Origin of the sequence: Sphaerochaeta associata, from assembly GCF_022869165.1 — a bacterium.
GTDB lineage: Bacteria > Spirochaetota > Spirochaetia > Sphaerochaetales > Sphaerochaetaceae > Sphaerochaeta > Sphaerochaeta associata.
Map to the genome: position 1 here is coordinate 690060 of NZ_CP094929.1, position 115343 is coordinate 805402.

The 115343-nt window shown below is 49.8% G+C and carries 110 protein-coding genes, 1 pseudogene and 1 riboswitch (2 of these 112 cut by a window edge); of the genes and pseudogenes, 60 read left to right on the forward strand and 51 right to left on the reverse strand.

All coding sequences use genetic code 11. From position 1 onward, the window contains the following. Positions 1-10 carry the 3' portion of a pyridoxamine 5'-phosphate oxidase family protein gene (locus MUG09_RS03135; protein WP_244773469.1) on the forward strand. Its footprint begins 362 nt before the window's first position, so the window shows 10 of its 372 coding nt (coding positions 363-372); its start codon lies off the left edge, out of view; its stop codon occupies positions 8-10. On the opposite strand, the gene MUG09_RS03140 is transcribed toward MUG09_RS03135, so the two are convergent. After that, on the reverse strand, positions 7-1431 hold the full coding sequence (locus MUG09_RS03140; RefSeq protein WP_244773471.1) for a nitronate monooxygenase: 1425 nt from the start codon (positions 1429-1431) through the stop codon (positions 7-9). The genes MUG09_RS03135 and MUG09_RS03140 overlap by 4 nt on opposite strands. Before the next feature lie 152 nt (positions 1432-1583). Between MUG09_RS03140 and MUG09_RS03145 the strand changes: the two genes are divergently transcribed. Beyond that, complete coding sequence (locus tag MUG09_RS03145) at positions 1584-1940, forward strand: hypothetical protein (RefSeq protein WP_244773473.1); 357 nt, start codon at positions 1584-1586, stop codon at positions 1938-1940. Here MUG09_RS03145 and MUG09_RS03150 read toward each other — a convergent pair. The 5 genes from MUG09_RS03150 to MUG09_RS03165 form a co-directional block, all read right to left on the reverse strand. Next, a complete protein-coding gene (locus MUG09_RS03150) occupies positions 1926-3182 on the reverse strand; it encodes an amidohydrolase family protein (protein WP_244773478.1) in 1257 nt (418 codons plus the stop codon). The genes MUG09_RS03145 and MUG09_RS03150 overlap by 15 nt on opposite strands. Before the next feature lie 110 nt (positions 3183-3292). Beyond that, complete coding sequence (locus MUG09_RS03155; RefSeq protein WP_244773480.1) at positions 3293-4147, reverse strand: AraC family transcriptional regulator; 855 nt, start codon at positions 4145-4147, stop codon at positions 3293-3295. 171 nt (positions 4148-4318) lie between these two features. Beyond that, positions 4319-4927, reverse strand: coding sequence for a nucleotidyl transferase AbiEii/AbiGii toxin family protein (locus MUG09_RS03160; protein WP_244773482.1), 609 nt, complete (start codon positions 4925-4927; stop codon positions 4319-4321). Further along, positions 4837-5388 carry a nucleotidyl transferase AbiEii/AbiGii toxin family protein gene (locus tag MUG09_RS16565; RefSeq protein WP_346770557.1) on the reverse strand — a complete coding sequence of 184 codons (552 nt, stop codon included), beginning with the start codon at positions 5386-5388 and terminating at the stop codon, positions 4837-4839. Before MUG09_RS16565 ends, MUG09_RS03160 begins: the two co-directional genes overlap by 91 nt. After that, entirely contained in the window at positions 5360-6001 is a 642-nt protein-coding gene (locus MUG09_RS03165; RefSeq protein WP_244773484.1) for a DUF6088 family protein, read from the reverse strand. Before MUG09_RS03165 ends, MUG09_RS16565 begins: the two co-directional genes overlap by 29 nt. A gap of 493 nt (positions 6002-6494) precedes the next feature. On the opposite strand from MUG09_RS03165, the gene MUG09_RS03170 reads away from it, so the two are divergent. After that, complete coding sequence (locus MUG09_RS03170; protein ID WP_244773486.1) at positions 6495-6827, forward strand: DUF898 family protein; 333 nt, start codon at positions 6495-6497, stop codon at positions 6825-6827. A gap of 47 nt (positions 6828-6874) precedes the next feature. Here MUG09_RS03170 and MUG09_RS03175 read toward each other — a convergent pair whose 3' ends face one another. From MUG09_RS03175 to MUG09_RS03215, 9 genes are all read right to left on the reverse strand, one after another. Next, positions 6875-7489 carry a class I SAM-dependent methyltransferase gene (locus MUG09_RS03175; protein ID WP_244773488.1) on the reverse strand — a complete coding sequence of 205 codons (615 nt, stop codon included), beginning with the start codon at positions 7487-7489 and terminating at the stop codon, positions 6875-6877. Next, positions 7489-10053, reverse strand: a complete 2565-nt coding sequence (gene xdh / locus MUG09_RS03180; RefSeq protein ID WP_244773490.1) for a selenium-dependent xanthine dehydrogenase — start codon at positions 10051-10053, stop codon at positions 7489-7491. Before xdh ends, MUG09_RS03175 begins: the two co-directional genes overlap by 1 nt. A gap of 250 nt (positions 10054-10303) precedes the next feature. Then, a complete protein-coding gene (locus tag MUG09_RS03185; protein WP_244773491.1) occupies positions 10304-11248 on the reverse strand; it encodes an ABC transporter permease in 945 nt (314 codons plus the stop codon). After that, the gene (locus tag MUG09_RS03190; protein WP_244773492.1) at positions 11245-12348 is read right to left on the reverse strand and encodes an ABC transporter permease; all 1104 of its coding nucleotides are present in this window, start codon (positions 12346-12348) and stop codon (positions 11245-11247) included. Before MUG09_RS03190 ends, MUG09_RS03185 begins: the two co-directional genes overlap by 4 nt. Further along, positions 12332-13870, reverse strand: a complete 1539-nt coding sequence (locus MUG09_RS03195; RefSeq protein WP_244773493.1) for an ABC transporter ATP-binding protein — start codon at positions 13868-13870, stop codon at positions 12332-12334. Before MUG09_RS03195 ends, MUG09_RS03190 begins: the two co-directional genes overlap by 17 nt. 75 nt (positions 13871-13945) lie before the next feature. After that, positions 13946-14977: a BMP family protein gene (locus MUG09_RS03200; protein WP_244773494.1), complete on the reverse strand. Its 1032-nt coding sequence runs from the start codon at positions 14975-14977 to the stop codon at positions 13946-13948. Between the two features lie 243 nt (positions 14978-15220). Next, on the reverse strand, positions 15221-16120 hold the full coding sequence (locus MUG09_RS03205) for a 1-phosphofructokinase family hexose kinase (RefSeq protein ID WP_244773495.1): 900 nt from the start codon (positions 16118-16120) through the stop codon (positions 15221-15223). After that, a complete protein-coding gene (locus tag MUG09_RS03210) occupies positions 16117-16602 on the reverse strand; it encodes a deoxycytidylate deaminase (protein ID WP_244773496.1) in 486 nt (161 codons plus the stop codon). Before MUG09_RS03210 ends, MUG09_RS03205 begins: the two co-directional genes overlap by 4 nt. Next, complete coding sequence (locus MUG09_RS03215; RefSeq protein WP_244773504.1) at positions 16595-17494, reverse strand: alpha/beta hydrolase; 900 nt, start codon at positions 17492-17494, stop codon at positions 16595-16597. The genes MUG09_RS03210 and MUG09_RS03215 overlap by 8 nt, the downstream gene beginning before the upstream one ends. Before the next feature lie 122 nt (positions 17495-17616). On the opposite strand from MUG09_RS03215, the gene MUG09_RS03220 reads away from it, so the two are divergent. Beyond that, positions 17617-18159 carry a hypothetical protein gene (locus MUG09_RS03220; protein WP_244773506.1) on the forward strand — a complete coding sequence of 181 codons (543 nt, stop codon included), beginning with the start codon at positions 17617-17619 and terminating at the stop codon, positions 18157-18159. 60 nt (positions 18160-18219) lie between these two features. On the opposite strand, the gene MUG09_RS03225 is transcribed toward MUG09_RS03220, so the two are convergent. From MUG09_RS03225 to MUG09_RS03235, 3 genes are read right to left on the reverse strand one after another with little or no spacing between them, the layout of a single operon-like run. Further along, complete coding sequence (locus tag MUG09_RS03225; protein ID WP_244773508.1) at positions 18220-19422, reverse strand: sodium ion-translocating decarboxylase subunit beta; 1203 nt, start codon at positions 19420-19422, stop codon at positions 18220-18222. Positions 19423-19435: 13 nt separating this feature from the next. Then, positions 19436-21262: a biotin/lipoyl-containing protein gene (locus MUG09_RS03230; protein ID WP_244773510.1), complete on the reverse strand. Its 1827-nt coding sequence runs from the start codon at positions 21260-21262 to the stop codon at positions 19436-19438. 24 nt (positions 21263-21286) lie between these two features. Next, positions 21287-21565, reverse strand: coding sequence for an OadG family protein (locus MUG09_RS03235; RefSeq protein ID WP_244773512.1), 279 nt, complete (start codon positions 21563-21565; stop codon positions 21287-21289). A 389-nt stretch (positions 21566-21954) separates the two neighbouring features. On the opposite strand from MUG09_RS03235, the gene MUG09_RS03240 reads away from it, so the two are divergent. Genes MUG09_RS03240 through MUG09_RS03250 form a run of 3 tightly spaced genes read left to right on the forward strand, consistent with a single transcriptional unit; the run spans position 21955 to position 24226 of the window. Beyond that, positions 21955-22884: an Mrp/NBP35 family ATP-binding protein gene (locus MUG09_RS03240; protein WP_244773514.1), complete on the forward strand. Its 930-nt coding sequence runs from the start codon at positions 21955-21957 to the stop codon at positions 22882-22884. Positions 22885-22887: 3 nt separating this feature from the next. Further along, complete coding sequence (locus MUG09_RS03245) at positions 22888-23502, forward strand: NUDIX hydrolase (RefSeq protein WP_244773516.1); 615 nt, start codon at positions 22888-22890, stop codon at positions 23500-23502. Positions 23503-23515: 13 nt separating this feature from the next. After that, positions 23516-24226, forward strand: a complete 711-nt coding sequence (locus MUG09_RS03250) for an SIMPL domain-containing protein (RefSeq protein ID WP_244773518.1) — start codon at positions 23516-23518, stop codon at positions 24224-24226. Positions 24227-24483: 257 nt separating this feature from the next. Here MUG09_RS03250 and MUG09_RS03255 read toward each other — a convergent pair whose 3' ends face one another. Continuing rightward, positions 24484-25566 carry a hypothetical protein gene (locus MUG09_RS03255; RefSeq protein WP_244773520.1) on the reverse strand — a complete coding sequence of 361 codons (1083 nt, stop codon included), beginning with the start codon at positions 25564-25566 and terminating at the stop codon, positions 24484-24486. A gap of 478 nt (positions 25567-26044) precedes the next feature. Between MUG09_RS03255 and MUG09_RS03260 the strand changes: the two genes are divergently transcribed. Together MUG09_RS03260 and MUG09_RS03265 are read left to right on the forward strand one after the other, a co-directional pair. After that, positions 26045-26287: a type II toxin-antitoxin system prevent-host-death family antitoxin gene (locus MUG09_RS03260; RefSeq protein WP_244773522.1), complete on the forward strand. Its 243-nt coding sequence runs from the start codon at positions 26045-26047 to the stop codon at positions 26285-26287. Next, positions 26284-26523 (forward strand): type II toxin-antitoxin system death-on-curing family toxin, encoded by a 240-nt coding sequence (locus tag MUG09_RS03265; RefSeq protein WP_280529381.1) that lies wholly within the window; start codon positions 26284-26286, stop codon positions 26521-26523. The genes MUG09_RS03260 and MUG09_RS03265 overlap by 4 nt, the downstream gene beginning before the upstream one ends. Positions 26524-26598: 75 nt before the next feature. On the opposite strand, the gene MUG09_RS03270 is transcribed toward MUG09_RS03265, so the two are convergent. After that, complete coding sequence (locus MUG09_RS03270; protein ID WP_244773524.1) at positions 26599-27240, reverse strand: GntR family transcriptional regulator; 642 nt, start codon at positions 27238-27240, stop codon at positions 26599-26601. 285 nt (positions 27241-27525) lie between these two features. On the opposite strand from MUG09_RS03270, the gene MUG09_RS03275 reads away from it, so the two are divergent. Together MUG09_RS03275 and MUG09_RS03280 are read left to right on the forward strand one after the other, a co-directional pair. Then, positions 27526-27669, forward strand: coding sequence for a hypothetical protein (locus MUG09_RS03275; protein ID WP_244773525.1), 144 nt, complete (start codon positions 27526-27528; stop codon positions 27667-27669). 31 nt (positions 27670-27700) lie between these two features. After that, a pseudogene (locus MUG09_RS03280) lies at positions 27701-28330 on the forward strand (dihydrodipicolinate synthase family protein); the annotation flags it as partial. 59 nt (positions 28331-28389) lie between these two features. On the opposite strand, the gene MUG09_RS03285 reads toward MUG09_RS03280, so the two are convergent. After that, positions 28390-29358 carry an NAD(P)H-dependent glycerol-3-phosphate dehydrogenase gene (locus MUG09_RS03285; RefSeq protein ID WP_244773527.1) on the reverse strand — a complete coding sequence of 323 codons (969 nt, stop codon included), beginning with the start codon at positions 29356-29358 and terminating at the stop codon, positions 28390-28392. Continuing rightward, positions 29334-29816: a GNAT family N-acetyltransferase gene (locus MUG09_RS03290; RefSeq protein WP_244773528.1), complete on the reverse strand. Its 483-nt coding sequence runs from the start codon at positions 29814-29816 to the stop codon at positions 29334-29336. Before MUG09_RS03290 ends, MUG09_RS03285 begins: the two co-directional genes overlap by 25 nt. A gap of 107 nt (positions 29817-29923) precedes the next feature. Here MUG09_RS03290 and MUG09_RS03295 point away from each other — a divergent pair, with 107 nt between their 5' ends. Beyond that, the gene (locus MUG09_RS03295; RefSeq protein ID WP_244773529.1) at positions 29924-31048 is read left to right on the forward strand and encodes an NAD(P)/FAD-dependent oxidoreductase; all 1125 of its coding nucleotides are present in this window, start codon (positions 29924-29926) and stop codon (positions 31046-31048) included. On the opposite strand, the gene MUG09_RS03300 is transcribed toward MUG09_RS03295, so the two are convergent. Further along, positions 31034-33388: an alpha-galactosidase gene (locus tag MUG09_RS03300; RefSeq protein WP_244773530.1), complete on the reverse strand. Its 2355-nt coding sequence runs from the start codon at positions 33386-33388 to the stop codon at positions 31034-31036. The genes MUG09_RS03295 and MUG09_RS03300 overlap by 15 nt on opposite strands. Before the next feature lie 90 nt (positions 33389-33478). Here MUG09_RS03300 and MUG09_RS03305 point away from each other — a divergent pair, with 90 nt between their 5' ends. Beyond that, the gene (locus MUG09_RS03305; RefSeq protein ID WP_244773531.1) at positions 33479-34723 is read left to right on the forward strand and encodes a hypothetical protein; all 1245 of its coding nucleotides are present in this window, start codon (positions 33479-33481) and stop codon (positions 34721-34723) included. Between the two features lie 118 nt (positions 34724-34841). On the opposite strand, the gene MUG09_RS03310 is transcribed toward MUG09_RS03305, so the two are convergent. The 11 genes from MUG09_RS03310 to MUG09_RS03360 all read right to left on the reverse strand — a co-directional run bounded on the left by MUG09_RS03310 (position 34842) and on the right by MUG09_RS03360 (position 46209). After that, positions 34842-35372 carry a hypothetical protein gene (locus MUG09_RS03310; protein WP_244773533.1) on the reverse strand — a complete coding sequence of 177 codons (531 nt, stop codon included), beginning with the start codon at positions 35370-35372 and terminating at the stop codon, positions 34842-34844. A gap of 409 nt (positions 35373-35781) precedes the next feature. Continuing rightward, positions 35782-36195: an energy transducer TonB gene (locus MUG09_RS03315; protein WP_244773535.1), complete on the reverse strand. Its 414-nt coding sequence runs from the start codon at positions 36193-36195 to the stop codon at positions 35782-35784. A 236-nt stretch (positions 36196-36431) separates the two neighbouring features. Further along, positions 36432-36785, reverse strand: coding sequence for a biopolymer transporter ExbD (locus MUG09_RS03320; protein ID WP_244773537.1), 354 nt, complete (start codon positions 36783-36785; stop codon positions 36432-36434). After that, positions 36782-37135, reverse strand: a complete 354-nt coding sequence (locus MUG09_RS03325; protein ID WP_244773539.1) for a biopolymer transporter ExbD — start codon at positions 37133-37135, stop codon at positions 36782-36784. Before MUG09_RS03325 ends, MUG09_RS03320 begins: the two co-directional genes overlap by 4 nt. Continuing rightward, positions 37114-37530 (reverse strand): MotA/TolQ/ExbB proton channel family protein, encoded by a 417-nt coding sequence (locus MUG09_RS03330; protein WP_244773541.1) that lies wholly within the window; start codon positions 37528-37530, stop codon positions 37114-37116. Before MUG09_RS03330 ends, MUG09_RS03325 begins: the two co-directional genes overlap by 22 nt. Before the next feature lie 3 nt (positions 37531-37533). After that, the gene (locus MUG09_RS03335; protein WP_244773543.1) at positions 37534-39441 is read right to left on the reverse strand and encodes a TonB-dependent receptor plug domain-containing protein; all 1908 of its coding nucleotides are present in this window, start codon (positions 39439-39441) and stop codon (positions 37534-37536) included. A gap of 100 nt (positions 39442-39541) precedes the next feature. Next, a riboswitch (cobalamin riboswitch) is annotated at positions 39542-39721 on the reverse strand. Positions 39722-39794: 73 nt separating this feature from the next. Further along, positions 39795-40934, reverse strand: coding sequence for a GntR family transcriptional regulator (locus tag MUG09_RS03340; protein ID WP_244773545.1), 1140 nt, complete (start codon positions 40932-40934; stop codon positions 39795-39797). A gap of 291 nt (positions 40935-41225) precedes the next feature. Next, positions 41226-42251 carry a TAXI family TRAP transporter solute-binding subunit gene (locus tag MUG09_RS03345; RefSeq protein WP_244773547.1) on the reverse strand — a complete coding sequence of 342 codons (1026 nt, stop codon included), beginning with the start codon at positions 42249-42251 and terminating at the stop codon, positions 41226-41228. Positions 42252-42290: 39 nt separating this feature from the next. Further along, positions 42291-44255, reverse strand: a complete 1965-nt coding sequence (locus tag MUG09_RS03350) for a TRAP transporter permease (RefSeq protein WP_244773549.1) — start codon at positions 44253-44255, stop codon at positions 42291-42293. A 13-nt stretch (positions 44256-44268) separates the two neighbouring features. Then, positions 44269-44937, reverse strand: a complete 669-nt coding sequence (locus tag MUG09_RS03355; protein ID WP_244773551.1) for an HAD family hydrolase — start codon at positions 44935-44937, stop codon at positions 44269-44271. Positions 44938-45477: 540 nt separating this feature from the next. Beyond that, positions 45478-46209, reverse strand: a complete 732-nt coding sequence (locus MUG09_RS03360; RefSeq protein WP_244773553.1) for a DeoR/GlpR family DNA-binding transcription regulator — start codon at positions 46207-46209, stop codon at positions 45478-45480. A 533-nt stretch (positions 46210-46742) separates the two neighbouring features. Here MUG09_RS03360 and MUG09_RS03365 point away from each other — a divergent pair. The 15 genes from MUG09_RS03365 (at position 46743) to MUG09_RS03435 (ending at position 65388) form a co-directional block, all read left to right on the forward strand. Further along, positions 46743-47873, forward strand: a complete 1131-nt coding sequence (locus MUG09_RS03365; protein ID WP_244773559.1) for an ABC transporter substrate-binding protein — start codon at positions 46743-46745, stop codon at positions 47871-47873. Positions 47874-48022: 149 nt separating this feature from the next. Further along, positions 48023-48859 carry an ABC transporter permease gene (locus MUG09_RS03370; RefSeq protein ID WP_244773560.1) on the forward strand — a complete coding sequence of 279 codons (837 nt, stop codon included), beginning with the start codon at positions 48023-48025 and terminating at the stop codon, positions 48857-48859. Beyond that, positions 48856-49683 (forward strand): ABC transporter permease, encoded by an 828-nt coding sequence (locus MUG09_RS03375; protein WP_244773561.1) that lies wholly within the window; start codon positions 48856-48858, stop codon positions 49681-49683. The genes MUG09_RS03370 and MUG09_RS03375 overlap by 4 nt, the downstream gene beginning before the upstream one ends. Then, positions 49662-50429 carry an ABC transporter ATP-binding protein gene (locus MUG09_RS03380; protein ID WP_244773562.1) on the forward strand — a complete coding sequence of 256 codons (768 nt, stop codon included), beginning with the start codon at positions 49662-49664 and terminating at the stop codon, positions 50427-50429. The genes MUG09_RS03375 and MUG09_RS03380 overlap by 22 nt, the downstream gene beginning before the upstream one ends. Positions 50430-50443: 14 nt before the next feature. Next, on the forward strand, positions 50444-51187 hold the full coding sequence (locus MUG09_RS03385; RefSeq protein ID WP_244773564.1) for an ABC transporter ATP-binding protein: 744 nt from the start codon (positions 50444-50446) through the stop codon (positions 51185-51187). Between the two features lie 7 nt (positions 51188-51194). Beyond that, positions 51195-51938, forward strand: coding sequence for a sulfite exporter TauE/SafE family protein (locus tag MUG09_RS03390; RefSeq protein ID WP_244775351.1), 744 nt, complete (start codon positions 51195-51197; stop codon positions 51936-51938). 54 nt (positions 51939-51992) lie between these two features. Next, a complete protein-coding gene (locus MUG09_RS03395; protein WP_244773566.1) occupies positions 51993-54023 on the forward strand; it encodes an alkaline phosphatase family protein in 2031 nt (676 codons plus the stop codon). Continuing rightward, complete coding sequence (locus MUG09_RS03400) at positions 53995-54915, forward strand: NAD(P)-dependent oxidoreductase (RefSeq protein ID WP_244773568.1); 921 nt, start codon at positions 53995-53997, stop codon at positions 54913-54915. Before MUG09_RS03395 ends, MUG09_RS03400 begins: the two co-directional genes overlap by 29 nt. Before the next feature lies 1 nt (position 54916). Beyond that, positions 54917-56410 (forward strand): lactate racemase domain-containing protein, encoded by a 1494-nt coding sequence (locus tag MUG09_RS03405; RefSeq protein ID WP_244773570.1) that lies wholly within the window; start codon positions 54917-54919, stop codon positions 56408-56410. 162 nt (positions 56411-56572) lie between these two features. Beyond that, positions 56573-57346, forward strand: coding sequence for a GntR family transcriptional regulator (locus MUG09_RS03410; protein WP_244773572.1), 774 nt, complete (start codon positions 56573-56575; stop codon positions 57344-57346). A gap of 415 nt (positions 57347-57761) precedes the next feature. Continuing rightward, positions 57762-59633 (forward strand): TRAP transporter permease, encoded by a 1872-nt coding sequence (locus MUG09_RS03415; RefSeq protein ID WP_244775352.1) that lies wholly within the window; start codon positions 57762-57764, stop codon positions 59631-59633. Between the two features lie 22 nt (positions 59634-59655). After that, entirely contained in the window at positions 59656-60675 is a 1020-nt protein-coding gene (locus MUG09_RS03420) for a TAXI family TRAP transporter solute-binding subunit (RefSeq protein WP_244773574.1), read from the forward strand. A 120-nt stretch (positions 60676-60795) separates the two neighbouring features. Next, positions 60796-62262, forward strand: a complete 1467-nt coding sequence (locus tag MUG09_RS03425) for a sulfatase-like hydrolase/transferase (protein ID WP_244773576.1) — start codon at positions 60796-60798, stop codon at positions 62260-62262. A gap of 215 nt (positions 62263-62477) precedes the next feature. Then, the gene (locus tag MUG09_RS03430; protein ID WP_244773578.1) at positions 62478-63971 is read left to right on the forward strand and encodes a lactate racemase domain-containing protein; all 1494 of its coding nucleotides are present in this window, start codon (positions 62478-62480) and stop codon (positions 63969-63971) included. Positions 63972-64206: 235 nt separating this feature from the next. After that, positions 64207-65388, forward strand: coding sequence for an iron-containing alcohol dehydrogenase (locus MUG09_RS03435; protein ID WP_244773580.1), 1182 nt, complete (start codon positions 64207-64209; stop codon positions 65386-65388). 105 nt (positions 65389-65493) lie between these two features. Here MUG09_RS03435 and MUG09_RS03440 read toward each other — a convergent pair whose 3' ends face one another. Further along, positions 65494-66426, reverse strand: a complete 933-nt coding sequence (locus tag MUG09_RS03440) for an ATP-binding protein (RefSeq protein ID WP_244773582.1) — start codon at positions 66424-66426, stop codon at positions 65494-65496. A 281-nt stretch (positions 66427-66707) separates the two neighbouring features. Here MUG09_RS03440 and MUG09_RS03445 point away from each other — a divergent pair, with 281 nt between their 5' ends. The 11 genes from MUG09_RS03445 to MUG09_RS03495 all read left to right on the forward strand — a co-directional run bounded on the left by MUG09_RS03445 (position 66708) and on the right by MUG09_RS03495 (position 78814). After that, on the forward strand, positions 66708-67709 hold the full coding sequence (locus MUG09_RS03445; protein WP_244773584.1) for a LacI family DNA-binding transcriptional regulator: 1002 nt from the start codon (positions 66708-66710) through the stop codon (positions 67707-67709). A 56-nt stretch (positions 67710-67765) separates the two neighbouring features. Beyond that, on the forward strand, positions 67766-68767 hold the full coding sequence (locus MUG09_RS03450) for an ADP-ribosylglycohydrolase family protein (RefSeq protein WP_244773586.1): 1002 nt from the start codon (positions 67766-67768) through the stop codon (positions 68765-68767). A gap of 57 nt (positions 68768-68824) precedes the next feature. Then, complete coding sequence (locus MUG09_RS03455; protein ID WP_244773588.1) at positions 68825-70138, forward strand: ABC transporter substrate-binding protein; 1314 nt, start codon at positions 68825-68827, stop codon at positions 70136-70138. Between the two features lie 75 nt (positions 70139-70213). Beyond that, on the forward strand, positions 70214-71131 hold the full coding sequence (locus tag MUG09_RS03460) for a carbohydrate ABC transporter permease (protein WP_244773590.1): 918 nt from the start codon (positions 70214-70216) through the stop codon (positions 71129-71131). Next, on the forward strand, positions 71128-71997 hold the full coding sequence (locus MUG09_RS03465) for a carbohydrate ABC transporter permease (protein ID WP_244773592.1): 870 nt from the start codon (positions 71128-71130) through the stop codon (positions 71995-71997). Before MUG09_RS03460 ends, MUG09_RS03465 begins: the two co-directional genes overlap by 4 nt. Positions 71998-72022: 25 nt before the next feature. Continuing rightward, positions 72023-72733 carry an HAD family hydrolase gene (locus MUG09_RS03470; RefSeq protein ID WP_280529403.1) on the forward strand — a complete coding sequence of 237 codons (711 nt, stop codon included), beginning with the start codon at positions 72023-72025 and terminating at the stop codon, positions 72731-72733. Further along, complete coding sequence (locus MUG09_RS03475) at positions 72730-74808, forward strand: ADP-ribosylglycohydrolase family protein (RefSeq protein ID WP_244773602.1); 2079 nt, start codon at positions 72730-72732, stop codon at positions 74806-74808. The genes MUG09_RS03470 and MUG09_RS03475 overlap by 4 nt, the downstream gene beginning before the upstream one ends. 9 nt (positions 74809-74817) lie before the next feature. Next, positions 74818-75078 (forward strand): citrate lyase acyl carrier protein, encoded by a 261-nt coding sequence (locus MUG09_RS03480; RefSeq protein WP_244773603.1) that lies wholly within the window; start codon positions 74818-74820, stop codon positions 75076-75078. Beyond that, positions 75075-75935 carry an HpcH/HpaI aldolase/citrate lyase family protein gene (locus MUG09_RS03485; protein ID WP_244773605.1) on the forward strand — a complete coding sequence of 287 codons (861 nt, stop codon included), beginning with the start codon at positions 75075-75077 and terminating at the stop codon, positions 75933-75935. The genes MUG09_RS03480 and MUG09_RS03485 overlap by 4 nt, the downstream gene beginning before the upstream one ends. Beyond that, positions 75932-77347, forward strand: a complete 1416-nt coding sequence (citF, locus tag MUG09_RS03490; RefSeq protein WP_244773607.1) for a citrate lyase subunit alpha — start codon at positions 75932-75934, stop codon at positions 77345-77347. Before MUG09_RS03485 ends, citF begins: the two co-directional genes overlap by 4 nt. 249 nt (positions 77348-77596) lie before the next feature. Then, positions 77597-78814, forward strand: coding sequence for an ATP-binding protein (locus MUG09_RS03495; protein ID WP_244773609.1), 1218 nt, complete (start codon positions 77597-77599; stop codon positions 78812-78814). Between the two features lie 71 nt (positions 78815-78885). Here the strand turns inward: MUG09_RS03495 and MUG09_RS03500 are convergent, their stop codons facing one another. The 5 genes from MUG09_RS03500 to MUG09_RS03520 all read right to left on the reverse strand — a co-directional run bounded on the left by MUG09_RS03500 (position 78886) and on the right by MUG09_RS03520 (position 82924). Beyond that, entirely contained in the window at positions 78886-79551 is a 666-nt protein-coding gene (locus MUG09_RS03500) for an amino acid ABC transporter permease (RefSeq protein WP_244773611.1), read from the reverse strand. 4 nt (positions 79552-79555) lie between these two features. After that, the gene (locus MUG09_RS03505) at positions 79556-80209 is read right to left on the reverse strand and encodes an amino acid ABC transporter permease (protein ID WP_244773613.1); all 654 of its coding nucleotides are present in this window, start codon (positions 80207-80209) and stop codon (positions 79556-79558) included. A gap of 72 nt (positions 80210-80281) precedes the next feature. Further along, complete coding sequence (locus MUG09_RS03510) at positions 80282-81079, reverse strand: transporter substrate-binding domain-containing protein (RefSeq protein ID WP_244773616.1); 798 nt, start codon at positions 81077-81079, stop codon at positions 80282-80284. A gap of 46 nt (positions 81080-81125) precedes the next feature. Next, the gene (locus MUG09_RS03515) at positions 81126-81875 is read right to left on the reverse strand and encodes an amino acid ABC transporter ATP-binding protein (protein ID WP_283401299.1); all 750 of its coding nucleotides are present in this window, start codon (positions 81873-81875) and stop codon (positions 81126-81128) included. Between the two features lie 455 nt (positions 81876-82330). Further along, a complete protein-coding gene (locus tag MUG09_RS03520) occupies positions 82331-82924 on the reverse strand; it encodes a hypothetical protein (RefSeq protein ID WP_244773617.1) in 594 nt (197 codons plus the stop codon). Between the two features lie 443 nt (positions 82925-83367). On the opposite strand from MUG09_RS03520, the gene MUG09_RS03525 reads away from it, so the two are divergent. The 6 genes from MUG09_RS03525 to MUG09_RS03550 all read left to right on the forward strand — a co-directional run bounded on the left by MUG09_RS03525 (position 83368) and on the right by MUG09_RS03550 (position 86836). Further along, complete coding sequence (locus tag MUG09_RS03525) at positions 83368-83727, forward strand: type II toxin-antitoxin system RelE/ParE family toxin (protein ID WP_244773618.1); 360 nt, start codon at positions 83368-83370, stop codon at positions 83725-83727. Further along, positions 83724-84032, forward strand: a complete 309-nt coding sequence (locus tag MUG09_RS03530; RefSeq protein ID WP_244773619.1) for a helix-turn-helix domain-containing protein — start codon at positions 83724-83726, stop codon at positions 84030-84032. The genes MUG09_RS03525 and MUG09_RS03530 overlap by 4 nt, the downstream gene beginning before the upstream one ends. Positions 84033-84283: 251 nt before the next feature. Continuing rightward, positions 84284-84559: a type II toxin-antitoxin system RelB/DinJ family antitoxin gene (locus MUG09_RS03535; RefSeq protein WP_244773620.1), complete on the forward strand. Its 276-nt coding sequence runs from the start codon at positions 84284-84286 to the stop codon at positions 84557-84559. Beyond that, positions 84552-84830, forward strand: coding sequence for a type II toxin-antitoxin system YafQ family toxin (locus tag MUG09_RS03540; RefSeq protein WP_244773621.1), 279 nt, complete (start codon positions 84552-84554; stop codon positions 84828-84830). Before MUG09_RS03535 ends, MUG09_RS03540 begins: the two co-directional genes overlap by 8 nt. Before the next feature lie 349 nt (positions 84831-85179). Next, positions 85180-85944: a type IV toxin-antitoxin system AbiEi family antitoxin domain-containing protein gene (locus tag MUG09_RS03545; protein WP_244773622.1), complete on the forward strand. Its 765-nt coding sequence runs from the start codon at positions 85180-85182 to the stop codon at positions 85942-85944. After that, a complete protein-coding gene (locus MUG09_RS03550; RefSeq protein WP_244773624.1) occupies positions 85919-86836 on the forward strand; it encodes a nucleotidyl transferase AbiEii/AbiGii toxin family protein in 918 nt (305 codons plus the stop codon). The genes MUG09_RS03545 and MUG09_RS03550 overlap by 26 nt, the downstream gene beginning before the upstream one ends. A 289-nt stretch (positions 86837-87125) precedes the next feature. On the opposite strand, the gene MUG09_RS03555 is transcribed toward MUG09_RS03550, so the two are convergent. Continuing rightward, complete coding sequence (locus MUG09_RS03555) at positions 87126-87560, reverse strand: nucleotidyltransferase substrate binding protein (RefSeq protein WP_244773625.1); 435 nt, start codon at positions 87558-87560, stop codon at positions 87126-87128. Between the two features lie 1592 nt (positions 87561-89152). Continuing rightward, complete coding sequence (locus MUG09_RS03560; protein WP_244775357.1) at positions 89153-89557, reverse strand: sugar phosphate nucleotidyltransferase; 405 nt, start codon at positions 89555-89557, stop codon at positions 89153-89155. Here MUG09_RS03560 and MUG09_RS03565 point away from each other — a divergent pair. Continuing rightward, entirely contained in the window at positions 89489-89650 is a 162-nt protein-coding gene (locus tag MUG09_RS03565; protein ID WP_244773627.1) for a hypothetical protein, read from the forward strand. The genes MUG09_RS03560 and MUG09_RS03565 overlap by 69 nt on opposite strands. Here MUG09_RS03565 and MUG09_RS03570 read toward each other — a convergent pair. Together MUG09_RS03570 and MUG09_RS03575 are read right to left on the reverse strand one after the other, a co-directional pair. Further along, on the reverse strand, positions 89619-89981 hold the full coding sequence (locus tag MUG09_RS03570; protein WP_244773629.1) for a nucleotidyltransferase substrate binding protein: 363 nt from the start codon (positions 89979-89981) through the stop codon (positions 89619-89621). The two genes, MUG09_RS03565 and MUG09_RS03570, sit on opposite strands and share 32 nt — an antisense overlap. 284 nt (positions 89982-90265) lie before the next feature. Continuing rightward, positions 90266-91453: a transposase gene (locus MUG09_RS03575; RefSeq protein WP_244773639.1), complete on the reverse strand. Its 1188-nt coding sequence runs from the start codon at positions 91451-91453 to the stop codon at positions 90266-90268. Positions 91454-91836: 383 nt separating this feature from the next. Between MUG09_RS03575 and MUG09_RS03580 the strand changes: the two genes are divergently transcribed. Then, positions 91837-92271, forward strand: coding sequence for a hypothetical protein (locus MUG09_RS03580; RefSeq protein ID WP_244773641.1), 435 nt, complete (start codon positions 91837-91839; stop codon positions 92269-92271). Positions 92272-92302: 31 nt separating this feature from the next. Here MUG09_RS03580 and MUG09_RS03585 read toward each other — a convergent pair whose 3' ends face one another. Then, positions 92303-92869, reverse strand: coding sequence for a hypothetical protein (locus MUG09_RS03585; RefSeq protein WP_244773644.1), 567 nt, complete (start codon positions 92867-92869; stop codon positions 92303-92305). Positions 92870-93408: 539 nt separating this feature from the next. Between MUG09_RS03585 and MUG09_RS03590 the strand changes: the two genes are divergently transcribed. From MUG09_RS03590 to MUG09_RS03610, 5 genes are all read left to right on the forward strand, one after another. Further along, a complete protein-coding gene (locus MUG09_RS03590) occupies positions 93409-94572 on the forward strand; it encodes an ABC transporter substrate-binding protein (RefSeq protein WP_244773646.1) in 1164 nt (387 codons plus the stop codon). A gap of 139 nt (positions 94573-94711) precedes the next feature. Beyond that, positions 94712-95593 carry a branched-chain amino acid ABC transporter permease gene (locus MUG09_RS03595; protein ID WP_244773648.1) on the forward strand — a complete coding sequence of 294 codons (882 nt, stop codon included), beginning with the start codon at positions 94712-94714 and terminating at the stop codon, positions 95591-95593. Continuing rightward, positions 95590-96717, forward strand: a complete 1128-nt coding sequence (locus MUG09_RS03600; RefSeq protein WP_244773656.1) for a branched-chain amino acid ABC transporter permease — start codon at positions 95590-95592, stop codon at positions 96715-96717. The genes MUG09_RS03595 and MUG09_RS03600 overlap by 4 nt, the downstream gene beginning before the upstream one ends. Further along, positions 96714-97553 (forward strand): ABC transporter ATP-binding protein, encoded by an 840-nt coding sequence (locus MUG09_RS03605; protein ID WP_244773658.1) that lies wholly within the window; start codon positions 96714-96716, stop codon positions 97551-97553. Before MUG09_RS03600 ends, MUG09_RS03605 begins: the two co-directional genes overlap by 4 nt. After that, the gene (locus MUG09_RS03610; RefSeq protein ID WP_244773660.1) at positions 97550-98263 is read left to right on the forward strand and encodes an ABC transporter ATP-binding protein; all 714 of its coding nucleotides are present in this window, start codon (positions 97550-97552) and stop codon (positions 98261-98263) included. The genes MUG09_RS03605 and MUG09_RS03610 overlap by 4 nt, the downstream gene beginning before the upstream one ends. An 83-nt stretch (positions 98264-98346) precedes the next feature. Here the strand turns inward: MUG09_RS03610 and MUG09_RS03615 are convergent, their stop codons facing one another. Next, a complete protein-coding gene (locus MUG09_RS03615) occupies positions 98347-98658 on the reverse strand; it encodes a hypothetical protein (RefSeq protein WP_244773662.1) in 312 nt (103 codons plus the stop codon). An 837-nt stretch (positions 98659-99495) separates the two neighbouring features. Between MUG09_RS03615 and MUG09_RS03620 the strand changes: the two genes are divergently transcribed. Continuing rightward, the gene (locus tag MUG09_RS03620) at positions 99496-100956 is read left to right on the forward strand and encodes an ATP-binding protein (protein WP_244773664.1); all 1461 of its coding nucleotides are present in this window, start codon (positions 99496-99498) and stop codon (positions 100954-100956) included. 11 nt (positions 100957-100967) lie between these two features. On the opposite strand, the gene MUG09_RS03625 is transcribed toward MUG09_RS03620, so the two are convergent. Continuing rightward, positions 100968-102176 (reverse strand): ROK family transcriptional regulator, encoded by a 1209-nt coding sequence (locus tag MUG09_RS03625; RefSeq protein WP_244773666.1) that lies wholly within the window; start codon positions 102174-102176, stop codon positions 100968-100970. 160 nt (positions 102177-102336) lie between these two features. Here MUG09_RS03625 and MUG09_RS03630 point away from each other — a divergent pair, with 160 nt between their 5' ends. The 7 genes from MUG09_RS03630 to MUG09_RS03660 all read left to right on the forward strand — a co-directional run bounded on the left by MUG09_RS03630 (position 102337) and on the right by MUG09_RS03660 (position 110105). Further along, positions 102337-103227 carry a carbohydrate ABC transporter permease gene (locus tag MUG09_RS03630; protein ID WP_244773668.1) on the forward strand — a complete coding sequence of 297 codons (891 nt, stop codon included), beginning with the start codon at positions 102337-102339 and terminating at the stop codon, positions 103225-103227. 11 nt (positions 103228-103238) lie between these two features. After that, positions 103239-104072 carry a carbohydrate ABC transporter permease gene (locus tag MUG09_RS03635; protein WP_244773670.1) on the forward strand — a complete coding sequence of 278 codons (834 nt, stop codon included), beginning with the start codon at positions 103239-103241 and terminating at the stop codon, positions 104070-104072. Between the two features lie 50 nt (positions 104073-104122). Next, positions 104123-105379: an ABC transporter substrate-binding protein gene (locus tag MUG09_RS03640; protein WP_244773672.1), complete on the forward strand. Its 1257-nt coding sequence runs from the start codon at positions 104123-104125 to the stop codon at positions 105377-105379. Positions 105380-105441: 62 nt separating this feature from the next. Next, complete coding sequence (locus tag MUG09_RS03645; protein ID WP_244773674.1) at positions 105442-106695, forward strand: Gfo/Idh/MocA family protein; 1254 nt, start codon at positions 105442-105444, stop codon at positions 106693-106695. Positions 106696-106707: 12 nt separating this feature from the next. Then, a complete protein-coding gene (locus MUG09_RS03650; RefSeq protein ID WP_244773676.1) occupies positions 106708-107697 on the forward strand; it encodes a Gfo/Idh/MocA family protein in 990 nt (329 codons plus the stop codon). Then, positions 107694-108680: a Gfo/Idh/MocA family protein gene (locus MUG09_RS03655; RefSeq protein ID WP_244773678.1), complete on the forward strand. Its 987-nt coding sequence runs from the start codon at positions 107694-107696 to the stop codon at positions 108678-108680. The genes MUG09_RS03650 and MUG09_RS03655 overlap by 4 nt, the downstream gene beginning before the upstream one ends. Positions 108681-108896: 216 nt before the next feature. Further along, positions 108897-110105 carry an ATP-binding protein gene (locus tag MUG09_RS03660; RefSeq protein WP_244773680.1) on the forward strand — a complete coding sequence of 403 codons (1209 nt, stop codon included), beginning with the start codon at positions 108897-108899 and terminating at the stop codon, positions 110103-110105. A gap of 31 nt (positions 110106-110136) precedes the next feature. On the opposite strand, the gene MUG09_RS03665 is transcribed toward MUG09_RS03660, so the two are convergent. The 4 genes from MUG09_RS03665 to MUG09_RS03680 form a co-directional block, all read right to left on the reverse strand. Beyond that, the gene (locus tag MUG09_RS03665; RefSeq protein WP_244773682.1) at positions 110137-110832 is read right to left on the reverse strand and encodes a Crp/Fnr family transcriptional regulator; all 696 of its coding nucleotides are present in this window, start codon (positions 110830-110832) and stop codon (positions 110137-110139) included. 330 nt (positions 110833-111162) lie between these two features. Next, positions 111163-112257, reverse strand: coding sequence for an ice-binding family protein (locus tag MUG09_RS03670; RefSeq protein WP_244773697.1), 1095 nt, complete (start codon positions 112255-112257; stop codon positions 111163-111165). Between the two features lie 209 nt (positions 112258-112466). Then, positions 112467-114980, reverse strand: a complete 2514-nt coding sequence (locus MUG09_RS03675) for an ice-binding family protein (protein WP_244773702.1) — start codon at positions 114978-114980, stop codon at positions 112467-112469. A 237-nt stretch (positions 114981-115217) separates the two neighbouring features. Beyond that, positions 115218-115343, reverse strand: the 3' portion of a protein-coding gene (locus tag MUG09_RS03680; RefSeq protein WP_244773705.1) for an ice-binding family protein. It continues 1821 nt past the right edge of the window; 126 of the gene's 1947 nt are visible here — the last part of the coding sequence; its start codon lies beyond the right edge, outside the window — the gene reads right to left on this strand; it ends in the stop codon at positions 115218-115220.

Sequence of the window (115343 nt, forward strand, 5' to 3'; positions counted from 1 at the left end):
ACTGCTTTAGGAGATGAGAAGCGAGGTGGTGGCAAGCGTCTCGGTCATCCTGAGCTTCAGGTTCTCCACCTGCTGAGCTGCACGATTATATTGGGCTCTTATCGCTTTCACCATCTCGGATTTAAGCGGGAAGGCAAGCAAGGCCTCTTCGTACCGTCTTGCAAGATCTTTCACCTGGTTCTCCGCCTTTGCATACTCCGCTTTCAATGTGGACAGCTTGGCAAGCACCCGTTCGAGATTTACCCGTACGGCGTTTTGGTAGCCTCGTTCAAGTTCTGCAACCAAAGATTGTACCGGAACAATCTTCTTGACCCGGTACCCATTGGTGCCTACGAATACAAACCCGCTCTGCAAAAGGCCTCTGCGGGCATTGTTGAGGGCAATGGAGATGCAATAGTTTGCTTCTTGGGCTTTGCAGGAGGAGAGGCACTTCCATGCACACTTGAACGACGGGCGCTTGCCCTGCTCGCTGTCGGTGATGAACGTATTGCGAATTGCCCTTCCCGGCATTCCCACCGGGCTCTTGATCAGGCCTATCTGCTCCTTGGTGCAATTGACGTATGCCTCTTTGAATCGTCTGTCTGCGTCGCATTCATCGGTTGCAACAAAGCGTGTGGCCATTTGGACAGCCGATGCACCGAGGCTGAGAACCTTGTACACATCCCTGCCGCTGTAGACTCCACCGCCTGCAATCAGGGGAATCTTGCAGCCCTTGCTCTCCTCGAAGGGTTTCAGTGCCTCGACAATCCGGGGAACAATTGCTTCCAATTGGTAGGCGGGATCTTCAAGCTGCTCTTCGCTGAAGCCCAAGTGCCCCCCGGCTTTGGGACCCTCGAAAACCACAGCGTCGGGCATGTCATTGTAGAGTTTGTTCCACATGCGGAAGATCATATCGACTGCACGTGCCGAGCTGACGATCGGGGCTACTTTCACATTGGCCTTTCGCAGTGCCTCGACGGGCATGTTCTTGATTGGAAGTCCTGCTCCCATGAAGACAATATCCACCTTTTCTTCAATCGCTACGTCCAGCAACTGGTGGAAATCATTGACTGCGACCATGATGTTGACTCCGATGGCTCCCGAGCTCAGCTCACGAGCTTTGCGGATCTCGCGCCTGAAGGCCCTGAGGTTTGCTGCCTGGCCATCCTCATAGTAGTCGGGTTCCAACAATCCGATGCCGTTTGCGGCAATAACACCGATGCCTCCGTTGTTGGCAACGGCACTGGCAAGTGAGGAGAGAGAGATTCCGACGCCCATACCGCCTTGTACGATGGGAGTGGGAGCGACCAGATCGCCGATTTTCAATGCAGGCCAAGTGGTTCTGGAGCCGAGGATCCGTTGAATGGTTCGCTCGATGGGAAGGTAGGCTTTGCAAGCTTGTACTTCTTCTTTGATGCGGTTCACTATGGTTGAGAGAGATGTTGATTTCATTGCTGTTCCTTGGGGACGCGCAAGTCCTTGGGTTTAATCTAACATAAATACAAAAAATGTCAAAGTGTATAGTATAACTATCTGCATGCTCACTGAAGCTCTTCACATACACCTAAGCTCTGAGTTAGTATCGAAGTACCGGGGGAGAAGAAATGGAACCTGTTGCCGACACAGAACGCAGGCATTCGATTGCCTCGCTCGATTCAAGCATCCGAAAATTGGAGAAAACGCTCACCAGTGTAGAGCGAAAAGGTTCTTCGACCACCGTGGTTTCAAAGAGGCTGAAGGCCCTCAGGATTGGCCTTTCCGCTCTTCATGCAGTGTGGGAAAACCAAGCCTACCCGTATTCAGAGCAGGAGACCGTCGATGCCAAGGAAATCCTGACAAGTCTGTTTCCTTCCCTCCAAGCCATGGCTGACAAGTTCAAGCCAGGCAGCAGCCAAGCAACGTTGCTTGCGCGAAGGGTGCGCTCTCTTGAGCTTGCACGAGAAGCCCTAGATGAGCTGTGAACCGTATACTCGCTGAAGAATCTCAGTATAGGCTTTCTCTAAGGCCGCCTCATCGACCGTGGTACATGTTCCATCCTTGATCACAAAATTTCCGTCAACCATCACCGAATCGATGAGGTCGGCCCTGGTATGCATCAGGGTGTTGTAGGCGATATTGGAAAATCCTTGGGTCTGCAGAAGGGGTGAAAGCTCCAGTGCATTGCGTACAAACACCAAGTCTGCACGCTTGCCCACCTCGATCCGGCCGTTGTAGAGGGCAGGGCAGGGAGAGGTTGTGGCAAGTTTCCAGACTGTCTTTGCATCATAGTGTTCGGCCCTGTTGCTCTGTTTGAGCTCAGCATACGTAGTTCTCATGACTTCCCAGATATCATGGCTTAGAAAGTCAGTCCCAAGTCCTATGCGGGCTCCTTTATCCAGCAGATCGCTGAGGGCCATCTCATGGGCGCCTGAGATTCGGTTGGAAATCGGGCAATGGACGAGCAGGGCCTTGCTTGAGGCAAGGAGGACACGGTCTTTGTCTGTGGTTTCAATGCAGTGAAAGAGAATGGTCTGTTCATTGAGCAGGTTGTGCAAGGCAAGTAATTCGACGGTAGAGAGGCCGAACTTTCGGAGAGTCTCCTTTCGTCTGAACTCGGTCTCGAGGCAGTGGGTCATCAAAGGCCAACCGGTCCTCTGTACCCGTTCGATCGCCTTTACAAGGCTGTCCTGTTCAAGGTCCTCTTCCTCGGGAAGGTGGGTGCCGCGCATAAGGCCTGTTGTTGCTGTTTCTTGGGTTGGTACTTCGTCATACCAATCAACCAAGGCCTTGATGCCGATTCTGTTGGCGCACTCCTCCAAGGCTTGGCTGCTCTCATCGGCTTGCCCGGTTTCTACAATGCAGGCAACCCCGGCTTTGAGGTACTGCAGGTAGGCATAGAGGACAAGGATGTGAAAGTCGGAGGTGGAAACTGCTTGGTCGGTATAGTCGAAGAGTTGTTGCTGCAGCCTGCCTTGGGTGGTGTCGTCACACCATGCGTGAAGTGGTTTGTCACTGAACAGCCCTCGAAAGAGGGTGTCGGGAGTGTGGGTATGACAGTCGGCGAGGGCAGGGTAGATGAGATGGGAGGAGCAATCGATGACTTGCTCGCCTGCAAGTGGCTTGAGGTTTTTCTCAATGGCGACAATAAGTGAGCCTTCGATTCTGATGTCTGCCTGATGGAGTGCGAAATCTTCACCAAGGTAACGGGTATTGGATAATAACATAGTGGTAGCATAGCATGTCTTACTTTCAAAGTGATGTTGGAAATGTTGAAGGAACTGAAATAATACGGCCTGCACACAGCAACCATGTGTGTACAGGCCTATATGAAGTGCTATTCCTTACTTTTCTTAATCGGCATCCAAACCTCAAAACTCTGGTTGGCTGGATCGGCATCAAGGTATACTTCCATATCGACACCATTGGCAAACTCATAGCCGCTGGAGGGAAGCCAGTCGGTGACGATGCGTCTCTCCACCTCTTGAATGGTTTGTGGCATGGGGCCGCGTCCAGGGAAGATCGCCCACAGGGCTGCATCGACAACCTGGCTCTCCAGGCCCTCCGGTGTCCCCTCTTCCATGGCGATACCGATGGTGTAGACCCAGTAATCCTTCTCATCGCCGTTGGTACACAGTCCGAGAAGTCCCTGACCGGGTTTCATATAGGAACAGATCCTGGCAATCGTTCCGTCCTGTGCTTTCTTGTTCCAGAATACAGGCACTTCTCTCATATTCTGTTCCATGTCCTTTTCCAGCTTGAGTGTAACACCCACTACGCGGAAAGCCTCTTTCCTTTCAATTCGATACTCCATCTCTTGTTCTCCTTTGATGGTCAGGCTGAAGCTGATCTTGGGGAACGCTTTCAGGGACATCCCTTCCTTCTTCGCCTGCGACGGTGTCAAGCCGTGAAGAGCCTGAAACGCACGGGTAAAAGAGGTAGGAGAGTCGTATCCGTAGAGAAGCGCTACATCCAAGACCTTTTGCCCCTGTTGCAGGGCAAGGGCTGCCTTGGTGAGCCTTCTGCGGCGGATGTACTCGCCCAGCGGAATTCCTGCTACATAGGTGAACATCCTCTGGAAGTGATAGGTTGAGCAGTTTGCCAACTGTCCTGCCTTCTCGTAGGAGATACTTCCTTCCAGGTTGTCTTCAATGTAGAGCAGTGCCTCATTCAAGCGTTCGATCCATTGCATTTCGTCTGACCTCACAAGGGAGTATGGAGTAGTAACCAAAAAGGTTCCTCTCAATTGATGCACAATGTTGAGAGGTTTGCAAGAATACCGTGGAGTTATTCAGCCTGTTGAATGGCTCCACGAGTATAAAAACTTAGTGCCTGGACTCTTGGATTCTTGCAGCCCATGCGATTACGTACACGATAGCGTATGGATTTCCATCTCAAGTATGCTCAATCCTTCCATGATGCAGTCAAAACTTGGGATTTCCTTGAAAAGCATATCTCTCATAGATTCATAATCTGCGCGTAATGAAGGAATTCTATAGTTGGGAGGTATCAGCTTCAGTGTTTTGGGGATGGCAGTCTCATAACTTGCCCAAGCTCTGGGATAGAATCTCATCTTAAAATTCACCACCTTTGCAAGCAGGGCAAGGTTGGAAAATGATGTATCTTTGACCGGTGTTGTCGACATTCGATAGAGATCATAATAGTGTCGTGAATAACGACTTGGTAGATTGAGATTAGTAGGTCGGTGAGCTTCATGGTGAAGGATTGTAGCTTTCTCCCAGAACGTTCTCTCTGGGGCTACCGTTACTATGGATGTAGCCTTCCGTTCAAATACTGCAGGATACATTGTGGATGCATATGATTCAATTTCGGTAATGGTTATAGGATTCCATGCCGCCAAGGCTCCGATCTCCAGACGTATCACTTGAGAGATAGCAGTCTGTACACATACATGCGGGTATATAGTGGAGATGTCATCACGGATGCCGGCGACAATGAAGTCTGTACACATACATGCGGGTATATAAAACGTACTGTTTGTTTCTCAATTTCATCTATGCAAATGTCAGCCTCCCGCCCTAGTTCCCGACTTATTTCTAATTGCATAGTTGGGCAGAGAACATCAGCAAGAAACATCTCTGTGCGAATAGTCGCTTCTTTATTGAAGATTGCTTGTTTCGTATTTGAACGGTTGGCCCAAGGTTCATATGTTCGATATCCTAACATACGCCAATCCAAGACCAAATCGATATCTTCGGAGAATCGATTGATGAGGTGAAAAGATTTCGAAAGACTTGTACCGCCCTTAAATGCGAGGGCATTCTTCCATGATGATCGATGGAAGAGATACTCCAACATATAACAAACCCAAAAATCCTTCTCTACAATTGAATCATGCAATTGCATCCGATCTGCAGTATTTCTAAAAAGATCAGCCCTATCATCATTCGAGAGTCTCGCTACTTTTCTCATCACTCACCCTATCTGTCATGCACATGGACTGGATCGTCCTATATATCCAGTCTGTTGATTCTTTTGCTTCAACCAACAGAGCATCCTTCTCTGATTCTGTGAGTTTTGCTTCAAGAGTGTGCAATAGGTCTTGAGTGATGTATTCTTTTCCAAGTGTCTTTAATGCTTGGATCACAAGGACAGTCATACTCGAAAGGCCTGTGATTTCCTTGTTGGTCCTATGTTTGAATTGAATTGTCGTGTTACCGAAGGAGTACTCCCTGTAGGGGCCGTCGCTGCAGTAAGTCCATATGGCCGGAACCTGCGAAGAAAGGCCCAATGCATTAAGAGCAGAATTCCCACAGGGGGCAATGCTCCAATGGTAGTTGCGCGCGATTGTCCGGGCAACCGCATCGGGATGTATTGCAATATACTCTCCTAAGAACGTGTTGAACCTTGGTTTTTCGAATACCCCTTGCAATAATCTTCGTAGAACGCCTGCATGAGTAAGCCGATTCAAGTTTCTTCGTACAGTTTCCGCATCGGCGATATCAGTAAAATCTGCACCGATGAAAAGGGTTCCTTCCTCTGCGTTCCGAATGCGTTCCTGGATTTTCTTCGAATAATTCTTCATGGCTTGTCTCTTCTTTTACGACTGTCCCGTAAACTATATATTAATCGGGACAATTAACCAATAGCCAACCTATGCTGAATATCCTTGGTCTTGCCTTATTTCTTGCTTACATGGCCAGATTTTAAGCCGTCATCTGGTTGAAGCTATCGACACCCACAATTCTCATAGGAAAGAATTCCTTCCAAGTCGTTCTCAATGTAAATCAGTACCTCGTCCATACGTTCAATGCATTACATTTCGTCAAACCTCGGTAGCGAGAATGGAGTAGGAACTGAGACGATTTTCCTCAATTGATGCACAATGTTGAGAGGTTTGCAATATTGGAACTACACGATGATTCTGGAAATTGATAGGTTCAATCTGTAGCAGTAGGTGTGATCAATATGTCCAAGATTTGAACTCCTTGACTCCATACAAAGAAATTGAAAAAAAACTCACATAGTTGTACTGATAGTGAGATACTCTGTTTATCGAGCCAATGAAGGAGGTTCATATGGCATATGGAAATTTCCAATTTAAGGGAAAAGGTGGAGGGTATTTCTGGCTGATGATCTGGACGAGTGTACTTACTATCATCACAGTTGGCATAGCATATCCTTGGATGATGTGCGCAATTGAGAGATGGAAAGCTTCACACACGTACATTGATGACAAACAACTTGTGTTTAAAGGATCCGGGGCTGGTCTCTTTGGTACATGGCTGCTCATTATTTTGCTTACAGTCATTACGCTTGGTATCTACGCTCCATGGGGAGCCTGCCGCTTGCTACGATGGAAAACCAATAATTTGTTTTTTGCTTCTGCTGGAGATGTTGAGAATTTCTAGCTGTTTGTGAAATGTACAAGGCTCTCTTAAAAGTCGGAGTTGCGCATTCATGCATTAGGCGTACAAATATACCAATTTGCTCGCTTGCCTACCTGCACCACTTCCACCTTCGAAAAGCAGTGTTGGAGTTCTGTTCCACAATCCTGCAACTCCTTCTGTGCGTGCTTGATGAAATGAAAGTAGTCTCCACCTTCCAGATACTCTACCAGGGAGGTGAGCGGAGAACGGCTGTCGTTGTAATCGTGGATGATTACGTACTGCTTGGCCACCCGGCCCATCTGCCGATAGAGGTTTGTTCTCATCTCCTGTTTCATCCCATGGGCGACATAGCTTGCAATGACCACGTCGAACTGTTTGTCGGTGAAGGGCAGTGCCTGGGTGGCGTCGGCCTGAATGAATGTGGTTGCATTGTCATAATTCTTCCGTTTTGCGATGGCAAGCATCTTGGAAGCGGGGTCTATGCCGGTGACAGCCAGGCCTCGATCAGATAGAGCACTGCAAAGGGCACCGGTTCCACAGCCTACATCAAGGATTGTTTCATAGGTGAGAAAGCGTTGCATAGAGGCAAGCGTTTTTGCATACCTTCGCTTCTGGTAGGAGAAGAACAAGGCGTAGATGGGAGCAATGGAGTTGAAGAGGCCGGTGGAGTCCTTACGCTTCATTACTGTTTCTTCTTTCGGTACGGTGTCTCCTCCAGCGGCAATGAGGTTCGGAATTTGCCGTCATAGCGGTAGTAGGCATTTTGACATGCAGGAGCGGTGGGGATGGTGGTCAGTTCTCCCACTCCCTTTACGCCGTATGCGATGGAGTGCTTCCCGGGGCCTTCAACCAGTTTCACCTCAAGCGGGGGAACATCGGTTGCACGAAGGAGCCCGAGGGTTCCATACTTTACGTCCAGCTGCCCATCCTTGATCGGAAAGTCCTCGGTAAGGCCGAATCCCAAGCCCATGACCACACCGCCTTCCACCTGCCCGGTGAGAGCCTGGTGGTTCACCACCTGCCCTACATCGCAGGCAGCAACTACTTTTTCCATCCTTCCTTGTTCGTCAAGTATGACGACCTGGGCTGAAAAGCTGTAGGCAACGTGGCTGACCGGATGCTCTTTCTTGGAGTTGATGGGGTCTGTGATGGATGTGTACTCCCCACTGAATTCCTGACCTTCCAGGTCGGAGAGTGCGTTTGTTTGCAACGCATCCTTGAGCTTGAGGGCGGCTCGCCTGACCGCTTCACCGGTGAATACCGACTGGCGGCTGGCGGTACTGGTCCCTGAGTCCGGTGTTCGACGGGTGTCGGGGTCCTCCACGATAATCTGGTCGGCTCCAAGTGAACAGGTCTGACCAAGCATCTGGGTACAGACGGTGGCTACACCCTGACCCATGCACGCGGCACTGGTACGGATATGTACTTTTCCCTGTTCGACCGAGAGAATGCAGCGTCCGGTATCGGGGAATCCTACGCCAAGGCCGCTGTTCTTGAAGCCGCAGGCGATGCCGGCACGAGGGGAGGAGTAGTATGCTTCTTTTACGGCTTCCAAGCACTCGATGATGCCGGTGTCTTCTCCAGCTATCTGACCGTTGGGCATGGTATCGCCGGGCTTAAGGGCATTGAGACGACGAATTTCGTAGTAGTCCATACCCAGTTCATCAGCCAGCAGATTGAGATTCGCCTCAACCGCAAAGCAACTCTGCGTGACACCGAAGCCACGGAACGCTCCGGCTGGAACCAAGTTAGTATAGATGGCCCTGCCGTAGACCTCGAAATTCTGGAAGTTGTACGGGCCCGAGGCATGTGTGCATGCCCGCTGGAGCACCGGGCCTCCAAGTGAAGCATAGGCCCCGGTATTGGCATCTATGATCGCCCGCATTGCAGTAATACGACCCTGCTCGTCGCAGGCTGTGGTCAGTTTCATCTCCATCGGATGGCGCTTCGGATGTACAGTCAGACTCTCCTGGCGGCTGAGTTTCACCTTCACCGGCTGCTTGAGAATCCAGGCAGCAAGGGCGGCATGGTGCTGTACGCTCATGTCTTCCTTGCCGCCGAACCCTCCACCAACGAGCATGCTGTGGCAATGCACCTTTTCTGGAGGTAGCTGCAACATATGGGAAATTTCATGCTGTTCGTCATAGATCGATTGTCCTGAGGTATGGACCAATACCCCGTCCTTCCCTTCAGGGAGGGCGACGGCACATTCGGGTTCCATGAAGGCGTGCTCCGTATAGGGGGTGGTGTAGGTTCTGGTGATTACATGCTTTGCCTTCTTGATGGCAGCATCGACATCCCCGCGCTTGATGTGTTCGGCGCTGAGGACATTACCTCCTTCATGAAGGTGCGGAGCATCATCCTTCAAGGCTTCCTGCATGGTCAGAACAGGCGGCAGTACCTCATAGGAAACTGTTACAAGGGAAGCTAATTTCTCGAGGGTTTCCGGGTCCTTGCCCACGACCAGACAGATGGCATCGCCGGTGTAGCGGGTAATTTCCCCGACGGGAATGAAAACAGGCCAATCCTGCTTGATGTGGCCGATGATATTATGAGGAACATCCTTGCTTGTAAGAATGCAGACGAAATCAGGATGTTTCTCAGCCTCGCTGCTGTCGATAGAGAGCACGCGCGCCCTGGGATGGGCCGAGCGAACAGCCTTTGCATACAAGAGGCCTCTTATGCGAAAATCGTCGGCATACAGACCTTTGCCAAGAGCTTTGATCTTTGCATCGACGCGCTGATAGCGCATGTCGAGCCTGGGCTCCTCCTGGTGCTCGGGGACGCTGAGATTCTCCCTGAAGTAGGTGGCGGCCATCAGTATGGCTTCCTCGATTTTCTTGTAGCCGGTACAGCGGCAGATATTGCCTTTGATCGCCTTTTTTACGTCGTCCAGACTAGGATCGGGATTCTTGTCCAAGAGACTCTTTGCACTGATGATCATGCCCGGTGTGCAGTATCCGCACTGTACAGCCCCAGCTTCGGCAAAACAATGGGCGTAGACCGCTTGCTCTCGCTCGCTCAAACCCTCGATGGTGGTTACTGCCTTACCTTCAAGCCGGGAGAGAGGAATCGCACATGCCTTCATCTTCACCCCATCGACAAGTACAGTACACGTGCCGCAGGCACCTTCACTGCACCCATCCTTGGTACCGGTAAGATTAAGATTCTCACGGAGGAATCGAAGGAGCTTCTTGTCTTCTCCCTCGAATTGAACGGGCTTTCCATTTACGCTGAATGCATACATAGCGTGCTCTCCATTGTCTGGCAAGGGTGGGAACAGGTGCTAGCCGCTTAGCGTCAGCATCCAAGAAGGGATGCCACGGTCTGTGATGCTATACGTCCACATTGTTTCAATGTATTCTTAAAAAGTCAATATCTTGTTGCAATATAAGACTTTTGTTGCAGTTGCTTGTTGCAGGAATCGAAACGAGTTCCCCCCAGTGATACAGAAAGGCAGGAATTTGCAACACATCTTCCTGCCTTTGTTTCAAAACCTAAATTCGCTTCTCCCGGTTGAAGGGCTGTCCAAGGGCGGTCGGCCCGAGCAACTGGCTCTCCCTGCTGAACGCAAGGACCACGATGACCATCATATAGGGAAGCATGACGGCGAACTCATAGGGGAAGTTGATTCCCTGTCCCTGGATGGCCAGCTGCAAGGCTTGCGCCAAACTGAACAGCAGAGCTCCTCCCATGATCTTCACCGGATGCCAGTGACCGAAGTACACCAGCGCTACGGCAATGAAGCCGCGACCAGCAATGATCTCATCACTGAACATCTTTGCCTGACAGAGGCTCAGGTAGGCTCCGGCAAGTCCTGCCAAAGCTCCGCCGACGGCCAAAGCCTGGAAGCGCACTCTGTTGACCTGGATGCCGATCGAGTCGGCAGCCCTGGGATTGGTTCCTACAGCTCGGACCCTCAGTCCCCAGGGGGTCTTGAAGAGTATGTACCAAGCGACAGGAACAAAGAGGAATGCAAGGTAGACGAGCACATTGTGGCTGAAGAAAATCGGGCCCAGGATGGGGATTTTCGAAAGTCCGGGAATCGGGAAGTTGTCGATGCCGGGAACCGACTGGGTTCCTCCGATGAAGTGACGGAACAAGGTACCGGCAGTACCGACGCCGAACATCTGCAGCCCTATTCCGGCAATGCCCTGCGGAGCGCGGAAGGTGACGACGACAAACCCGAAGAGCATGCCGAAGAGGGCTCCCACTCCCATAGCCAGAGCAAGACCGAGAACGTTGTAGATGCCCGGGGTGGGACCGCCTTGTCCGATGCTGTAGGGAATGAGCATGCCCAGGAAGGCTCCCATGGCCATAATGCCTTCACAACCGAGATTGAACACTCCGGCACGTTGGTTGAACATCTCCCCAAGGGATGCGATAAGCAGGGCGACGGAGAAGGGAATGCCCAAGCTAAGGATGTTTACGAAAAAGTTCATGCTTCCACCTCCTTGGTTTTGTTGCTTCGCTTCTGCACCTTGCGCCAGACCTTTTCCATCAGGTAGGGGTCGGCGAGGATCATCTTGGTGGCAACGATGACTAAAATGATGATTCCCTGCAGTACATTGACCATGTTTGCAGGAACCCCGACCATGCGTTGGGTCATATCGGCGCCGACGATCAAGAGGCCGAAGAAGAATGAGGCGGGAATGATTCCAGCCGGATGCAGACCTCCGAAGAGCGCCACAACGATGCCGGAGAAGCCGTAGCCACCCGTAATGCCCTCAATGGCTCTTCGATGGACACCGGCGATTTCTATGGCGCCGGCCATACCGGCAAAGGCCCCGCTGATGACCATTGCGATCACCAGGTACCACGTCACGCTGATCCCTCCGTACTTGGCCGCCCGGCTGCTGGCCCCCGCCGCCCGCATCTTATACCCATAGCTGGTTTTCCACAGCAGGAAGAAGATGAGCAGGGCGAGGATGAGGGCGAAGAACAAGCCGGTGTGCAGACGGGTTCCGGGAAGAAACCTTCCCAACCAGAGATTGCGCGAGAGGCGCATCGACTGGGGGGTTCCGCTTCCCATGGTGAGTTCTGCCGGATCGAGCATCGGTCCGCGCAAGAGGAAGGTATAGAACTGAGCCGCAATATAGTTGAGCATTACCGTCGAGAGCAGCTCGCTGACCTGCAGCTTCGCCTTGAGGAAGCCGGGAATGAAGCCCCAGAAGCCACCGCTGATCGCTCCGGCAAGCACAGCCATCGGGAGCAGGACCGGCTTGGGAAGCTCGGGGAAGGCGAGGGCCACTGCCGTGGTGCCCAGAATTCCCATTGCCATCTGGCCTTCAGCGCCGATATTGATGATGCCGCTGCGATAGGCGACCGATATTCCCAATGCGATGATGGTCAGAGGAATCGCCCTGAGCAGTACCTCGCTGAGTTGCAAGGTTGTCTTCAACGGCTCGAAGAGGATTACCATGTATGTCTTCAATACATCGGCACCGATGGTCATCAGAATGATGGATCCGATCAACATCGCAGCCAAAATGGCCAGAATGATGATGGAAACCTTGTAAAGTAGCTTAAACTGTTTGGTCATCTTTCACTCCTGCCATCAAGATTCCCAGGCTGCGGCGATTGGCATCCTTGCGTTCCAAAACCTTCTGGATCTGGCCCTTGAAAATGACTGCAACGCGGTCGGAGAGGTCGAGTATCTCATCAAGCTCTTCACTGATGAGCAGTATTCCTATTCCTTCCCTGCGTTTCTCCAGCAGCTGCTTATGGATGAACTCGGCAGCACCGAGGTCCAAGCCTCTGATCGGGTAGACGGCTATCAAAAACTTCGGCTTTCGCGAGAGCTCGCGGGCGAGGATCACCTTCTGGATGTTTCCACCTGAAAGAGAGCCGGCGGCCACTGCGATGTTGGGGCTGCGGATATCGAACTTCACCCTCAGGTCGTTGGCATTCTTGTCGATCGCCTTGTTGTTGAGGAATGAGTGCTTGGAAAACTCTTCTCGCTCGGTATCCTTGAGTATGAGGTTTTCCTTCAATGAGAACGAGGGGACTATACCCTCGGTATTGCGCTCTTCGGGGATGTAGCCCATACCGGCTTGGATGATGTAATGCGGGCTCTTGTTTGCAATATTCTCCCCATAGAAGACGATTTCCCCGCTTTCCACTTTGCGCAGTCCGTTGATCGCTTCGGCCAGCTCACGCTGCCCGTTGCCCGATACACCGGCGAGACCGATGATCTCTCCGCAGCGGATGGTCAGGTTCAAGTCCTTGAGGGCCAGAAAGCCGCGGTCGCTTTTCACGTTCAGGTTCCGGATATCCAGCACCGGCGTTCCGTTGCAGGCGGCTTCCTCGTTCAAGGGAAGTTCCACCTCATGGCCGGTCATTAGCGCTGCGATGTCGGAAGGGGAGTGCTCATTGGTATTTCCTTCAAAGACCACCGCCCCATGGCGGAGAATGGTGATTTTATCCGAAAGGTCCTTGACCTCCTGCAGCTTGTGGCTGATGAAGATGATGGACAACTCACTGCTCATTCGCTTGAGCAGGACGATCAGCTCATCGGTTTCCTGGGGTGTCAGCGCACTGGTGGGTTCATCGAGGATGAGAAACCGTGCACCGAGACAGAGTGTCTTGACCAGCTCAACCCGCTGCTGTTCGCCGACGGATAGCTGCCAAATATACGCATCGGGGTCCACGAGGAGCCCGTATTTTTTCGAAATTTCATCGATGCGCTCCCGTACCATAGCCAAGTCGAGCTTGACAAACGACCAAGCCTGCTTGTAGCCGAGGGCGATATTTTCAAGAACCGTCATATTGGGAACCAGCATGTACTGCTGGTGCACCATGCCAAGGCCTGCGGCAAAGGCATCGTTGGGGGAACGGAAATGCACTTCTTCCCCGTTGATGAGAATTCTTCCTTCATCAGGCTGGTACAGACCCATGAGAATGTTCATCAAGGTGGTCTTGCCAGCGCCATTTTCGCCTACCAACGCCAAAACTTCGCCCTCTCCGATGGACAGGGTAATGTCATCACTTGCCAAGACACCGGGAAAGCGCTTGGTGATGTGCTCCATTTTGAGGCTGGTGATTTTCTTTGTGGTGAGTTCCATGGATTAAAACCTCCGTGGGGATTCAAAAAAACCAGTCATGCAGGGATTTTCCGCATGACTGGCAGTGATGCACTATTAAAGCTTGGAGTAATCTACGGAAGTGTAGTTGACGGTACCGGCCTTGGCCTTGAAGGATGCAATTGCTTCGTTGACCTTGGTCTCGATGGCGCCGGTGTACTTGTCCTTCAGTGCAGCGTTGAATTGGAATACAAATCCACCGTTGTTGAAGTTCATAGGAATGACTTCACCGCCCTTCACACCCTTGTCAAGTTTTTCGACAAAGCCGATGATGACAGAGGCATAGTTGTAGGAAGAAGCTGCAATTACCTTGTAGCCTTCGGCGATGTTGATCTGGGCGATATCCTGACCAACCCACCAGATGTCCTGGGTGCGGTAGTCGGCAACTGCGCGCAGAGCTCCGAGAGCCTGCTGGCTGGAACCGGTCAATACGTCTGCACCGGCCCTGATCTGGGACTGGGCGATCTCACCGGCCTTCACGAAATCACTGAAGGAACCGGAGTGGGCGACCATGACCTTGGCCTTGGGATTGACAGCCTGTACGCCAAGGACGAAACCGCGGTTGTAACGAGCGGCGTCACCGGCGTCGACGGGACCGACCAGACCGATGATGTTCTTCTTGGTGGTCATGCCGGCGATGAGGCCGGAGAGATAACCGGTCTCTTCACTTTCGGGCATGTAGGTGAAAACGTTCTTCGGCCCGATTTCTGCTGAGGTTCCAAAGGCAAAGGATACATCAGGATACTCTTCAGCCATTTCGAGGATGAGGTTCTTGTACTGTGCGCCGTGGGCGATGATGATGTCATATCCCTGGGCGACATACTGGCGAGCGGCGCTGCCGGCATCGACAGGCTTCATCTTCTCGGTGTAGCTGTACTCGATGCGGCCGGGAAGCTGCTTCTGAGCTGCGATGATGCCGTCATGCATGGCCTGGCACCAACCCTTGTCGTCAATGGTGTTTTCAATGATCAGTGCAACCTTGACTGTGTTTGAGTCCTTTGCTGCAGGTGCCGTTTCGGCTGCGCCTGCTGCAAAGATTGCAGAGCTAACGAGCGCGAGACAGAGCACGATTGTCAGAATCTTTTTCATACAAGTTCTCCTCTGTAAATATCTATCCCACCAGGGTGGGATTTGAAGCTGGATTCAGTATAGAGTGAGATAGTTTGCCTGTCAAAAGAAATTGCTTTTCCTGCAGTAAATTAATATCGATTGAATTACGCTAAGTATGATTTTTTCCATGAAAATTTGCGAAAATTCATAATTTAATGTTGCAAATTTAGCGATTACTCAATCTTTGAAAACTTCTTTGCACCAATGGTCTTGGCTGAAAATCTAGAAAATCGTACCCGGTCGGACTGTTTTTGCGTTCTTTGTTGCAATCTTTGTTGCGTATTGTACCGCTTGTTGCAAATTTGTACTCTTGTATAAGGCCACAGTCAAGGCCGCTCCCAGGCTGTCCCCGCATCCGATGGTATTGACCGCCTTCACTTGCTCAATCGGTACACAAAAGAACTCGGCTGACTGAACCCATACCTCCTGACTGCCTCGAGAGAGAACTGTAGAAGTATGATGCTCTTGATGGATCTGCTTCAATATCGGCTTTATTTTCTCTTCAAGTTCACCAGTTTCCTCCTGCTCCCCGACAGTAAGGCCGAGGAAGGTTTGTGCAGCTTCGCTGAGGTTCGGCTTGATGACATCGACTCCGAAGGGGAGGCATCGCTTCAGGTCCTCTCCCTTCAAATCGAGCAGTACAAAGAGGTTTCGCTCTTTTGCTTCCTTGACAAAGTCGGCATAGAGGTTGGGTGAGTACCCGGGAGCCCGCGTTCCACAAATAATGAGAGCGTCGCTTCTCTGGATTGCCTCGCTGAAAAGTTTTCGTACAGGCCCCTCGGTGCTGCTGTCGACCGGATACGGTTCTTCCACCAATTCGGTGGCCTTGCCGTCTGAGAGGATGGTGGTGCAGGTGCGGATTTCACTGTGGCTGTCCGCCCATAGGATTTCGACTTTATCCTTCTTGCACAGACTCAGCATCTCCTCGACCCTCGGCCCCCCGAGGTGTGTGAGCAACATGCTTTCCTCACCCAACTGGCTTACGATCCGGGCTGTGTTCATGCCTTTTCCCGAGGCGTCGAGATAGTGCTCGGCGGCACGGTTCACTTCCCCGATCTTGAAATCAGAAAAGAGAAGCGTGTTTTGAAACGTCGGATTGAGGCAGACGGTGAGGACTCTCATTGCATCTGTACCAGAATGCTTGCATGAGCCGGTTCAAGCTTTCGGTAGGTTACCCCGGTTTGGTCGAACATCCATTTGGAGGCCTTTGTATTCTCTGCATCCGCATATTTGTCGGAGAGATACACGACCTCCCTGATCCCGCTTTGAATGATTGCCTTGGCGCACTCGTTGCAGGGAAAGAGCCCGACATAGAGGGAGCAGCCTTTCAGACTGCTGCTGATGGCATTCAAAATCGCATTGAGTTCGGCGTGGCACACATACGGGTACTTGGTATCCAGCCAGTCCCCTTCACGTTCCCAGGGCACTTCGTCGTCATTCACTCCGATGGGAAAGCCGTTGTAACCCACCCCAACGATCTTATGATCGGCATTGACGATGCAGGCTCCCACCTGGGTGTTGGGGTCCTTGCTGCGCATGGATGAGAGGACGGCTACCCCCATGAAATATTCGTCCCAGCTGATGTAGTCTTTGCGTTTAGGCATTGGCTTTCTCCTTGTCCTGTAAAAATTCCAAAATGCTATCGGTAAGTGATGCTTGGATTGAGTGGTAGGAGAGAAGGGAGTGGCGACCGTGATTGAAATTTCCCATCTTGGTCTCCAAACTTCGGAACTCCCTGCTCTTCTGCTCGCGTTCAATGATCTTCAGATTCTTGAACGGTATGATGCGGTCGTTGACATCATGGATGGAGAAGAGGGGGCACGTGATCGTTCCCAACTTCTTTCTGACCTGTCTCATTGCATGGACCAGGCTCAGACCCGGTCGAACGAATGTTCCTCCATAGCCATACCAGACTTCGCTGCCGTCCTCTCCCTTGCCGTTTCCATCGATGACGTGTGCGTTGAAGGAAGGGACGAACAGAGCAACAGTCCGGGCGAAGTATTGCCTCCAATCGGTGAAAATCCACTCCTTCATACTGTTGTAGACAACCGGGGCTGCGATGGTCACCAGCTTGTCCGGCTCTTTGTCCGTATTGCAGTAGAGCTCGCCGAGTTTGAGTGTCATCATGCCTCCCATGCTGGTGCCCAGCACATAGAGCGTGTCATACCTGGCCCTCAAGTCCTCATAGCAGCGGCTGAGATATCCAAACCATTGGGTGAAGGTGGTATTCTCAAGATCCTTGGGGTCGGTTCCGAATCCGGGCATCAGAGGTGCGTACACATCAAATCCTGCATCGAACAAGCGCTTTGCGCTGTAGCTGTACATCGCAGGGGTGGAGGGAAATCCATGAACCAAGAGAATCGCCGTGTTGCTGCCTTGTGTGTAGGTTATGCTCTTTGCCTGCTCGCTGAACACTTTCGATTCATCGGTTGCAAGCATGTGTGTCTGTTTGTCCTTATATCCGATGAGGGTGGTGTTCCAGAGAACGAATAGCATGAGTAAGAGTACAATGAGTATCCACATAGCCAGTACTATAGCCTACCACAGTGGTGAAGAAAAGTGGGAATTGGGATTATGGAGGGAAAGACAGGGCGGACAAGTGGTGGTACTGTTAACGTATGAGAAGAAAATCAATCTACGCAACCGCCCTGTTGTTGCTTACGCTTGCAACTCCCTTGGTTGGAAAGAGTGCAGTATTCGACCATTACACGCATGCTTTGGGCGTACAAGGCGGAAGGCTGGCGGGTTTTGGCGCAAGCTACCAGAAGTGGTACCCCTCCTTTGGATTTCAGATTGCCGGCGGAGCTTTTTTCCATCCGAATATGGAGGAGGGCCGCGACCGCTTTGCGTACAACATCGGAGCGGAGGTTCAGTACCCGCTGATAAGCCACACCATCACCTCGTTTCTTGGAGGGCGTGTATACCTGGCAGCCGGCTTGCATCATCGGCGTTACCAGGAAGCCGAGGGAGATGAAACCATTGGATACACACCTGCTGACATCGTTACACAGTTCGGTGCAGGTGCGGGCATCGGGGTGGAGACTGTCTTGTTCGAACACTTCTCATTGGGCACCGAGTTCGTGTACATAGGGCTCTACACCACCGATGGCACGATTGATGTTGAAATGTCTCCACAGCTGAGCATCCGTTATCGATTCTGAGCTGGACAAGAAAAAGGCTGTCCCCAACAAGGAGACAGCCTCTTTAATGCAGCTACTTGCTTACATGGGCAAGTGAGTCATCATATACGGGACAACTGCGAGCAACACACCGGCAGCAACGGCAGAACCGATGACTCCGGCTACGTTCGGACCCATGGCATGCATGAGCAAAAAGTTCTGGGGATCATACTCTTGGCCGACCTTGCTGGACACACGGGCTGCCATCGGTACTGCAGAAACACCTGCGCTTCCGATGAGCGGATTGACCGGGTGTTTGGGGTCAAGCTTGTTCATCAGCTTTGCCAACAGTACTCCACCGGCGGTACCGAGACTGAATGCCACCATGCCGAGGAACAGGATTCCAAGTGTATTGAGGTTGAGGAAGTGGGTGGCTTCCATCTTCGAACCGACAGAGAGGCCGAGGAAAATCGTAACGATGTTCATCAGGGCGTTCTGCATGGTGTCGGAAAGACGGTTGACTACTCCACACTCCTTGGCCAGGTTACCGAACATCAGAGCACCGATGAGCGGGGTGGCTGACGGAAGGAGGACTGCGCAGGTGGACAGTACAAGAATCGGGAAAATGATTTTCTCAATCTTTGAAACCGGTCTGAGCTGCTGCATCTTGATCAATCTCTCTTCCTTGGTGGTAAGAGCACGCATGATCGGGGGCTGGATGATGGGAACCAGGGCCATGTAGCTGTATGCAGCTACGGCGATGGGTCCCAACAGATTCGGGGCCAGTCGGCTGGTAACATAGATGGCCGTAGGACCGTCGGCACCACCGATGATGCCGATCGAGGCGGCAGCAAACAGGTCGAAGTTGATCCCGGGAATGAAGCTCAAGGCCAGGGCACCGAGGAGGGCAACGAATATGCCAAGCTGGGCGGCTGCTCCGAGGAGCAGGGTCTTGGGATTGGCAATGAGCGGACCGAAATCGGTCATTGCACCTACACCCATGAAGATCAAGATCGGGAAGAGCCCGGTGTCGATACCCATGTCGAACAGCAGCTTGATGAAACCGGCAGCCCCGGTTGAAGGATCAACACTGGCGATGAACCCCATGGGGATGTTCGAAAGGATGCAACCGAACCCGATCGGTACGAGCAAGAGGGGCTCGAAGCCCTTCTTGATGGCAAGATAGAGGAGGACGAAGCCGATCAGTATCATAATCAAATTGCCGATACCGAAGCCTTCCACCATCCCCATGAATCCGTACAGTCCTGTGGACTGCCAGAGTTGATTAAACGCAGAACCAATCATCTCAGAATCTCCTTTACGCGATTACGAGCAATTCGTCGTCGCTCTGCATCTGCTGGCCTTGGCTTACAGAAACCTTGGTTACCACGCCGTCGCACGGTGCGAAGATTTCATTCTCCATCTTCATGGCTTCCATGATCATCACGACCTGGTTCTTGGTAACCTTCTGACCTTCCTTCACCTCGATGCGGAGGATCAAGCCGGGCATCGGAGCCTTTAAGGAAACTGCTTCGTGAGTAGGTGCAGCAGCGGCAGCAGGAGCATTGGAGGCAACAGCCTTGGAAGCCTCGATGGCCTTCTCGTCGATACCGAACCCAACGTTCAGCGGATAGCTGGTGCCGTTGACGGTGGCATTGTCCTTGCCGAGCTTGACGCCGTATGCTTTGCCGTTGACGGTTACAGTATACTCGCCCTTCTTCTTGGCGGCTTCTTCCTCACGGTTGATCTTGTACATACCGTTCACCTGTGACTTGCCGGTAAGGAAGAGGATTCCCTTCTCCTTGCAGGAAGCTGCGATGAAGATATTCTCGTCGGTGATGGGCAGGCCTTCCTTCTCAAGCATGGCCTTTGCTGCTGCAACACCCTTCTTGGGATCCTTCTCGTTGATGTCCACAACCTTCTCGGTGGTGGGCTTCAGACCCAGTGCCTCGGAGCAAGCCTTTACGACTTCTGCGTCGGGGGCGACGGGAGTCTTGCCGAAATACCCAAGCACCATCTTTCCATACCCTTCCGCAATCTTCTTCCAAGGTCCGAACATGACGTTGTTGAAGGCCTGCTGGAAGTAGAACTGGGAGACTGGGGTGACGGAGGTTCCGTAACCGCCCTTGGCAACAGTCTCGGCCATGGCTTCAACAATGGCGGGATACTTGTCCATCAGGTTGTTGTCCCTGAGCATCTGGGTGTTTGCAGTGAGTGCTCCACCGGGAAGCGGGGAGAAGGTGATCTCGGGAGTGACGGTCATTGCTTCGGGGGGGATGATGTAGTCTTTCATGCAATCCTGGAATACTGCCTCAGCTTCGCGGATCTTCTTGATGTCGATGCCGAGGTCGAAGTCGGTATTGCGCAGGGCGTGCCACATGGTGATGATGTCGGGCTGGCAGGTGCCGCCGGAGACAGGCATCATGGAAAGGTCGACCTGGTTTGCACCAGCTTCGAGTGCGCACATGTACTGCTGGATACAGACACCGGCGGTATCATGGCTGTGGAATACAATGTTCATGTCCTTGCCCAGCATCTTGCGGGCGCGCTTGACGGTTTCGTATACATAAGCAGGGGTGGAGGTACCGCTGGCGTCCTTGAAGCAGACGGACTGGAATTCGATGCCGGCATCAAGAATCTGCTTGAGCGTGGCTTCATAGAAGTCGGGGTCGTGTGCTCCGGTGGTTCCCGGGGGAAGGCTCATCATGGTGACAACGACTTCATGGCGCAGGCCTGCATTGACGATGGACCGACCGCTGTCGATGAGGTTGTTGACGTCATTGAGGGCGTCAAAGTTACGGATGGTGGAGATGCCGTGCTTTTTGAAGAGCTTGGCGTGCAGGTCGATGATGTCCCTGGAGTAGGAGTCAAGTCCGACGACGTTGACACCGCGTGAAAGTGTCTGCAGATCGGCATCGGCTCCGGCAACTCTGCGGAACTCGTCCATCATTTCGAAGGCGTCCTCATTTGAGTAGAAGTACGGCGACTGAAAACGAGCACCGCCGCCGGCTTCGAAGTGGGTGATGCCAGCCTCACGGGCTGCAGCAACTGCGGGCATGAAATCCTTGGTGAATACGCGTGCGCCATACACGGACTGGAAGCCGTCGCGGAACGCGGTGCACATGAACTTGACTTGTTTTTTCATTTGGAATTGTCCTCCGGGTGTTACTTATTCTTTCGACTTGGCGAATGCGGCCACGATGGCTGCTGCAATGTCTGCATCACTTGCAGGACTTGCAGAAATGGTGGCGGCAGAGGGACTGATCACGGCGGCAGCTGGTTTCTTTGCAGGTGCTATCTTTCTAGCAATGGCGCTCATGCCTTTGGTAAGAAAGACCAGCAATGTAAGAAACACAAACACCGTAGCAAGTCCCAAGATCATGAGGATAACCCCATACTCCAGCTGGGCGATTAACTGCTCTTTCGGTAGTTGCGCTAAGAATACCATACGAACTCCTAATAAGGTTTATAGTGACCGTAGCCAATGACTACGAGAAACGCACTGGTACTGAGTATATCGGAATCAGAGGGGGCGTTTCAAGTAAAGGTAGGATAAATGGTTAGGTTAATTCTGAAAAATATGAAACGGAATTGCAATAGTACACAGTTTTCATAAAACCCCACAGAGCCGGGGATCGGGAATTTTTCTAGGCAGGTAAAGCAGTTGTTCCGACTTGAAGAAACAGCAGCCTCCCGATTTCTTACGATAAAACCAAATTACAGGTAAAAAGACGCTTCTTGTACTGTGAGCCCTGCCTGGAGGCAGTTCTCTTGTCTGTTTTCACTCTTTATCGTAAGGTACAAAGGGCTTGCGTGCCGAAGGAGAACGAATAAAGAATGTCTGAAGGTGTGGATTTTGCACAGAGGATTGCCGAGGACAAGGCAATCAGGAATCATCTGGATAAGATAGGGCGGAAAATTCTGATCATGAGCGGAAAGGGCGGTGTGGGAAAGACTACGGTAACGGTCAACCTTGCCAATGCCTTGGTCGACAGCGGCTGCACAGTGGGTATTCTGGATACCGACCTGCATGGACCGAATGTGGCGAAGATGCTGGGCTGCGAGGCAGGGATTCTCACCACCGAGGACGGCGGTGACACCTTCTTTCCCGTAGAGGCACGCCCCGGCCTGAAAGTCATGAGCCTGGCTTTTGCCATCAGTGAACCGGACAGCCCCATTGTCTGGCGAGGTCCGATGAAAATTGCCGCAATCCGTCAGTTCCTCGCCCAGGCCGACTGGGGCGAACTGGATTACCTTCTCATCGACTCTCCTCCGGGAACAGGTGATGAGCAGCTCACCGTCTGTCAGACAATTCCCGAGTTGACCGGTACCATCATTGTCACCACTCCCCAGGAAGTAGCCATACTGGACGCCAGACGAAGTGTGAACTTCTCACGCAAAATGGGCGTTGCCATTTTGGGAGTCGTGGAGAACATGAGCGGCCTTATCTGCCCGGGCTGCGGTACCGAGATTCCCATTTTTGGTATCGGCGGCGGCAAGAAGATGTCTGAGCAGATGAGTGTGCCCTTCTTGGGCAGGGTTCCCTTGGAGGTTGCGATCATGGAGGCCGAGGATGCGGGAAAGAGCTATTTGAGCCTGCAGCCCGAAAGTGTCTCGGCCAAGGCGATCAAGGATATCGCCCTGTTGATCAACAGCGGAACAGCAGTTTCTTCGCACCGCAGCACTGAATTTGCAGGAACCGCTTCCTGTGCTCCCTCCGCCTGCTCAAGTTGCAGCAGCAATTGTCCCTCACGCAAAGGAGTGTGAATCATGTTCGATCCGTTCACCCATGACGATGGAAGAGCAAATACTCACTTGATGTGGAAGTCCGGCAAGCGGGAACAGGTTTTCAAAGGTCCTATTTTCGATATTTGCACCGTGCAACGCACCAGCAGTGATGGGCGCAGTGCCACCTTCATCGAAGTCGATTGTCCGAAATGGGTGACGATTATTCCTTGGTTTCGTAACGATGACGGAGTGCCGATGTTTGTCATGGTGGATCAGTTCCGCCATGGCTCGGCAACCGTCACGCGGGAATTTCCCGCCGGTGTGGTGGAGAAGGGCGAAGATCCCATGGATGCCGGCCTCAGGGAACTGAAGGAAGAGACAGGTTTGGAAGGTACCAGGGTGACTGCATTGGGAGACGTCAGCCCCAACTCTGCCTTTATGAACAACAGGTCCTACTTCTACTTGGTCGAGCATGTGAAGCACACCAGCGGTCAGGAGCTCGATCCGAATGAGCAGCTTGAGGTGCTTTCCATCCCGGTGCAGACTGTCATCGACCGGATGGGGACGGGCATCTATGACAATGGAATCATGATGATCGCCTTGGGCTACTTCCTCAGGGAAGCAAGGAAAAGACCTGAGCTGGTCACTATTCGATAGGTAAGGAGTGAGAATGAAACAGAAACGAATCGCTGTGGTAGGTGTTTTGATTGCAATCGTAGTGCTATTGAGTTCTTGTATGTCCAATAAGGACCTGGTGCGAACCATCGAGGTATCGGCGACCGGGGAAGTGACGCTTGCCCCCGATATCGCCTCCTTCTCCATCCAGGTAAGCGAGCTGGGAAAAACCACCAGTGAGGCACAGAACTTCGCCAATGAGAAAATGGCGCAACTACTTTCCATCATGAGAAAGAACGGGATTGAAGAGAAGGACATCAAGACTACGATGCTCAACCTTAGGCCCAGTTACCAGTGGATAGAGGGAAAGCAGTATTTGGAGGGCCAGGTCGCCAGTCAGACGCTTTCGGTAACACTGCGTAAGCTTGAGAACCTCGGAAGCCTGATCGACCAACTTGGAGAGGTAAGCGGCATCTACCTGAACTCGGTAATGCTGGACAAGGAAGATAAATCGATAGGTTTGGAGGAAGCTCGTCAGCAGGCCGTCCAGAAGGCTCTTGCAAAGGCAGAGCTCTATGCAAGGGGGGCTCAAATGCAGGTTGGAAAACCAATTACAATCAGTGAGTACTCCACAGCTTCCAACCCCTACAACAGCCGCCTGAAGATGGCGATGGCCAGTGAAGCAGCCTATGACATGGCTACTGAGATCCCCGCAGGCACGATGACTGTCACTTCCACGGTCTCAATGGTCTTGGAAATGTATTGAAATCGAAGACGTAATTGTTTTTTCTGCAAGTGCTTAGAAATTTTTTGAAAAAAGGCTTAACAGAAGCTATGATTACTGATATAGTGTAGATGTCCGAACGGTTAGGCGATTGACTTATGTCATGAATATCCTACCGAATGTCCTGCTCGTTTTTTTCCCCCTCATATCTGAGGTAACGACAGGTACACTCCCGCGCTATTGCGGAACTCCTTCAAGGGTGCAAGCTTGGGGGAGTTTTTTATTTGTCTCTAATCCACCTAAATATGGTCTTGCGGGGTTATTGTAACGTATATCGTGTCACAATACGTTCCCTCCGGAACAGAATCGACTTGTGATGCAGAGATGCCTTTGACGTATACATTCTGATAATACGTAGTATTGTTGCCGTAAAAACCATCCCACAAAATCCTCTGGCCGCCGATGACATCTTGTCCCAGAAAAAACAGGCAGTAGTCGATTGCATAGTCACCCATATTATTATTCCTATGCATACAGAAAGCTTCTGAATTAGCATAGTTTGAAAATGTAATATATACTCCATAAGAAATTGCAGTGTTGTATGGACTTACTTCAGTAAGGTATAGTTGGAATTGGGCTATTTGGGCCTTGCCTGTGGCAAATACTTCGTCAAGAGAGAATGGGAAGTTGTTTTGAATAGTGAGTATGTATCGCTCAGGATGAAACTCAACACTACCGGAATCGACTCCGATATAGGGGCTGGTCGCAGAAGGAGAAAGCCCAATAATTGGAAGATCAATCCTTCCAGGTTCCCAGATGGTTTTATTTGGAGCTGCAATTGCAACGGTGAAAGTTCCAAAATCTCCTTCATCGATGATGTACTTTCCATTGGGTTTCAATTGTGATCCTGAAAAGTGTTTGTCCACATTAGCCACATATAAATCAACAATGAATGTAGACTCGTCAATACCGTTGCTACCTGTAGTTGTTAGCGGGACTTTCCCTGCATTGGGTGAAAGTCGATTCAACACTAAGGATCCATCAAGGCGGTACACAGCGTGTGGATATAGATTGATGGTATAGTTATTGTCATACACCGGGCCGTATGCATTAGAGCCCCATGAGTACGGCCCGGTAATATTCCATGTGTTGTTGGTTGCAATGGCAATTAATGATGGATCGTAGATGGGTGTTGTATCATCAGCACTACGTTGGAATGTCAAGGTTCCTAAATGAGCTCCGAAGTTCCGGGGCTCAAATGGCAGAGGCAGTGAGGCTTGAATAAACAAAGTGGGTTCCATGTCATATGTGACTGTGACGGTAGAAAACAAAGAAGTAGTAATACACAGCAAAATGACAATCAAGTGTATTGGTTTTTGCATACTCCAATAGTGTTGTAATGCCTGCTATCTGTCAATAATAGAACTCATAATTTGCATTATTTATCAGACAATTTCAGATATGGGGCAACTTTCCTGTTTTTCTCTCAATTCGAATAAAGTTGTACGAAAAGCTGGCTTCTTTTAACCCGTTAGGTTTGGGAAAAGGTTGCAATTCAGCGATATGGGTTTGTAAGCGTATTTTACGGATAGGAATCCGCAATTTACACACTGCTTCGCGTATACGCATTACGCTTGCGCCACAGGTGGGCGAAGAGAAAAAACTCCTTGACATTCACAGTGTATATACAGCGATCATTCCAGCGCATTCAACTCCATGCCAATTACAAGTCATTATCTATACTCGAACTCTGATTTTTCCCGGTTAATTGGAGGTTCATATAAATTGTAGTGAATAAATAGGTTGAATATATCCTAAAAATAAGGGATATTTGAATATGCCCCCAGAGGAGGTGGTCATATGCTGATCGACATGAAAAACTTGGTATCCATCACCGAAGCAAATCGAAATTTCTCGAAGGTGGCAAGAGCAGTGGATGAAAACGGCTCAGTGGTAATTTTGAAAAATAACGCTCCTCGTTATGTTTTGGTGTCTTTCGAACAAATAATGGCAGCCGAGCAAGTCGGGGATGATGAGTTGTTGGAAATCTCCAGGCGTACATTCAACCTCCATGCAAAGGCGTATAAAGAACTCGCAAGATGAGGCGAATCAGCGTAGGCCAGGTCCTGCTTATTCACACGTATCTCATAGAAGTTTCGGGAGGGATGGACGGTATCCGTGATTATCGGTTATTGGATTCTGCAGTACAGGCACCATTTCAGACATTTGACGGTGAGGATCTATACCCCGGAAGCATGAGAAAAGCAGCCGCACTATGTTTCGGACTTATCCAGAACCATCCCTTTATTGACGGGAACAGGTTGAAGGTGTGTTTTTAAGGCAGGGTGTTTCCCGAACAGAGCTTGGAGAGACGATGATCCGGACAATCTCCATGGTGCCTCAGAATATGTTGCCTACACCCTGCTTCGCTTATAGGCATTGCGCTTGCGCCACAGGTGGGCGAACATGAACTTCTCGCCCTTGGTGGCATCATGCGCTTCAAGGTAGGCAAGAATCTTGCGGTGCTCCTCCTGTGTCTGGATCTTTCCTTGGTTTGAGAGTCTCTGATAAAAGAGCAGGCTGTTGGTGTTCAGATTCAATCTGCTGAATGTGGTCAGCAGGATTGCATTGTTTGATGCACGCACCATCTCCAGGTGAAACTGGAAGTGCAGGTCGCTGAAGTGCATCACCTCATCGGGCTTGTCCATGTCACAGGTGTCCATCTCATCCAGGATGGCAGCGAAGGGAGCGATGTCCACTTCATTCTCGCAGTTGAGACGGAAGGCAAGGCTTTCCAGGTATGTGCGGATCTCTGCAATATGCTGGTAGTCCTTGAGGGTGAGTTCCTTGACATAGCTGCCGCTCTGAGGGAGGACTGTGACGAACCCATCCTGTTCAAGGCGCTTGATCGCTTCCCGCACGGGAGTGCGCGAGCAGCTGTAGTCGACTGAAAGGGAGTTCTCACTGAGCTTGCTGCCAGGTATATACTCGTTCTTCAGAATCTTGTCCCGTATGTCATCATAAATTTGGTCGATTACCGCAGTACGTGTTGCCATAATTTCCTTATTCTAGCACTCTTATGCATACTTCTCAAAAGAATCTTGTCATTTGATGTTACTTGTATTGAGCAATACTATAAACTAGAATACAAGAAAAGTCAAAGATTAGATTGAGTTACTACAAAAACCCAAGCATTTTGTATGTTGTAAAATACAATAAATATAAATATTATAATATAATAGTGTTTTTCTTGGAAAATCTTTACCTGCTATTGATTCTTTTCATAGACAAACCGGAAAACACAAACTAGCATACAAGTATCAACAAAAAACACTTTGGCTATGAATAAAAAAGGAGAAGAGCATGAAAAGCTATCGCTTCTAGCACTGTCAATCTTGCTTATCCTGATGACCTCACCCGTATTTGGTGCAGGTTCCAAGGAAGCAGCCGGCACTGCATCCGACGGGAAAGTGAGCATCACGTAGTGGGCCTTCCCCTCCTTCGGCCAGGCATGCAGCTTCGTGCAATGTGGCAGCCATCTCCTCGGTCCCTCCATTCTACTGGAAGTTCTCATCCGATGAGGTGGTGCGGTATTACCAGGAGATCAGCGCTTCGGTCGACCTTTCCATGATCGTCTACAACGTCGCCCTCGCTGCAACGATGGATTTCTCCACGATCAAGCGTTTGGCAACCATTGCCGGCGTGGAGGAGATAAAATACACGGCAAGTTCTCACCATGAGATACTGAGAATCAAGGAAGAAATCGGTCCTGACTTCAAGATTTACTCGGGTAGTGATGAGATGGCCCTCTCGGGTCTCGCCTACGGTTCCGATGGTCTGATCGGCAGTTTCTACAATGTCATTCCTGAGCTCTTCATCAAGCTCTTTCATGCGTACAAGCAGAAGGACTGGGAGATTGCCAAGCAGTTGCAGACCCAGGCCGATATGATCATATTCAGCGTGCTCAAGCATCCGATGCACGCAAGCATGAAGCGCATGCTCTCCTGGATCGGAGTCGAAGCCGGTTTTGCAAGAAGCCCGTTCTCATCTCTATCAAAGGCTGATGAAGTGCTTTTGAAAGAAGAACTGAAGAGATTGAAACACACCTGCCACATCCAAGACGTGGAAGTGCTGAAGGCTCTGTAGATAATGGAGTTTCTTCCGACCAAGCCCCATTTCATCAATGAGATGGGGCTTGCCCACGTCTATGCAAACACCGCCGCCATATAGTCGTTGATGGACTCTCCCTCGTACATCAGCCGATAGAGGGCCTGCACCAGGGGGTACTCCTCCTGTACGCCCTTTTGCCGGGTGATCTCTCCCATGAGCTTGACGGTCCTGCTACCTTCAATGACGGTGGCCGAAGTCCCGCTGTTGTCGATCGAGAAGCCCTTTCCCATCAGAAGGCCCAGTGTTCGGTTGCGTGAGAGGTCATTCAGGCTGGTAAGCCCGAGGTCCCCGATGCCGCAGTAACAGAAGATGGTGTCGGTGCTGCACTCAAAGAGGGCGAGGAACTTCTTCATCTCCGAGACCGCCTTGGTGTAGATGAGGAAGTCGACGTTGGGGGAGTTGAATCTTCCGCTGACAAGTCCGATTGCTATGGCGTACATGTTCTTGAGAATACTCATCAGCTCCACCGAACGGATATCGCTGGTGTAGTCGAGATAAAGACCGGTATCCTTGAGGATGTTCTCCTTGAGCACCAGATAGTCCTCCTTCCTGCCTCCGAAGGTGAAGGAAGAGGGAAGGCCGTGCAGGACCTCGATGGCGAAGGTAGGCCCCTTCATGCTTGCCGTGCGGGTGAAGGGGATTTGCTCGGTGATGAAGGCTCCGTCGTCACTCATACCCTTTGCAAGATTGATCACCATGCAGTCGTCCTTGGTCAGGGCTTTGATCTCCTCGGTGAAGGAGACTATCGCCTTCGAAGGAATGACCAAAAGAATGCAGTCGGCCGAGCGGAAAATCTGTTTGTCGCTTGTGGCTCGAATGCTGGTATTCAAGAAATGGGTGGGAAAATACTTGGTGTTTCTATGATTCTTATTGATATCCTCAACCACATCCTCTTCAATTGACCAAAGGATGACGGTATTGGTGGTATTCCATGAGAGCCGTTCGGCCATGGCCGTGCCGAAGACGCCGGCTCCCGCGATTATGATGGTCTTGTGATGGTACAAGGCAAAACTCCTTTCTTGTGCGGCCAGATCATGGTTTTATGAGGGATGTCAGCTTCGTAGAAGATTGTCGGGTCTTCAACAACGAATCCCAAATGTTGGTAAAACCCTTCGCTCTGGACCTGTGCGTGGATATAGATCGGACCATCAGCCAATGCCAGGGCACAGCGTACCAGCAATTCACCCAAGCCTTGCTTACGGTATTCGCGCATGATTGCAATCCGTTCAAGCTTGGTGCCATCGTCAGTCTTCTGTATCCTGAGCGTGCCTGCAGCTTCATCCCCGAAGAGGAGCAACAGGTGGGCGCAAGAGGAATCCTTGCCGTCGAAATCGATGGCTTCGCTGACGCCCTGTTCCTTCACGAAGACAGAACGGCGTACCTGCTGACACAGAGCGAGGTACGCTGCATTGGTTGGAAGCGAGGCGGCCCCTGCTTCCAGATATATGACAGTCTGTTCCATTCCGTCCATAATATAGAGAAGCAGCCGTTGCTGGCAAGAGTGGTTCTATCCTTTCTGGACATCCTTCCCCCTCTTAGGGTAGCCTCTGAGGGAAGAAGGAGTTCTTTATGAACGTAATAATCATTGGAAACGGGGTGGCAGGGGCAACGGTAGCATCCAAGCTTGCAGCAAAGGGTGTATCTGTTCAGCTGTTCAGTGAAGAGCCGGTAGGGTTCTACAGCCGAATTTTGCTTCCGCAGGCCCTTTGTGACAAGGATGCCCTGCAGGACCTGATCGCCAAGACCGATCCTCCCTACCTGCAAAAGCGTGCAGCCACTGCCATCGATCCCGAGAAGAAGCTTGTCTATAGCGGAAATACCGCATTTAGTTACGATAAACTGGTCATCGCCACCGGCAGCCGGTCGCGCATGCTCGATATTTTCTCCTGCACCGATGGTGCCTGCGCCCTGAGAACCTTCAGCGATGCCCAGAATATCGGAGAAACCATCGAGAACCCTGTCGTTGTCCTGGGCGGAGGTCTGTTGGGATTGGAGACCGCCCTCTGGGTGAAAAGGAAGGGCTATGAGGTGACCGTCCTTGAAGCCGCCGACCGCATTCTTGTGCGTCAGTTGGACACAGAGGGTGCTTCGATTCTCAAGGCACACCTGGAAGCACAGGGCTTGGTCATCAAGGAAGGGGTGAAGACCCAGGCGCAGAAGCTGGATCTGGGCGGCCACATCAGGGCTTTGGTGACCGAGGGGGAAGAGGAGGTGCCATGCCGCACCCTGTTGCTCTCTTTGGGGGTACTGCCTGAGATCACCCTGGCGAAGGCGGCAGGGCTGAAAACCAATCGCGGCATTGTAGTCGACCAATACCTGCAAACGAGCAACAGCGATATTCTTGCCATCGGCGACTGCGCCGAGTACGAGGGTCGGGTTCCGGGCATTATCCCGGTCGCCCTGGCCATGGCTGAGACCGCTGCAGCCAATCTATTGGGTGAGCACAAGTCCTATCAGACACCGGTGCTCTTCACCCGCTTCAAGGGTGACGGGCTGGATGTGGTCAGCGTAGGTTCCATCGATGGGCCTGCCCTGAAGAAGCGGACAGGCAACCGGTATGAAGCCTATTTCGTGCAGGACGGCAAGCTCAAGGGAGCTATTCTGGTGGGAAGTACAGAGCACTTGGGCTTTGTACGTTCCCACTATCAGAAAGAGGTTTCGCAGGAAGAGATGGCAACCTTACTTGCTTTCTAGGTTGATCTTCTTGAAGATGTAGATCCTGTTGCCGAAGTCTCCCAGCACCCGGGTCATGGCATCATAACCGGTACCACCGAACTGTTGGTTCAGCTTGATGCCGCCGTAGGCTACCTGTTCGCCGCTGACCCTGTAGTGCTCGATTTCGCTCTCCAGCGAGATGGCCTTGCTGATCGTATCCTGGGCAAGGCCTCCCTCGGTGATGGGAACGGGGCTGACCCGGTTGAGCAGATCGCCGAACATCTTGATGTCGATCTTCTGCTGGCGGGGAAACACCTCGTAGACGGCGTTCAGGTCCACCGCTTCCACCCTCAGCTTGTCGGCACCCGGGTTGGGCTGGTTGAGCTTTTGGGCGAAGAGAACGAGCAGCTCGCTCTTGTCGTGGCTGGCAACCGCCCACACCACTTGGTTGGAGTGGCTGTTCGCCAGCTTGATGCGGGTGAAATTCCCATATTGAAGCAAGGAGCGATGGGCTTTGTAGAAGGCGATCTGACTTCTGATCGCCTCTTTCTGCTGGCCTTTGAGCTTGGTGATGTCAAGCTCATAACCCAGTACCCCGAAGGCAGCCACGTTGAAGCGGGCTTCCAGGTCGGTTCTTCGCAGCGTCTGGTGGTTTGGAGATGTACTGACATGGCTGCCCATCGTTGAGAGAGGATAGCCGCAGCTGGTTCCCTCCTGGATATAGAGCCTGCACAGGGCGTCGGTGTTATCGCTGGTCCATGTCTGACTCATATAGCAAAGCATGCCTAGGTCGAAGCGATTCCCTCCGCTTGCACAGGATTCGAAGAGGACGTTCGGGAAGGCCTTGGTGAGCCTGTCGAGCAGGTCGTAGAGCCCCAGCACATACCGGTGGTAGAACTCCCCATGATTGCGAATCTCGGCGTTCGCACTGTAGATGTCGCTGAAGACGCGGTTCATATCCCACTTGATATAGTTCACATCGGCCAGGTGCCAGGTTTCGGACAGGTTCTTGAACAGATGATCCCGCACTTCCTGCCTGCTCAGGTCGAGAATATACTGGTTGCGTCCGACACTCGGTCTGCGACCGGGGATTGCAATCATCCAATCGGGATGTTTCTTGTACAGCTGGCTCTCGATGCTGACCATCTCCGGTTCCACCCAGAGGCCGAACATCATGCCCAAGCGGTGTACCTCAAGGCTTAACCCCGCCAGACCCGAAGGAAGTTTCTTCGGGTTCACCGTCCAATCTCCGAGGCTGGTGGTGTCGTCGTTGCGCAGGCCGAACCATCCGTCGTCGAGTACAAAGAGCTCGATTCCGAGGTCGGCGCTCTCTTTTGCAAGGTTGAGCAGCTTGTCCTCATTGAAGTTGAAGTAGGTGGCTTCCCAGTTGTTGATGAGGACCGGACGCTCCCTCAGCTTCCACGTTCCTCTGACGATATGGTTGTTTATGAAGTGATGGAAGTTCTGACTGGCCCCGTTCATGCCCTGGTGGGAGTAGGTAAGGACTGCCTCAGGGGATTGGAAGCGGTCTTGCGGGCTCAGATCCCAGCTGAAGGTCGCCGGGTTTATGCCGGTCATCACCCGGATTTTCCCATAGGGTGAGACTTCAACCAACTCGCGGTGGTTGCCGCTGTAGACGAGGTTCATGCCGATGCACTCCCCGTCGTCCTTCTTGAGGAATATGCAGGGGTTGTGGTCGGCACTGGAGACACCGGTTTTGCTGTCATTGATGTAGATTCCCGGCAGCAGCGGTCGCTCATTCATGTACCGCTCCCTCGCCCAGGCTCCGTCGAAGGTGACCAGGTTCCAGTCATCGGCATCGAGATCGAGCTGTGCCGAGGCAAGGCCCTTGATACGGACGCTGTTTGTGCCGTCGTTGTAGATGGTCGCCCTTCGGGTGATGACATCGCTGTCCTCGAAGACTGTGTACGTCAGTGCCATACGCAGGGGCAGGCTAGTCTCCTTCAGGGTTATTTCCAGCGTTGTACAGGTGCTCTTGTCTCCGTATGACTCGGGCAGTCCACTGAAGGTCCTTGGCTTCCCGGGAAGGATTCGAAAGCTCTTTACGATGAAATCGAGGGTTTGCATGCCTCGTGAGTACTCGATATTGACCGAACACTCTCGATAGTCCCCCTTTCCCATGGTAGAATACTCCATGCAGAGGTTCGTGAGATATAATGTCGGGTTGTCGCTGTCATATGCCGTACTCGTTCCGATGTTCAGGCTTCGTTTCTCTGCAAGGGCATCGATGCTGAGCGTGGGATTGGAAAGGAGCCTTCCGTAGTAAAGGTGCTCAAGGTGTCCGGTTTCCGTTATCGCAAACAGATAGCTGGTATGCTTGGTCGAAAGGTTGAACAGTCGGTCTTTCTTGGAAATCATGAATCTGCACTCCTTGCATAAGTCGGCGGTTACTGGTACCAGTATACTGTTATTATATGGTTTTTAACACCATGAATGAGGAGAAACGAGATGGATATCCGTCGTCTGAGATTGTGGGAGAGCCGCAATGCAACAGTGCTGTCGAACGACTTGATCAGGGTCCTGCTTGAAGACCAAGGTGGAATGGCGCTTGAACTGAGTGCCATCGCTCCTCAAGGCGGCAGACTCAATGCACACCTCATTCCCCACTACCGGGGGACCGGCACTTCCGTCTTCAGCGACGAGAATGCCGATTACTGGAAAAACAGCCCCTACCTTTATCAGAAAGGGGGTTCCTATTTCAGCTTTCCCAACTATGGTCCGGCGTATGAATCGGAGCAGGGTACTCAGGAGCAGAGCGGTTTGACAGCTTCCTCCTATTGGATGGTTGAGCGTTATGGGACCGACCCGGAATTCGGTGGTGTATGGCTGATGAGTATGGTGCGCAATCGTAAGGCCCGCTGGATGGTGCGTAAGATTGACATGTTGCTTCCCAACCAACCCGTTCATTATACCGCGATATTCATCACCAACAATGCCCAGGACGACCTCGTTGCTAATACAACCTGGAATAATGAGCTGGGTTCTCCATTCTTGGAGTCAGGATGTGTCCTCAATGCAAGTGCGAATCTCTGGGCTACCGGTTCCGATACCCAATTTATCGGTGCTACTTCACGTCTTTTGGCTGAAACCCAGTTCGAGGATTGGAAGAAGGCCCCGCTCAAGGAAGGGGGGACTGTCGACTTGACCGAAGTTCCGCCTCCGATCGGGAAAACCGACTTTATTACAGGTGTTGTTCCAAGAACCGCCAACCTGGGGTGGGCGAGTGTGATCAACCCGCGCCAACAGATGGTCTACTTCACTTTCTTCCCCGGTCCTGCTGCTTTGGAAGAGGATATGCTGCCGATAAACTTCAACAACTTCCTCTTCGACTACGGCGGGAGAAGCGAAACTCCGTGGGCGTTCTACAGCGGCGGCATGAGCCAGCAGTACTCCTTGAACTGTGGTTCAGGTACCAACCACCTGTACAATGGTCTGAAGGAGGCACAAAGCAGCGATGCCATCCTGGGAGCGGAGACCACGGTGACAATACACCCCGGTGAAACAAAAAGCCTCTATTACGCCTCAGCCTTCGCACCCTATGACAACAATCGCATCGGAGGCAACTTCTATACCGTTGAGCAGGTTGTGGAGGGCATCGTACTGAAGCGAACCAAGTCCTATGCCTTCATCCCCGCAGACTCAACCTTCCATTGCCTGAAGCTGCTGTGCAAGAGATTGCTTGCAGGAGAATAACAGCATCTGCCAAGAGAACGCGTACAGAAGGGGGCCGAAAGGCTCCCTTCCTGTATACAAAGAGAAGGCCACCTGCGGGAGAGGTGGCCTTGGACAGACAAGTTTGTATTGGGTCCAATTACTTTGCGGCGTATATGAACGTTACGGTTCCTTCGTAGTCGCCTTCGACTGCCACATCGAAAGTAGTACTATCGACAGTCAGGGAGATCTTGTGTGATTGGCTGGCTAACCCTGCCATTGCAAGTTGGTCTATGACTGTTTTGCCAGCCACAACATTCGCTCCATCAGTTTCAATAGAGACTCCATTCACTTGCACGGTATAGTCAATGTATGAAGTTGCCTGACCTGAAACTTCACTAGCCATAGCGGTTGCAGTCATGCTTACTGTATATCCCTTGCGGTTATTCGACAGCGTTGATAGATATGCATCAAAGGGTTGCACTCCAGAAGCTGTAACTTCAAGAGGTCCAGTGTAAGCAGCAGCACCCTCAAGAGCAGCTTTATTGCCACTGAAAGATGCTTGGGTAAGCTTCATCATATTGATGCCTGCAACCGATGTCTCAACCTGGAAGCTGGCATCATCGACTGCGTATACAGCAAAAGTGGAGAGGGCGATTACCAGAAGTACGGCTACGAAGTTCTTTTTCATGTTGTAATCCTTTCGGAGCTTTCTGCTCCGGTGCAAGTTATATAGTTTCCTGTGCCTTTTTCCTAAGCACACTTGTACTATACTGAAACTAGCGACTTATGTCAACAGGTTGTTAATAAATCTCAATAAAATTAGAAATATTTCTTATGATTTTCTGTGAAAGTAATCTAAATATTTATATAATAAGTAAATAAGTACAATGGTAAGATTTGCATAACATATGACAACAATGAACATTGAATAATGAGATAGTAAAAGAATGTACAAAGTATCAAGAAAGTTGCAAAGGGTGATACAATGCTGAAAGTGATAACTTTGACATAAGTTGTAGGCATAAAGTAGCAGAATCTCTACCTACTGACGATGATGTATGTCCAGAAGTTGGGAAGAGTTGCGTCTTCTCTCCCGCTTATTGCAGCGTGAAGCGAATGGGGTAGCGCAGTGTTACAGCAACTGCTTCATCGTTGTACAAAGCAGGGGAGGCCTTGAACGAAGTGAATGCTGCAATCGCTGCATCTGCCAGGCCGTAGCCCGGGTCTTCTTCCACGATGATTCGCTCAACCAAACCGTTGGCAGCTAAAAAGAGCCTGACGACAACCAAGCCTTCCTTGCGTTGCCGCTTTGCAAGCGGTGGATAGACTATCCTGGAAGCAAGCAAGGCCCTGTCAAAGACAGGAGCCGTGGTAACAGACTCTGCTGCATAGTATCCGTCGATCATGACGGGATTGAGATTTTCAGATACCTTGGTCGCTGCTACTGCCTCTTCAACCAGAGGCCGTGGAGGTTCATATTCTGCCTGTTGCTCTGATTTTGGTTCTTGCACAGGTTGCTCCTGAGGCATTGGAACAGGTTGGGCAGTCTCCTCGATGGATTTTGTTTCTTGCTCTCGAGGGCTCGGATCGGGTTGCTGAACAGCAATTCTATCTACAAGTGAAATGGTTGCGGCCTTTGCTTGTGGGACAGGTGCTGGCTCTTGTTTTATAATAGGTATGGGAAGAAACAACAGAGCTGTCAGCAAGCTCGTTATCCCGATGGCGAGAAGCAGTGAAAAGCGTAGGTTCATTCTTGCTCCTCCACCAACAGGTGCAAGGTCTCAACTCCCTTGTTCTTTAATGCTTCAATGATTGGATGGATGGTGCTGAACCCTGTTGACCTATCAGCAAGCAATGAATAGCTGGGTTTCTCTTCTACCTGCTCGATGGTAAGGAGCCTGCCTTCCTGATAGATTTTTCCATCCTTCGCTATATACAAGGTTGGGATGGTGCTCAAGTCAATCTTCTGTGCCTGGGCTTGTGCAGGATCGAGCGGAACGGGAGTCTGGAAGGAGGTTATTGCCATAATGAGGAAGAAGAGCAGCAAAAGAAAGGCAATATCGGTGAGGGCGGAGGGCGGGGTAGGTCTCTTCTTCCTCATGGCACCACCTCCAGACTCAATGAACTGAGAGGATACTGCTCAAGCAGGGACAGAAATGAGACAACAGTCTGCCAATCTGTTGCTGCTTCAATGGATAACGTGAGGTGGGGTTTTTGGTTGAGGAAAGGAGTCAATTCAGCATTGTTCAGGACTCTATCCTGGAATAGAACCGTTTCATCTTGCTTGAGCGTCAGCTCAAGATGTTCTTGGGCTTCTCCAACAAGAATGGAGCTGTTGCTTGTGTTCAGATCAAGGCTATGGGAAGCTGTAACGCCTGAGAGCAGGAGAAAGAAGATAATGAGAAGGAATGCGATGTCGCTGCTTTGGCCTAACTCTCTTCTTTTTCGCATAGTGCTCCTATGGCAAGGTCGAGAGCGAAGCTTGCGATGGTAGCCAGAATGGAGATGACCAGGCCGAAGGCTGTAGTGAAGAGGGCTTCATACAGCCCGGCTGCAACGACCTGCAGCTGAACCGATGAAGCCTCGGAGACCGACTTGAACGCCGTAATCATCCCGGTGACGGTTCCGAGGAAGCCGAGGACCGGGGCGATCATGGCGATCAGGTCGAGAATGCTCAACGGTTTCTCCACCTGTGCTTTCACCACCGGTTCATGCTTTCTCCAAAGGATGATCAGCGTGATGGTTCGTTCAACACTGAGCACGACTGTGATGACCAACAGGGCGTAGAGCGGCCACATGACCGCTCCTCCTTGTTGCATGATGGTGATAAGGTTGGTGGTTTTCATACGCTAAAACCGTAAGGTACCGCCGAGGCGAATCTTTGTACCCGGCATAGGATAGCCGGAAACCAGTTCGTAATCGGTGTTTAGCAGGTTGTCCACGGCAAGGTAGGCTTTCAAAGCTTTGCTGACCTGCATGGTGACACTGAGATTGAGCAGGAGTGCACTGTCGAGGGTGCTCGATTTCCCCAAGTACTCTCCACTGATGACACTTTCAAAGCGGTCGAGGGTGAAGAACAGTGAGCCTTTGACGGTATGTTTTCTGATTCCCGTTACCTCAACATTGTCAGAGAAGGTCTTCCCTGCAGAGAGGTCGAAGCTCTTGTTGTAGAGGTAGCTGGCTTGGATGTTGAAGATTTTAGAGAGTTCTAGATTGAGGGATTGTTCGGTCCCGAGGTAGACACTGTGAGAGATGTTTATTGGCATACTGACTCCGCTATCTATTGCATTAGAGATGTTTCTGCCAAAAAGCGTTGCCTCGTATGAAAGGTTCCTTTGTTTGTAAGTGATTCCGAAATCTCCATTAAAACCTTTTTCGGGCTTGAGATTTGGATTACCTTGAAATGTTCCCCAATATCCATAATCGGTATAATCGGTGAAAGGCCAATACAATTCAGAGAAGGTTGGATTTCTCTCCGCGTAACTGATGGTTGCCTTGAAATCAAAATTCCTCATCGGTGTATAGATTGATCCCAGAGAAACATTGGGTGAGAGAGCATTCAAGTCACTTAGGTAGGCGATGTTCAAGCTGGGATGCAGAGAAAGCGTTCCATCCAAGAGGTAGAGACTGCCATGGGCCGATGTCGAGATGGCATGGCGGGTTTTTTGGCCTACATCGGTGCTGTCGACGTAATCGAGACTATAGAGAAGGTCTGTCTGGAGTGCATACTGCTGGTCAAGGTTCCAGACTCCTTCCACTTTTGCAGATGCATTGTATTTGTTGTGGGTGCTGTCTCCAGACCCCACATCATGATTGTACGTCTGTCCAAATGCGTAATGTAAAAGAGTGGAAATGTTTTCTATGAATTTATTAGGTTCGGCAACGTTAATGGTATTGGTACTGCTGACAAAAACATCCTTCATGAAATTATTGGGAGTACTATTTGTTGCGGATCCAGGTACTCCGAGATTCTTGTACACAGCGAAGTTTTGTGTGTTGAACTGCAAAGAATCAGAGAACGCACGGTTGTAGTTAACTGCTCCATGAGCTTCGTAGACTTGGGCATTGTCTCTGAGACTACGAGTTGACCCATTGCTGTATGTGTACGCATTTTGAGCGGCAAGTCCTCCTACTGTGGCAACAAGTTCATTGTTGGTGTAGGAGAAATCGAGCTTCTGGCTGTCTACCAAGGAGAGCCAATTGCGTGAGTCTGCTGCACCATAGGGTTGGGGAAGAAAGGAACCATTCTCGAAGGTAAGTGCAAATGGTGTATCACTTTTCTGCCCATTCTTGGTGATGATGTTCACCATACCCCCGATGGCATTGGTTCTGCCAAGGTTTCCCGGTCCGCTTTTTACTATTTCTATGCGCTCAATAATGGAGACGGGAATAATGGAGAGATCGACAGTCCCCTCATGAGCCGAGGAGAGCAATACTCCATCAAGGTAGACGAGGTTCTTGGAAGAGGTGGCGCCACGGATGACGACATTTTGCAGCGACCCCAAGCTGCCTACTGAGTTAAATGAAACTCCGATTGCCTTTCCTACGAGCTCTGCCGTTGTTTGGGCATTATAGACTGCTATCTGTTCTTTGGTGATGACAGATACCGAGGATGCTGTGTTTGTTTCAGCTTCGGCAAGTGAAGTCTCAGCTATGACCAGTTCATAGGCTGTTCCAAGGTCGGTGATGTCTTGTGCTGCGAAGAGATTTGAGAGAGCGAGCAACAGGACCAGAGAGAAGATTCCGCGCTTCTGCATGAAGGGCCTCCAGAAAGTGGTGTCTGGGTGCAATACTTCATGGAAAGGGGGAGTTTATACCGAGGGTATACTCGTGTCCTGGGTGCTGTCTCTTTTTCCACGAAGAATTGATATCTGGAAACGTCTCCTGGCTTACGACTCTTTTTACTGACAGGCCTTCTCATCCGAAGCGGACAATGGCATATCTGCGTTCATCATCGATTACAGTGGCGGGACCGCCGGGGAATCACACCCCGTTCCGTTTTTCCAGATCCAGCGGTTCTTATCCTAAAAGAATGAAGGGGGGAGGTCAAGGGAGGAGGTTGGTATCGATTGCCGCATGGTCGAAATCCTGAGAAAGTACGGTATGACACCTATTGCAGTGTAGAACATTCTGATATAGATCCTCTGACTACCAGCTTTGAAGGAAGCAGAATATGTTCAACCGGGTGTGAGCGATCACTAATAAGCTGAATAAGGAGCTCCGCAGCCTTTCTTCCTAATTCAAAAGTGGGGGTCTCCACTGAAGCAAGCGGGGGCTTCAATTGATTTGCAAAGTTCACGTTGTCAAATCCTATGACCGAGATATCCACTCCAGGTTTACGCCCGAGTTCTTCCAGTACATGGATGAGATCGGCGGCAATAAGGTCATTCAATGCAATGATTGCAGTGACATCTTTTGCTGCTGCAAGATACTCATGAATCTGGTTGTGTACGAATGTCTTTTCTTCGGTAGTCTGCTCAGCCCAATACAACGAACGGGTATCGACTAAATCAAGAAAGATATTCTTTAGATGCACCGGTATATCCAAGTCTCTGCACGCCTGGAAAAAACCCTCGATTCTGTGTTCGATTGAAGTCTTTGTTAGCGAGGGTTTGGATACCAATCCAATTTTTCGATGCCCTTTCTCATAAAGGTATTGAACAGCTTCATATGCCCCTTTTCGGTTGTCCATTTCCACGGAGTTGCATGGTGCATATTTATAATATCTGCCGGTCATAACGAATGGAATATGCTTCTCGATGAGTTTGAAAATCGCTGGATTGTACATGGATGCAGCAGTGGGGTGGATAATCAAACCTTCGACCTGGCGCTCAATCAAGGACTCAATTATTTCTTGCTCTTTTTCAATGTTATCGTTTGTCAGATGCACGGATATCGTGTACCCCTTCTTTTCAAGAACCTCTTGGACTCCCGTGATTATTTTCCCGATAAAAATGTCTGCAAGTCTCGGTACTATGATACCGATTGTCACATTTGCATGCGGGTCGGAAGATTTTTGCTCAGAATTGGTAATGAAGGTACCTTTTCCTCTATATCTTTCCAACAATCCCTCGCGTTCAAGTTCAAGTAGGGCTTGTCTGACGGTTGGCCTGCTTACTCCAAATTGAGTTGCAATCTCCTGCTCGGTGCTTAACTTCATTCCGGGAGCCAACCGCCCATCTTTGATTTTCTTGCGAATATCATCATAGATTTTCAGGTACTGGGGACTGCCATTCATATACTCTGTCATCGTATTCTCTCCGCTCCAAAAGCATTCACAATGTAGAGGAATTGATAATTTGAAAACTATAGCAGAATGTTACTTTTGTAAATACAATTCGCGAATTCTGCGATTTTTGTTAAGCTTGATGCCAAATTGGTGAAAACCCTATCGAAGATTCATTCTTTCTTATTGACAGTACGATGGAAGAATAATCTGTGCCATTGATTTCTTGCTGATCCGAGGAAGGCGTAAGAAGTACACTACTCCAATTCCAAGTAAAACTCCCAGGCAATTATCTGCCTGGGAGTACGTAACCATTTAGTTGAAAGCTGCAATGCCTGGGAGTCCGATTTCGTTATAGTAGCGTAATGCACCCTTATGGAGCGGTACGCTGATACCCTCCAGCATCTTTTCTGGAACGATTTCCTTGAAACCTTTATTGACGTTCTTAAGGGCATCAAGATTCTCGTAGAATCGCTTGATGAACTCATAGACAACAGCTTCAGGGACATCGGCATTAGCAAACAAAACAGCATTGTTTCCAAAGGTTTTTACATCGCGGTCGAGATGGTCGTAATAAGACTTATCCAAGACCTGCTCTGTATATGCCCCATTTGAATTCTCAATGATCTTCTTAACAATAGCACTGGGAATGTCAAGGAATACGCAATCTTTGGAAGCGAGCAAGTCAAGAACGGTAGCAATCGGAGCCTTACCATTCCAAATGAATACATCAAGCTGGCCATTTTTCATCATCTCTGTCTGCTCCGCCCCCTTTACCTCGATACCTGTGTACTCTCCAGGTTTGAGTCCGAGAGCGGCCATCAGAGCCAGCGCATCGAACCTGGATGTCCCACCAACTTGTCCGATTCCAATTTTCTTTCCTTTGAACATTGCATAGGAAACTTCGGTAATCGGAGAGTTTTTCAAAACGATGACGTGAGTCTTGTTGCAGGACAGTGAAATCACACCAAGGCACTTTTCCGCTTCCAGACCAGTGTAGTCACCTTTCGCATAATACCCATCGGAGAGCATCAGGTTATTGGTGAAAGCAATCTCAACATCACCTTGGGCGACCAGGCCAACATTCTCTGCATACCCATTGGTAGCCTCTGCAACCACTGTGAGGTTGCTGCCACTACTATTGATTATTTCAGAGATTTGAGCGGCTTGCTGATAAGAAGACTGTCCGATTGGGTTTGCTGCCAATGAAATGGTAGTCTTCGTAGTCAATCCCTTGAATTCTCCTGCTGGTTCAGCCTGGGGGGCCGCCTCCTTTGACCCTGCAGCAAATACCGACAGTGTAACGCAGAGCATCAACAATACACATAGGACTTTTCTCATTTTCTTTCTCCTTTTTTCTACTATCGTCTGATCTATTGATCAAGCAAGCTGTTTGAGGCGATTTCTTCTGGCCATGATCAAGTTGACTAGTCCAATGCCAATGATGATTGTGTAGCCTACTGAATCAGTCCAAATACCTGGGTATATGCACATAAGCCCGGCACCTATGGTCAGGACTCTCATGAGTGGATGTAGTTTGGTTTTGAAATACCCTACAATACCTATGCTTAAGCCGAAGCATCCGATAACACCCGAGATGAAAGCAAGAATGATTTGTGATGGTGTACCGATGCCGATTAATTCCGGTGAATATACGAAAAAGATAGGTGCGATGTACGTTACGATTGCCAGTTTCACGGCTAGCATTCCAATTTTTATAGGACTTGCATTTGCAATACCCGCAGCCGTATAGGCAGCCATCGCCACCGGTGGGGTGATTGAGGATAGACAGGCTCCGTAGAACACAAACATATGTGCTGCAAGCTCAGGGACTCCTAATTGAGTCAAAGCCGGAGCAACCAATACTGCAACGAGCATGTAGGCCGGTGCAGTCGGAAGACCCATTCCCAATACGAAAAGAGCCACTTCAGTCAGCAGAAGTACGACGATTAATCGCCCTCCTGAAATGCTTATAATAAGCGAACTCAGTTTCAGTCCGAGCCCTGTAAGCGATATTATGCCAATAACACACCCTGCTGCAGCACAGGCGGTCGCAATGCTCATGACACCCTTGCACCCCTTTATCAGTGAATACACGATGGTTTTGAAACTCATACGGGTGTTCTTGTTCACGAAGGAAAGCGCTATGGCAAATGAGGTGGCGAACAGGGCAGTGTACATTGCACCATATCCCATTACAATCATCGCTATCAGCACAAACAACGGTATGATTGAAAGCCCATATTTGCGAAGTGTCTTGCGGGCATCGGGGATATCTTTTGCATCCATACCGGTGAGACCCCGTTTGCTGGACTCGTAGTGAATCGAGAAGTACACGGATATATAATAGAGAAGGGCGGGAATAATGGCAGCGGCAATAATCGCCTTGAAGGGTATGCCCAAAGTTTCAGCGATGATGAATGCAGCTGATCCCATAATCGGGGGCATGATCTGACTGCCAGTTGAAGCAACCGCCTCAACAGCTCCTGCATATTCGGGGGAATAGCCGGCTTTTTTCATGAGTGGAATCGTGAAAACACCTGTGGTAGCGACATTGGCGGATGCACTGCCGCTGATGCAACCAACGAGAGCACTCGAAACTACTGCAGCTTTTGCAGGACCTCCGATACTTTTTCCGGTAAGGGCGAAGGCAATGTCCATGAAAAGTTCAGAACCACGTGTTGCTTCCAAGAAAGCACCAAAGATAACGAACATGATGATGATCGTCGAAGCTGTCCCCAGCGGAGTGCTGAAAACACCGGCAGAGCTTACGTAAAGCGTTTTAACAATTCTCGTCCAGGAGTACCCTCTATTCCAAAGTGATCCAGGTAAATACTTTCCGAAAAGTGCATACACTATGAATACCCCTGCAATTATCGTGATTGCTGGCCCCATGATTCTTCTGGCAGCTTCAAGCACCAAGAGAACCCCAAGCGTTGCAACGATGAGATACAAGGGGGGGAAGGCCCCATAGGTTGTTCCCATTTTCGTGTAGTTGAATGCCGTAAACGTATAGACAAGGCCTGAGAGAACGGCGAACAAGACGCCGGTAGATTTCATGATCGGTCCGTATTCTTTCCGTTTCTTCGTGAATGCATTCAGAAAAACCATAGGCATAACAAACGCAAGAAAGAAGCTTCTTTGGATTACATCCGTCAACAAACCGGTAAAGCAGGTATATAAGGTGAAAAACCCCAACCCTAAAGCCAGTACATCTTGTATTGTTTTGGCAATGTAGAATGACTGAGGTTTTGTATTGCCTTCCAATGTGGCGGCTACCTTGATTTCCAGAACCTCATCTTCTTCATGCCGCTTGAAAAGCCGACTTCGTTTCTTCTCTTTCATAACAACTCCTGTCCTACAAAGCCATAGCCATAGTATCTATATCGTTTGACAGCTCTTTTGCAGAGCTGTAGAAATGTTTGACAAAGGTATGGTCGAACTGCTCTTTGGTTGTCCCGCCGCGAAGCATGGCTGAGAAATCGACTCCGGCTGCCTTTGCAGCGCCTTCATCCACCAGGCTGTCACCTATATACAGGGCATCCTGAGGGCCGACGTCTAAAACCTTTAGCACTGTAAAAAGCCCGGAGGGATCGGGTTTTGGCGCTGCAACATCCTCGCACCCCACCACTGCACTGAAATATTTTGCCAGATTGTACTTCACCAAAGACTGCATCAAAACATCACGAAGTTTCAAAGAGAGCAGGCCGATCTTTATCCCTTTTCCTGCAATATTTTCCAGGCAAGCGGGAACATCGGGGAAAATCTCGGTTTTCTGTGCCATTCGTGTACGGCAGAGCTGTCTATAGTGCGTTCGCATGTTCAGAATGTTTTGTGGATTGTTCTCTCCGGTTACATGAGACAACATCACTTCATGGGTATTCCCAATCACCGGAAGGACATCCTTGAAACTCATTGATGGATACCCGAAATCGTTGGCACTAACATTGAGCAATTCCGCTATGACTTTTGCTGAGTCGGCAAGTGTCATGTCAAAGTCGAAAATCAATGCTTTGTATTGCTTCATTCACTACCTCACAATGTGGGAATCCCATAAAACATAGATATTCATAAATTAACAGCACCACTACCGTTACGAAATACATTACCTATGCGATATCTTGCTTTAGTTGGAAACTAATGTAATTACATTACATTCTTCATTGCTCCAGAAATTCCAACCAGTCTGGATTTCCACTCCTGATACATTTTGAAATCTTTTCACACTTTGGGCTAATATTCGGATTTGTCCTGTATTGCTTGCGGAATATGATTCTTTGTAAATACTAGAATGAGAATATTGATTTGTCAAATAAAATATTATGTATAAAAGTAAAAACTAATTAAAAATGTAAATACAAATAAGAACAAATAACTGAATTAATGGATCGTGACTGTCGTATAAGCAATTTAAGCGATATTTCAACACTTGTAGGTATGTAAAATGCGAGAAGCATTCCTGAGCATGGATCCTCGCCTTTTCAATCGCTTCTGGCAGAAACTCGGAAGCTGTTCCTTTCCTTGGACGTAAGCAAATCGTTCCATAATCCGAATAGGCGTTTTACGACTAAGAACAGAAGACACGTCCGCCAACAGCAGAATACTTTTCCATAAAATCTGCATTCGGCATCTTCTCCGTGATGACTGCGTTGATTCTGTCTATCGTGCAATAGGTCAGCAGGCAGACTCTCCCGATTTTTTGGCTTTCAATCATCAGGTATACCAAATCACTCTTTTTTGCTGCAGCTTCCTTGATGGCGAATTCGTACGGTGCGGCTTGGGTGGCTCCGTTCTGGACGGTAAGCCCGGTAGAAGCCATGAAGGCCTTCCGTATGTTGTACTCCTTGAGGATGTCCGAACCAGTCTGCCCGGTAAACGAATAGGTGAGACGATTGAGTGTTCCTGAAATGGCTATTACGGTAAGGTTCGGGTATGCAAAGGCACGGGTGATTACGTCCAACGAATGAGTGATGATCGTCACATTCTTGCGATCGCCCAAGAAATCAATCAATTGGCAGGTGGTGGTTCCCGCATCAACGAAGATAACATCTCCATCTTCTACCATTGAGGCTGCATGCTTGCCAATCCGACGCTTGACTTCCGTGTTGACCGATGATCGCTCGGTGAATGGGGGAGGTATGCGGTTGTATTGAACACTTACTCCTCCGTAGATTTTCTGTATGTCCGAGCGTTCACAAATCGCCGTAACATCTCTTCTGACGGTATTTTTCGATACATCAAAGGCCGCGCAAAGTTCATCCAGGGAGACTGATTTCTTATCCCGAATGTATTCTTCCATTTTTACTAGTCTATCTTCTTTCATGATGTACCTGCTTTCTGAGTTAACCAAAAGTTAACCACTTGATAATGATATGGTTATATTTCTTAGCAAGTTTATCATCAACAGGTTGAATTGGCAATGAAATGATGAAAAGGTAATCGCACTAAGTTTCAAATTGTTATTGCAAGGTTCCCGTGTTTTGGAAAGATTGTTCTACTAAATAGCATAAGTAAAATACTTAATAGGGTTTATTGCCTTTTCTATATGCGATATTTCATGAAAAACTCCAAAGGATAGGTTGGTATGGTGTACAAAAGGTAACTACTTCAACCTACTTTTTGTCACCTGTATAGAAGAAAAATGAATAAGATACAGCAAAAAAAGATTTACAAGTGTAGGAACTGACCCTATACTTTCACCAAGATGTGACAAAAAAGAACCAAAAGTTAACCATTAGTTTGGTAACTTGTTTGGATAACGTGAGCAAATGAGTTGTGGGCATATTCCATGACTGATTGATACATATGTGCTGTTCGAAAAAGGAGAAAGAAATGAAAAAACTCGTAGTGGTTCTTCTGGCATTTTTGCTCATCGCGAATCTTGCATTTGCAGGTGGGGCTCAAGAAACGAAGAAAGCCGTTGCTGCATCAACTGAGGACATGACATGGGGACTCAAACCCTTTGATACACCGCAGAAACTGCGCATTGGCTTCTTCACAGGATCTCCGTTGTCCTATCCATACTTGTTTGCTGACAATCTTGGTGTTTTTGATGCACTCAATATCGATGTTGAGTACACTGCATTCACCAACGGACCAGCTATGATGGAAGCAAATGCTGCTTGGGACATCGCATCCTGTGGACTTGGTGGTATAGCTCTGGGCTTGGCCAAGTACGATAACCTCACGTTGATGGATGTCAACGATTACGAAGAGAATATGGCAATTTTTGCTCGACCAGGTTCGAAAATTGCTGCAGATCCCAAGAATCCCGCAAACTGGAAGGGAGTCACCTGTGTATATCCCACCGGCACCACTGCACAGGCTGTTCTGGCTCAGTATCTGAAAACTATTGGACTTAGTCTTACCGATGTCGTTTCCGTCAACATGGACAATGCAAACAGTTTGACGGCTTTCAATGGCGGTACCGGTGACGTGTTGGTTTGCTGGAATGCAATTGCGCTTGCTGCTGACGCATATGGTTTCTATCGTGTTACTGACTCGGGCAAGCTTAATCTTCCGTTCCCCTGTGCAACCTTCGCACAGAAAAAGTTCCTTGCAAGCAATAAGGAGCTGATTACGGTTGCAACGGCTGTATTCCACAAGGCTGTTGAATGGGTATACGAATCCCCGGCGAATCTTGAGCAGTCCGCACAATGGTACTTCGAGCACTGTGAAGAAGAAGGGTTCCTTGCCACTGAAGATGTTGCAAGAAAAACCATGGAGTGGTATCGCGGAAATACCGTGGATGAATACATTGAAATCTTCACCAAGGAAAGCCCGGACGCTGCCGGCCGCTATACCAAGCGCAATCTACTGCAGATTGAGCAGGATATCATGAGTGGATTTGACTTCTTCGTAAGTGAAGGCAAGTACACCATGGCTGACAGGAACAAGATTCTTGATGAGAGACGTGTAACGAATGAAGTAGCTCTCGCAGTCAAGGCTATGCTCGGAAAATAAGATTAGAGTTGATCTGTCTCCCCTTTGCGGGGAGGCAGAATATGGTATATGTGCATTCAATCCACATAAGGGTGAATCATCAGGTATTCACTTTTTTTTTGATGAATGTGGCAGTGGAAAGAGTGAATCTGATAAAGGAGGTATGCGAGATGAGTGAGTCACCTGAATTGATGACAAACGAAGAACGTGTAGCCTATGTGCAAACAAAAAGGAAGCAAACCCAAATACGGGATGTGATGCTTGCCGTGATTGGGATCTTGTCTTTCTTCTTGATTTGGGAAGCGGTAGTGCTTACCGGTTGGGTTGATAGCAAAAAACTTTGTAGTGTGCTTGAGGTATTTCAGTTATTCATTCTTAAGTTCACTGATCCCAATCCTGATGGAGCTGTACTGTTGGTGAATGTATGGTCTAGTTTACTGATTGCTCTTTCCGGATTCGGTTTAGCGATTGTGATTGGAATTCCATTGGGTTGGCTCATGGGCTGGTACAAAGGATTCGATGCTTTTATGCGTCCGATATTTGAGATCATTCGCCCAATTCCTCCCGTATCTTGGATTCCTCTTTCCATTGTATGGATGGGTATCGGACTCAAGGCAAAATCTTTCATTGTGTTCTTCGCTGCATTTGTTCCCTGCCTTATCAACTCATATACAGGTATCAGGCAGACAAAGGAAGTGCTGAAAAACGTTGGAAAAACCTTTGGGGCATCCTATTTTACTGTTTTTTGGAAGGTTGGTATTCCTTCATCGTTGACAATGGCTTTTGCTGGAATCAAGGTTGCCATCGGAAATGCATGGGCCACCTTGGTGGCAGCAGAAATGCTGGCTGCTTCAAGTGGGCTTGGATACATGATTCTTATGGGTCGCTCATATGGAAGAGTCGACCTGGTCATATTGGGTATTGTGGTGATTGGCCTTCTAGGGGTAGCAATCTCGGCAATCATCTCAAAGTTTGAGGAATTGTTGATGGGATGGAAAAAATTATGAGTAAAATCAATACTTCTAATTTGAGTCAGGCTGAAATCAGGGAGCGGCGCCTTGAGATTCTTTACAAGATACTTCCTGTCATATCAATCCTGCTCTTAGCCGGCCTTTGGCTTCTTGCCTCAAGGGATTTTAATGCTGCAGTCGGTTCTGGGTTTCCCACTCCAACTGCGGTTTGGGACAGAACTATAAGGCTATTCACAAGACCTGTAAAAAAAATGAATCTAATTATGCATGCTTTGGTCAGTCTCAGACGAATTGGGATCGCATTGGCATTCGATTGGACGTTTGGAATCATGTTTGGCATTCTCATTGGATGGTTCCCTAAACCCAGAGCATTTTTCTCTCCTTTGTTCGATGCCTTCCGAGCTGTACCGCCTTTGGCTTGGATTCCTCTCATCACTCTCTGGTTTGGAATCGGTGAGTTCCCAAAAATTTTGATAGTAATTTTTGGTTCACTTGCTTCCATTGTAGTAAACGTTAAAGCCGGACTCAGCGCTGTGGATAGCATGTACTTGAACGTAGGAACAGTCTTTAATGCCACTCCGACGCAGACTTTGCTTAAGATTGCCATCCCTTCTTCCCTCGATGCAATCTTTGCAGGAGTTAGAACATCCACAAGTGCAGCCTGGATGGTGGTTCTCGCGGCAGAAATGTTGGGAGCCGACTCGGGTGTAGGATTTCTTATCTCGCGCGGTATGGATTCAATTGATATGCCTTTGGTTCTCACAGGCATGATCGCAATTGGAATCGTTGGTGCAATTTTGGCAATCGTAACTCAGTTTATTGAAAGGTTGATATGTCCATGGACAAGAAAAAGCAAGTAATCCTTAGTTTGAGAAATATCAGTCAAAGCTTCGTCGTAAAGGATGAAGTAAAGCCTGCTGTTGAAAACGTTTCTCTAGATGTTTATGACAATGAGTTTCTCGTCGTTCTCGGCCCGGGGCACTGTGGGAAAACCGTGCTCATGAATGTCATCGCCGGGATTGAGAAACCGATTGAGGGTCAAATCTTTCTCAAAGGGGAGGAGATCCATGGAAACGATCGACGGATTGGTATGGTCTTTCAATCCCTCAATCTGATGCCTTGGCGTACAGTAATGGGGAATGTAGAGTTTGGGCTCGAATTGGCTGGCATGGAAAAAATGAAGCGTCGTGCAATCGCACAAAAGTATATCGATTTAGTCAGGCTGACAGGGTTCGAGCATTCGTATCCCCATGAGTTGTCTGGTGGTATGAAGCAGCGTGTTGGAATTGCCAGAGCGTATACCAACAATCCGGAAATCCTCATTATGGATGAACCGTTTGGAGCACTCGATGCTCAGACCCGTTATGCAATGGAAGAAGAGGTTTTAAGAATTTGGAAAGAAGAGAAGCGAACGGTAATCTTCGTTACCAACAACATTGAGGAAGCTGTATTCCTAGCTGACCGAGTCATTCTCTTGAGCAATTGCCCTGCTAAAGTCAAGCAGGTATATGACCTTTCTCCGCTTGGCCGTCCAAGGGACCTGATGGATCCTGAGTTCCTTCGATTTAGAACTGAAATATCAGAAAACACTGATCTTGCACTGTAAGGGGGTGGCACATAATGAGTGAAGAATACAAGGTCAAGGTAGAGCACCTGACTAAATACTTTGGTGACCTCCATGTGCTGGATGATGTCTCCTTCAATATCAAGAAGGGTGAGTTCTTGTGTGTAGTCGGTCCTACAGGATGCGGCAAGACCACCTTTCTCAACTTACTGACAAGAATCTACATGCCGACAAGGGGTGAATTGTATATTGATGGTGAGCCTGCAGATCCGAAGAAGCATAATCTCTCAGTAGTATTCCAAGAGCCCTCGGCAATGCCATGGCTTACGGTAGAGAAAAACCTTCGTTTTGGTATGGAAATAAAGAAGCTTCCCAAGGATGAAATCGACAGGCGCGTGGAAAATATGATCAAGCTGCTCGGGCTTGAGGAGTTCCGTGATCGGTATCCACACCAACTTTCTGTCTCAACTGCGCAGAGAATTATTATTGGACGAGCTTTTGCCATGCAGCCAGACTTGCTTTTAATGGATGAACCGTATGGGCAAATGGACATTAAACTTCGCTTCTATTTGGAAGATGAAGTCATTCGCCTTTGGAAAGAGATGGGGACTACAGTGGTTTTCATTACGCATAATATTGAAGAAGCTGTATACCTCGCTGAGAGGGTTCTCATTCTTACCAACAAGCCGGCAAAAATTCGAGAGGAAGTCAAGGTTGACCTCCCTAGGCCACGTAAGGTTTCTGATCCGGAATTCATAAAAATCAGAAATCATGTAACTGAGCAAATAAGGTGGTGGTGAGGTGTCAATGACGCTTTACACCCAAGTAGCACTCGTATCGGGAGTGAACTTTCTCTCTGCCTTCGTACAAGCTGGTACAGGCTTTGGGTATGCATTGGTTGCGATGCCGCTGATGGCTTTGTTTCTGCCGATGGCCAGTTGTTCTGCCATATCAGCCGTGACGATTGTTGCCATCGGGCTGCAGATGTCGCTGAAACTGAGAGCTAATTTGAAGCTATCCACCATAGCACTTCCGGTGTTGAGCTGTTTTGCCACCATCTATGTCGGGCTGTTCCTGTTGAACACGTTTGATGAGCATATTTTACGATTTATTTTGGCTTCTTTACTTGTTGTAGTAACTGGTATCTCGTTTGTGGCAAAACGAATGGGGAAAGGTGTTTCGGGTAAGTGGTATATCGCCGCTATTGCAGGCCTGCTGACGGGTCTTTCGGCAGGCATGTTCAATGTGGTAGGTCCATTTCTCATGCTGTACTACATCAACGTCTGCGACGATACCCTCCATATGAAGGCTAGCCTTGAGTTCAGCTTCTTGCTGGCAGGGCTCTACTCTTCTCTCATGCACCTGATTGTTTATAAGAATATTACTGCTGCCGTTGCTCCCCACATAGGGGCATCGGTGACAGCGGCACTGATTGCGGGATTGTTCGGACTAAAACTATACAGGAAGATCAATCGAGAAATCATTTCAGTTCTGGTTTACATATTGCTTCTGGTAATGGCGGTTGTACTTGTGCTGAATAGTGCGGGGTAAGACGGTCTGATACCGGGTTTGGGTGAGCCGGAAAGAGGATAGGAGATGAATCACATGGCTAAGGAAAAGAAAATCTTATTTTTAGGTCTTGATGCGGCAATGCCGGATTTAGTTAAAAAATTTGTTGCCGAAGGAGCGATGCCAAATACTGCAAAGCTGATGGATCAAGGAGTGTTCTCCAGGCTTGAAACGGTTTTTCCTCCGCTCACAGCCGCAGCTTGGACTGCAATTGTCAGTGGCGCCGGAAGTGGAACCAATGGAGTGCCCAGCCTGATGGTAAAACACCCTGGCGAAGAGCTCGACCACTGGCACACTTCATTTGACCGCAATGAGGTCCTTTGCGAAACGCTCTGGGACGTTGGCATCAAGAAGGGCAAGAAAGTTGCCTTGGTCAATTGGCCGGTGACCTTTCCGATGGGAGCCATTAATGAGGAGAACGGTTGCCAATTGGCGGGTGCACTGAATCCCCCATTCCGCTATTTCTTTATGCCGCTGTGGGATGTTGCTTCTAGTGCATGTTTCTCCAATAAGCTACTGCATTGTAATCAGATTCCCGGTCGTGCCGTCAAGCTAGAAACAAAACCTGCAGAAGGTTGGAAGAATCTTCCTGCGAGCAAGAAACCCCATCTTGAATTCGAGATTACGGTTCCTCCCACGTATGTGAAGGGTTACAAAATGCAGGTCCTAGTGTATGCCTCCTCAGACGAAGGGTACGACAGGATGCTGGTTTCTGAAAGCAAGGATGCCAAGGTTGCAATTACCGATATCACTCTCGGTGAGTATGGCCCCTGGATCACCCGAAATTTTGATGCCCGGGATTACAATCGCAACGGCCGTTTCCGCTTCCAGATTCTGGAACTGAGCAAGGATGGCAAGGACTTCAAACTCTACCAGAGTTCAATCAACATGGCCGATCCATACTCCGTGCCTGCCTCGCTAAGCAAGGAAGTGGAGAAGGTGGCGGGGACGTATATGGAAGTTGACGATCCCTGGGCTTTTATGGATGGCTGGATGTCCTCCGACCTGTACTTGGAACAATTGGGTCTGCATGCAAACTGGTGGGGAACAGCTACCAAGCATGTACTGGAAAACCAAGCTTGGGATATGGCATTTTCATGGGTCGGAACCATCGACCACGTAGAGCATGCTCTCTACTCGGGGATTGAACCTACTTCACGGGTCTACAACGAAAAGACTGCTCCGTTTTGCTGGCATATGATAAGGGAAACCTACAGGCAGGTAGACCAGAATATCGGTAAGATCTTGGAGGCCGTCGATCTCAACGAAACCTATGTCGTTCTCATCTCCGACCATGGAATGACCCATCTTGACTGGAATCCGTTCGTGAAAGAGCATTTGCAGCGAGCAGGACTGTTGAAATACAATCTTGATCTCTCCACCGACGATCCATCCAACCTCTCCATCGATTGGAAGCATACCAAGTGTCATCCGCTTGAACCATGTCATGCCCATATCTTCATTAATCTTAAAGGACGCGACCCGCAGGGCATCGTTGAGCCGAAGGATTATGAGAAGGTTCAGGAAGAGATCATCAATTGCTTGATGGGGATGAAGAATCCGGAGAATGGAAAGAATGTCGTGGCCTATGCTTTGAAGAAGAAGGAAGCCGCCCGGCTTGGTATTTATGAAGGTCCGGGTTTCGACCGTGTAGGAGATGTGTTGTATGCCTGGAATCCCGGTTACATGTCTCACCCCTTCATCTACCGCACCGCAATCAAGTACCGGGATGGGTCGGAACGGGTCAGGGCGAATCCGGAACTTTATGAACAGGCCATTCTTTGCAAGAATTTTCCTGAGTTAATCAAGGAAACAGTTGCGGAGAACGGTGGTGATCATAGTGCTGTCTGCGGAAATTTCACGGGTGTCCATCTGGCTGAACCGACACTGCATGATATGCATGCCTGTATGTTGATGGTGGGTCCTGGTGTACCAAAGTATGAGAGAAAGTTTCCAGCCCGCATCATCGACGTTTGCCCGACGCTTTCCAAGCTTCTGAAAATCGATGTGCCTAAGGATGCTGAAGGAGGAGTTCTGTATGATGTCTTGGACAGGATTGAAAAGTAAGGTTGAGACGGTCGGGCTTGTCGGCTGCGGTCGTATGGGGATCTGCATGCTTGAGGTGTTGCTCAAGGGTGGATTCAAGGTAGTTGCTTATGATGCATTTGCACAAGCCATGGAACGGGCGGCGACAATGGGTGCTGTTCTTGCAGCAAGCCCGATGGATTTAGCCCAAAAGGTGGATTTGGTGATCATGTCACTACCAGGTCCAGTGCAGATTGAGCAGGTTCTTTTTGCAGAAAATGGGATTGTCCGGGGTCTTGGCAAAGGCAAGGTAGTGGTCGACACCAGTACCGTCGATCCAAAAACCACCAAAGACAATGCTGAACGGCTGGAACAAGCAACCGGTTCTGCATACCTTGACTGCCCGATTCTAGGAAGACCGTCAGCCACCGGGAAATGGATGCTGCCAACCGGTGGGAACAAGGATGCCTTGGAATATGCAAAGCCGGCACTGCTGACATTTGCTGCGAACGCCATTTCCGTTGGTGAGCATGGGGCCGGTAATGCACTCAAACTGCTGAACCAGATGATGTTCACCTGCATAAATGCTATCTCGAGTGAAGTGATGGCAATTGCAGAACATGTCGGTGTCGATCCTAAAATATTCTACAACACCGTTGCCAGTTCAAGTGCAGCTACAGTCAGTGGTCTGTTCCGAGAGGTGGGGAAGTGCATTATTCAGGATGAATTCGATCATCCTGCCTTCACCGTAGATTTGCTGATCAAGGACACGAAGCTAGCACTGCAAATGGCCAAGGATTCTGATGCCCCGAGTGTCATAGCGGGGTTTGCGCACATGTACAATGAACTTGCCCATGCCAATGGACATGGAAATGAGGATACCAGTGCCGTTTACAAGGTATTCGCAAAACAGTATGAAAAGGAGAGTAAGTAGGATGAAACTGGATTTTGAGTATGGGGAAGGTACCATTTCGGCGAATCTGCCTGACAACACTGATGTATTCGTACCTGGCGTAACCGTCAAGGATCCACCTGCTCTTGCCCAGGATTGGGATACTCTCTATGCCGAGACACTGAAGAGTATTCAAAACCCGATTGGTATGCCACCGCTGACCAAGTTGGCAACAATGGGCAGCAAGGTCGTGTTTATCATCCCGGATATTGTGAAGGGAGGCCTTCAACCGACCAGCCATCGAAAGGTCGCCATCACTGCATGCTTGGAAGAGTTGTATAGCGTAGGCGTTGAAAAAAAGGATATCTTGATGTTGATATCCAATGGCTTGCATCCGCGTGCAACGGTGGATGAGGTGCACAAGATACTCGGGGATGACCTGTTTTACGATTTTTATCCATATGGACAGGTTACAAGCCACGATTCGGAGGATTGGGAGCACCTTGTGGATTTAGGCTATACCGCTCATGGTGATCATGTGATCATGAACAAGTATGTTTATGACGCCGATGTAGCTATTATGATCGGACATTGTCAGGGTAATCCGTATGGTGGCTATTCAGGTGGGTACAAGCATTGCACCTGCGGGATCACCCATTGGAAGAGCATTGCTGCCCACCATGTGCCGTCGGTCATGCACCGTGTTGACTTCACGCCTGTTTCGGGAACCAGTGAGATGCGCAACAAGTTCGATGAGCAGGGCATGTTCATGGAAGAGAAGATGGGTAAGAAATTTTTCTGCTGTGACGGCGTGCTAGATTCTGCTTCCCGTCAAATGGCCATCTTTAGTGGGTATGCCAAGGAGATGCAGCCGGCAAGCTGGAAGGTTGCAGACAATCGTACGTATGTGCCGTTCGCTGAGAAGAAGTATGATTGTATCGTATTCGGTATGCCCACGAATTTCCATTATGGAAACGGCATGGGAACAAACCCGATTCAGATGATGCAGGCCCTTTCAGCACAGGTGATTCGTCATAAGCGGATCATGAGCGATCGCTGTGTGTTCATTGTTTCCACCATCTGTGACGGATATTTCCACGATGAACGGTGGCCGTATCTGCGTGAGATTTACACCATGTTCCAAAAGGACTATATGAATGTCCTGCCGGATATGAACCGCTATGGCGAGTATTTTGCAACGAACGAGGAATACATCCGCAAGTATCGCTATTGCAATGCGTTTCATCCTTTCCATGGCTTCTCGATGATGAGTTGCGGTCATATTGCGGAGATGAATACATCTGCCATCTATATTGTCGGTGCACGCGAGCCGGGAATTGCCAGGGGGATGGGTTTGAAGACAAGGTCAACATTCGAGGAAGCTCTTGCAGATGCCAAGCGCAAATATCTGCCGGAAAATCCAAATATTCTAGCTTTGCCGCTTACCTTCAAAACCGGTGCTGTTCATCTTGCGATGAAGGGTGAGTCCTACGATGGGACCAACGGACATCCTGGTGATAGCACGATGATGCAGTGACCGGCTCAGAAAACTAGTGACTGAAACGAGAGGCTGTTTCAAGGGGATACTTTTGAAACAGCCTCTTGGCATTTCCGAGGCAAACAGGATTACGAGAATTTTACTTGTTGTTTCATGCCAAACTATCTATTCTAAGGTATACATCAGAAAAGGTGGGCATCCATGCTATATCCCAATAGTCATAAACCATTATATGAACAATTTAAAGAAATCATAGTGATGAGAATCGCTAATGGGGAATATAGGTCTAACGATCTGCTCTCGAGTGAGCGAGAATTCGCTGAACAATTCAATATAAGCAGGGTTACTGTAAGGCAAGCAATTTCCGATTTGGTAAAGGATGGCGTTCTTGTTCGAAAACATGGAAAGGGTACTTTTGTCGCCAGCGGCAGTAAGGGAATTATTGAAAATGCACTAGGGAAATTGGTTGGCGTGGTTGAGGAATTGGCATATCGCAATGTGAAAATTTCTGTGTGTCTTATCGAAAAATCCTATGAAACCGTCTCCGAAGATGTAGCAAAGAAACTGAAAACGAATTTGGAATACAGGATTTTTAAAGTAGTTCGTGTCGTCACGGATGACGTCGGGCCCATTGCGATTGATTATTCGTATGTGCTGGAAAACATTGGCCATTTGTTGGATAAATCAGATTTAACGAAAGATATTGTCTATGCAATATTGGAAAATTACGGGTACAAAATCAGCACTGCCGACCAAAACATTTCAGCTGGATCTCCTTCTGCTTACGAGGCAAACCTTCTCGAAATTGACGGATTGGCTCCAGTATTGGTTTCTGAACGAATTACATTTGTTGAGGGTCGAATACCAATTATGTTCAATCGATCAATTTATCGCGCGGACAGGTATAAATACTCATTAGCCCTTAAGCGGTATCCATTGGGAATCAAGTCAATCCAAGAAAATGTTCGGCATTAGTGGTTCCTTCTTAGGGGATATATCCTACAACTGGTATTATACATATTCATACCTCAATGAACACCTTACAATAGATATAATAATACTCATTAACTATTAGCACACCAATAAATATTATACATATTTTTGTTGACGCATGTGCTAACCCGTGATACATTTTATGTATGAGGTATTAACAATAATACCAGTAGAAACCTGATGAGAAATTGCTAGGTTTTGGAGCATGAAAGGTTCTTGTTAGCCCGTATGGTGCAGGTGTTTCCTACGCCTCGTATAGGCCATTTGCTGAAATTTATTCCTGCAGTCTGCATATATCGTAAAAGCAGAATGTGACAAGGAATCAAATTTCCAGGGGTTTCCCGCAAGAAATCAAATAATCGTTGTTTGTATAGTAGTGTGGGGGTGTGAATTGGATATGTATGTGCGCAAAGTAGCCAAGTATTTGAATGAGAGCGCAGCGCTGTGTTTGACGCTGTTTGTAATATACACGGCAGTAGTTGGGATTAGAGTGGACATGATTCAACGTGGCATGGTTCTGTTGTTTGTCATGATCATGGTTTTTTCTGCCGAATTGAGTAAGGACAAGATTAATTACCTGGTTAAAGGAATTATAGCTCTTTTGATGATTACAGCTGGGTACTCCTTACTGTACCAAGTTACAAACTTCAGGCAGATTGCAGTTAGTATGGGTTCAATCAATGCATTTGAATTTTTTCTTGGAGCAGCACTGATAGGTATACTATTGATAGCCACAAAACTGACTATCGGATGGCCGATTGTCATCATTTCGAGTTTATTCATCCTATACACTCGATTTGGCAGTGTATTGCCAGGAATGTTCAGGCATCGGGGATATAGGTGGAGCCGAATTATCTCTCATATGGTTACCGGGACCAGCGGAATATTCGGTACTCCGCTGGGTACTGCCGCAACCATGGTTGTGATGTTCATCATTTTTGGAAGCTTTCTGGAAGCTTCTGGTGGTTCGGCATTTTTCATGGACTTGGCGATTGCTCTTACCGGGAAAAGCAAGGGTGGACCCGCTAAAGCTGCGGTAATTTCCAGTGCTCTTATGGGGACAATTTCTGGCAATGCTGCCTCAAACGTGGTAACAACAGGGACGTTTACCATACCCTTGATGAAAAAGACAGGGTACGAATCTCATGTTGCCGGGGCAATTGAAGCCGTTGCCTCAACAGGAGGCCAGATTATGCCTCCCGTGATGGGTGCTGCCGCATTCATCATGGCAGAGATGATGGGCCTTCAGTATAGTATCATAGTTCTGGCAGCAATTATTCCATCGGTCCTCTATTATATTTCTGTATTTACCATGGTTCATTTTGAAGCAGTAAAGAAAGATATTTCATCAATGAGTGAAAGTGAAATGCCGGATTTACGAGAAACGTGGAAGAAAAATTGGCATACGCTATTGTCGATTGTTGTACTCGTTGCCAGTCTTGCCATGCGGTATTCTCCCGTCAAGTCTGCTTTGTTTGGGATAGTCACTGCACTGGTATGTTCATATTTTCGGAGTCACACCCGAATAACCCCTAGGAAATTGCTTGATGCGCTTTTGTCTGCCGGGCAGAACGTTGTTGGCGTAGCCATAGCATGTTCCTGTGCTGGAATCATCATTGGTTCAGTATCCTTGACAGGATTAGGCTTGAAGATCAGTAGCATCATCATTGCGGCTTCCGGAGGGAATCTGCTATTGGCTCTGCTTTTTACCTTTGTTACGCTCATTATCTTAGGTATGGGAATGCCGACGGCAGCTGCATACATAATGGTCGCTACTTTAGTAGCTCCCGGATTAATTGAAATGGGCCTGCATCCAATCGCGGCTCATATGTTCTGCCTGTATGGAGCTGTAATGTCTTCCATCACACCTCCTGTAGCACTTGCTGCATATGCTGCATCAGGAATCGCAAAGGCAAACCCAATGAAAATTGGATTCACTGCATGTAAATTCGGGCTCGTGGCCTTTATTGTTCCCTTTTTCTTCGCATATCAACCTGCTTTGTTGTGGATTGGGAATGCTACGGAAATAGTACAGGCAATTCTCACTTCTGTGGTTGGCGTAGTAGTCCTTGCAGCGTGCTTGCAAGGACATGCAAGAGTTAAAGTTTCACTTCCTTTGAGAGTAATTGGATTTATCGGAGCTCTTGCGTTGATGTATCCAGAAGTGGTGACTGATTTTGCTGGCTTGGTTCTCGTAGCAATTGCTATGGTTCCGCAAGTATTCAAGAGAAAAGAAAAGACTATCGATATGCCCAAGTTAGGTGGGTAGGTAATACAATTGGAGGATGATTATGAGAAAGATTTTTAGTATGGTATGCATCACATTGTTTTCACTGTCATGTTTGTTCGCGGCGGGAACAACAGAAGCCAAGCCGGCAGCAGCTGCATCGAGTTATGGAAAAGTCCCTGCCTATTTGTCGATTGGAACAAGTCCCAGTGGGCAGGCGGCATACACCATGGGAGCCGGCATTGCGAGCGTTGTGAATAAGGCGAATCTTGGCACTACGATGTCGGTTGAAGAGACTGGAGGATTTCCTGTCAATGTTCAGTTACTCATGAATGAGGAAATCGAGTTTGGCATCATCAATAACATGATGGCAGAGCAAGTGTATTCTGCAACAGGTCCCTATACGAAATACGAGAAAGGGAAAGTTCTTTCTATGATGAATATGGGCGCCGCTGAAATGCACATTATCGTTCCCGCGAACAGCGCTATCAAGACTGTATATGACTTTAAAGGTTATAGGGTTGGGGTAGGGCAGCCTGGTGGTATTGTTCTGGACGTCACAACGATGTTCCTCGACGCATTGGGATATAAGGCGGATGATTTTAAACGATTTGATATCAACCTTGCGAACCAGTGCAGCTACATGCAGGACGGCCAGCTTGACGTTGTTATGTGGATTGGTGGTGCTCCGCTTGCTGCAGTAAGTGAGCTTATCGCAAGCAAAGATGTCAGATTCATTGAAATAGATGACGAGGCGATTAAGAAAATGCAGCAGAAGAGTTCGGTAATCGAGAAGACAACTATTGCTGCAAATGCATATCCTGGGCAGACGAAAGCGGTTCAGACTTTCTGCACTCGTCAGGTTCTGGTTGCACGGGATACGGTTTCCAATGAAGCGGTGTATCAAGTCACCAAACAGATGATGGAGAATGTGAAGGATTTGGCTGCTATACATATCAGCATGGGATCCATCTCTCCCCAAACAGCTACCCTTGGATTGAATGCCAGTACTCCGCTACATCCTGGTGCTGCAAGATACTATGCAGAGATTGGCATGGATGTTGCTGCTATAACTGCTAAATAAGACGTTCTGCGAGAACGCGTTAGCGAATCACGGATATTCAGTATCCGAACTCCCTTTTCCTAAGGGATTTCGGATTTGGGCTTTTGTTTTCGGTAGAGAGCCCACAAGAGAGAGGTAAGAATGGACAAACCAAATATCGTATTGATAATGACTGACGAGCAACGAGGGGATGCGATAGGAGGTCTTCCGGGTTCAGTGGTGGATACTCCCTATTTGACCCAGTTGAGAACACAAGGGGTATACTTTCCGTATGCCTACTCGGCTTGCCCAGTCTGTGTTCCTGCCCGAAGAACCCTATTGAGTGGTAAAAAACCAGCTACCCATGGGGTTTTGATGAATTATAGAGTTTCTTTGGAAGGTGATACGCTTCCAGGACTTCTACAAAAAGCTGGATATCAGACACATCTTAGCGGGAAGCTGCATCTCTTCCCTGAACGCAAGCGCTATGGATTTGAATCCTCTGATTGGGCTGATGGATGTTACAGCTCGAATCCAGACAATGATTACAATCGTTTTCTTCTTGAAAACGGTCAGTTCAATGAAGCCGGCTTGTCGCATGGAATGAGTTATAACGGGTATGCTGCTCGACCATACCATCTTGATGAAAAATTTCATTACACTACTTGGTGTACTGATATGGCTTTACGCTTCATCGAACGAAGGGATAAGACTGCACCATTCTTTCTAAATGTCAGTTATCACCAACCTCACGCTCCCTGCACGCCTCCAGCTTATTACTACAATAAGTATTGGAATGCTGATATTCCAGAACCTTGTGTAGGTGACTGGGTTGACGATCTGCCCAATACGCAGAATGGAATGCCTGTCAATGCTTGGCGTGTCGATCCTTCCTCCCGCAGTATCCGGGAGTACCGAGCAGGATACTTGGGTTGTGTTGAGCAGATTGATCACCAAATAGGGAGAATTCTCTACAAGCTGCCTCCCAATACCATTGTAATCTTCCTTTCTGATCATGGTGAGATGCTGGGCGACCATGGATGGATCCGCAAACGCAGTGCATATGAGGGTTCCGCACGCATTCCTTTTATTATGTGGATGCCTGATGCATATGCCAAGAAGTTTGGCATCAAGCAAGGAACTGTATCCGACCTTCCAGTCGAATTGATGGATGTGCTTCCAACAGTTCTTTCCATGGCGGATATTCCCATTCCAGAGGATGTTGATGGGATATCCCTTCTTCCGGCAATGCGTGGAGAGAAGGTGGATAGGGACTATATTCACGGAGAGTGCTGCAGACTCGAAACCATCGGTACCGGAATGCAATTCGTGACAGATGGAAAAGAGAAATATATTTGGTATCCGGCCCTTGCAAAGGAGCAGTTTTTCGATTTGGTGATAGATCCGCAAGAATTGACGGATCTTGCCAAGTCCAAGGAGCATGTAGGAAGAATCAAGGTATGGCGTAATCGCCTTATCAAGGAGCTTGAAGGCCGTCCTGAAGGTTTTGTTAAGCAAGGATCATTACAAGGCCTCAAGGGGCCAACACCATATTGTCTTTCAGAAGAACTGCTAGCTTCTGGCAGCAACTTGAAAGACACTGATAATGGAGAGACGACGAAACAATAAGGTGAATGAGCTTCACCAAAGATAATTGGTTGCTACAGTAGTGACTTTAAATGAACGCATTCAGGTATCAATAGGTTTCCTGGATTTGCCGAGCATTATTGCAGGCTTTGCACAGATGTACAATGAACTTGCCCATGCCAATGGACATGGAAATGAGGATACCAGTGCCGTTTACAAGGTATTCGCAAAACAGTATGAAAAGGAGAGTAAGTAGGATGAAACTGGATTTTGAGTATGGGGAAGGTACCATTTCGGCGAATCTGCCTGACAACACTGATGTATTCGTACCTGGCGTAACCGTCAAGGATCCACCTGCTCTTGCCCAGGATTGGGATACTCTCTATGCCGAGACACTGAAGAGTATTCAAAACCCGATTGGTATGCCACCGCTGACCAAGTTGGCAACAATGGGCAGCAAGGTCGTGTTTATCATCCCGGATATTGTGAAGGGAGGCCTTCAACCGACCAGCCATCGAAAGGTCGCCATCACTGCATGCTTGGAAGAGTTGTATAGCGTAGGCGTTGAAAAAAAGGATATCTTGATGTTGATATCCAATGGCTTGCATCCGCGTGCAACGGTGGATGAGGTGCACAAGATACTCGGGGATGACCTGTTTTACGATTTTTATCCATATGGACAGGTTACAAGCCACGATTCGGAGGATTGGGAGCACCTTGTGGATTTAGGCTATACCGCTCATGGTGATCATGTGATCATGAACAAGTATGTTTATGACGCCGATGTAGCTATTATGATCGGACATTGTCAGGGTAATCCGTATGGTGGCTATTCAGGTGGGTACAAGCATTGCACCTGCGGGATCACCCATTGGAAGAGCATTGCTGCCCACCATGTGCCGTCGGTCATGCACCGTGTTGACTTCACGCCTGTTTCGGGAACCAGTGAGATGCGCAACAAGTTCGATGAGCAGGGCATGTTCATGGAAGAGAAGATGGGTAAGAAATTTTTCTGCTGTGACGGCGTGCTAGATTCTGCTTCCCGTCAAATGGCCATCTTTAGTGGGTATGCCAAGGAGATGCAGCCGGCAAGCTGGAAGGTTGCAGACAATCGTACGTATGTGCCGTTCGCTGAGAAGAAGTATGATTGTATCGTATTCGGTATGCCCACGAATTTCCATTATGGAAACGGCATGGGAACAAACCCGATTCAGATGATGCAGGCCCTTTCAGCACAGGTGATTCGTCATAAGCGGATCATGAGCGATCGCTGTGTGTTCATTGTTTCCACCATCTGTGACGGATATTTCCACGATGAACGGTGGCCGTATCTGCGTGAGATTTACACCATGTTCCAAAAGGACTATATGAATGTTCTGCCGGATATGAACCGCTATGGTGAGTATTTTGCAACGAACGAGGAATACATCCGCAAGTATCGCTATTGTAATGCGTTTCATCCTTTCCATGGCTTCTCGATGATGAGCTGCGGTCACATTGCGGAGATGAATACATCTGCCATCTATATTGTCGGTGCACGCGAGCCGGGAATTGCCAGGGGGATGGGTTTGAAGACAAGGTCAACATTCGAGGAAGCTCTTGCGGATGCCAAGCGAAAATATCTGCCGGAGAACCCAAATATTCTAGCTTTGCCGCTTACCTTCAAGACAGGTGCCGTTCATCTTGCCATGAAGGGTGATTCCTACGATGGTACCAATGGCCACCCTGGTGATTGTACGATGATGCATTGATCGGTTAGTACTGTAGATAATGAATGAAAGAGGCTGTTTCCTAGTGAGACAGTCTCTTTTCTCTGGTGAGATGACTCACTCAATCGAAACAAAGGGAGCATGCTTCGAAGGTGATCCTGCTGATTGACAGGATTATTAGGCTGGTGAACCGTATTTTTCGTGTTCTTAAGAGTCTTGTCATGTATAATACCTTTGAGATGCGTCTATATTGAAAGTAGTACAACGGAGGTCAAGCATGCAGAATTTCTCATACTGGAATCCCTCACGGATCATATTCGGCAAGGGTACAATGTCGGAAGTCGGAAAAGAAACAGCAAAATGGGGCAGGAAGGTACTGTTCCACTTTGGGGGCGGTTCCATCAAGAAGAATGGAGTGTTCGATGCGGTCACAGCTTCCCTGAAGGATGCCGGACTCCAAATAGTGTATCTCGGCGGGGTGGTGCCCAATCCCCATCTCTCCTTGGTCCGGGAAGGGATTGCGCTCTGTAAGAAAGAGCATGTCGATTTTGTGCTGGCAGTCGGAGGGGGAAGCGTCATCGACTCCGCCAAGGCGATCGCCTTTGGTGCGAAGCTTCCTGCCTCGCAGGATGTCTGGAACGACTATTACATGAAGGCCGACTACACTATTGCTGAAGCACTGCCTCTTGGTGTTGTCCTGACAATTCCAGCCGCAGGTTCCGAGAGTTCCACCGGATCGGTTATCACCGATGCGGAGCATGGCCTGAAACGGGCGGTCAACAGCGAAACCCTCATCTCCAAGTTTGCCGTGATGGATCCCCAAACCAACTATTCGCTTCCGGCATATCAAACCGCCTGCGGAGCATCCGATATTCTTGCACACCTGCAGGAACGGTATTTCACCACCGTCGAGCATAACGACCTCTCCGACCGCTTGTTGGAAGCCTGCATGCGTAATGTCATCACCAATGCACCGTTGGCCCTGCAGTATCCTGATGAATACCGGTATCGTGCAGAGTTGATGTGGACCGGCACCATCGCCCACAACAATCTTTTGGACAGGGGGCGGGTCGGCGACTGGGCGACCCATGACATCGAGCACGAGCTGAGCGCCTTGTACGACATCGCTCATGGTGCGGGTCTTGCAATTCTCTTTCCCGCATGGATGCGGTATGTCCACAAGGTCGATATCGATCGATTCGTGCAGTATGCAACGCGGGTCTGGAATGTCGATCTTCCGTTGAGTGATAAGGAAGGCATCGTAGAAGAGGCAATCCTGCGTTTGCAGGCTTTCTATAAGCGTATCGGCATGCCGACAACGCTCGCCGATGCAGGAATTCCTGAGGACAAGCTGCGTTTCATGGCTGAAAATGCTTTTGTGGGTGAGCGAACCTACTTGGGGAATTTCCAGAAATTGTATGTTGGGGATGTAGAAAAGATTTATAGGCTGGCGCTGTAACTACAGGACTGGCTGAGTCAAGAAAAGAGCAAGGAAGGCTGACCGGATATGGTCAGCCTCGTTGGTATGATTGTGTGAAAGCTTCTGGTATTCCCTGCTTTCCCATTACATGGTACTTGGAATATAGCGGGTAAACTTCCCGCTCACCTGTTGGGTCAGCCGGCCTTCATCACACAACTGCCTGAGCAACCGGAACGCTTTTGTGGTCTTCAGCCCGAAAACGTCTTCAACTTCCTTCCTTGAGATGGATCCCTTTTGCCTTGCAAGATGCAGGATGGATTGTTTTTCTGAGTCTATTGACTCTCCGACTGTACTCTCGGTTCTTTCTTGCTTCTGGATATACTGAACAACTTCATTCCTGTTTGGAAGGATGCAGGAGAAGGCCCCTTGTACAGCCTTGAAAAGCGGTTTTTTCGGGCAATGTTCATAGAGACGCATGATTTTACGAATGCCGGTTCCGTAGCTTTCCACCAATCGCAGAAGATAGAAGATTGCTGCCAGGTTGGGGTTCCTCGATTGGGATACTCCCAGCTGAACGGCTTCCAAGGAAAGCCCTCGTACCAATCCTCCAAGGGAGATGAACTCCATATGGTCGTCATATACATTGATAATGATGCTTCCGGTGAAAAAATAGTCACGATGGATAAGACAGTTCAACAATGCTTCCCTGATGGCGTCCTGCGGGTAATCCAGAGTATCTTCTCTTAGGAGTCCTGTGAAGCTTGCTTTTGTTTTATTGTAATTGTTGAGGTACTCATAGACATCGCCCAGCTGTTTCAACAACGACCCGGTGAATTCTCTTCTGTCCCGAAATGTTGTAGTATCACGGCCTTGGAATACAGCAACCTTGCAGGAGTGGGTGCATTGGTCTGAGAGCAACATGGCGAGGTTGGTGAAAAGCTTGTCAGACCCTAACAATTTCAGAGTTTCCATCTGTGCACGACCAAAGGCAAGCTGGCGCACATCCATTTCTTTTTGCAGAGTATTGAACGTCAGTTCTTGTTCAAAACTTCTACTCTCTTCAAACGAGGTGCCCATACATTCCATCTTCTTTCTTTCCTTCTCACTGCAGTATTAACGAGAAAGAGAGATCCCCCAAACATAAAATGAATTCCATCGAAACGGGTGCATTGTTCATAATCTCATCCTGACTAGATCCCCTTTACTCTACGAATTCTGAGGGGCACTCTTCACAGCGCTTCTCAATTGCTTCATTTTTTGCTTGCAATATCCAACTTTGGGGCTTAGTATGAAGTATCGGAAACGTTACCAGTAACGTTACCGGAAGGTTTCTCTTGTAAGTAGAGGGGTAGCGGTGCATGACGGCAACAATCATTGACATTGCCAAAAAAGCTGGAGTTTCGGTTTCCACCGTCTCACGGGTCTTGAACAACAAGCCCGATGTGAGCAAGGAAACCCAGGAACGCATCCGTGCAACCATCAAGGACCTCGACTACAGCCCCAACAAGGTGGCACGGAACTTGGTGCTCAAGCGCTCGAATGTCATCGGCTTCATCGCAAGCGACATCACCAATGCAAGCTTCCCGGAACTCGCCAGAGGCGTAGTTGTCAAAGCCAAGGAGTATGGATATTCGGTCATGTTCTTCGATGCCCACAAGGACAGCAGGGTGGAGAAGGAGGCGATCGGGCTGCTGCGAAGCAAGCAGGTCGACGGCATCATACTCTCATTCAATGAAGCCAATCGTGATGAGCTGCTCAAGCTGCGCGATGAGAACTTCCCGGTTGTCCAGATCTACCGCAAGAGCTCGGAGTCGATGATCTCGACCATCGCCATCGATAATGTTGCCAATGGATACTTGGGAACCAAGTACCTTCTCGACGCCGGGCATACCCGAATCGGTCACATCACGACCGGGGATCTGACCCAGTCGGGATATGAACGCAAACTAGGATATCTCAAAGCCCTTACCGAGGCGAATATCGACATTGATGAGAACCTGATAGTTGAAGGCGTAAGCTCGGTGGAAGCAGGCAGGGAGTGCATGGAACGTCTTCTTGAATTGAAGAGCAGACCCACAGCACTCTTCGCCTCTCACGATGTACTGGCCATCGGTGCCTATGATGCAATCCTCGACCGGGGCTTGTCGATTCCCGGCGATATCTCGGTGGTGGGGCATGACAATATTGAAATAGCCAAGATGATCAGGCCCCGGCTGACTACCATCGATACCTTCAAGTACATCTTGGGCCAGGCGAGTGTCGATCTCTTGATAGAAGAGATGGCTGTAGAGTCGCACCAGTGCAAGGAATTGGTATATCCAGGTGAGCTGGTTGTTCGTGATTCCGTACGGATTCTTTAGGTTTAATAATTTTTTTGCATGTACCGGTAACGTTACCGGTACTAAAAGAGGATAGGATGAAAGTAGGTGAAAAGAGCGGTTTGACAGAATGGGAAGAGACCTTCATCGATAGGGCCAAGGCGGCAATGGTTGCCTTGGGGGTGGGGGACGCCGCAGGCGATTTGGGCCGTGATGCCTCCGTCAGACAACAGTATGGGATTCTCAACCGCCTGCTTCCACAAGGCAAGAGTACCGATGACACCGAGTTCGGTGTGCTCTCTGCAAAAGCATTGCTGAACTGCCCCGGCGAGTACAATGCCCGGTATGTCGCCGATACTTGGCGCGCCCTCGTGCTGGACAACGGCGGAGCACTCGACCGCGGTGGAACGCCGTTGTATGGAGCGCTCTGGAACCTCTCGGTGGGAATGAACCCTCCGCTATCGGGCATAGACAACACCCTGAACAATGACGATGGGGCGGCCATGCGGGCGGTACCGTTCGGTATCGCCGCTGTAGGTGATCCCAAGGAAGCAGCCCGCCTGGCAGGCATTGATGCAAGTGTAAGCCACGACCGTGATGGAATCTGGGCAGCCCAGGCGATTGCCGCCTCGATCTCCGTTGCACTTGAAGGCGCCTCCGTCGAAGAGGTTGTTGCAGTCGGCAGAGCGTGCATTCCTGATGACAGCTGGCTTGGAAGGCGGATGGATTTGGCCGATGCAATCCTTGGCGAGTTGTCCGATCCTTTCGACCAGTATGAGGCTCTGCACACCCGGCTTTGGACTCCGCGTCATGCAATCGCCGCCGAGGCTGTGCCCCAGGTTTATGCGCTGTATCGGATGGCGCAAGGCAATTTCAGAAAGGCGTTTTTATTATCAGCGAATTTTGGTCGTGATGCGGATACAATCTGTGCCTTGACGCTCGCCCTCTGTGCAGCCGGGCAGGGCATGCAGGTGATTCCTGAGTCATGGGTGGAGCAGGTGCGTCATCCCTCCGGTGTATGCCTGTCCTTTGCAAAAACGGAGGATCTGGTGGATCTGGGAATCGAATTGGCGCACTTTGCATTGAAGAGAAGAACGTAAGGGATTTTGTGTGATTACATTCGCCTTTGGCGAATTGAATGAATAAGGAGGAACGTTATGAAAAAGGACTCTATGAAAGCAGTGCTCGTGCTGATGCTCATGGTTTGTCTGGTCGGCTCGCTGTTTGCAGCCGGTGCCAAGGAGAGTGCTCCAGCCAAGGAAGTTGTCACCCTTGAGTGGTGGACCTGGGATTCGGAGGAGTACAATGAGGCTTCCCAGCGTGCAATGGTAAAGGAATTCGAAGCAAGTCATCCGAATATCAAGATCAATATGACCTTGCTGCCGACCAAAGGCTTTGAGACCAAGATGACTACCGCTTTGGGTGCCGGTGTCGGTGGACCCGACGTAGCATTCTTCTCGGTGGCCAACTGGTATCCGAAGGCCCTGGTGCTCGACGAGTACATCAAGCGGGACAACTTCGACACCGGTATGTACTACAAGGGCTTCTGGGACACCAAGACACAGTTCAACGGCAAGACCATCGGACTTCCCCTCGGCGTAGGCGCCTCGATCGTCATGTACAATAAGGACCTCTTTGACGCAGCCGGTGTGGCCTATCCGACCAATGATTGGACTACCGACGAGTATCTGGAGATTGCAAAGAAAGTAGCCAATCCTGCCAAGAAGGTGTGGGGTGCCGAGATTCTTACCCGTCCCTTCCGTGCAATCTGGTTCAACCATGGTGAGAATGCCAGGCTTTACAGCCCCGACAGCACCAAGGTCGACGGTTACTTGAACAGCCCCGAATCCCTTGCCGCCTACGAATGGTTCTACGACCTGATGCGCTCGGGTGTAACACCCACCGTATCCGATATGGCTACCTTGAGCACCGAGAACACAGGACCGATCGACCTGTTCATGGCAAACCGCCTGGCAATGGCAACCCTCAACCAAGGGCATATGCTCAACGCTGTGAAGGCCGGCAAGAACTTTGGCGTGGTACGCGAACCTGGTGTCGGAAACAACCCCCGTCACGTGAACGCATGGTCGCTTTTGGTTGGCATCTGGGAAGGCTCACAGCATCCCGAGGAAGCCTGGACGTTCCTGAAGTGGTATGTCGGACCTGAAGGACAGAAGTTCTTGATGGACAATGCAAACCTCTTCCCCTCGATCGACTCCGTGGCAAAGCAGTACAAGGATGCCGACAAGGATTACGTGAAGGGATTTTTGGAAGTCCTCAATGACACCCAGGTTGCAATCTGGCGCGGTGCACACCCCTCCGGAACAAAGGTGGAAGCCTCCATCACCGACCTTTGGGACAAGATCAAGCTTGGCCTGATCACCAAGGATCAGATCAAGGGAGAACTCAATGCACTCGTACCGAAGGCTCAGGCTGTTCTGGACGAAGCAAAGAAGACCCTGCTCTACTAAACACTACCCAAGACCATCCGGGAATCGACACCAAGTCCCTTCCCGGATGCCTTGCAGGCAAAAGGCTACTGACAGATGGTAACAAAACAGGTAAAACGATCGAAGGCTGCCGTGAAGGAAGCCCTGTGTGGATATCTCAGTATCTCCCCGTGGGTGCTGGGCTTCATTGTCCTCACATTCATCCCTATACTCTCAACAATCTACTACAGTTTCACCCGCTGGACGATGATGGACAAACCGGTCTGGATCGGCTTGGAGAACTATATTCACATGTTCACCAAGGAGCCTCTTTTCTATCAATCGGTCAAGGCGACAGCACTCTATGTGCTCATGTCGCTGCCCGTGATACTCATCTTCGGCGTGCTCCTCTCGCTTCTGCTGAATATGAAGATCAAGGGGATGAACTTCTACCGAACACTCTTCTACATCCCCGCCGTCATTTCCGGAGTCTCCATAGCAATGCTGTGGACGTGGTTGCTCCAACCCGATGTAGGCATCGTCAACTCTGTGTTGAGCTTTTTCGGCATCCAGGGACCCAAATGGTTCTGGGATCCGAAATGGGCCCTGCCTTCAGTGGCAAGCATGAGCCTATGGAAGGTGGGAGGAAGCGCAGTCATCTATCTGGCAGGCCTGCAGAACATCCCGCCGCAACTGTACGAGGCGGCACGAATCGATGGAGCCGGCAAGCTGCGGATTTTCTTCAAGATCACCATCCCCTTGCTCACTCCAACGCTCTTCTTCCAGCTCATCATCCAGATGATCGAGGCCTTCAAGGTTTTCACCGAAGCCTACGTCATCACCAAAGGCGGTCCCTTGAAAGCCACCTACTTCTACCTGCTCTACTTCTATGAGGAAGGCTTCCAGCACTTCAACACCGGCTATGCCTCCGCCCTGATCCTGGTTCTGGTCGTCATCATCATGGCGATGACCATGTTTGTAAACTATACATCCAAGCGTTGGGTGTACTATGAAGGGGAGGACAAAGCCCGATGAAAACCGAAACAACCTTCGAAGCAATGAAGCGAGCTCATCGGCGGAGGCAAATCACCACATCGGTGGTCACCCACTCCTTCATGATCCTGCTCTCCGTCATTTTCCTGCTTCCGATTTTCTGGATGTTCTCTACTGCCATTAAAAGCCGGTGGGATATTTTCCTTTGGCCGCCGGTGTTGTTCCCTGAAGTCCCCCAGTGGGTGAACTTCCGCGACGTATTCACCCGCGTTCCCATGTTTCGCTTCATCGGCAACACCTTCTACCTGATAGTCCTCAAGACCATCGGCGAGTTGCTTGCCGTCCCCTTGATCGCCTACGGCTTCGCCCGTTTGAAGTTTCCCGGTAAAGGAATTTTCTTCATGCTGGTGATCAGCACGATGATGATCCCCCTGCAGACCAAGTTGATCCCCCTGTACTCCATGTACGTCAAGGCAGGTATGATCGACACCTACTGGCCCTTGATCCTCCCTGCCTTCAGCGGCACCCCATTCTTCATATTCCTCTTGATCCAGTATATGAAGACGATGCCGCGAGACCTGGATGATGCGGCGAAAATCGACGGGGTGGGCACCTTCGGAATCCTCTACCGGATTTTACTGCCGCTGTGCATTCCGGCCTTGACCATCATCGTGACCTATACCTTCCTCTGGACGTGGAATGAGTTCCTCCAGCCGTTGATCTACCTGAACTCCTATGAGAAGTTCACCATCCAGATGGGCCTTGAGATGTTCAAGGGAATCTGGAGTGTTGAGTGGAACCTTCTGATGGCTGCCACGCTTTCGACCATGACACCGGTCCTGGTCATGTATTTCTTCGCTCAGAAGCATCTCATCGGTGGTATCGCATCGGTGGGTATGAAAGGTTGACAAGGGGGATCCTGTGCCGATCAAGGTGGTAACATTTGATTTTTGGGGTACTTTGTACCGTAACACTGTTTCATTGAAGCATGAGCGCAAGGACCGAATCCGGGCCGCCTTCGACCGGTGCGGCATCACTCATATCAGTGACGAGCAGATCTACAAGGCCATGGAGAACTCCTGGCTCTTGTGGGACGACATCTGGCGCAAGGAGCAGCGCACCCTGCCGGTCGCAGAGTTCCTGGGCCTGGTCTTCGGCGAGCTTAAGATCCAGCTGCCCGAGTGGGTGATCGACGAGCTTTGCCATACGCTCCAGGAGGCGGTATTCACCGGAAATACCGTGCCCACCGACCACATTGTCGAGGTTGTCGCCGAGCTCTCCAGATCCTACAAACTCGGCATCATCTCCGATACCGGAGTCTCCTCGGGCAAGTACCTTGGCCGGCTCATCGAACGCGACCATCCCGGTAAATTCTCCTTCGGTCTCTACTCCGATGAACTTGGCATGAGCAAACCGGCACCCGGAGTGTTCCAGAAGGTGCTGGACATCAATGGGTGCAAAGCGGACGAGGTGGTGCACGTAGGAGACCTGAAGCATACCGATGTCCTGGGAGCCAAGCAGGCGGGGATGTACAGCGTACGCTATAGTGGGGTCCGTGACGACATAGGCGAAGGCTTTCCCGAAGCCGATTGGGTCATCACCGACTATCGCGACTTGACTGAAATCATAAGGGGTATCAGATGAACATACTGCCGGAACGCTATCGACAGCGAGTCTATGCCGGATGGATTGGCAAATGCATCGGCGTGCGCTTCGGCGCTCCCATCGAGAACTGGACGTACAAGGAGATCAGGGAGAACCTGGGAATCCTTGACGGCTACCTTCCCCTGCAGCCGGGCAAGTTGTTCAAGCCCGACGATGACACCGCCTTCCCCATGGTCCTGATCAGGGCCCTTCGTGATTGGAAGGGTGAAATCTCAGCCGAAACCTTTGCCGAGGGAATGCTCAACTACCTTGCCGACCAGCGCGGCACCCTGTGGTGGGGGGGCTACGGCATCTCCACCGAACACACCGCCTACTTGAACCTCGCAAATGGAATTTCCCCAAGCATCTCCGGCTCGGCAGCCTTGAACGGCAGTGCTCTAGCCGAGCAGATCGGAGGCCAGATCTTCAGCGATATCTGGGGCCTTGTCTATCCGAACAATCCTCTTGAGGCTGCCCGCATCTCTGAGATGGCTTCAAGCATCTCCCATGACGGCGAGGTTTTGCAGGGTGCCCGCTATATTGCCGCTCTTGCCAGCCTTGCCTTCAGCTTCACCTCCTCAGAGAAGCTGGTCAGAGATGCCCTGATCGCCCTCGATACCGACTCCATCTACGCACAGATGGTGCATGCGATGCTCGCCTTTCATGCAGAGCACCCCCACGATTGGGAAGCGGCCTATCACTATGTTTTTGAGAACTTCGGCTACGACCGATATGCCGGAGTGGTGCCGGTAATCCCCAACGCTGCCGTCATTGTACTTGCTTTGCTCTACGGCGAAGGGGATTACTCGCGCACCATCTGCATCGGCAACATGTGCGGTTGGGACACCGACTGCAACGTGGGAAACCTTGGAGCCATCATGGCCGTTGCAGTAGGCTTGGAGGGAATCGATGAGAAGTGGCGCTCTCCGATGCAGGACGAACTGGTACTTGCCAGTATAATCGGGGCGGACAATTACCTCGATATCGCCGAGTGTGCCGACCGCATTGCCGATTGCGCAGAACGCCTGGCCGACATACGTTCAACGCGAAAACCACAACGCTACCACTTCTCCTATCCCGGCTCTACACAGGGTTGGAAGATCAGTGGAGAGGAACCCAAGATCGTTCAGCTCTGGAATACCAATACCGACCCTGCCCAACAGACCCCCGGCCTGTGTGCCGTAATCAAGAAGCTGGGTAAGAAGAGCAGTGCCTCCTGGTATGTGAAGACTTCCGTGCACACCAAGGAACTGACGGCAAACTACTACGGGGCCTCATTCTCTCCCAAGCTCTATCCGGGACAGAGGGTGCATGCAACCCTGCATCTGCCTGAAGACCAATGCCCGAATCTGCTTGCCAGCATCTACATCCGGGATCGAAACACTGGATTGACCCACCAAAGCCAGGGTGTTCGTCTCAGTGGTACAACCAAGCTCGAGTACGCCATTGAACGTATTGAGAATGCCCACATCTCGGAAGTCGGCATCGTGGTGCACCACACCGGTGAAGGTTTGGTGAACGCCAAGGTAATCCTCCAGAACCTTTGGTGGTCGGGCGAGGCCGACTACTGCCTGGACTTCTCCAAGGAGCGGGCCGAGGCGGGAGCCATCACCCAATGGACGTTCCATCGCGGGTTCTGGCGGCTTGAGGATGCTTCCTATGTCGGCAGCGGTCCGCAGGATGCAGAGACCTACACCGGCTCCCCCGACTGGGCCGACTACTCCTACTCCGCCCGCATACGAAGCGATATAGGATCCGGTCATGGTATTCTTGCCCGGGTGCAGGGGTATCGCCGCAGGTATGCATTGGTTCTTTCTGCAAGCAACCGTATTGTTTTGCTCAAGAAAAACAAGGGACAGAGTATTGAACTGGGTAGTGCAACGCTTCTGAATGCCGATGACGAACACCTCCTCACCTTGCAGGTGAAGGCAAATCATCTGACGGCTCTTGTCGATGGGAAGGTGGTGCTCGAGTATACCGACGAGCAGGACCCGTACCTGAGCGGGCAGGTCGGCTTGTTGCAGGGCGGCGGCGGACGCATGACCTGCCTCTCTGTCGATGTCCGTCCAAACTGAGGCTTGTCCATGAGCGGCGTCAGTGCAGGAAAAGCCCAGAAGGGAGATGTGCTTGTGACCATCAGCGAGCCTGAGAGTGATCTCAGGCTCACGGTGACCTCAACGGTGCAGGGTCTCTATGGCAGGAGAATCGAGGCGGTCTGCAAAGAATTGCTTGATGACCTACATATTGTCAAAGGACACTTTGAGGTTGTAGACCAGCAGGCTTTCGACTGTGTCATCCGGGCCCGGCTGCGCTGTGCCATCGCCCGCATGGGAGGCTTGCTATGAGAAGTTGGCTCTATACACCGGCGAATACCCCCTCGCGGATGATCAATGCAGGAATATACGGCAGTGACGGGGTGGTGTTCGACCTCGAGGATTCCATTGCTCCTGACCAAAAGGACGAGGCACGCTTCCTGCTTGAGGAGATGCTGGGCGTCATCAAGGCGGATCTACAGAGGCAGGGCATCCTTTGCAGGCTGGCAGTGCGAATCAACGGCTTGGACACAGCATGGTGGCAGGCCGATTTGAGTGCATGTCTCCATGCAGGTGTACAGCTGGTCAGGGTACCCAAGGTTGAATCTCAAGCTGATGTACACCGAATCAGTGCATATCTGGACCAATTGGAAGCAGAGTTGATGCTTCCACCAGGAACCACCAAAATCCAAGCATTGCTGGAGACGCCGCTTGCAGTGGAGCATGCGTTCCTCATTGCGAGTGCTTCTGCAAGAATTGTCGCCTTCTCCTTTGGTGCCGAGGACTACTGTGCCGCCCTGGGACTGCGAAGGAAGGAAGCCTCGCTTGCCCTCGACTACCCGCGCTCGCGCATTGCCAGTGCCGCTGCAGCCTTCGGCTTGGAAGCCTACGACTCGGTCTGGGGTTTCTTGGACGACCAGGCAGGATTGATCGAGGATGCAAAACGCTCCCGTTCATTGGGCTTCTGCGGCAAGTCGGTCATTCATCCCAACCAGATCAATGTGATCAATGAAGTCTTTTCGTTCTCCGCCCAAGAGGTCGAGGAAGCGAAGAGGATAGTCGAGGCTGCAGAGGGCACGACCTCTGGTGTGCTCTCTGCAAAGGGAAGAATGGTGGACAAGCCGGTGGTGCTTTGGGCCAGGCGGGTGCTTGAAGGGAGAACGCAATGAAGGAAGTCCTGACTCTGAAAGAGGCGATCGCACGAAGTGGCCTAACGAGTGGGATGCGCATCAGCTTCCATCACCACCTTCGCCTGGGAGACAGGGTGGTCGGCCTTGTGTTGGATCTCCTTCAAGAGATGCACTTCGCCGATTTGACGTTGTGCGTTTCCTCCATTATGGGAGAGGCTTGCGAGGCTGTGCTTCGAGCAGTCAGAGCCGGGGTGGTAACGCGTATTGAGACCACCGGTATGAAGTCACCGCTCAGTGAAGCGGTGCTGAACAATGAGGTTCCCCATCCGGTTGTATTTCGCACCCATGGGGGGCGTGCCCGCGCGATTGAAGAGGGGCAGACTCCGGTCGATGTCGCCTTCATTGCAGCCTCGGCTGCCGATAGGCAAGGCAATCTGAACGGGACTTCGGGTCCCAATCCCTTCGGCTCGATGGGGTATGCACATGCCGATGCCGAATATGCAGGGTATGTAATCGCCATCACCGACTTTCTCAGTGAAGAACCTCTTGCCTATCAATCGATCAAGGCAAAGCTTGTCGATGTTCTGGTCAAGGTTGACTCCATCGGTGAGAGCGAGCAGGTCGGCGGTGGTTCTCTGAGAGTCTCTCAGAACCCCACTGAGCACCTCATTGCCGAGCGTACCTTGGCGGTTATGCAGGCAGCTGGGACCCTGAAACCGGGCTTCAACTATCAGGCGGGCAGCGGCGGCATTTCGCTGTTGGTTACCAATCTGCTTGAACAGTATATGAAGCAGCATGCGCTGCAAGGCGGCTTCGCTTCGGGTGGTATTACCGGGACCTTGGTCCGTATGGCCAAGGAGGGACTGTTTCATACGCTGTGGGATGTCCAGAGCTTTGACGGCGAGGCCGCCCTTTCTGTTGCTGAGAACTCATTTCATAAGGAGATGAGCGCCTCCTTGTATGCCAATCCCAACAACCCCGCCTGCATCGCCCATCAGCTGGATGTAATGATTCTCTCGGCTACCGAGGTAGACCTCGATTTCAATGTGAACTCCGTATCCGGCACCGACGGCCGCATTCTCGGGGCCTTGGGCGGCGGCCCCGATACCGCCTATGGGGCGAAGCTCACCATTGTGGTGCTGCCTTCCTTCCGTGGCCGTATTCCTATGATCAACAAAGAGGTTAATCTCATCTGCACTCCCGGCAGCGATGTGGATGTCGTGGTGACCGAACGGGGGATTGCGGTCAATCCAAACAGGGAAGACCTTCTCAAGGCTCTCAAGCAAGCCAATCTCAAGCCCATTACGATAGAAGAGCTGATGATGCGCATCCACGCTCTTACCGGAGAGCCGATGCTGCCAAAGAAAGAGGGCAGCGTGGTTGCCGTGGTGGAAGACAGGTATGGGAAGAAACTTTCACCGTTGTACTCGTCTCTGGATACCCAGGACTGACCATTTCTGATCGGAGCAGTGGTTTTTGGATATTCACCTCGAATCATTGTGGGGCATCCAAGCCATGGGTTGGCTTTGGAACTGAAACGTAGCCATTGGGCTAAAACACTATTCAAACCGCTGTCTTGCGATTCCGGTGGAACTTATGGAGGTTGTACCTGGTATCGATAGTTTCTTCTATAAAAGAAACTTTTGTTATTATATAGAATTTGTGCTATCATAAGAGAAACTCCACAGGAGGTGCTTCTTATGATCGTTCGTAAAAGCTATATGAAACAGATTCTTGATTTCCTGGATAAACCAGTAATTAAGGTAATCACCGGCATGCGGCGGTCAGGCAAAAGCGTCCTCTTGGAGCTCATCAAGGAGGAAGTCCTTAGACGCGGGGTTAAAGAAAGTCAGATTTTCTCAGCCAACTTCGAATCATTGCAATTTGAAGACTTGAAAAACTATAAGGCATTGTACGGGGCAATAATCGCAGCGGCAAAGGCTGCAAACGGCAAATTGTACTTGTTCATCGACGAAATCCAGGAAGTCGAATCATGGGAGAAGGTAATCAACTCAGTACGCATTGATTGTGATTGCGATATGTATATTACCGGTTCCAATGCAAGGCTGCTTTCGGGAGAGTTGGCGACGTTGCTTTCGGGACGCTACATTGAAATCCCTGTCTACCCACTGTCATTCAGTGAGTATCTTGAGTTTGCAGGAAACAACGAGGATGAAAAAGGGCTTAGCCACGAACAACATTTCTCCAATTTCCTCCGGTATGGAGGGCTTCCGGGAATCCACGAGATGAAATGGGAAGATGCGGCCTTGCTCAGATACTTAACTGACATATTCAACTCTGTGCTGCTTAAGGATGTAATCAAGAGAAACAAGATACGCGATATACATCTGCTCGAAAGGATTGTGCAGTACCTGCTGGACAATATTGGGAACACGTTTTCAGCAAAGACTATTTCCGATTTTCTGAAAAACCAGGGAAGGAAACTCAGCTCGGAGACAGTATACAACTACATTAATGCACTGCAGAGTGCATTCTTGATTCACAAGGTTCCTCGCTTTGACATCAAGGGAAAACGGCTTCTCGAAACCCAAGAGAAATACTTTGTCTCTGACCTTGGTCTGCGCCATGCAACGATCGGGTACCGTGACAATGATATCGGCGCTCTATTGGAAAATGTCGTGTTCCTCGAGCTGCTTCGCAGGGGATACAGCGTACATATTGGGAAGCAAGGCCTCTCTGAGGTTGACTTCGTTGCTGGCAAAGCCGATGAGAGACTGTATGTCCAAGTGTGCTACATCCTTACAGAAGACAATACGGATCGCGAATTTGCTCCTCTTGAGGCCATTGATGATAATTATGAGAAGATAGTACTTTCCACCGACTCCTTGATCAGCTTCAATCGTAATGGTATCAAGCAAAGAAATATCATTGACTTCCTGTTGGAAGGCAACGGTTGACCGGTTTCTGACCGGATTATTGTTGAGACTAAGGTTAAACCGCTATCTTGCGATTCCTGTGGACTTTAAGCTCAGAACCGTATTCTCTTGGCAATGGTGAGTACTGCTATATTGGCCACATAATAGATGAGGGCGGTCAAGGCATAGAGTACTATGACCTGATAGGAGAACTTGAACTTGCCCATTATGATGGTGGTGTTCATCATCAGCTCCGATATCCCCACCACCTGCAGAAAGGAGGTGTCCTTCAGGCAGGTCACGAACTGACCGAGCATGGGAACCAGGATTTTGCGCAGTGCCTGGGGGAAGATGATGTAGCGAAGGGTCTTATAGCGTGAGAATCCCTGGCTCGCTGCAGCTTCCCACTGTCCTTGGGGGATGCCGTTCAATCCTCCCCGAAGGATTTCGGCCACCATTGCACTGGTGAAGACGGTCATCGCAACAATGCCCGAAAACACGGCCTTGTCAGGGATGCGGATTCCCAGGATGACGGAGGGAAGCAGCAGCCGGAAGCTGAGGATGAACAGCAGCAGGGGGATGTTGCGCACCGAATCGATGTAGATGGCCGCAAGCCTTGCTCCCATGCCTTTCCCAAGGTATCGGGCTATTCCGAGGACAGAGCCGAAGAGAAAGCTCAAGATGATGGATATGGTTGCGATGAACAACGTCATTCCCAAGCCCTTGAGCAGGAACACCAATACTTCTGAAACACTGTAGGGGGCGAATAATTCCAACATGCTCTCACCTCACTTTTGACTCAAGGGTCTTTACCAGCCTGCTCAAGGGGAGGCAGATACTCAAATACAGCAATCCTGTCACCAGGAAAGTGGGGCCGTACACTGCGGTTTCGCTCGCCCAGGAGTCGGTTCGGTACATCAAATCACCTCCTGCGATCATGGCGAGGACCGAGGAGTTCTTGATCAGGTTCACTGCCTGGTTGGTCAATGAGGGGAGGGCGATTTTCATTGCCTGGGGGATGATCACATGGAACATGGTTTGCAGATAGGAAAAGCCTTGGCTCATCGCCGCTTCCGATTGCTGCTTGGGTATGGCCAGTATGGAGGCTTCCACAACGGCGATGCCGAAGGCTCCGGTGTACAAGGCCAGGCCCAGACAGCCGACACTAAAGGGGGAGAGGACTACTCCCATCCGGGGCAGGACGTAGTAGAAGAAGAAAATCTGTACAACCAAGGGAGTGTTTTGAAAGAGGCTCATGTACAGCCAGAGGATGCTCTTGCCGGTTCTTGCATGCGAGCAGCGAACCAAGCCTCCTGCAAGGCTTATGAGTAGGGTGAGGACCAGGGCAAGCAGGGAGACGACCAACGTCATCCCGAAGCCGGCAAGGAATATTGAAAAATCAGTGAACAGGCGTTCCCACATCCATAATTTGAACACAAAGTACTCCCTTTTGGCTTGAAATAGATCCTACCCCCTTGTTACAGGGGGTAGGAAGAACAGAACAGATGGTTATCGCAAACCCCATGCGGTAAGCATCGAACTCATTGCACCGGTGGCCTCCAAGTCGGCTATGGTGGCATTTACTGCGTCAAGCAGGGCGGTATTGCCCTTCTTGACGGCGATACCGTAATCCTGCTTGGCGAAGCGTTCGGCAAGCAGCATGGTTGAATCTTCCATGTAGCCGTTGAGGATGGCGAAGTCCACGCTGAAGGCGTCGACTCTTCCACTGTCCAGGGCTACCTTGATCTCCGGGTAGGTGGCAAATTCACTGAACTTGAGCGTAATTCCCGCTTCTGCGGCCCCGGCTTCCAGGCTCTTCTTGGTGGTAGCACTCTGCGCCACCCCGATGGTTTTTCCTGCAAGGTCGGAGAAGACGGCATAGGGTGATGATTTCTTAACCATCACGGCCACTGCATCGACATAGTAGATGGTGGAAAAGTCCCAGCTCTTGCGGCGCTCTTCGGTTACGGTGAAGGTTGCGGCAACCATGTCCAGCTCACCGGTGTCCAAGAGGGGACCTCGTGTTTTTGCGGTTACCGGTGTGAGTCTGATTGCATTCTCATCGCCGAAAATCCTCTTTGCAACGGCTTTTGCCAGGTCGATCTCAAACCCTTCGATTTCCCCGGTGTTGATGTTCTTGTAGCCGAAGGAGGGAACGTCGACTTTGCAGCCGACACTCAAATAGCCTTTCGCTTTCACAGCGGACAAGGGGTCGGAAGCGGCAGCCTCTTTCGTCCCTGCGGCGGACAGGGGGGAGAGCAGTACGATGAGCAACAGAACAGCAACAGAGCATGTGACGTTCTTCATGAGATTCCTCACTTGCAAGAGATTATTTTGTCCAGCAACACCGGACTCAGGCGCTTTTCAGGATTTTTGAGAGGAACTGCTTTGTTCGTTCCTGCGTGGGGGTGTTGAACACTTCATCCGGGCTTCCGTCTTCGACAATGCGTCCTCCGTCAAGGAAGAGCACCCTGTCGGCGATGGACCTGGCAAATCCCATTTCATGGGTTACCACCACCATGGTTATGTTCTTCTCGTGGGCGATTGTTTGCATGATCTCCAGCACCTCGCTGATCATCTCGGGGTCGAGGGCGCTGGTGGGCTCGTCGAACAAGAGCACCGGTGGTTTCATGCACAGTGCCCGTGCTATGGCAACGCGCTGCTGTTGGCCGCCTGAGAGCTGGGCAGGGTAGGCATGCGCCTTGTCCTGCAATCCTACTTGTACAAGGTGTTCCATCGCTGATTGCACGGCGGCAGAGCGAGTCTCTTTTCTCAGCTTCTGGGGAGCCAGGCACAGGTTGTCCAGCACCGTCATATGGGGATAGAGATTGAACTGCTGGAAGACCATCCCGATTCCTTCGCGGATCTTGCACAGTTCACGACCCTTCTTGGCCGTCAACTCCTTGCCCTCCACCACGACGGTTCCTTCCTGGGGGCGTTCGAAGAGGTTGATGCATCGCAGCAACGTGCTCTTGCCGCCCCCCGAGGGGCCGATGATGACGGTTTTCGATCCATAGGGGATGTCGAGGTTGATTGCATCGAGTACTTGCAATGATCCAAATCGCATGGTCACATCCCTCAGGCTGATAATCGGTGTACTCATAAGGTTCTCCCTCCAAGGATAAAAAAAAGAAGCCCAGCACGCGCTTTGCGTGTTGGACTTCTTTGTCTTGGCGCCATTCTATACAGAATTTGGATGTTTATGCAACCGGTATGTAATAAGAACGGAAATTATGTTGACAGCGTAGAAAAACCATGCTTGGAGAACCTGTTTTGGTGCCTTATATTCGGAATTAGGGTTTTTTAAGTAGAAATCCTTCCCTTCTAGGTAAATTTGCCTTGGTTCCTCCTCTTGTTTGCTAGAATTCAGTTTCTTGAATATCAGGTGAAGCAACAAGAGTAGCTATACCCAAAAAGATGGTTTCTGTGTATGACGGGTTTGGCTTACTCAGGGGAGAGGCATATGCGATGGAGGATTTGGAGATATTTCTGCATGCTTTTCATGTTTGCCTTTGCCACGGTGCAAAGCATGTAGGCAGGATCAGGGAACTTCTTTAATTACTGCTCGGTCATAGGACCCCAGGATGCCTTGCCGGGGTCAAACTTGAGTATCTGCAGCGATGAAATCAGGTAACTCTCAAATTTCAGATCATCCACTCCTGCAATCGGGGCGTATTCGCCGATGAACAATACGGGATCTGTATCTGAATTTGTCATCAGTTTTTGATAATCAAGTGCGTAGGGGTAGTATGATTCTTGTGATTCTCCATATCCGACGAGAACCTTCGCATCAGCTTTGGTGAGCAGTAAATGAGAGAATTCCTGGTAGCCTCCAGCTTGGCCGTCCAGCTTGTTTTCATGTTCGAAGGCCACCCTGATCCGCTTCAGCCAAATTGTATCGGCTTTATTCCATGTGCAGCAATTTTTAGGTACAAGATCTTCTCTGCTGTAAAAAGCATAATCGAGAGAGTAGTACTCCGGCTGCACAAGCAAGGACAATCTATCGGCCAATTCGAAAACAGTGCTGCGAATGTAGGATGTCATGGTCTTATTGGACCGAAAGGCAGCGCAATACTCAGTATACGAATCCTTGATGATTTCAAGCCAAAGGCGATGAATTTCCTGCAACCTCTCAACAGCCTGTGTCTCCATGCACAATACCCCCAAATACGTATCTGCTTTGAGGGTATCACTTTTCTCTCGTGAAAGAAAGGAAATCCCTCCTGTGGTTGATGTGGGCCTTTTTGGATATCCAATTTGCATGAGATGGATGAATGAAATGCTCTGTAGACCTGCTGCCCGAAGTTGCCCTGCAACTTGAATAATCTTGGTTTCCAAGCATTCCTGCATATCTCGAGTGAAGCATATCCGAATAAAAGCAACCTTATTGCGTATGTTGGATCGGGTGAGGTCCTGAGGGTAAAGAAAGTGGTTCCGAATTATGAAGGCACTGAAATGATTGGCTTCCCTTGTTGACCAAGGCCTATCGGCCTCCGACCAACTTTGCCGGTACATCGGCATCTCCAGTCCTCTATCAGTTTCTGTGGTTGGAGTCTTGACAAACCCTATTTGATAGGGTTAATATTAGGTGGTTTATGGTTTTATTTCTTGAATTTGTCATGATGCCGGAGTTCGATCGACAATGGAAACGCCTCGGACTTGGCGATGAGGATCTTCGAAGACTTCAGAAGCAGTTATTGGAGAATCCTAAGGCAGGCAGTGTGATAAGAGGCACCGGAGGGTTACGTAAGGTGCGGATTGCTTTCCCTGGGCGTGGTAAGAGCGGGAGTGGTCGGGTAGCGTATGTGGATTTCACACCGTATAGGACAATTTATTTGATTACGGCATATGCAAAAGCAGACAAGGATACTCTGTCGGCTGTGCAAAGAAATGAAATCGCAAATATGATTGCCATGCTTGAACGAAGTATGAAGAAACAGGAGCTGCACAAATGAGTGTATATTCGAGTATAAAGCAGGGGCTTGATGAAGCCGTCAAATATCAGGATGGAAAGGTCAATGCAAGGAAGATCCGAATTGTTGTAAAGCCGGTGGAGACATTCAGTGGTGAGGATATCAAGAGAATCCGTCAGAATGTTGGTTTGAGCCAGGTTGTTTTCGCATCCTCCCTTGGGGTGTCAAAGAAGACGGTAGAAGCATGGGAGTGCGGCAGAAATACTCCCGAAGGGCCTTCACGCAGGCTTCTTCAGTTGATCAGGGACTATCCTGAGATGATTGATCAATACCTGGTCAAAGCATAGCTGATGGTACTTTGGACGCTTAGACCTGCCTACTAAAGTCACGGCTCATTCCGGGGCGTTTAATTCCGAACAACGACCCAAACAGCAGCTTGGCTCTCAGGCACAAAAACACTCATCTTACGATTCCTGTGGACTTTTTGGAATCCGTACCTGGCACCGATGGTTATAGTCAATGTACATACAAAGCATTTACATTAGACATGTAATTTACTATACTTGAAGTGAGGATTAGGATGAGAGGAGAATATAATATGGCAGGAAAAGCTGACACCAGTATGACGATACGGATGAACCGGGATGTAAAACAGCAAGCACAGCAGATTTTTTCCGACCTTGGGATGGACATGTCTACAGCAATCAATATTTTTTTAAGGCAGGCAATCAGTTTCAAGGGCCTTCCTTTTGAAGTAGCTCTTCATACTCCCAACGAAGTTACGTTGGCTGCAATGGATGCGGCTGAACATGACAAAGACATGCATGGCCCTTTTGAAAGTGTTGCCAGTTTGATGGACGCCTTGGATGCTTAAGCTGGAATTTACAGGTCAGTTTAAGAAAGACTATAAATTGGCGATTAAGCGAGGTTGTAATCCAAGTAAGTTGGAGCAGGTCATCACGCTTTTATGCAATGAGCAGCCGTTGCCGGAGGTCTACAGAGATCATGCGCTTGTCAATTCCAGAAACTACACAGGTATGCGAGAATGCCATATTCAGCCGGATTGGTTACTTGTTTACAAAGTTGTTCAGCAAGCACTTATCCTGAAATTGATTAGAACTGGAACGCATAGCGATTTGTTTTGAGACTTCTTCAATAACAACGAGAATCATCAGATTGCAACAACCCTGCTTTTGCGATTATCTTGCATGACAAAAAAAGCCAAAGGTTGACCATTACTGATCAGCCTTGTGGGTTTATTGGAACTTGTACCCGGAACCCTGTTTCTCAAAACCCTTGACTTAAACCGCTATCTTGCGATTCCTTTGGTTTTTTGGAATCCATACCTGGTTTCGATGCTTGTTTATTATAGTAAAATTATACATACATATGGTATGAAAAAATAAAAAAAGATAAACTTGACTTCAGTTTATATATTGAACATAATACAGAGTATATGTATGGATATTTTATATATAACGAACTGGAGGATGTATGGCTGCATTGGATTCAAGTATGCAGGAAGGATTGCTCGTTGATAGAGCATGGTTTGGCCGGCAGGGGATAGAATCTACTGCCGTGGATTATTACCTCCGTTCCGGCAAAATTGAATCTTTGGTGCATGGTCTCTACAGAAAACCAGGGCCGCCGTTGAAATGGCAACAGGTCGTGTACTCGCTGATTGTACTCGGTCATGATGTTCATGTCGGACACTTGACTGCCTTGAGTTATCACGGGTATGAGCATACCTTGAAGCTTGGTGTTGCACAGCGTATTAGATTGTACAGTACCCGGAGTCTTCCGTCATGGGTTGGGAAGGTGGATATCGGTCCTGGCTTCATCAAGATGAAACGCAATCTGTTTCCCGATGGTTCAATCGGGCTAATTAACGTTTCATTCGGGACATGGGATTGGCCGATACCGTATTCATCTGCTGAACGTGCGTTTATCGAATTGGCAAGCACCCTTGAGACACGAGAAGACATCCTGCAGGCAAAATTAATGTTGGAAGGAGCTGCCAACCTGCGGCCTATGCTTTTGCAGTCACTCTTGGAAGCTTGTGGCAATATACAAACGAAGCGATTGTTTCTTTGGCTTGCCAGGACCATAGGTCACCCTTGGTATAAGCATATCGACATATCCCGGATCAACCTGGGGACTGGAAAACGTCAGGTAGTAAGCGGGGGTACTCTTGATGCTCAGTTTTTAATCACCGTACCCAAGGAGGTCCAGGATGGACAACAAGAACCCCTATTTTAGGCAAGTTGAACTATTGGTTCGTATTCTGCCTTTGGTGGGAGAGCATCCATGTTTCGCTCTGAAAGGGGGGACTGCAATCAATTTGTTCTACCGGAATATGCCACGTCTTTCTGTTGATATCGATTTGGTGTACGTGCCGATAGGGGAGCGGGCACCATCGCTCGATACGATGACCCGGAATCTCAAGGGAATAGGTGATACTGTAATTGCACGGATTCCCAGTGCCAAAATCACATACTCTTCATTGAACCACACTGATTATATTAACCGATTGTTCATCGAAGCGGGGCGGGCAGTTGTAAAAGTAGAATTGTCACCAGTATTGCGGGGGACAGTATTTGAGCCTACTGTGATGAGAATAACTAAGGCTGCTGAGGAGATATTTGGATTTGCTGAAATACCGGTGGTATCGTTTGAGGATTTGTTTGCAGGAAAAATTATGGCTGCGCTGGATAGGCAGCATCCAAGGGACCTCTATGATATCAAGGGGTTACTCGAGGGAGAGGGAATCTCTGCCAGAATGAAGGAAGCTTTCATCGTGTATCTACTCTCGCATAATCGGAGGATTGTTGAAATTCTCAATCCAAACTTACTTGATATCAAGCAAACCTATGAGACCGACTTTGTTGGTATGACGACCGATCCGATTGCTCTGACGGATCTGATGGAGACAAGAGCCGAATTGATTCGGATTGTGCATTCCCTACTTGATGCACGGGACAAACAGTTCCTCATCGATTTTAAGAAAGGCCATCCAGATTGGTCCTACTTCAGCGTTCCTCACATCCAAGACCTTCCTGCCATCAAATGGAAGATGCACAATCTCGGTCAGACTGATGCTTTTCAAAGGCGACTCATGGTCGATAAGCTTAGAAGTAATTTAGATTGGTAAAGGAAAACTCTATGTCTGGATGGAGCTGTAAACCAATAAGGTCGTAGTCAGTGAAAAAAGTGTCTCCAAATCGAGCTCCTGTCCATCGAAAAGTGTCTACCAAAACGTACGCATAGCAAACCAAAGGCTGACCATTTCTGATCAGCCTTTGGTTTTATTGGATAGTGTACCTGGAACCCTGTTTCTCAAAACCCTTGATTCAAACCGCTATCTTGCGATTCCTGTGGAACTTTTGGAATCCGTACCTGGTACCGATGGTTGTCGCATCCGCAAGCCGAGTTTCTCAGCATCAGGTTTTGATATCATGAGCCAGTCCTTCGCAAGTTTTCTTAAGCTTTTTAAATGCGTGGATATACGTATTGATGACACGCCCTACAATTGCATTAGCCACTGCAATATTGTAGGTATGGCTGCTCAGGTTGCGATCACGTATCATCTCCATCCAAGTTTCCCCGTCTTCAATCAGACCAACGGCAAAAGCTTCTCGAACAGTGTCTTTTGAACCATAAAGTTGTTGAGTTCCCTGATCTTTAAGATAATCGCGGAGAACATTCCAACCCAATTCATGGGTGTTTTCAAAACAGTGAACAACTCCGTATTGTTCCAATGTACTCAGAAGTCTTTGGTTTGCCAGTGAGACGGCAGCATCCAATTGGTCGAGAGCCCGATTGTAATTTGATAGACGCTGAATCCAACGGATATCTTGTTGTTCTTCTATATGCATGCTTCTCCTGTATGCAAGTATGGCATGAAAATGGTTTTCTCTCAATTCTCATCATCTCTCTTCCAAAGAGAGATGCAGAAGCTGCCTTTCCCAATGAGAATGGGAAGTTGGCTGGAACATCATAAAGGAGCTTATCGGCAGGAAGGGAAGTGAGGTGGCTAATACGTCTGGATGGAGTGTTAACCAAAATGGTCGCAGTCAGTGAAAAAGTGTCTCCAAATCGACTCCTGTCCATCAAAAAGTGTCTACCAAAACGTACGCATAGCAAACCAAAGGCTGACCATTTCTGATCAGCCTTGTGGGTTTATTGGATGTTCGCCTCGGATTATTCCGGGGCGTTTCTTACTGAATAGCGACCCAAGCAGCAGCTTGACCTTTAGGCTCAAAACAAGCCAAAGGCTGACCATTTCTGATCAGCCTTGTGGGTTTATTGGATGTTCGCCTCGGATTATTCCGGGGCGTTCCCATCTGAACAGCGACCCAAACCGCAGATAGACCCTTGGGCTCAAAACAAACCAAAGGCCAATCATTTCTGATCAGCCTTGTGGGTTTATTGGATGTTCGCCTCGGATTATTCCGGGGCGTTCCCATCTGAACAGCGACCCAAACCGCAGATAGACCCTTGGGCTCAAAACAAACCAAAGGCCAATCATTTCTGATCAGCCTTGTGGGTTTATTGGATATTCGCCTCGGATCGTTCCGGGGCATTCCCATCTGAACAGCGACCCAAACCGCAGATAGACCCTTGGGCTCAAAACAAACCAAAGGCTGACCATTTCTGATCAGCCTTGTGGTTTTATTGGATAGTGTACCTGGAACCCTGTTTCTCAAAACCCTTGATTCAAACCGCTATCTTGCGATTCTTGTGGACCTTTTGGACTTTGTACCTGGTACCGATGGTTCTCCCTCAAGGACGCCCAAGGGGCAAAGGCTGCAGCATCCTCGCTGGGGATGTCACTGGCGACCTTCTACCGACACTGCAAAGAGAACCTTGGCAAAGGAGGGGACGAACCCTTCGTGTGAGAAGGCTACTCTCATAATTAATTACGAGAAGGAGCCGAGCAAACCGGTCTTGGGGTTGTCGCCTCAAGGCAGCTGAATGAATTGTGCATCATCTCTTGACCGGACCGGGAGAAAAGAAAGGAGGAGTAATGATTGAATGAACTGAGGAGAGACCGATATTGACAGGAAGGGATATGAGGTGGACTATAAGTCTGGATGGAGCTGTAAACCAATATGGTCGCAGTCACTGAGAAAGTGTCTCCAAATCGAGCTCCTGTCCATCAGAAAGTGTCTACTAAAACGTACGCATAGCAAACCAAAGGCCGACCATTTCTGATCAGCCTTGTGGTTTTATTGGATACTGTACCTGGAACCCTGTTTCTCAAAACCCTTGATTCAAACCGCTATCTTGCGATTCCTGTGGAACTTGTGGACTTTGTACCTGGTACCGCTGGTTTGTGAAGTGATTCCTTATTCCTGCATGATACTACAGCCTAAAGGCCGATGGTACAAAAAAGTGGCATAATCCATTACAAACAACAACGCCCGGTCTTGTGTCACCAAAACCGGGCGTTGCAGGGTAATGAACGTTATTGCTTGAGAAGACGGGAGCCGTCGAACTCCTGTTTGACCTGCTCGTAGCTTTGCAGGTTTCCTATGTCCCAGCGCTTTCCGGGCATGGGATAGGCGTAGACGGAAGTATGGCTGCACAGCCATGCTATGAAGGAGCCGGGAGCGTCGGTGTTGCACCCTGATTCTATGGCCTTGCGTATGAGAGGAAGGTCCTCCCTCTTGTAGACATAGAAGGGAGGGACGGCCCAGTTGCTCTTGGGCTCCCTGGGTTTCTCCTCCATCAACAACACCTTGTCCGAAGAATCAATGGTTGCCACGCCTGTTCTCTGCAGTGCCGTCAAGGAAGGTTCATAGTGGCGCATGATGCAGGTGGACTGCTTTCCTGTAAAGAAGGAGACAAAACCGGAGAGGGAGAAATCCAGGAGGTTGTCCCCTGCCAGGACGAGCAGGTCCTCGTCGATTTCCTGCTCTTCTATGTGAATGTCAAGGAGTTTTTCCCCCTACAATTGCATTAACCACTGCAATATTGTAGGTATGGCTGCTCAGGTTGCGATCACGTATCATCTCCATCCAAGTTTCCCCGTCTTCAATCAGACCAACGGCAAAAGCTTCTCGAACCGTGTCTTTTGAGCCATAAAGTTGTTGAGTTCCCTGATCTTTAAGATAATCACGGAGAACATTCCAACCCAATTCATGGGTGTTTTCAAAACAGTGAACAACTCCGTATTGTTCCAATGTACTCAGAAGTCTTTGGTTTGCCAGTGAGACGGCAGCATCCAATTGGTCGAGAGCCCGATTGTAATTTGGTAGACGCTGATTCCAACGGATACCTTGCTGTTCTTCCATATGCATGCTTCTCCTGTATGCAAATATGGCATGAAAATGGTTTTCTCTCAATTCTCATCATCTCTCTTCCAAAGAGAGATGCAGAAGCTGTCTTTCCCAATGAGAATGGGAAGTTGGCTGGAACATCATAAAGGAGCTTATCGGCAGGAAGGGAAGTGAGGTGGCTAATACGTCTGGATGGAGCTGTAAACCAATAAGGTCGCAGTCAGTGAAAAAAGTGTCTCCAAATCGAGCTCCTGTCCATCGAAAAGTGTCTACTAAGCTTGAATTCGTAACCGGTTTTCTTACCATATGCTCGGGCACTTGTCGAAGTGCTTCTTTTGCGGCTTGACCTTGATCAGATCATAGCACAGGTTCTGCTTCTTCTTCGATTCATATGGGACCATGTCGCCATTGTCATACAGCTTGCACTTGTGGTTTCTCAATGCTCCAAGAGCCTCGGAGGTCGTCATCCGCTCATTAAGGAACAGCCTCTGAAGAAGGTGGCAGATGATCACGGCGAGGAATGAGACGAACACATGGCCGTCGAACGTCTCCTCGCTGTGAAGGCCGAGCTGTAAAAGCTCGGCACTGCCCTTTGCAATGTCAAAAACCTGTTCGATCTGGCCTCTGGTATAATAGAGGGGAAGGATCTCGGATGGGTCAAGCTCTTCTGAAGAGACCATCATGAACGTCCCGCACATGCTCCTAATCCTTTCAAGCTCCTCCCGATTCACCTTGTCCTCTATCGGGCCCGACAGGGCCTGTGCAGACTCTAGGCCCTGCATCTTCGTGTCAAGGACTATGTATGAATAGGCTTCGATGCTTTCAGCCAGAACACAGGGGACCTTCTTTATGTAGAGAACACGCCCATTGAAGGAGACGAGGTTTGCGGCATCCTCCAGCCCCGGCCTGTTGCGATTGAAAATCTCTTTGTACAGCTTCCGGTTCTTCTTGATCCTGGTCACGAATGCTATCTTCTTCTCATGCAACAATCTGATGTTGGCATCAGTATAGTAGCCGGCATCAAGGATTGCGAAATCCGTGCATACTCCCACCCTCTCGAGGTCGTCGATGGTGTTTGCTATCGTGGATGCGTCTATTATGTTGCCGCTGATGGTCCTTGCAGCAAGGGGAAGCCCTGTATTCCTTTCGCAGACGTAGATGAGCCTTGCCCCTTCATCGCATGACCCGTCATGATTCCAGACCTCCCTCTTGTCCATGGAGATTGCATTCGGCATGCCGGTGCTGTCTATGAGTATCCCGTGTATGCCGCTTCCGGACAGGACGGCCTCCATATACTTCCTTGTGAAACGGAGCTGGAGGTCGGGATCTGAAAGCTTTCTATACAGCTTGCTTATCTTGCTGCCAGACGGAACCGCATCGGGATACATCAAGCAAACGTAGCTTCCGTCCCACCAATCCCTCATATGCTCCCTTGCTTCGCCCTTGAGGATGTAGAAATAGACAAGCGACAACCAAAGGCTGACCATTTCTGATCAGCCTTGTGGGTTTATTGGATATTCGCCTCGGATTATTCCGGGGCGTTCCCATCTGAACAGCGACCCAAACCGTAGATATACCCTTGGGCTCATAGCAAGCCAAAGGCCGACCATTTCTGATCAGCCTTGTGGGTTTATTGGATGTTCGCCTCGGATTATTCCGGGGCGTTTCTTACTGAATAGCGACCCAAGCAGCAGCTTGACCTTTAGGCTCAAAACAAACCAAAGGCTGACCATTTCTGATCAGCCTTGTGGGTTTATTGGATGTTCGCCTCGGATTATTCCGGGGCGTTTCTTACTGAATAGCGACCCAAGCAGCAGCTTGACCTTTAGGCTCAAAACAAGCCAAAGGCTGACCATTTCTGATCAGCCTTGTGGTTTTATTGGATACTGTACCTGGAACCCTGTTTCTCAAAACCCTTGATTCAAACCGCTATCTTGCGATTCCAGTGGAACTTTTGGAGTTTGTACCTGGTACCGCTGGTTTTGAAAGCGGCAGCAAAGTGGTCTCGAGCTACAAGGACTACGACAGGGTCAATCATCTCAACAACGTCAACAGCTTTCATTCCCTGATTGAGCGATGGTACAACAAGATGGGTGGGGTTGCCTCCAAGTACATCAACAGGTATGCAGCTCTCTTCAATATCAGGTTCCAGGTTGGCAGGATGGATCCAAGCGAGGCTCTTCTGCTGGTCAAATCAAGGTTGAGAGGAATCAAGGGCAACAGCTTTGTGACAATCGAAAGGCTCAAGCAAGAAAAGCTGTTCAGCCCGCCTGAATTGAGATGGGAAGCAGGGCAAACGGCATGAAGTCACTATTTGTTAAAAACAGCCTTGATTTTTATGTATTATTTGTTAAAGTTACAGTCCATGTAGTCTCGTAGTCTGCACCAGCGCTTGCTGCCATCCACTCATCAGAATCCATAGTAATTATAAACTCTTTACTTGCCACTCTCATCCCAGTCACTGCAGCAGATCCTTCTGAAAAAAATGTAATTAGCTTGCCAGTCTCACTTTTAGAAACTTCCGTATCAGTTCCGTCGATAGTTACTTTATAACCAATACTATCGCTACCAGTTGAAGATACCATTGGTGTCATTGATGTTGAGATAGTGACATATCCTTTCTGGTTATTTAAATAGTTCATGTACAATGTCTCAGTCAGATCTGATTCAGAGAAGAGAACAGTTTTTATAGGTTTTAATCCAATAAAAGCTGCAATTTTTTGACCGAGAGATCCACCAAAAATACCCTCATTTGCAATTTTGAGTCCATATCTTGCATCAATAGTAGTGGTGAGAGTCAAGATTTCTTCAGTGTCATTGTCGAGGTCATCATATATCGAAGCCGCCCACACACCAACCATTCCGATTACCAGGACCAACAAGATAGCGATTGTCTTTTTCATTTTTTCCTTCCTTTTAGGAGCTCCTTTGCTGCTCCTGTGCAAGTTTCGTTTTAGCTGCTCTTTCCCTGAGCACACTTGTATAATAGGAACAAAAGAGACTTATGTCAATACTAAAAATAAAAAAGTAGAAAAATTTTGAAATATTTTTTAAGTATTTTATAAATGCATATAATAAATAGAAATAAAAAAATAATCTTATGCACCTACTTGTGACAACAGGCTGTACATAGTAGCAAACTAGCAAAACAGACGATGCAAGAACAATTCCTATTAGAGGTATTTCATGTTAGTAAACAGACGACATACGTTAGAAGTAGAGCAGAAGATGTAACAATAGCATTTGCACTATTGGTGTATGTTTATTCACTCTGACTCATGAAAAAGCCTGTTTTGACCGCAAAATTATTCAATTGGCGTAAAAAATGAAGAAACTTCTTGGAAAGTTACAGAAATTTTTACGTATAAATACACTTTTTACTTGTACAGATACGACAGAGAACGCAATAATAATTCATCTATGTATATGGAGGGCTCTTGTTATGAAGAAACTAACTGTGTGCTTGTTGGTTCTGTTGCTAGCCTCTTCCGTGCTCTTTGCCGCTGGTGGGGCGGAACAGAAGAGTGGGGCAAAAGAAATTGTGATCGGAGTATTCGAACCCCTCACAGGTGAAAACGGCGGCGGCGGCTACCAGGAAGTCCTGGGCATGCGCTACGCCAACAAAGTGTACCCCACTGTGAAAATCAACGGTGAGACCTACAGCGTAAGACTCGTCGAAGCTGACAACAAGTCTGACAAGACTGAAGCCGTCACCGCGGCCCAAAGCCTTATCTCAAGCGGCGCATCAGTCATTCTCGGCTCCTATGGTTCTGGCGTCTCGATCGCAGCCGGCGACATCTTCCTTGACAACAAGGTACCCGCCATCGGCGCATCGTGCACGAACCCCCAGGTAACCCTTGGTAATGACTATTACTATCGCGTATGCTTCCTCGACCCCTTCCAGGGCACCGTCATGGCCAACTTCGCTTGGCAGGAAGGTGCGAAGAAGGCAGCAGTCATCACCCAGCTCGGTGACGACTACTCCTCCGGTCTCGGAAACTTCTTCCTCCGTGCGTTCAAGGAACTGGGCGGCAGCGTCGTCAGCGAACAGCAGTTCCAGACCAACACCACCGACTTCAAGTCGATCCTGACCAACATCAAGGCAGCAAACCCTGACGTAATCTTCGCCCCGTCCTCCATCGCCACCGCCCCGCTCATCATCAAGCAGGCACGCGAGCTGGGTATCACGGCCAAGATCATGGCCGGCGACACCTGGGAGAACTCTTCTATTATAGAGAACGCAGGCGCGAGCGCTGAAGGCGTCGTCCTGTCCACGTTCTTCGACGATGCAGACCCTGCAACCGCCGAAGCAGCGAAGTTCATCGAAGGCTTCAAGAAGTACCTGGTCGAGAACAAGCAGCCGGACATCATCCCTGCAGTCTCCGCCCTCGGCTACGATGCCTACATCACAGCCCTGAAGGCCATCGAGATGGCAAATTCCTCCAAGGGCCCCGCCATTCGCGATGCATTGGCCAAGGTTGATGTGGAAGGCGTAACCGGACGTATCACATTCGACCAGAACGGCGATGCCGACAAGGACATGGCATTCATCAAGGTCGTTGAGAACGGCCAGTTCAAGTTCCTCAAGACCGTCAGCGTCATCTAAGCTCTGTTTCTTTGGCTGGGACAGATGTCCCAGCCAAGTCTCTTTTTTTTGTAGTCTGCTTTCTCTCTCTTATTAAGTATTGGCATTTGGTTTTGTATTTGCCCTATGTTTAGCTTGACTCAGGTATGGAGAACTACTGATGAGTATGACAACAATCCTGCAGCACTGCCTGACAGGAATTTCCCTGGGAGGAGCGTATGCCTTGATAGCCATCGGCTATACGCTGGTCTACGGCATCCTCCGGCTGATCAACTTCGCCCATGGCGATATCTTCATGATGGCAGGTTACTTCATGATCTTCTCGCTTGCCAGCTTCCCCTGGCCGGTGGCCATTATCATCACGCTCGTGGTTACGACCGCGATGGGAATCGCCATTGAACGGATGGCGTACAAGCCGCTTCGCAGCAGCCCGCGCATGTCGATCATGATCAGCGCCATCGGTGTCTCCTATCTGTTGCAGAACCTCTCGACGTATTTGTTCACCGCCATTCCCCGCGGGTACCCGGAGATTCCCATTCTCAAGAGAATCTTCCAGATGGGAGAACTCTCCGCCTCCTTTGTCACCATCCTCACCCCGGTGCTGACCATAATTTTGGTAGTCATCCTGATGGTACTGGTCAACAGGACCAAGACCGGTATGGCCATGAGGGCGGTGAGCAAGGACTTTGAAACCGCAAAACTCATGGGGATCAACATCAACAGGGTCATCTCGGTGACCTTCGCCATCGGCTCCTTCCTCGCCGGTGTCGGTTCCATTCTGTACTTTACAGACCGCATGTCGGTCACGCCGTTCTCCGGAACGCTTCCGGGCCTCAAGTGCTTCGTAGCCGCCGTATTCGGAGGAATCGGGAACATCCCCGGTGCCGTCGTAGGAGGCTTCTTCATCGGCATCGTCGAGACCCTGCTCGTAGCCCTCGGCTACTCAACCTTCTCCGACGCCTTCACCTTCTTCCTCTTGATCGTGATGCTGCTCGTACGACCGACCGGACTGTTCGGCGAAAAAACGGTGGAGAAAGTATGATCAAGATCAAACGAAACAACATCTATACCCTGGTCACGCTGGCGCTGCTGCTGGTCTTCCTCTACTGGCTCAACGCCAACAGACTGCAGAACGGCATGCTTGTCTCGGTTCTGCAGAAGGGAGTTATTCTGGCACTGGTCGCCGTCTCGATGAACCTGCTCAACGGTTTTACCGGGCTGTTCAGCCTCGGACAAGCCGGTTTCATGTCCATCGGCGCTTATACCACCGCAATCCTGCTCATCCCGGTGCAGAACCTCGATGGTGTCTACTACATGAACGGCGTACACCCTGCAATACGCGCACTCAAGGAGTTGGTTGCATCCTCTCCCGAGTTAGTCAGGATAGTGTTTCCCTTCATCGCCTTGCTTTTGGGCGGACTGTTGGCAGCCTTCGCAGCAGCCATCGTCGGCGTCGCAGTACTTCGACTGAAGAGTGACTATCTGGCCATCGCAACGCTGGGCTTGTCGGAGATTGTCCGTGCAATCTTCTCTTCGCCGCAGTTCGACCAGATCACCAACGGCTCCTACGGCCTGAACAAGATTCCCAACTTCCCGCCGATGCTCTGGGGAGCCATACCTTCTCTTATTACACCGTTCATAGTCGTAACCTTCTGCATCATCTTCATCATGCTGTTGATCAAGAGCTCCTACGGAAGAGCCTTCAAGGCGATCCGCGAGGATGAGATTGCAGCCGAGGCCATGGGAATAAACCTGTTCAAGCATAAGTCGATGAGCTTTATCATCAGCTCCTTCTTCTCGGCTGTCGCAGGCGGACTGCTTGCCATGTACATGCGCTCGATCGAGGCGAAGACCTTCTCCATCACGCTGACCTATGACATTCTTCTGATCGTCGTCATCGGAGGAATCGGAAGCGTCACCGGTTCTGTGCTCAGCGCCTTCCTGGTGACTGCAGCAAAAGAGTGGTGGCTGCGTTTCTTCGACCAGCCGCTGACCATAGGAACCTTTGAAGTCCCGCTCTTCCGCACCGGCTTCAGAATGGTCATATTCTCCATCCTGCTGATGATCGTCGTCCTGATCTACCGCCGTGGTCTGATGGGAACCAATGAGTTCAACTGGGATCGAATCATCAATCGATTCAAGAAGAGAAAAGGAGGCCAGGCATGAGTGACATCCTCCTGAAGACCGAACACATAACCATGCAGTTCGGCGGCGTGGTCGCCGTCGATGACTTGAACATCGAAATTCCCAAGGACAAGATTACCGCCCTCATCGGTCCGAACGGTGCCGGCAAGACAACCGCCTTCAACGTCATCACCGGCGGCTACCAACCTTCCAACGGTAGGGTTACCTTCGACGGAATGGTCATCGGTGAGAACTATCCCCGTTCGAAGATGAAGAAGATCTACAACGGTACCTACAAAACACCGTTTGAGAAGCAGGTGGTCAACACCCCGGACAAGATCACGCGCCTTGGCATGGCCCGTACCTTCCAGAACATCCGTCTCTTCAAGGACCTCACCGTCTTTGAGAACGTCCTGATCGCAAAGCACTGCCATATAAAGGCAGGGCTCTTCTCCTCCACCTTCCGCCTTAATAGAGAGGAAGAGCTGAGGATGCATCAGGATACCGAGGCGCTCTTGGAGCGGGTGGGGCTGCTTGGCAGCCGCGATGAGAAGTCCTCATCGCTTCCCTACGGCAAGCAGCGCAGGCTGGAGATCGCCCGCGCTTTGGCAACCGGGCCCAAGCTGTTGTTGCTCGACGAGCCTGCGGCAGGTATGAACCCGAAGGAAACCGAGGAACTTTCACTGTTTATCAAGGAGATCAAGGACTCGTTCAAGCTGACCGTCTTCTTGATCGAACACCATATGAACCTGGTCATGGATATCTCGGACACCATCTATGTCCTTGACTATGGCAAGACCATAGCCCAGGGAACACCGGCAGAGGTGCAGAACAATCCTGCCGTCATCAGGGCATACTTGGGGGTGGATGAAGCATGAGTGTATTGGAAATCCAGGACTTGAAAGTCTGTTACGGTGGTATCGTGGCCCTCAACGGCATCTCCTTCTCTGTCGATGAAGGGAAGATCGTCACCCTCATCGGAGCAAATGGTGCCGGTAAGTCCACGACCCTTCGTTCGATCATGGGCTTGGTTCCCATTACCAGCGGGACCATCACGTACAACGGTGTGAAGCTCAACGGCATGGACACCCGTAAGATTGTGGAAATGGGCTTGGTGCTGGTTCCCGAAGGCCGCAGGGTCTTCCCGAACCTCACGACGCTTGAGAACCTGAAGATCGGGGGGTATCTGCAGGACAAGGTTCATGAGCAGCAGAACCTCGAGCGCGTCTATGAACTCTTCCCGCGCCTGCAGGAACGCCATTGGCAGCTTGCCGGAACGCTCTCCGGCGGTGAGCAGCAGATGCTGGCCGTCGGAAGGGCCCTGATGGCCAATCCGAAGATGATCATGATGGATGAGCCGTCCCTCGGCCTTGCCCCTCTGGTGGTCAAGGACATCTTCTCCATCATCAAGAAAATCAACGAGGCTGGTGTGACCGTCCTGCTCATCGAGCAGAACGCCAACGTCGCCCTGAGAACCGCCCACACCGGTTATGTCATGGAGACAGGGAACATCACCCTCGCAGGGCCGGGCAAGGAACTGCTGGAGAACGAGGCCATCAAGGTCGCCTACCTGGGCAAGTCCAAGTAGCGAAGAGCTTCAATCAATGAGTGCATAAGACAAGGAGGGGGAGACCCCTCCTTGGTGTGTGGTTTACCTATTGCTACCAGTTTTTAGCTTTCCTGTTGTAACAGCAAGACATACTCCTTGAAGTCTTCTTGATTCAGCTCAAGATACACATCCTTCTGCGGCAATATTTCAATTGGGAATTGCTCACATTCATAAAATTCGCTTGAATCGGATTGTTCCGGCCACTTGCAGTACATTTTTCTTGTACCCTTCGTCGTGAGCAAGGTGGAAAGGGTGGTTGAATCGTTGATAAGACTGATCAAATCGGCAGTAGTTGCTTCTACCACAAGCCACTCATAGTCTGGATGCCAACTGACGCACGCACAAAGATAATGATTGCCCATTGTATCGCGCAAGCTGAACACCAAGGGCAATGTATTATATGAGAGAAACGTTCGGTCTAGTGAGAGATTGCCCCATGGGCTGTTTTGGAAATACTCTCCAGAATGTTCCATTATACTACCTCAAAATCTGTGAAAGGGGCCATTCCTGCAAATATCCACCAATCAACATGTGAATTCCCTTTCTTGACAGACCAATCATTCGTACGTGCCCAAAGACCTGTTCCCCTACGGATAATTCTAGCTGCCAAGGAGGCTGGAGGCTGGTGTTTTTTTAGCAAGCACAACGTTTTATGTGCATCCTCTCTTATAGTATAACAAGAAACAGACCTGATCGATAGTCCCGGTGATTTCGATGCGGTACACTGCGTCACTTCTTTCGAAGTGCAACGCTGCGGGCTGTTTTGCATAGATTGCAAGTAATGATTCGAATGGAAAGGCATTTAGGAATAGCTCTCTATATGTAATAAATTCTTGCATACAAACAATAATGCTGCATTATCATGAGAAGTCTATTCCCTTTACGGGGGAGTCTGATGTCGAAAGAATACTCACTGAAAGACGTTCATTGTGTGCATCCTGAATTGATCGTCAAGCCGAATGTACATAAGACAAGGAGGGGGAGACCCCTCCTTGGTGTGTGAAGAGGGAACTTCTTAAAATTCTAACTGAAATTACTGCATCTGGTTTTGTGTAAAATTTGATTAAAATCCCTAATATTAGAAAAAATTGATGAAATTTGATTAAAAACTAAGCAAAAAATTTTAAAAAATAGAAACTAAGAAAATTTTAATGAAATCTTGAGAAATCCTTGCTATCCTTTGAATGTATACGTGTGCAAGGAGAAACAGCATGACAACAGCAGACCTGAAAGCCTTGATTGAGCGTGTAGCAACTTTCCGAACTGAATCACAGACACTGGAAGTGAAGGCGGCACATGAAGGGAATCTCTACAACTCCTTGTCAAGTTTTTCCAATCAGGATGAAGGAGGAGTCATCCTTTTTGGTCTTGACGAGTCAAAGGGACTTGCAAAGGTCGGAGTCTACGACCCCTTTGATCTACAGAATAAGATTGTCGAGCAATGCAACGAGATGATTCCCAAAGTGAGGCCGCTCATTACCCTGTACGAAGAGGATGGAATGTATTTTCTGAGTGCAGAAATCCCTGCAATCGATAGTGTCGACCGACCATGTTATTACGCTGGAAAAGGAAGGCTGAAAGGTTCCTATATACGAGTAGGACAATCGGATGAACCAATGACTGAGTATGAGATTTTCAGTTATGAAGCGTTCAGAAAGAAATACCGAGAAGACATTCGCCCCGTTCAGAGAGCGAATGATGCTTCACTTGATAAGGATGCCTTGCAACGGTATCTTCTGAAACTACGCCAGAACAAACCCAATCTCTCAAAGCTGGATGACCAGCAAATATTGAACCTGATGAGCATGATTGTCGATGGAAGGCCGTCAATAAGTGCGATATTGCTTTTTTGCCCTTATCCACAGGCATACTTTCCTCAATTGGCCATTACTGCCATTTCAGTTCCAGGGACTATGATGGGCGATACCTCCATGTATCATGAACGATTCATCGACAACAAGCGCTTGGAAGGAAGCTTGGAGGAGATGCTTACAGGCGCACTCACATTCATCATGAACAATATGAAAGTAAGCACGATTGTTGACCCGGCCACAGGAAAGCGTACCGATAATACCGAGTATCCGATGGTTGCTGTCAGGGAAGCACTGCTGAACGCCTTGGTTCACAGGGACTACAGCATGCATACCGAAGGAATGCCCATCCAGGTAATTATGTATACTGATCGGATGGAGGTGAAAAACCCCGGCGGATTGTATGGCCGTTTGACTGTCGACCAGCTTGGAAAGGTTCAGCCGGATACGCGCAATCCTGTTCTGGCAACCACCATGGAGATTCTTTCGCTGACAGAGAACCGCTATTCAGGCATTCCAACCATCTACAGCTCGATGAGGGAAGCAGGAAATCCGGATCCCGTATTCGATTCATCACGCGGCTTTTTCACCGTTACCTTGTATAAACGGGCTTTCTTGGAGGACCACCACAGATCCATACCAAGTGAAGACATCTCTGCTATTGAGCACTCGATTCTGGAATTCTGCAAGGTTCCAAGGACCAGGGCCGAACTGGCTGCTCACTTCAGCTTTAAGTCAGTTTCGTACTTCTATTCGAAACATGTGCTTCCTTTGGTGGAGAGAAACCTGTTGGTCATGGGTAACCCCGATCGTCCGAAGAGTACGAATCAAACCTATACAGCAGCTTCATCCTTTCATTGAAAGGCCTCTTCTCACACCTCGTTCACAAACGCCCCATTACGGATAAGGGTGCTGATGCACAGCATCGCCGAGCCTATGACGCCGATGCTGTCACCGAACTTGGTGACATTCACATCGAAGTCGCTCTTGATCCAAGGCGTTGCCTCGGTGATGATGGCGCGCCTGATCGAGTCGACGTACTGCAGACCGAATTCACACAGGTTACCCCCGAGCACCACCGCCTTCGGGTCGTAGAACACAACAAGGCTTCCCACCATCGAGCCGATGGTGTGGGCGCTCTCGTCCACCATCTGGATGACCTGGCTGTCACGGCGCTTGATGGCCTCCTTGAGATCGGAAAACTGCAGATACCCCTTCTGTTCAACCACCTTCTGCAGAAACGTATTCTGCTTGGTGTGTGCCAAGAGCTCGGCTCGTTTGAGCAAGGCTCCGCCCCCGGCTATAGCCTCAAGGCAGCCTACTTTTCCGCACTTGCACTGCTGCGTGTTTCCATCGACGCGCATGTGCCCGATATTGCCGCTCATACCGCTGTTGCCCCGATAAATGCAACCCTGCATGATAAGGCCTGCACCGATGCCGGCTCCGAGCTTGACAAACAGAATATCCTTGCCCCGATACTGGTCCGACAGGAAGGCCTCTCCGAAGGCCATGGTATTCACTTCATTGTCCACAAAGACCGGGCAGGAGTAGAGCTTTGACAGCTTGGGTCCCACCGGATAGTGGTGCCACCCGGGCATGAACGCAGGGTGTACCGCATACCCACCGGCAAAATCAACCGGGGAGGGGAGTCCCACCCCGATGCCGAGGATATCGGTCACTCTTTCGGCCAGTGACTGTTGCAGAGCCTCTATCGCATGGGAGATCTGCTTGAGAATGGCATCGGGGCCATCGATGTAGTCGATGGTGATGCACTGTTCTTTCAGCAGGGTGCCCATAATATCGCAGGCCCCGACAGCACAGCAGTCGGCATCCATCTCGATGCCGATGAACAGGCCGCGGTTCTGATTGATGACCAGGCTCTTGCGCTTGTCCTGGCCCTCGACGGGTTTCTCCAAGAGAATCCCGTCTTCAAGCAGCTTGTCCACATTGGCGGTGATGGTACTGCGTGAGAATCCGCTGAGCCTGCTGAGCTCGGCCCGGGTAATGGTTTTTTCGTTCCATACAAGCTGGATAATGGTATGGATGGCAAGATTTGTAGAGCTGTCGGTGATTCTTTTCATACGCCCAGCATACTGCAAAATGTCTGGTATTGGTAGATGTAACAACATAGGTCGTGCAAAAAATGTTCGATGGTCGAACAAAAAAGTTTGACAAATGTAAAAACCTACCCTATGCTGAAGCTGTACCCGACAAGAAGCGACCCTTTTAAAGGAGCCGAACATGCAATTGCGACGAAAACATAAGGATTGGATATGGGCCTATCTCTTCATCGCCCCCACGGTATTGGGCCTGTATATCTTCTTCCTCTATCCAATGGTGAGTTCAGTCTTCATCTCCTTTACCAAATGGAATCATCTCAGTGCACCCCGGTACATCGGACTCTCAAACTACAAGCAGCTCTTTCAGGACCCAACCATCTGGCTTGAGTTCAAGAACACCATGTTCTTCGTACTCGTCTCCGTTCCCCTGACGGTGGGTATCTCGCTCTTTTTAGCCAGCGCCCTCAATAAGAAATACCTCTTGGGGAAGGGGCTGTTCAGGACGGTATTCTTTCTTCCCTATGTGATTCTTCCCGTCATAACCGCCCAAATATTCATGATCGTCTTCAACTCCCGCTACGGCTTGATCAACGGCCTGCTCAGGATCATGAACCTGCCTCAGCCGGCATGGTTCAGCAATGCACTCTTGACCCGGTTCGTCATTGTTTTGGTGACGCTCTGGGCGAGCATCGGCTATTTCACCGTCATCCTGTTGGCCGGACTACAGAACATCTCTCCCCAGTACTATGAGGCATGCGACATCGACGGAGGCTCGTGGTGGGTGAAATTCCAGCACATCACCTTCCCGCTGGTCACCCCGCAGCTTTTCTTCTGCCTGGTGCTGGCGATCATCAACAGCTTCAAGATGTTCGACTACATCTTTGTATTCGGCAAGAGTAATGTCATCGTCCGGGAGAACATCCGCACCATGGCCTTCGGCATCTATGAACGAGGATTCACCTATCTGGAGATGGGGTACGCATCCGCAGAAGCGATCATTTTCTCGCTGATTGTACTTACCGTAACCATTTTGCAGAATGTCGGACAGAAGCACTGGGTGCACTACAGCTGAGGAGGCAGGCGATGAAAAGACTGAATAAGAAATGGGGGATCAGCATCGGCTTCTTCGTACTTGCCGTATTCGCCCTCATCACCTTGGTACCCTTCTTCTGGATAGTCGTCTCTTCCTTCAAGACCTATCGTGAGACAGTGCAGATTCCCGTGGTGTTCTTCCCCGCCAGCTTCTCGAACTTTGAAAACTACCAGGAGCTGTTCGGCAGGCTCAACTTTCTCTCCTACTACAAGAACAACATCATCAACACCATCGGCATCACCTTCCCCCAGTTGTTTCTCTCCTCGCTTGCAGCCTATGCTTTCGCCCGCATCGATTTCCCCTTCAAGAATGTGATCTTCATCTCCCTGCTGCTGGCACTGATGATCCCCATCCAGATGATTCTCATGCCCCGTTACAAGCTCATTCTCGACTTGGGGCTCTTTGATTCTTATCTGGGCATCATCATTCCCAGCATCCCCAGCGTGACCACCACATTCTACATGCGCCAACAGATCATGAGCCTGCCGCGTTCACTGGATGAGTCGGCCTACCTCGATGGGGCGGGACACTTCAGGATCTTCTGGTCCATCCTGCTGCCGCTGTGCCACAGCGCCCTGCTTGCAACCGGCATCATGTGCCTGGTCTTCAGCTGGAACGACTTCCTCTGGCCGTTGGTCGTGATCAATTCTACACAGAAGTACACCTTGTCGATCGCCGTTGCAAACCTGCAAGGCCAGCACCTGACCAAGGACAACCTGCTGCTCACCGCAGCGGTGGTGGTCTCGCTCCCTATGGTGGTGGTCTTCATCATCAGCCAACGCTACTTCATCGAAGGCATCGCCTTGTCCGGAATTAAGGAATAAGTGAATTCACATCCGGAGTGTTCCGGATTGAAATACAAATGGAGGAAATTATGAAAAAGAGTCTGAGAATCGGTTTGGTGGCGTTGTTGCTCATCGCCATGTCCCTTAGCAGCGTGTTTGCGGCCGGAGGAGCCGAAGCAAAGCCGCAGGAAACGAAAACGATCAACTTCTGGTATTGGGACCAGAACGGTGAGGAAGTCTACAAGCAGATGATCGCCGAGTTCGAGGCCCAGAATGCAGGCGTCAAGGTAAACATGTCGATCATCCCCTGGGCCGACTACTGGACCAAGCTGCAGATGGCTCTGCCCACCGGTACCGGTCCCGATGTATTCTGGCTCAACCATCCCAATGCCGTGTCCTACCTGCCCACCGGCTTGGTCATGAACCTCGAGCCCTACAAGGACCAGATGAAGTTCGAGAATTTCAACTCCATCTATTACGAGCCGTTCATGCATGATGGAAACCGCTACGGCGTTCCCATTTTCTTCGACTCGGTCATCCTGTACTACAACAAGGCCATGTTCGATAAAGCCGGGCTTGCCTATCCCGACGACACTTGGACCTGGGACGACTATTTCAATGCAAGCGCCAAGCTGACGATCAAGGAGAAGGGCACCACCATCCAATACGGCACCATCGCCGACCCCGACATGCAAAGCGGTGCTTCCAACTTCATCCTGCAAAACGGGGGAACACTGTTCAGTGAAGACCGCATGCAGCTTGCGATCAACACACCCGAAGGAAGGGAAGCCGCCCAGTTCCTGCTCGACCTGATCTACAAGTACGGCTACTCTCCGAAGGTAAGCGAGATGCGTGAGATTACCAAAGCCACGATGTTCCAGTCCGGCATGGTCGCCATGATCACCAACCATACCGGAATCCTCAAGCAGTTCGCTGAAATCCTTGGACCGGACCTCGGCATTGCACCGATGCCCAAGCAGAAGCAGCGCGCCAGCATCTACCACAACCTGGGCTATGTCGCCTCTGCAAAGACCAAGCACCCTGAGGAAGTGATGAAGTTCATGGCCTACCTCGCCAGTGAAAGACATGCAACCATTCTTTCCAGCGTCTGGGCTCCCTGCTACAAGGGTGGAGCCGAGCTCTTCTTCAAGGAGTACAGCTGGCTCGACACCAAGGCGATCGTGGACACCGTCAATTACGGCTATCCGCTGCCGATTTCCGGCAAGAATGCAGGACCCATTTACACCTTGTTGAACAACGAGATGGACAAGGTATTCATGCAGCCGCAGCTTGGCAACGGCCTTGCAGAGATCGAGAAAGTGATCAACGCAGAAATCAACAAATAACTATGGTATCATCAGGTTGCGCCCCATCCGGGGTGCAACCCAATAATCCAGGGAGGGAAACAATGGAGCCTATTCGTGTAGCACTGCTTGGGGCAGGAAGTAGGGGAAGGCATGTGTATGCGGACTATGCACAAGCACATCCCCAGGAAATGAAGATTGTTGCGGTTGCAGAACCCAACGATGTCAAACGACAGTGCATCGTTGATGAGCATGGCATAGAAAAATCCTATGCAGTCAAGGATTGGCGTGACTTGTTTATCTCCAAGCAGAACTTCGATGCAGTGGTCATCGCCACCCAGGATTCGATGCATCGGGATGCAATTCTTGCAGCCATCGGCAAGCAGTACCACATTCTTTGCGAGAAGCCCATCGTCACCACCTTGGAGGACAGCAGGACGATAGCAGAGGCCGCCAAGGATTTCTCAAAGGTATTCGTCATCTCCCATGTACTTCGCTACTCCCCCTTCTTCACCCGCGTCAAGAAGTTGATCAGGGATGGGGAACTGGGAAGACTCATCGGCATCGAGCTGGATGAGTGCGTCGGACACATTCACATGTCCCACAGCTTTGTCAGAGGCCACTGGAACAACAGCAACACCTCGGCTCCCATGATTCTTGCCAAGAGCTGCCATGACATGGATATCCTGCTCTACCTGGCCGGCGCCGACTGCACGTCGCTCAGCTCCTACGGCGATCTCTACCATTTCAAGGAAGAGAATGCTCCGGTCGGCGCTCCGCTTCGGTGCACCGACAACTGCTCTCACTACGAGGCATGCCCGTATGCGGCACAAAAAATTTACCTTGGAAAAAATACCGCATGGCCGGTGAATGTCATAACCACCGATTTGTCCGTTGAAGGCAGGCTGAAAGCCTTGCAACAAGGCCCGTGGGGTCGCTGTGTCTACCACTGCGACAACAATGTGGTGGACCATCAGACGGTGAACGCACAGTTTGCAAACGGCGTTATCGCCACCTTCACCATGAGCGGGTTTACCATGACAACCCATCGTGGCCTCAGGCTGATGGGTACCCAGGCCGAGTTGATCGGAGATATGGAGAAGGGAATCATTACGATCAACTACTTCTCTTCACGGGATAAGAAAACCATTGAGATAGAAACCACCCGCGAGGGGCACAGCGGCAGTGACGAGCTGTTCGTCGCCGACTTTGTCCGCTTGGTACGCTCGAACAATACCAGCGGTGAAACACGTGTTGGATCGTCGCTTCAGAGTCACTACATGGCCTTCGCCGCCGAGGCATCCCGTCTCGCCGACGGAAAGCGCATGCAGGTCGCCGACTTTGGTAAACTGCAATAAGGAGCATACAGCATGTTGCGAATCGCATTACTAGGCTGCGGCACGATGGGAAGCACCCATGCCCACGCCTACACCTCCTTAAGGGAGGCAAAGGTGGTTGCCGTCTGTGACATCCGCCTTGAGAAGGCAGAGGCCCTTGCATCACTCTTGGGCTGTGTTGCCTATACCTCCTATGAAGCGATGAAAGAGAAGGCCGATTACGAAGTGCTGGATGTGTGTCTGCCCACCTATCTGCATTGCCGATATGCCACAGACGCCATGCAGGATGGAAAGCATGTGTTCTGCGAGAAACCCATCGCCCTCAATCTTGAGGATGCCGATCTCATGGTTGAGACGGCAAAAGAATACGGCGTCACGTTCTCTGTCGGCCATGTGTTGCGCTTCTTCCCCCAGTACCAGGCTGCAGTTGCTCAGATCAAGGCCGGGCGCATCGGAACGCCTGCACTTTTAAGGACTACACGAAACCAGGCCTTTCCCGGCTGGAGCTGGGAGAACTGGTATCAGGATAGTACAAAGAGTGGAGGGCCGGAAGTCGATTTGGCCATCCACGACTATGACTGGTTGCTGTACAACTTTGGTTCGGTGAAGCGTGTCTATGCAAAGAACCTTGGCACCGGTCATCCAAAGCAGATGCATACGCTGGCCATCCTGCGGTTTGCAAGCGGGGCGATGGCACATGTGGAAGCGAGCTGGGCGCTGCCCAAGGGAATCGAGTTCCGCACCACTTTTGAGTTGGTGGGAACCGACGGCCAGCTCTGCTATGACTCCAGCCGCGATTGTCCGCTCAAGACACAGTTGGGCAGTGACGAGGAGGCTTCGCTGTTCTATGACAACCCTCTCAGCGATGAGATGAATCCCTACCGTGCAGAGCTGAAGGCTTTCCTGCATGCCGTAGAACACAAGACGGAGCCGGTTGTTACTGCACCCGAAGCTATTGCCGCGCTTCAGGTTGCCTTGGCGGCCAAAGAATCGGCCCACAGTGGAAAGGTGGTGCATCTATGAAAGAACTGCGAATTGGAGTTGTGAGCTTTGAGCACATGCATGCCCAAAGCTACACCCAGGAACTGGTGAAGTACGCCGAGGTAACCTTGGTAGGGATAGCTGATGAAAATGAGAAGCGCGGCAGGGAAATGGCTGCAACATTTAAAACCAACTATTACCAGGGGTATGAAAGCTTGTTGGAGCAACAGCTTGACGGGGTGGTCATCTGCACCAACAACCGCGACCATGCAAAGGTCAGCATAGCCGCTGCGAAGAAAGGCATCCATATCCTGGTTGAGAAGCCGTTTGCAACGACGATTGCCGATGCACATGCCATGCTTGAAGCGGCAAGGGAAGCGAATGTTCAAATAATGAACGCATTCCCGATGCGCTTCAATCCCAACGTGATAGCCGCCAAGAAGAAGATTGATGCCGGCTTGATCGGGCAGGTGCTTACCATCACCTCGATCAACCACGGCAAGATTCCCGGTGGTTGGTTCATCGACCCGGCTCTCTCCGGCGGTGGGGCTGTCATGGACCATACCGTGCACCTGGGGGACTTAATCCGCTGGTTCACCGGCTCTGAGATCAAGAGCGTGTTCTGCGAGAGCGGCGAGCTCTTGCACCATAAGGGCATTGATGACACCGGCTTGGTGATGATCGAGCTTGACAACGGGGTGTCCGCCACCATCGATTGTTCTTGGGCGCACCACACCAACTATCCCATCTGGGCCCAGGTCGATATGCAGATCATCGGCACGAAAGGTGTGATCGAGCTCAAAGCGTTCGCCCAGGTGCTGCACCTGGATGACCAGACCAACCAACGATTTGAGGATATCGGCTGGAATGAGACGGGGGATGAGGGCCTGATCAAGGAGTTTGTCCAGGTATGTGCAACAGGAAGGACTCCGTTGGTTACCGGCCTCGACGGGCTCAGGGCCCTTGAGATAGCCCTTGCCTCCTATGAGTCGAGCAGGACCAATGAGGTGGTCAGCCTAGCCTGATATCAACTATATGAGTTGTTTGAGGGGTGGTTTTCCACCCCGATTTTTTTAGCCATGCCTCGTCCCATTTTCTTTGAAAACCAGCGAAAACTTCAAACCCGTCGAGGTTGCTCCCAGCAATGAACCAAACATTCCCCAAGGTTTCTTCTCTCATGGCAACTATTTATTTTATAAAGAAATAGAGACAATTTTGCTGAAGTAGACTATACTATACATATGGAACTACAACTCAAGAAACGCGATCTCTACTTGCACCAACTCATCGCCTATCGAGACACTCCGCTCATCAAGGTTATAACAGGCATTCGCAGGTGCGGAAAGTCCATGTTGCTGGAACTCTGGAAGCAGGAATTGCTGTCCAGCGGCGTCTCGATGAAAAACATCATTCATATCAATTTTGAATCCATGCAGTTTGACAACATCAGGGATTACCGTGCTTTGTACTTCTTGGTTGAGAAGCAGTTGCAAACAACGCGTACCTATCTCATGCTCGATGAGATACAGCAGGTGGTGGATTGGCAGAAAGCGGTCAACGCACTGATGGTCGACAAGGACATCGATATCTATATCACTGGTTCGAACGATAATTTGCTTTCCTCTGAGCTGTCCACGCTCATTACAGGCCGGTATGTGGAGATCAAGATGTTCCCGCTCTCCTTCAAGGAGTTTCTGGATTTCCAGGAGTTGGAAAAGGGCCTGTCCCAACAAGAGAATTTCGATTCCTACATCAAGTACGGCTCGATGCCGGCTGTTTCCTCGCTTCCCCTGGATGGCCAGGTGATCGCAAACTTTTTACAGGGAATCTACAATACGGTAATCCTGAAGGATGTCATCCAGCGCAATGTCGTGAAGGACATCATGCTGCTGGAATCGGTGTTGCACTTCCTCATGCAGAATATCGGAACGCTGTTCTCGTCAAAGAAAATCAGCGAAGCCTGCTCCATCGGAAGCCGGAAGACCAATCTTGAAGCAGTGGAAGAGTACTTGTATATGTTTGAACAGGCGTTCGTTATCTACAAGGCGGCGCAGTTTGACATTAAGAAGAACCAGATCAACCCCAATCTGGAAAAGTATTACATTGTTGATACAGGTATTTGGCATGCAATCCTCGGATACCATACCCTTACCACCAGTATCCTGATAGAGAATATTGTCTATCTGGAACTGTTGAGAAGAAACTTTGAGGTGTTTGTGGGAAAATTGGAATCAAAAGAGATTACGTTCATCGCCAATCGGCATGACCTTCAGATGTATGTACAGATTATTGCGACGTGCAAAGACGAACCTCTGCTTGTAGAAAAGCTTGCATCACTGAGGGATGTCAATGGCACCTCCAAAAAGTTGATACTCACCCTCGATTGCGAAGAGCTCCCTGCCATTGAGGGAGTAGAAGTGAAGAACGTTCTCGATTTTATCTTGGAGTAGCGCTCGCTGTACAGATACCTGTATACTGAAACTATGTTGCAGTTTTTTGTGGCAGAAGGCGGTCGAATTCCTCTTTCACCACTTGGTAGCACTCGCAAACACGGGCTTCAAGCCCAGGTCGATCCAAAACAGTAATACACCCCCTGCTATACTGAATGAGCCCGGCACTTTGCAGCTTTCCAGCCGCTTCTGTCACGCCTTCCCGCCTGACTCCCAACATATTGGCGATCAGTTCCTGGGTCATTCTCAGAGTATTGGAGGGTAAACGGTCAAGGCTGAGAAGCAGCCACCGACACAGCTGTTGATCGACCGTATGATGGCGATTACAGACAGCAGTCTGCGCCATCTGCGTAAGCAATGCCATGGTGTAGCGTAAAAGTAAAAGCTGAAAAGCACCTGAACGTTTGAACTCTTGTTTTAAAATGGCTGAGGGAAGGCGATAGGCGGTTCCCTCGCTCTGAACTACTGCACGGTTGGGAACACTATCCCCGCCCATGAACAAGGCAATACCGACAATACCTTCGTTGCCAACTACCGAAATTTCTGCTGATGCACCGTTTTCCATTACATAGAGAAGCGATACGATGGAGTCGATAGGGAAGTATACATATGCCAAATGGCCGCCGGACTCATAGAGGGCAGAGCCAAGGGTGAGCGTTACCAGTTCCAAGTGGCTGGAAATGCGGTTGTAATCCACTTGTGGTAGGACTGAAAGCAGCTGGTTCATTTTTGGGTTGAGTCCTTCTAAAATGTAGTCCTCCCTGAATGCTCCATATTGAAATATTACAAGTAAATAATACGCTTTAGTACGTGTATTGTCAATGAAACAATGCAGTACATGATTGATAGTAATAATGAGTGATGATATTTGAATTCATTTGATGGAATTTACCTTATAAGCTCTTTAAGCGACAGATAATGAATTCACGATATCCAAACTGCACACCTGTTTTGGCTAAAGATATTCACTCCCTCCTGCTTGAAACAAAAAAACCGACGTTGAGTATGGAGTTCTCAACGTCGGAAGAGATGGGTTCACTCTCACGGATGAAAGAGTTTACAAGGAAGGATTGGTCACCGTCGATTGGTCAATTGCAATTTGGGTTTGTGCAAGCAACTTGCCATTGATGGACGAGCCGGTGTTCATGGTGATATTGGTCTCACACAGGACAATGCCTTCGAAATGAGAACCCGTACCCATGATCACCTCTCCTGAAACCTGCCAGAAGATGTTTTTCGCTTGGGCTCCGCCACTGAGAATTACATCGAAATCACTGCTCAAGGTGAGGTCTCCGGATACCTGGAAAATCCAGACATCGTTTGAACCGCCGTTGATTGTGACATCCGACCCAATGGTGACTGAACTGGTCCATTTGTAAAGGCCTGGGGCGAGACTGAGAGAACCAATCTCTCCAGCCCCTTGGTTAAGGAAATCGGGAGTTGACCGACCCGCTGCATCGGTATACGCAGACATCATGTCTTCCACCGCTGTAGTGAGATTTGAGGACGTGGGAGGTGCCATGTCGGCTGCGTAGAGAAAGCCAGCTACTTGGAAGGAAGTGGCATATCCGGTGGCATCTGTTTGTGAGAATCCAGTCATATAGGATTCTGCTGCGGGGCTTAGTCCCACATCGCCGGTGATGACTGAGTCGGGAACGGTTGAAATTGCTGATTTCGCAAGCATTACATAGTTTGCGGCGGTTCCCAAATTCACTGGTGCAGGACCGCTGCCGGCAGCTGCGGTAGTGAACGTCCAGACTTTGGGTTCTGAAAGGCCGGTACCCTCGATGTTCTTTACCCCGGCTGTCAACGTTGCCGTGTAGGCCGTGGTATTGAGAAGGTTTGCCGAGGGGGCGAAAATCGCTTTTTTGTTGGGGGCATCGTAGGTCACTATGCCTGCAACGCTCAGCGACCCATTGTGTACCAGGAAGGTCTCACTGTTGATGGTGGTGGGATCTACTGGTTCATTGAAGCTTGCACTGATCGTACCGTTGATGGCGGAACCAGTCGATGCATGATCTGGAAAGGTCGAACTTACAACCGGCGCATCGAGGGTAAGAATATCAGTCTTGCATCCGACGAATGCTGTTGCAATCGTGAAGAAAGCCAGCAGCACAATTAAAAGACGTTGCGTGATTTTTACTTTTTTCATTGAAATCCTCCAGATTTCTTGTAAATCAGGAACACGTTGTAGATGGTTTCCAAGCTATGGATGGCTGAAAACATGTCCGCCTTACCTCTGCTGGAACAATACGGGCGAAAACTGGTGGAAAGGAGAGGACCCTGACGCTGAGCGGTTTTTCCCCTCAGCGTCAGAATCCAGTGGCAAATCTGCCAGTTCACTGGAAAAAATCCAGGAGGTTAGAGAATCGTGGGTTCTACCACAGTCGCAGCATCAAGAGTGACCTGCGTCTGAGCCAACAACCTACCGTTGATCGATGAGCCGGTCTCGAGGATGATTTGAGTCATACTCAGGATGATTCCTTCCATGTGGGCACCGGTTCCCAGCGTTGCAATGCCTGCAACCTGCCAGAAAATGTTCTCAGGTTTTGCACCTCCGGTCAGCAGGACTTCAAAGTCACTGGCCATATTGAGGTCTCCAGATATCTGGAATATCCAAATATCATTTGCATCGCCATTGAGGGTGAGGTCGGCTCCGATTTCAACTGTTCCACCCCACTTGTAGAGGCCTGGAGCCAGTATCAAACCACCGATTGCTCCGTCATTTAAATACAACTCATCAGGAGTCGGGCGAGCAGCTGCATCATTGTATGCAGTTATCATGTTTGCCACTGCCGTGGTGAGGTTCGCAGGTGTAGGATCCGCCATATCAGCTGCATGGACTAAGCCGGTGACCAGTGAAGAGGTAGCATACCCGGTTGCGTCCACCAAAGCGAAGCCTGTGATGAATGTAGTAGCATACGGGCTTATTCCCATATCACCAGTTACATGGGTCACCCCTGTTGTGGAGATCAAGGTCTCAGCCAGGATGACGTAATTTTCGGCACTCCCGAGTTCTACACGAGCCAAGGGAGCTGTTGAAGTTTCGTCGAACACTGCTGTTACAACACCACTGTCAACAGGGTTGGTCACCGTAGTAGCCCCAAAGACTGTGAAAGAGTTGGCTGCTACACCGGTTAAGGTATACCCGCTTTTCGCTGTCAAAGTGATGGTGGCTGTATACACGGTAGAAGCCGCATACGGGTTGTCAGAAGGTGACCATGCAACGCTTCCTGTAAATTGTTCGGTTTCTGTAACAAGAAGGTCAGGAATTCCTGCTCTCATCGGTACGTCAACTCCAGGAATGGCTACAATGCTTACAGGCATCGGGGCAGTTGCAGGGAACGCTGCCGTCACCACACCGCTGTTGATGGCATTGTGGGTCGTAGCACCCGCCACAGTGAAGGAGTCTGCTGCAACACCGGTTAAGGTATAGCCGCTTTTTGCCGTCAAGGTGATGGTGGCAGTGTACACAGTATTTGCTGCATACGGACTGTCAGCAGGCAGCCAAGTCACAGTTCCTGTGTACTGGTCAGTCTCGTCGATAGCAAAATCGGGAGTTACATTGCGTACTGGCGCTGTCACTCCAGGAATCGCTGCGATACTGATTGCTACGTCAGGGGCTGCTGCAGTTGCAGGGAATACTGCCGATACAATGCCGCTGTCTTCAAGATGGGTTGCTGTTGCACCAGCTACGGTGAAGGAGTTGGCCGCTACACCATTGAGGGTGAAGCCGGATTTTGCCGTCAAGGTGATGGTGGCAGTGTACACTTCTGAGCCGGCAAACGGACTGTCAGCAGGATCCCAAGTCACAGTTCCTGTGTATTGGGCGGTCTCGGTTATCACATCAACAGGAGTCACATTGCGCACGGGTGCTGCTACTCCAGGAATTGCTGCGATGCTGATTGCCGCGTCAGGTGCTGCTCCCGTTACGGGGAACGTTGCCATTACTATGCCGCTGTTGGTCAGGTTGCTCGTGGTTGCACCAGGGACTGTAAAGAAGTTTGCTGCAACACCGGTTAAGGTATAGCCGCTCTTTGCCGTCAAGGTGATGGTGGCAGAATACACGGTAGTTGCTGCATAAGGACTTGCAACAGGTGCCCATGCAATGGTTGCTGTATACTGATCATTTTCAGCAATTGTTGTGTCAGGAGTTGCTCCGGTTGAAGGTGCGGTCACTCCATCAATCGTATCGAGGGTTACCACTACATCCGGAGCTGCTTCCGTCGCAGGGAATACTGCTGTCACCACGCCGCTGTTTGCGGGATTGGTTGCAGTTGCTCCAGAGACGTTGAAGAAGTTCGCTGTGATACCCGTTGTGGTATACCCTGCTTTCGGTGCCAAGGTAATAGTCGCAGTGTACGCGGTTGAACTGGCGTACGGGCTATCCGAAGGCGCCCATGCGATGGTTGCGGTATACTGTGCGGTTTCGGCAACGGTCAAATCGGGAGTAACACTTCTTTCAGGAACTGTTACACCAGTGATGGCTGCGATGTTGATTGCTACGTTTGGAGCAGTCACGGTGATCGTGAGGACTCCTTCGTAAGCAGAATCATCATTCGCCGTAGCCTTGACGACAACCGTACCGGCTCCAGTTGCTGTGAGCAACCCCGTTGTGCTTATTGTTGCTGTTCCTGTTCCTGAAGCAACAGACCAAGTTACACTTGCATCGGTTGCATCGAGGGGAAGAACAGCTGCACTCATTTGTAGTGTTTCGCCATTTGAGACTGTAGTTGCATCAGCTGCTCCCGTGATGGTGATTCCTGTCACGTTGGTCGGCAGTGCGGTGTCATTCGAACACCCTACTGCGAACGAGAGAATGCCGACTATGGCAAAAAGAAACACATACTTTGTAAATCTTTTCAATGTATTCATGGAAATCCTCCTGATTTCTTGTGAATTAACGAAGGAGCATAGCAGTACACTCCTATCTGGTCACCGGCATGAAGCCTCCAGGGGACTTCAAATACCTCCTTTTCCCGTTAATGCGGGAACAACTCCTGTATTACTCTCATATACTCCAGCGCCATGGAAGGAAAGATCAGAATAGCTTCGCGGCAAAAGAGGCTAGAGCATTGGGGATGTTTCGATCCCCAATGCTTTCGCGCGATTCTAGAGCGGGGTGACTGTGGCTGTGTCTAGGGTGACCTGCGTTTGGGCTAATAACTTTCCGTGAACAGATGAACCCGTCTCAAGAACTATCTGAGTCATACTCATGATGATTCCTTCAAAGTGTGC

Bases quoted from the DNA above. Each gene is read 5' to 3' on its own strand.
- MUG09_RS03295 (WP_244773529.1), top strand. From the start codon at position 29,924: ATGAACGTAATAATCATTGGAAACGGGGTGGCAGGGGCAACGGTAGCA.
- MUG09_RS03420 (WP_244773574.1), top strand. From the start codon at position 59,656: ATGAGAAAGATTTTTAGTATGGTATGCATCACATTGTTTTCACTGTCA.
- MUG09_RS03310 (WP_244773533.1), bottom strand. From the start codon at position 35,372: ATGAAAAAGAACTTCGTAGCCGTACTTCTGGTAATCGCCCTCTCCACT.
- MUG09_RS03260 (WP_244773522.1), top strand. From the start codon at position 26,045: ATGCTGATCGACATGAAAAACTTGGTATCCATCACCGAAGCAAATCGA.
- MUG09_RS03545 (WP_244773622.1), top strand. From the start codon at position 85,180: ATGGCTGCATTGGATTCAAGTATGCAGGAAGGATTGCTCGTTGATAGA.
- MUG09_RS03555 (WP_244773625.1), bottom strand. From the start codon at position 87,560: ATGCATATAGAAGAACAACAAGATATCCGTTGGATTCAGCGTCTATCA.
- MUG09_RS03250 (WP_244773518.1), top strand. From the start codon at position 23,516: ATGAAACAGAAACGAATCGCTGTGGTAGGTGTTTTGATTGCAATCGTA.
- MUG09_RS03360 (WP_244773553.1), bottom strand. From the start codon at position 46,209: ATGGAAGAATACATTCGGGATAAGAAATCAGTCTCCCTGGATGAACTT.
- MUG09_RS03650 (WP_244773676.1), top strand. From the start codon at position 106,708: ATGTTGCGAATCGCATTACTAGGCTGCGGCACGATGGGAAGCACCCAT.
- MUG09_RS03670 (WP_244773697.1), bottom strand. From the start codon at position 112,257: ATGAAAAAAGTAAAAATCACGCAACGTCTTTTAATTGTGCTGCTGGCT.
- MUG09_RS03445 (WP_244773584.1), top strand. From the start codon at position 66,708: ATGACGGCAACAATCATTGACATTGCCAAAAAAGCTGGAGTTTCGGTT.
- MUG09_RS03160 (WP_244773482.1), bottom strand. From the start codon at position 4,927: ATGTGTACAGACTTCATTGTCGCCGGCATCCGTGATGACATCTCCACT.
- MUG09_RS03655 (WP_244773678.1), top strand. From the start codon at position 107,694: ATGAAAGAACTGCGAATTGGAGTTGTGAGCTTTGAGCACATGCATGCC.
- MUG09_RS16565 (WP_346770557.1), bottom strand. From the start codon at position 5,388: ATGAGAAAAGTAGCGAGACTCTCGAATGATGATAGGGCTGATCTTTTT.
- MUG09_RS03275 (WP_244773525.1), top strand. From the start codon at position 27,526: ATGAATAAAAAAGGAGAAGAGCATGAAAAGCTATCGCTTCTAGCACTG.
- MUG09_RS03645 (WP_244773674.1), top strand. From the start codon at position 105,442: ATGGAGCCTATTCGTGTAGCACTGCTTGGGGCAGGAAGTAGGGGAAGG.
- MUG09_RS03425 (WP_244773576.1), top strand. From the start codon at position 60,796: ATGGACAAACCAAATATCGTATTGATAATGACTGACGAGCAACGAGGG.
- MUG09_RS03525 (WP_244773618.1), top strand. From the start codon at position 83,368: ATGGTTTTATTTCTTGAATTTGTCATGATGCCGGAGTTCGATCGACAA.
- MUG09_RS03365 (WP_244773559.1), top strand. From the start codon at position 46,743: ATGAAAAAACTCGTAGTGGTTCTTCTGGCATTTTTGCTCATCGCGAAT.
- MUG09_RS03485 (WP_244773605.1), top strand. From the start codon at position 75,075: ATGAGAAGTTGGCTCTATACACCGGCGAATACCCCCTCGCGGATGATC.
- MUG09_RS03535 (WP_244773620.1), top strand. From the start codon at position 84,284: ATGGCAGGAAAAGCTGACACCAGTATGACGATACGGATGAACCGGGAT.
- MUG09_RS03500 (WP_244773611.1), bottom strand. From the start codon at position 79,551: ATGTTGGAATTATTCGCCCCCTACAGTGTTTCAGAAGTATTGGTGTTC.
- MUG09_RS03430 (WP_244773578.1), top strand. From the start codon at position 62,478: ATGAAACTGGATTTTGAGTATGGGGAAGGTACCATTTCGGCGAATCTG.
- MUG09_RS03140 (WP_244773471.1), bottom strand. From the start codon at position 1,431: ATGAAATCAACATCTCTCTCAACCATAGTGAACCGCATCAAAGAAGAA.
- MUG09_RS03520 (WP_244773617.1), bottom strand. From the start codon at position 82,924: ATGGAGACACAGGCTGTTGAGAGGTTGCAGGAAATTCATCGCCTTTGG.
- MUG09_RS03475 (WP_244773602.1), top strand. From the start codon at position 72,730: ATGAACATACTGCCGGAACGCTATCGACAGCGAGTCTATGCCGGATGG.
- MUG09_RS03415 (WP_244775352.1), top strand. From the start codon at position 57,762: ATGTATGTGCGCAAAGTAGCCAAGTATTTGAATGAGAGCGCAGCGCTG.
- MUG09_RS03355 (WP_244773551.1), bottom strand. From the start codon at position 44,937: ATGAAGCAATACAAAGCATTGATTTTCGACTTTGACATGACACTTGCC.
- MUG09_RS03380 (WP_244773562.1), top strand. From the start codon at position 49,662: ATGGACAAGAAAAAGCAAGTAATCCTTAGTTTGAGAAATATCAGTCAA.
- MUG09_RS03575 (WP_244773639.1), bottom strand. From the start codon at position 91,453: ATGGTCAGCCTTTGGTTGTCGCTTGTCTATTTCTACATCCTCAAGGGC.
- MUG09_RS03460 (WP_244773590.1), top strand. From the start codon at position 70,214: ATGGTAACAAAACAGGTAAAACGATCGAAGGCTGCCGTGAAGGAAGCC.
- MUG09_RS03330 (WP_244773541.1), bottom strand. From the start codon at position 37,530: ATGAAAACCACCAACCTTATCACCATCATGCAACAAGGAGGAGCGGTC.
- MUG09_RS03300 (WP_244773530.1), bottom strand. From the start codon at position 33,388: ATGATTTCCAAGAAAGACCGACTGTTCAACCTTTCGACCAAGCATACC.
- MUG09_RS03170 (WP_244773486.1), top strand. From the start codon at position 6,495: ATGGCATATGGAAATTTCCAATTTAAGGGAAAAGGTGGAGGGTATTTC.
- MUG09_RS03390 (WP_244775351.1), top strand. From the start codon at position 51,195: ATGACGCTTTACACCCAAGTAGCACTCGTATCGGGAGTGAACTTTCTC.
- MUG09_RS03345 (WP_244773547.1), bottom strand. From the start codon at position 42,251: ATGAGAAAAGTCCTATGTGTATTGTTGATGCTCTGCGTTACACTGTCG.
- MUG09_RS03225 (WP_244773508.1), bottom strand. From the start codon at position 19,422: ATGATTGGTTCTGCGTTTAATCAACTCTGGCAGTCCACAGGACTGTAC.
- MUG09_RS03235 (WP_244773512.1), bottom strand. From the start codon at position 21,565: ATGGTATTCTTAGCGCAACTACCGAAAGAGCAGTTAATCGCCCAGCTG.
- MUG09_RS03375 (WP_244773561.1), top strand. From the start codon at position 48,856: ATGAGTAAAATCAATACTTCTAATTTGAGTCAGGCTGAAATCAGGGAG.
- MUG09_RS03625 (WP_244773666.1), bottom strand. From the start codon at position 102,176: ATGAAAAGAATCACCGACAGCTCTACAAATCTTGCCATCCATACCATT.
- MUG09_RS03550 (WP_244773624.1), top strand. From the start codon at position 85,919: ATGGACAACAAGAACCCCTATTTTAGGCAAGTTGAACTATTGGTTCGT.
- MUG09_RS03210 (WP_244773496.1), bottom strand. From the start codon at position 16,602: ATGCCTAAACGCAAAGACTACATCAGCTGGGACGAATATTTCATGGGG.
- MUG09_RS03290 (WP_244773528.1), bottom strand. From the start codon at position 29,816: ATGGAACAGACTGTCATATATCTGGAAGCAGGGGCCGCCTCGCTTCCA.
- MUG09_RS03450 (WP_244773586.1), top strand. From the start codon at position 67,766: ATGAAAGTAGGTGAAAAGAGCGGTTTGACAGAATGGGAAGAGACCTTC.
- MUG09_RS03400 (WP_244773568.1), top strand. From the start codon at position 53,995: ATGATGTCTTGGACAGGATTGAAAAGTAAGGTTGAGACGGTCGGGCTT.
- MUG09_RS03510 (WP_244773616.1), bottom strand. From the start codon at position 81,079: ATGAAGAACGTCACATGCTCTGTTGCTGTTCTGTTGCTCATCGTACTG.
- MUG09_RS03590 (WP_244773646.1), top strand. From the start codon at position 93,409: ATGAAGAAACTAACTGTGTGCTTGTTGGTTCTGTTGCTAGCCTCTTCC.
- MUG09_RS03195 (WP_244773493.1), bottom strand. From the start codon at position 13,870: ATGGAACTCACCACAAAGAAAATCACCAGCCTCAAAATGGAGCACATC.
- MUG09_RS03605 (WP_244773658.1), top strand. From the start codon at position 96,714: ATGAGTGACATCCTCCTGAAGACCGAACACATAACCATGCAGTTCGGC.
- MUG09_RS03185 (WP_244773491.1), bottom strand. From the start codon at position 11,248: ATGAACTTTTTCGTAAACATCCTTAGCTTGGGCATTCCCTTCTCCGTC.
- MUG09_RS03320 (WP_244773537.1), bottom strand. From the start codon at position 36,785: ATGAGGAAGAAGAGACCTACCCCGCCCTCCGCCCTCACCGATATTGCC.
- MUG09_RS03435 (WP_244773580.1), top strand. From the start codon at position 64,207: ATGCAGAATTTCTCATACTGGAATCCCTCACGGATCATATTCGGCAAG.
- MUG09_RS03215 (WP_244773504.1), bottom strand. From the start codon at position 17,494: ATGCTATTCGTTCTCTGGAACACCACCCTCATCGGATATAAGGACAAA.
- MUG09_RS03585 (WP_244773644.1), bottom strand. From the start codon at position 92,869: ATGAAAAAGACAATCGCTATCTTGTTGGTCCTGGTAATCGGAATGGTT.
- MUG09_RS03395 (WP_244773566.1), top strand. From the start codon at position 51,993: ATGGCTAAGGAAAAGAAAATCTTATTTTTAGGTCTTGATGCGGCAATG.
- MUG09_RS03610 (WP_244773660.1), top strand. From the start codon at position 97,550: ATGAGTGTATTGGAAATCCAGGACTTGAAAGTCTGTTACGGTGGTATC.
- MUG09_RS03145 (WP_244773473.1), top strand. From the start codon at position 1,584: ATGGAACCTGTTGCCGACACAGAACGCAGGCATTCGATTGCCTCGCTC.
- MUG09_RS03530 (WP_244773619.1), top strand. From the start codon at position 83,724: ATGAGTGTATATTCGAGTATAAAGCAGGGGCTTGATGAAGCCGTCAAA.
- MUG09_RS03335 (WP_244773543.1), bottom strand. From the start codon at position 39,441: ATGCAGAAGCGCGGAATCTTCTCTCTGGTCCTGTTGCTCGCTCTCTCA.
- MUG09_RS03410 (WP_244773572.1), top strand. From the start codon at position 56,573: ATGCTATATCCCAATAGTCATAAACCATTATATGAACAATTTAAAGAA.
- citF (WP_244773607.1), top strand. From the start codon at position 75,932: ATGAAGGAAGTCCTGACTCTGAAAGAGGCGATCGCACGAAGTGGCCTA.
- MUG09_RS03370 (WP_244773560.1), top strand. From the start codon at position 48,023: ATGAGTGAGTCACCTGAATTGATGACAAACGAAGAACGTGTAGCCTAT.
- MUG09_RS03630 (WP_244773668.1), top strand. From the start codon at position 102,337: ATGCAATTGCGACGAAAACATAAGGATTGGATATGGGCCTATCTCTTC.
- xdh (WP_244773490.1), bottom strand. From the start codon at position 10,053: ATGTATGCATTCAGCGTAAATGGAAAGCCCGTTCAATTCGAGGGAGAA.
- MUG09_RS03595 (WP_244773648.1), top strand. From the start codon at position 94,712: ATGAGTATGACAACAATCCTGCAGCACTGCCTGACAGGAATTTCCCTG.
- MUG09_RS03175 (WP_244773488.1), bottom strand. From the start codon at position 7,489: ATGAAGCGTAAGGACTCCACCGGCCTCTTCAACTCCATTGCTCCCATC.
- MUG09_RS03155 (WP_244773480.1), bottom strand. From the start codon at position 4,147: ATGCAATGGATCGAACGCTTGAATGAGGCACTGCTCTACATTGAAGAC.
- MUG09_RS03245 (WP_244773516.1), top strand. From the start codon at position 22,888: ATGTTCGATCCGTTCACCCATGACGATGGAAGAGCAAATACTCACTTG.
- MUG09_RS03270 (WP_244773524.1), bottom strand. From the start codon at position 27,240: ATGGCAACACGTACTGCGGTAATCGACCAAATTTATGATGACATACGG.
- MUG09_RS03635 (WP_244773670.1), top strand. From the start codon at position 103,239: ATGAAAAGACTGAATAAGAAATGGGGGATCAGCATCGGCTTCTTCGTA.
- MUG09_RS03495 (WP_244773609.1), top strand. From the start codon at position 77,597: ATGATCGTTCGTAAAAGCTATATGAAACAGATTCTTGATTTCCTGGAT.
- MUG09_RS03465 (WP_244773592.1), top strand. From the start codon at position 71,128: ATGAAAACCGAAACAACCTTCGAAGCAATGAAGCGAGCTCATCGGCGG.
- MUG09_RS03350 (WP_244773549.1), bottom strand. From the start codon at position 44,255: ATGAAAGAGAAGAAACGAAGTCGGCTTTTCAAGCGGCATGAAGAAGAT.
- MUG09_RS03205 (WP_244773495.1), bottom strand. From the start codon at position 16,120: ATGAGAGTCCTCACCGTCTGCCTCAATCCGACGTTTCAAAACACGCTT.
- MUG09_RS03600 (WP_244773656.1), top strand. From the start codon at position 95,590: ATGATCAAGATCAAACGAAACAACATCTATACCCTGGTCACGCTGGCG.
- MUG09_RS03540 (WP_244773621.1), top strand. From the start codon at position 84,552: ATGCTTAAGCTGGAATTTACAGGTCAGTTTAAGAAAGACTATAAATTG.
- MUG09_RS03640 (WP_244773672.1), top strand. From the start codon at position 104,123: ATGAAAAAGAGTCTGAGAATCGGTTTGGTGGCGTTGTTGCTCATCGCC.
- MUG09_RS03405 (WP_244773570.1), top strand. From the start codon at position 54,917: ATGAAACTGGATTTTGAGTATGGGGAAGGTACCATTTCGGCGAATCTG.
- MUG09_RS03385 (WP_244773564.1), top strand. From the start codon at position 50,444: ATGAGTGAAGAATACAAGGTCAAGGTAGAGCACCTGACTAAATACTTT.
- MUG09_RS03480 (WP_244773603.1), top strand. From the start codon at position 74,818: ATGAGCGGCGTCAGTGCAGGAAAAGCCCAGAAGGGAGATGTGCTTGTG.
- MUG09_RS03570 (WP_244773629.1), bottom strand. From the start codon at position 89,981: ATGGAAGAACAGCAAGGTATCCGTTGGAATCAGCGTCTACCAAATTAC.
- MUG09_RS03665 (WP_244773682.1), bottom strand. From the start codon at position 110,832: ATGAACCAGCTGCTTTCAGTCCTACCACAAGTGGATTACAACCGCATT.
- MUG09_RS03255 (WP_244773520.1), bottom strand. From the start codon at position 25,566: ATGCAAAAACCAATACACTTGATTGTCATTTTGCTGTGTATTACTACT.
- MUG09_RS03675 (WP_244773702.1), bottom strand. From the start codon at position 114,980: ATGAATACATTGAAAAGATTTACAAAGTATGTGTTTCTTTTTGCCATA.
- MUG09_RS03200 (WP_244773494.1), bottom strand. From the start codon at position 14,977: ATGAAAAAGATTCTGACAATCGTGCTCTGTCTCGCGCTCGTTAGCTCT.
- MUG09_RS03455 (WP_244773588.1), top strand. From the start codon at position 68,825: ATGAAAAAGGACTCTATGAAAGCAGTGCTCGTGCTGATGCTCATGGTT.
- MUG09_RS03515 (WP_283401299.1), bottom strand. From the start codon at position 81,875: ATGAGTACACCGATTATCAGCCTGAGGGATGTGACCATGCGATTTGGA.
- MUG09_RS03220 (WP_244773506.1), top strand. From the start codon at position 17,617: ATGAGAAGAAAATCAATCTACGCAACCGCCCTGTTGTTGCTTACGCTT.
- MUG09_RS03620 (WP_244773664.1), top strand. From the start codon at position 99,496: ATGACAACAGCAGACCTGAAAGCCTTGATTGAGCGTGTAGCAACTTTC.
- MUG09_RS03230 (WP_244773510.1), bottom strand. From the start codon at position 21,262: ATGAAAAAACAAGTCAAGTTCATGTGCACCGCGTTCCGCGACGGCTTC.
- MUG09_RS03265 (WP_280529381.1), top strand. From the start codon at position 26,284: ATGAGGCGAATCAGCGTAGGCCAGGTCCTGCTTATTCACACGTATCTC.
- MUG09_RS03440 (WP_244773582.1), bottom strand. From the start codon at position 66,426: ATGGGCACCTCGTTTGAAGAGAGTAGAAGTTTTGAACAAGAACTGACG.
- MUG09_RS03325 (WP_244773539.1), bottom strand. From the start codon at position 37,135: ATGCGAAAAAGAAGAGAGTTAGGCCAAAGCAGCGACATCGCATTCCTT.
- MUG09_RS03305 (WP_244773531.1), top strand. From the start codon at position 33,479: ATGGATATCCGTCGTCTGAGATTGTGGGAGAGCCGCAATGCAACAGTG.
- MUG09_RS03190 (WP_244773492.1), bottom strand. From the start codon at position 12,348: ATGACCAAACAGTTTAAGCTACTTTACAAGGTTTCCATCATCATTCTG.
- MUG09_RS03340 (WP_244773545.1), bottom strand. From the start codon at position 40,934: ATGACAGAGTATATGAATGGCAGTCCCCAGTACCTGAAAATCTATGAT.
- MUG09_RS03240 (WP_244773514.1), top strand. From the start codon at position 21,955: ATGTCTGAAGGTGTGGATTTTGCACAGAGGATTGCCGAGGACAAGGCA.
- MUG09_RS03165 (WP_244773484.1), bottom strand. From the start codon at position 6,001: ATGAAGAATTATTCGAAGAAAATCCAGGAACGCATTCGGAACGCAGAG.
- MUG09_RS03660 (WP_244773680.1), top strand. From the start codon at position 108,897: ATGGAACTACAACTCAAGAAACGCGATCTCTACTTGCACCAACTCATC.
- MUG09_RS03150 (WP_244773478.1), bottom strand. From the start codon at position 3,182: ATGTTATTATCCAATACCCGTTACCTTGGTGAAGATTTCGCACTCCAT.